The organism is Pseudonocardia oceanicola (assembly GCF_047200735.1).
Lineage (GTDB): Bacteria > Actinomycetota > Actinomycetes > Mycobacteriales > Pseudonocardiaceae > Pseudonocardia.
Genome location: NZ_JBJZON010000026.1, coordinates 1 through 95,720 on the forward strand (window position 1 = coordinate 1; position 95,720 = coordinate 95,720).

Below are 95,720 nucleotides of genomic sequence, written 5' to 3' on the forward strand. Positions count from 1 at the left end.
CGCGCGTTTCGCGGACTCTCTCACGCGTTATGGAACCATGATGCGGGGCATGAGTCGCGGAGTGCCGCCAGCTCCTCGGCATGCAGCCGCTCCGCCTCGTTCCCTCGGCGAGGCTGCAGCCCGGGAGCGGAGACGGGCGGTACCCGTCTGTCGAACGATCGTTAAGCGGGACCGTAGCCCTGGTCACAGCGACGGTCAGCTGCCCGGACCCGCGGTCTCGTCGGCAAACCGGACGTCCCCGCACGAACCGGTCGCACACGGCCCGAGACCCGCCGATCGGCGCAGCGGCCGGGACGGCTGCTCCGCTGGCACCCACTCCACGCCCGTCTGACACGGCGCGGCGGTCTGCTGTCAGCCGGATGGCAGCGCCGCCGCCGACAGTGGTCGCCATGAACGAACCGGCCATCCGCGTCGAGGGTCTCGTGAAGACCTTCGGCGCCACCACCGCCCTCGCCGGCGTCGACCTGGAGGTCCGGCGCGGCAGCGTGCTGGGCCTGCTCGGGCCGAACGGCTCCGGCAAGACCACCACCGTCCGCGTCCTGTCCACCCTGCTGCGTCCGGACGGCGGCCGGGCCACCGTGCTGGGTCGCGACGTCGTGGCCGAGGCCCCGGCCGTCCGGCTGCGGATCGGCCTGACCGGCCAGTACGCCGCGGTCGACGACGCCCTGTCCGGCGTCGAGAACCTGCGGCTGATCGGGCGCCTGCTGGACCTGTCGCGGCGCGACGCCCGCCGCCGCACGGACGAGCTGATCGAGCGGTTCGGGCTGGCCGAGGCCGCCGGCCGCCGGGTCAAGACCTACTCCGGCGGCATGCGCCGGCGGCTCGACCTCGCGGCCAGCCTCGTCGGCCGGCCCGACGTGCTGTTCCTCGACGAGCCGACCACGGGCCTGGACCCGCGGCACCGCAACGAGGTGTGGGAGCACGTCCGCGCCCTGGCCGGCGAGGGGACGACCGTCCTGCTCACCACCCAGTACCTGGAGGAGGCCGACCAGCTCGCCGAGGACCTCGTGGTCCTCGACCGCGGGCAGGTCATCGCGAGCGGCACCCCGGCGTCGCTCAAGGCCGAGGTCGGCGGGCAGCTGCTGCACGTGCGGCCGCTGCACCGCGCCGACGTCGGAGCCGTCGCCACGCTGCTCGGCGAGCTGATCGCGGAGACGCCCGCGATCGACCCGACCGGCGAGCTGACCCTGTCCGGCGATCCCGCCCTGCTGCACCGGCTCGGCGCCCGGCTCGAGCAGACCGGCGTCCCCGTCGCGGAGCTGGGGCTGCGGCTGCCCAGCCTCGACGACGTCTTCCTGACCCTCACCGGCCGCCCCGCCGAGGCCGGCCCCGCGACCGAGGGGGCCGCATGACCACGACCACCACCGCTCCCGTCCCCACGACCGTCCCGGAACCGGCGCCACGCACCGGGGCCCGGCACGGGCCGTCGACGCTGCGACACGGCGCCACGCTGGCCTGGCGCGGGCTGGTCAAGACGGTGCACTCGCCCGAGGCGCTGATCGACGTCACCCTGCAGCCGGTCATCTTCCTGCTGCTGTTCGTCTACGTCTTCGGCGGTGCGATCGCCGGCGACACCTCGGCCTACCTGCAGTTCGCGCTGCCCGGGGTGCTGGTGCAGACGGTCGTCTTCGCCTCGGCCGGCACCGGTACGGGCCTGGCCGACGACCTGCACACCGGGATCTTCGACCGGTTCCGGAGCCTGCCGATCTCCCGGGCCGCCCCGCTGCTCGGCGCGATCGGCGCGGACCTGGCGCGCTACGCGACCTCGGGCGTGATCATGTTGGTGTTCGGCGCGATCCTCGGCTTCCGCACCTCGGCGGGCCCGCTGGCGATCGTGGCGGCGCTGCTGCTGGTCATGGCCTTCGCCTTCGCCCTGTGCTGGGTGTTCACCGCGCTGGCGATGCTGGTCAAGGACCCGCGGTCGGTGCAGGGGCTCGGCGCGCTGATCTCGCTGCCGCTGACCTTCGGCAGCAACGTGTTCGTGCCGGCGTCGACCATGCCCGGCTGGCTGCAGGGCTGGGTCGGCGTGAACCCGGTGTCGAAGACCGCGGACGCCGTGCGTGGCCTGCTGCTGGGCGGACCGGTCGCGGGCCCGGCGGGCACGGCGCTGCTCTGGGCGGCGGGCATCACGCTGGTGTTCGCGCCGATCGCGGTGACGCTCTACCGCAAGCGGACCTGATCCCGGAGGACGTCGAGCCCGTCCTGCGGCGGGAGGTCCACGACCTCCCGCCGCAGCGCCCCCGGGCCGAGCGCGTCCAGCAGCGCGACGACGGCGGGATCACCCAGGTCGAGGACGCCACGGCGGGCCTCGGCGACGCCCAGTGCGCGGGCGGCCCCCTCTCGGTCGCGGCGGGCCATGGCCAGCTGCGCGACGGTCTCGGCGACCATCCCGACCACGGGTCCGTCCCGGCTCTCGTCGCCGGCCTCGACCGCGTCGGCGAGGTGCTCCGCCGTGCGCGCGAGGTCGCCCGCGGCCAGCTCGACCAGGGCGCGCTGCACGCTCAGGTGCGCGCGCCGCTGCGGGACGGCGATCCCGCCGCCCGTCGTCGGGTCGATGTCCGCGAGCCGGGCGCGCGCCGCGACCAGGTCGCCCTCCAGGCGGTCCAGCTCCGCGAGCGAGACGCGCACCATCTCCGGCGACGCGTACTCGGCGCCGTCGAGCATCTCGAGCGCCTCGGTGTAGAGCTTGCGGGCCAGCGCATGATCACCCACCCGGGCCGCGAGGCCGCCGCGGCGGACGAGGTACTGGGGCAGGTCGTCGTCGTTGGCCAGCTCGGTGGCCAGCGCGATGGCCTCCTCGAAGGCGGACGCGGCGGCCTCGGCGTTGCCCGCCCACGCCTCCAGCTCGCCGAGCGTGGTGAGCGTCATGCCGAGCCCGAAGCGGTCGCCGACCTGCGTGAACAGGGTGTGCGCCGCGCGCACCAGCTCGCGCTCGAGGTCGATCAGGCCGGCGTTCTCGGACAGCGTCGCGCGGATCTCCAGCGCGAACGCCCGCACCCACGGGTCCGGGTGCGTGGTGCTGATCGACGTCAGCGGTGCCTGGTCCTGGATCGCGAACGCCTCGCCCAGCGGCACCAGCAGGTCGAGCGCGGGGTGGCGGGGCTGCGGGACCGACTCGGCCTGCACGGTCGCCCGCGCGACGTGCCGCTGCGCCTCCGCCATCTCCCCGCGGCCGAGCGCCTCGATGGCCCGGAACGCCGTGAACCGGGCGAGCACGTCGAGCGGCGCGTCGCCCGTGGGCATCTCGCCGACGGCGCGCACCCAGCCCATCGACTCCCCGGTGGCGCCGCGGATCAGCCAGCCCCAGAACATGCCGGCGACCAGCCGGTACGCGGTCGGGACGTCCTGCTCGGCCACCGCCCGTCGCAGCGCCCCGGTGATGTTGCCGGCCTCGGCGCGCAGGACCCCGAGCCACCGAAGCTGGTCGCGGCCGCGCAGCTCGGGCTCGGCCCGCTCCACCAGGGCGACGGTCCAGGCCGCGTGCCGCGCGGCCGTCGCCGGTTCCTCGCCGGAGGCGGCCAGCCGCTCCCGGGCGTACTCGCGGATGGTCTCCAGCATCCGGTAGCGGGTCGGCGCCCCGGCCTGCGGGACCGCGACGACCAGCGACTTGTCGACGAGCGCGGCGAGCGTGGTGAAGGGGTCGTCCAGCCCGTCGCCGCAGACCTGGTCCGCGGCGTCGGCCGTGGCGCCGCCGGCGAACACGGCGAGCCGGCGGGCGAGGGTGCGTTCGGCCTCGTCGAGCAGGTCCCAGCTCCAGTCGACGACCGCCCGCAGGGTCTGGTGGCGGGGCAGCACGGTCCGGGCGCCGGTGGTGAGCAGCCGGAACCGGTCGTCGAGCCGGGTGAGGATCTCCTCGGGGCTGAGCGCCCGCAGCCGGGCCGCGGCGAGCTCGATCGGGAGCGGCTGGCCGTCCAGCCTGCGGCAGATCTCCGTGATCGCGGGGGCGTGCGCCTCGGCGTCGAACCCGGGGGCGACGGCCTCGGCGCGGTCGGCGAACAGCCGGACGGCTGCGCGGTCGTCGAGCGCCTCGACGGGGTGCAGCCGTTCCCCGGGCACCGCCAGCGGCTCGCGGCTGGTGGCGAGGATCCGCACCGCCGGGCAGCGGCCGAGCAGCGTGCCGGCCAGGACGGCGCAGGCACCGATCAGGTGCTCGCAGTTGTCCAGGATCACGACGAGCTCGCGGCGGCCGACCGCGGCCACCAGCCGCTCGACGGAGTCGGGGTGCTCCTCCTGACGGATCAGCAGCTCCGGGCTGCCGACCGCCGCGAGCACGGTCTCCGCGAGCTGGTCGGGACCCGTGAGCGGGGCGAGCTCGGCGACCGGGCCCTCGGGGCAGGCCTCCCGCGCGAGCCGGGTCTTGCCCGCGCCGCCGGGCCCCACCAGCGTGACGAGGCGCCCGGTCCCGAGGAGCTCGCGCAGCCGTCCGACGTCCGCCTCCCGGCCGACGAAGCTGGTCAGCGGCGGGGGCGGGGCGAGCCGCGACGGGCGCGGGACGGGTGCGGACGGCGCGGGCACCCCGCGCAGCACGTCGAGCCGGGCGCCCGCCAGCTCCGGCCCGGGATCCACGCCGAGCTCCTCGACCAACCGGTCGCGGGTGCGGTCGAGCACGGCGAGCGCGTCGGCCTGGCGGCCGGTGGCGTGCAGCGCCCGGGACAGCGCGGCGGCGGCGCTCTCCCGCAGCGGCTGGTCGGCGAGCAGCGCGGTCAGCGGCTCCACGCTGCCGGCGGCGCGCCCGAGCAACAGGTCCAGCCCGGCCGCGCGTTCGACGGCGGCGGCCCGCGCGCCGTCGAGCCGGTCGGCGGCGGGGCCGGCGAAGGGCAGCCGGCGGACGTCGGCCAGGGCCGGGCCGCGCCAGAGCGCGAGCGCCTGCCCGACCAGCTCGCGGGTGGTCTCCGGGTCGGCCTCCTGCTCGGCCTCGGCGATCCGCTGGGCGGCCCGGATGCAGTCGACGTCCCCGGCCGGCAGGTCGAGCCGGTACCCGCCGGGCACCGTCACGACCAGCTCGGGGCCGAGGGCGCGGCGCAGCCGGGAGACCAGCGCCTGCAGGGCGTTCGCCGAGGCCGGCTCGCTGCCCCACAGGTCGTCGACCAGCGTCTCGGCGGTGACGGTGCGGCCGGGGGCGAGCGCGAGCCGGGCGAGCAGCCCGCGCAGGCGGAGCCCGGCGGGTGCGACGTCCGTGCCGGACGCGGTCCACGCCGCCACCGGGCCCAGCACGCCGATCCGCATCGGCCCAGTCTGCCGGGAGCGCGGACCTGGCGCTAGCGATATATCGGAAGCTGTCGGTCAGCGACGGAGCTCGTCGAGCAGGAAGGCCTCGGCCCGCGCCCCGGTGGCGAACATCGACAGGGACAGCGACTCGTCGATCCCGTGCCAGCGCGACGCCGGGTCGCCCACACCGGTGACCAGCACGGCCGCGCCCGGGAAGGTGCGCGCGAACTCGGCGATGAAGGGGATCGAGCCGCCGATCCCCATCTCGACGGTCGCGGCGCCGTAGGCCTCGGAGAAGGCGCGCTTGGCCGCGTCGTACGCCCCGCCGTTCGCGTCGAGCGAGAAGGGCTCGGCCACGCCGGACCCGGGCTCGACCGTGACCTGCGCGCCCCATGGCACGTGCGCCCGCAGGTGCTCGGCGAGCTTCTCCCGCGCGGCCAGGGCGTCCTCACCGGGGGCGAGCCGCATGCTGACCATCGCGCGGGCGCGCGGGAGCAGCACGTTCGAGGCCTGCGCGACGGAGGGCGCGTCGATCCCGAGGATCGCGATCGCCGGCTTGTGGTAGATCCGCTCGGCCAGCGTGCCGGTGCCGAGCAGCTCGGCGCCCTCCACCAGACCCGCCTCGACACGCCACTCCGCCTCGGGAATATCGAGGGCGGCGGCGTCCGTGCCCGTGTTCGAGTGCAGGCCGGGGACGGCGACCTCGCCCTTCTCGTCGTGCAGGCTCGCGAGGGCGTGGGTCAGCGCGGTGAGGGCGTCGCCGACCGGCCCGCCGAAGACCCCGGAGTGCAGCGGCCGCTCCAGCAGCGACACGTCGACCACGACGTCGACCAGGCCCCGCAGGCTCGTGGTCAGCGCCGGGACGTCGACGGCCGGGTTGGCGGCGTCGGCGATCACGATGACGTCCGCGGCGAGCAGCTCGTGGTGCTCGCGCAGCAGCGCCGGCAGGGTGGGGGAGCCGGACTCCTCCTCGCCCTCGATGAACAGGGTGACGCCGACGGGCGGTTTCCCCTCGTACGCGCGCAGCACGGCGAGGTGGGTCATCACGCCGGCCTTGTCGTCGGCGGCGCCGCGGCCGTACAGCCGGCCGTCCCGCTCGGTGGGCTCGAAGGGCGGGCTGGTCCAGTGCTCGTCGCCGCCCGTCGGCTGGACGTCGTGGTGGGCGTAGAGCAGCACGGTCGGCTGCCCCGCGGGCGCCGGCCACTGCGCGACGACGGCGGGCGCGCCCCCGTCGGCGCGCAGGATCTGCAGGTTCGCGGGGTTCAGGGCGCCCGCGAGCTCCGCGACGGCCGCGGCGCTCGCCTCGGTGTCGGCGGCGTGCGCGGGATCGGCCCAGATGCTGGGAATGCGCACCAGCCGCTCGAGGTCGGCGCGGGCACCCGGGATGACGGCCTCGACGGCGGCGGCGATCGAGTCACGGGAGGAAGCCACGGGCCGACCCTACGCCCGCCTGCCTCGCCGCGTGATGGATCCATACTGCGCTCGGGTGGGCCGGTGGGTTGCGTTGTGGATCCATACCGCGCTGGGGTGGGCCGCGGGGCTGCGTTGTGGATCCATACCGCGCTCGGGTGGGCCGGTGGGCGCCGTGTCGATCCGTGCTGCGATCCCCGGTGCGGGCCTTAGGCTGCGGGACATGTCCCGGTTCCTCGCGACGATGCTGGAGTCCGCCGCCGACACCTCCCGCGGCATGACGACCGGTGAGCCCGCCGCCCCCGTCCGTCGATCGTGGAGTGAGGTGCACGAGGCCGCGCGCGGGATCATCGACGCCCTGCGGAGGCCCGAGAGGGACACCCCCGGCCTGACGCGGGGCGGCGCCGTCGGCGTGCTGGCCGGCGAGCCGGCCGCGATCGCCCCGCTCGCGCAGGCCGTGTGGCTCACGGGCGGCAGCGTCACGATGCTGCACCAGCCGACCGCACGCACCGACCTGGCGCACTGGGCCGAGGACACCGTCGCCGTGCTGCGGATGATCGACGCGAGCATGGTCGTGCTCGGCGCGCCCTTCGACGGCCTCGCCCCGGTCCTCGCCGAGCGCGGGATCCCCTTCCGGCTGCTCGAGTCGCTGAGGGGTGACCCCGCCGCCGTCACGCCCGACGCCGAGGTCGCCGGCGAGGACGACACCGCGCTGCTGCAGCTGACCAGCGGATCCACCGCGGAGCCGAAGGCCGTGCGGATCACCCACCGCAACCTGCACGCGAACATCAACGCCATGCGCGAGGCCGCGCGGCTCGACGTCGAGCGCGACGTGATGGTCTCCTGGCTGCCGCTCTTCCACGACATGGGCATGGTCGGGTTCCTGACCATCCCGATGGTCACCGCGCTCGAGCTCGTCACCGTCACACCGGTCGACTTCCTGTCCCGGCCGCTGCTGTGGGCCGAGCTGATCTCGAAGTACCGCGGCACCGTCACCGCCGCGCCGAACTTCGCCTACGCCGTCCTCGCCCGGCAGCTCGCCCGAGCCGACCAGGAGCTCGACCTGTCGTCGTTGCGCATCGCGCTCAACGGCGCCGAGCCCGTCGATCCGGCGGCCGTCGGGGCGTTCGTCGACGCGGGGGCGCGATTCGGGCTGCGCCCGGAATCGGTGCTGTGTGCCTACGGGATGGCCGAGACCGCGCTCGGGGTGGCGTTCGCGCCCGTCGAGACCGGGTTGGCCGTCGACGAGATCGACGCCGACGCGCTCGAGTCCGGGCGCCGGGCCGAGCCGGCCGGCGAGGCTCCGACCCGGACCTTCCCGCTGCTCGGACCGCCCCTGCCGGGGATCGAGGCGCGCGTGGTGGGGGAGCGCGGCGAGGTGCTCGGCACGCGCGGGGTCGGGGTGATCCAGCTGCGCGGCGAGTCGGTGACCCCGGGCTACCTGACAATGAACGGGCCCGTCGCCACCCAGGACGCGCAGGGCTGGTTCGACACCGGCGACGAGGGCTATCTCGTCGAGGACGGCCAGGTCGTCGTCTGCGGGCGGCGCAAGGACGTGATCATCATGGCCGGGCGCAACATCTACCCGACCGACATCGAGCGCGCCGCCGCGGAGGCCGACGGGGTGCGCGCGGGCAACGCCGTGGCCGTGCGGCTCTTCGCCGGGGAGGGGCAGCGGCGCGAGTCGTTCGCCGTGGCCGTCGAGGCCCGCAAGGCCGACGACGAGTCCGAAGCCGCGGTGATCCGCAAGGACGTCACCGCGCGGGTGGTGTCCGCCGTCGGCGTGCGACCGGCGCGGGTGGAGGTGCTGCCCCCCGGCACCCTGCCCAAGACGCCCTCGGGCAAGCTGCGCCGCGCGGCGACCGCCGACCTGCTCCAGACCCGCACCTGACCCGGTAGCGCCGCGCGTTCCCCGGCTCCGAATGCACGAACGGCACTTTTGTGCGGTAGGTCCGCACAAGAGTGCCGTTCGTGCAGGGCGGGGTCAGCCGGAGAGGGCGTGGAAGCGGTTCTGGGCCGGTTCGAGTCCCTGCTCGAGCAGGGCCTCGGCCGCGTCGGCGGCGAGGTCGACCGCGAAGTCCAGCTCCTTGCGCTCGGTGGCGGAGAACCGCTTGAGCACATAGTCCGCCGGGTCCTGACGGCCCGGTGGCCGCCCGATGCCGAACCGGACCCGCAGGTAGTCCTTCGTGCCCAGCGAGCGGCTGATCGAGCGCAGCCCGTTGTGCCCGCCCTCGCCGCCGCCCCGCTTCAGCCGGATCACCCCGAACCCGAGGTCCAGGTCGTCGTGCACCACGACGAGCTCCTCCGGCGGCACGGAGAAGTACCGGACCAGCCCGGTGACGGGCCCGCCGGACTCGTTCATGTACGTCCGCGGCTTGGCCAGCACGACCTTGCGGCCCGCGAGCCGGCCCTCGGCGACCTCGGCGTTCGACCGCTTGTGCAGCGAGAACCGGGCGCCGGCCCGCTCGGCCAGCAGCTCGACGACGCCGAAGCCGACGTTGTGCCGGGTGTCGGCGTAGCCGGGCCCGGGGTTCCCGAGCCCGACCACCAGAGCCGTGCCGGTGGACGGTGCCGGCGCCATCGCCTCAGCTCTCGGCGGAGCCGGACTCGCCGTCGCCGGACTCGGCCTCGACCGGGGCCTCGGGCTCGGCGGCCGGGGTCTCCGGGGCGACCTCGACGACACCGGCGCCCTCGAGGTCCTCGGTGGCCTCGAGGTCCTCGGCGGTCGGCGCGGCGACCACGTTGACGACCAGGGCCTCCGCGTCGGTGCGCAGCTCCGAACCCCGCGGCAGGGTGAGCGAGCCGGCGGTGAAGTGGGTGCCGACCTCGACGCCCTCGACCGAGATCTCGACGTTCTCGGGGATGTTCAGGGCGTCGGCCTCGACCTCGACGGTGTTCAGGTCCTGGGTGACCAGGGTCCCCGGCGCGGCCTCGCCGGTCACGATGACCGGGATCTCGACGACGACCTTCTCGCCCCGCTTCACGACCAGCAGGTCGACGTGCTCGATGTACGGGCGGATCGGGTGGAAGGTGACGGTCTTGGTCAGCGCCAGCTGGCTGGTGCCGGAGATGTCCAGCTCGAGCACGGCGTTACGACCCTGCTCGCGGACGACGGCGGCGAACTCGAGCGACGGCAGCGTCAGGTGCTGCGGGTCGGTGCCGTGCCCGTACAGGACGGCGGGGATCTTGCCCGCCTTGCGGGTGCGCCGCGCGGCGCCCTTGCCGAACTCGGTCCGGGTCTCGGCGGCGATCTTGGACTGGGCCACGGTGGGTCTCTCCTCGTACAGCTGATTTCGCGTGAGCGCGCGGCGAGGAGGCGGCGGGAATGCCAACCCACGTCGATGACGGCGGGCTCGTCGAACACCCGCCCTCGCCGCGGAACCGTCGATCAGGATACGCCCGGCCCGTGAGCGGCCCGTCGGAGGGTCCGTCGGCCCGATCCTGCGCGCGCCGTCGGCCGCGTCGGCGAGCCGCGGGAGGGCGGTCGAGCCGGGTCCGAGCTGGGGAAACGATACGGATGTCCGGCTGGTCCCGGTAACGCCGAAGGGGCGGGAGGCGCGAGCCCCCCGCCCCTGCGTACGTGTGGATCAGGCGTTGCGCACCTGTGGATCAGGCGTTGCCGTCGAACAGGCTGGTGACCGAACCGTCGTCGAACACCTGGTGGATCGCCTCGGCGAGCAGCGGGGCGATCGACAGGACGGTCATGCTCGGGAACCGCTTCTCGTCCGGGATCGGCAGCGTGTCGGTGAAGATCACCTCGCGGGCACCGCAGCTCGACAGCCGCTCCACGGCCGGGCCGGAGAGCACACCGTGGGTGGCGGCGATGACGACGTCCTTCGCCCCTTCCTTGAGCAGCACCTCGACCGTCTTCGCGACGGTGCCACCCGTGTCGATCATGTCGTCGATGACCACGCAGGTGCGGCCCTCGATCTCACCGACGACGCGGTTCGCCTTGGCCTCGTTGGGCTTGCGCGGGTCGCGGGTCTTGTGGATGAAGGCCAGGGGTGTGCCCCCCAGTGTCTCCGCCCAGCGCTCCGCCAGCCGCACGCGCCCCGAGTCGGGGGAGACGACGGCGAGGTCCTCGTCCGCATAGTGCTGCTTGATGTGCTCGGCGAGCACCGGCAGCGCGAACAGGTGGTCCACCGGGCCGTCGAAGAAGCCCTGGATCTGCGCGGTGTGCAGGTCGACCGTCATGATGCGGTCCGCACCCGCGGTCTTGAACATGTCCGCCACCAGCCGCGCCGAGATGGGCTCGCGGCCGCGGTGCTTCTTGTCCTGGCGTGCGTACCCCCAGAACGGCATGACCACGGTGATCCGCTTGGCCGAGGCGCGTTTGAGCGCGTCGACCATGATCAGCTGCTCCATGATGGCGTCGTTGATGGGGGCGCTGTGCGCCTGCAGCACGAACGCGTCGCTGCCGCGCACCGACTCCTCGAACCGGACGAAGATCTCGCCGTTCGCGAAGGAGTACGCCGACTGCGGCGTGACGGTGACGTCGAGCTCCTTGGCGACCTGCTCGGCCAGCTCCGGGTGCGCCCTCCCGGAGAAGAACATGAGGTTCTTCTTGGGCTGACCCGACATCGCACTCACTGCGCTGTGCCTCCTCGGCCGCTCTCGGCCGCATCCCGGGCGGCCGTGTCGCTGGCCCGCTCGGCGGCCTCGGCCGCCGGCGTGCCGGGTCGCTTCCGTACGACCCATCCGTCGATGGTGCGCTGTGGTCCGGACGACACCGCCAGCGCCCCCGGTGGAACGTCCTCGCGCACGACCGTGCCGGCGCCGGTGTACGCGCCGTCGCCGATCGTCACCGGGGCGATGAACATCGTGTCCGACCCCGTCCGGACGTGTGATCCGATCGTGGTGCGGTGCTTGCTCACGCCGTCGTAGTTGACGAAGACCGAGGAGGCGCCGATGTTGCTCTGCTCGCCGATCGTGGCGTCGCCCACGTAGGTGAGGTGCGGCACCTTGGAGCCGCGGCCGATCTCGGCGTTCTTCACCTCGACGAAGGTGCCGATCTTGCCCTCGGCCCCCAGGCGGGTGCCCGGGCGCAGGTAGGCGAAGGGACCCACCGAGGCGCCGGCGCCGATCCACGACGACGAACCGTGCGTGCGGACCACCGAGGCGCCCTCGCCGACCTCGACGTCCGTGAGGGTGGTGTCCGGGCCGACCACCGCGGCGTCGCCCACGGTGGTGTGCCCGCGCAGCTGCGTACCCGGCTCGACGACGACGTCCCGCCCCAGCCGGACCTGGACGTCCGCCCAGGTGGTCGAGGGGTCGACGACGGTGACGCCGGCGAGCATCCACCGCTCCAGGAGGCGCCGGTTGAGCTCGGCGCGGACCGCGGCGAGCTGCACGCGGTCGTTGACGCCGGCGACCAGCCAGGGATCGTCCACCCGTACCGACTCGACGCGCAGCCCCTCGGCGACCGCGAGTGCGACCAGGTCGGTGAGGTAGAGCTCGCCCTGGGCGTTCGCGGTGTCGAGCCGGCCGAGCCCGGCGGTGAGGAAGGCGGCATCGAAGGCGTAGACGCCGGAGTTGACCTCCGAGAGCGCCCGTTGCTCCTCCGTCGCGTCCTTCTGCTCGACGATCCGCAGCACCGATCCCGTCGGGTCGCGGACGATCCGGCCGTACCCGGTGGGCTCGTCGAGCTCGGTGGTCAGCAGCGTGACCGCGGCGCCCGCGCTCTCGTGGGTGCGCAGGACCTGGGTGAACGTGGTGGCGTCGAGCAGCGGCACGTCGCCGTAGGTGACGAGCACCGTGCCGGTGAGCCCGGCGGGCAGGGCGGCGAGACCGCAGCGGACGGCGTCGCCCGTGCCGTTCTGCTGCTCCTGGACGGCGGGCAGGACCCGGCGCGCCACCTCGTCGCCGATCCGGTCGAGTGCGGCGCTCACCTGCTCGCGGGCGTGTCCGACGACCACGGCGAGGTGCTCGGGCTCCAGCTCCGCCACGGCGTGCACGGCGTGCCCGAGCAGGCTCCGGCCGCCGATCTCGTGCAGCACCTTGGAGGTCGCGGACCGCATCCGGGTCCCTTCACCCGCGGCCAGCACCACGGCGGCGGCGGGGCGGGCGGAAGGGCGGTCGGGCATGGGCGCTCCTCGAGATGGTCGGTCCCCGATGCGGGGCGAATCCTACGCGGGCCTGTCGGGCCGGTCGTTCGCCTCGTTACCTCCCCCCGTCCCGGTCGTTGTGCTGCTGGTCGGGTCGAACGGGATGAAAGGCGCCGAGCGGACACATGGGAAGGCACAGCAGGGCTCGTTCGCCGCGGGTACGCGGCGCCGTCGCGGCCGGACTGGTCGGGGTGGGGACGCTCGCCGCCGGTCAGGGGCAGGCCCTCGCGGGACCGGGTCCCGCTGCCGTGGAGGGGACGCCGTGCACGGCCGAGGCGCGCGCGTGCGTGGACCTGGCCGGGAAGAAGGCCTGGTTGATCGAGGACGGGCGGGTGGTGCGCGGAGCCGTGGCGATGAGCCCGGGCGGCCCCGGCCACGAGACGCCGCGGGGCGACTTCGAGGTCGAGTGGAAGAACGACACGCACCGCAGCAAGGAGTTCAACGACGCCCCGATGCCGTTCGCGGTGTTCTTCGCCGAGGGCGGGATCGCCTTCCACGAGGGCAACCTGCAGACGCCCTCGGCGGGCTGCGTGCGCCTGGCCCACGAGGACGCCCGCGCGTTCTACGACTTCCTGCGGGTCGGCGACGCCGTCCAGGTGCGCTGAGCCCCCGTTCGTCGTGGCGGGGCGACCGGTCGTCGCGCCCGACCTCCAGATCGGTGTCGTCGGCGCCGACACCGGGTCCCCCTGTGGGAGGAATGCCGCTGTCGACGGGAGGTTCGGATGCCCACTCGCACCGCACGGACGGCCTGGAACGGGACCCTGGAACAGGGGTCCGGCCAGGTCGAGCTGACCAGCAGCAAGGTCGGCACCTACGACGTCAGCTTCCCCAAGCGTGCGGCCGACGAGGCCGGCGGCACCACCAGCCCGGAGGAGCTCATCGCGGCGGCACACTCGGCCTGCTACGCGATGCAGCTCTCCGCGCTGATCGGGCAGGAGGGGGCGACGCCGGAGTCGCTGGACGTGAAGGCGGACGTCTCGCTCGGGCCCGACCAGGGCGGGGGGTTCCGGATCACGGGCATCGCCCTGACCGTGCGGGGCGAGGTTCCCGGCATGGACGCCGCCGCGTTCGAGAAGGCGGCCCAGGCCGCCAAGGACGGCTGCCCGGTCAGCAAGGCGCTCACGGGCACCACGATCACACTCGACGCCGCGCTGGACTGAGCGCGCCCGCCGAGGGGGACGGACGAGGCATGCGCACGACCACGAGCCCGAAGTGCACGGGGAACGGACGGCCCGGGCCGCCGCCCTCGCCGAAGCCCACCGGCGGCCGCTGAGCGCCGTCCGGCGTTCCACGAGGCCGCGACCGACGCGAGGGGCGGCCCGCCGTGATCCGGCGGGCCGTCCCCCCGCGGCATGGGACCGACCCCGTCGACGGAGAGGCCGGTTCTGACGTTGTCCGGGGGCCGGTCCGTTCACCGGTTCCGCCGGCGTGCCTCGGGGGCTCCGGGCGCCCGCGGACCCAGCACGGGTTGGCCGCCGCGTGCCCCGCGCGCGGCCCGGAAGCCCGGATCCCAGGGCCAGTGCCCCCGCTCGTCGGCCCAGACCATCTGCAGGGCACGGATCTCGGGCCCGAGCAACGTGACGGCCACGTTCAGGTGCGCATCGGGATGGGGCAGCGCGACGAACTCGACGACCGGGCCCTCGTGCAGCGGGACGCGTTCCCCGGGTTCGGGCGGTGTCTCCGAGTGCAGCAGGTGCGCCGCGACCCCGTCCAGCAGCTCCGCGGCGTGCCGGGCCGGCAGCCCGGTCACGACCAGCTCCGGGCGTCCGCGCAGGTGCAGGCCGACGGTGTACGCCCACGGCGGGTGCACCCGGTCGCCCTCCACGGCCTGCACCGCCCAGCCGTACCGACCGATGGTGCAGAGCACCTGCTCCAGGGCCTGCTCCTGCGTCGCTCCCGCACACCTCACGCACATCCCGACCTCCCGATTCGAACGGATGGTCGAATGATGGCGCAGCCCACCGACAGAATTCGCCCGCGACGCGGGTCCGCTGCTCCGCCGCCAGGATTCGAACCTGGACCATCGGAACCAAAATCCGAGGTGCTGCCGTTACACCACGGCGGACAGGCCTCCATCCTGTCACGGCGGTGCGTCCGGTCGTGCCGGGTGGGCCGGTCGCGCGGTCGGCCGGCACCCGTCCGGTAACGGCGGCGGCGGACCGGGCGAACCCGGTCGTGTCGTGCAGGCCATCGCCCGGGGGGCAGGACGAACCGTGACCGATCTCCGTTGCCGGCTGTGCGGGTCGACGAGCCTGCGCAGCTTCGTCGACCTCGGGGCGACGCCCCCGTGCGAGCTCTTCCTGACCGCCGACGCGCTCGAGCTGCCCGAGCCGACGTACCCGCTGCACGTGCGGGTCTGCGAGGAGTGCCTGCTCGCCCAGCTCCCCCCGCTGATCACACCGGAGGAGACCTTCACCGAGTACGCCTACTACTCCTCCTACTCGACCTCGTGGGTCGAGCACGCCCGGCGGTACGTCGACGCGTCGGCCGAGCGGCTCGGGCTCGGCGCGGACTCGTTCGTGGTGGAGGTGGCCAGCAACGACGGCTACCTGCTGCACCACGTCGTCGAGCGGGGCGTCCGCTGCCTGGGGATCGAGCCCTCGCGCAACGTGGGTGAGGCTGCGCGCGAGCGGGGCGTGCCGACGTTGACCGCGTTCCTGACCCCGGAGACCGGGGCCCGGGTACGTGCGGAGCACGGGCCTGCCGATCTCGTCGCGCTCAACAACGTCTACGCGCACATCCCGGACGTCGTCGGGTTCACCGAGGGCCTGCGCGCCCTCGTCGCGGACGACGGGTGGGTGTCCGTCGAGGTCCAGCACCTGCTCACGCTCGTCGAGCGGACCCAGTTCGACACCGTCTACCACGAGCACTTCCAGTACTACACGCTGTTCACGGCCCAGCGCGCGCTCGCCACGGCCGGACTGGCGGTCGTCGACGTCGAACTCCTGGACACCCACGGCGGGTCCATCCGGGTCTGGGCCCGCCCCGCCGCGGTCTTCGGCGAGCCGTCGGAACGGGTCCGGGAGGTGCTGGCCGCGGAGGAGAAGGCGGGACTGCACACGGCCGACGGGCACGACGGGTTCGCCGAGGCGGTCTCGCGGGTCCGCGACGACCTGGTCGCGTTCCTGATCGAGGCCCGACGCGCCGGGCGGACGGTCGTGGGCTACGGGGCCCCCGGCAAGGGCAACACCCTGCTCAACTACTGCGGGATCCGGCCGGACCTGCTCGCCTACACCGTCGACCGCAACCCGTACAAGCACGGGAGGTTCACCCCGGGTACCCGGATCCCGATCCTGCCGCCCGAGCGCATCGAGGCCGACCGCCCGGACTACGTGCTGGTCCTGCCCTGGAACCTGCGCGACGAGCTCGTCGAACAACTCGCCTTCGCGCGGGAGTGGGGCGGCCGGCTGGTCTTCCCGATCCCGTCGCTCGAGGTCGTGTGAGCGTCCGGCAGTGATCGTTCGGCCCTGTCGGTGCGGGCCCCGACGGGGGATGCTGGTGTGCGCCACCGACCGCCCCGCGGCGCCGATCCGGTGCCGTCCCGTCCGCGAGGAGCGCTGAGCCCGACGATGCTGAGCCTGCTGCCCGAGCGACTGGACCGGATGGTCCTGCTCGGAGCCCACTGCGACGACATCGCGATCGGGGCCGGTGGGGCATTGCTCGAGCTCTGCCGTGCCCACCCGGGTGTCTCCGTCACCGCCATGGTCCTGACGGGTGGCGGGTCGCTGCGCGAGGAGGAGGAACGGGAGGCGCTCGCGGCGTTCTGTCCCGGCGCCAAGCTCGAGATCATCGTGCACGACCTGCCCGACGGCCGCGTCCCGGTGCGCTGGGAGCGGGCGAAGCAGGCGGTCGAGGAGGTCCGGAGGATGGGGGAGCCGGACCTGATCCTGGGCCCCGCGCCGCACGACGCGCACCAGGACCACCGGACCCTCGCCACGATCATCCCGACGGTGTTCCGCGACCATCTCGCCCTCGGCTACGAGATCCTGAAGTGGGAGAGCGACCTCGCGCAGCCGTCGGTCTACCTGCCGCTCGCCGAGCCCGTCCTCCGCGAGAAGATCACCAAGCTGTTGGAGCACTACGGCAGCCAGCGGGACCGGACCTGGTTCGACGCCGAGACCTTCGCCGGCCTCGCCCGGGTCCGGGGCGTGCAGTGCCATGCGCGGTACGCCGAGGCCTTCCACGCCCAGAAGCTGGTGCTGGGCGTCGCGCCGCTGACGGGGATCGATCCGGTCGACTAATGCTCCGCGCTCCGGGGGCGAGTCATCCCGTGCACCGTGGGACGGCGACGAGGAGACACCAGTGCGCGTACTGCTGACCGGCCACCAGGGCTACCTGGGCACCGTGGCGGCCCCGATCCTGGCGGCCGCCGGACACGACGTCCGGGGCCTGGACAGTGGGCTGTTCGCCGACTGCGTGCTCGGCTCGCTCGACACCCCGGACGTGCCGGGCCTCGCCGTCGATCTCCGCGAGGTGACGGCGGACCAGCTGACCGGCTTCGACGCCGTGGTGCACCTGGCGGCGCTCTCGAACGACCCGCTCGGCTCGCTGGCCCCGAAGATCACCTACGACATCAACCACCACGCGTCCAGCCGGCTCGCCCGGCTCGCGAAGGACGCCGGGGTCCGGCGCTTCGTCTACGCCTCCACCTGCTCGGTCTACGGCGCCCAGTCGGCCGACGACCTGGTCGACGAGGACGCGCCGCTCAAGCCGGTCACGCCCTACGCCGAGTCGAAGGTGCGGGTGGAGGACGACCTCGCCGATCTCGCGGACGCCGACTTCGTCCCCGTCTCGATGCGCAACGCCACCGCCTTCGGCTTCTCGCCGCGGTTGCGGGCCGACATCGTGCTCAACAACCTCACCGGGCACGCCGTCCTCTCGGGCGTGGTCAAGGTGCTCTCGGACGGCACCCCGTGGCGTCCGCTCGCCCATGCCGAGGACATCGCCGGCGCCGTCGTCGCGGCCCTGGCCGCGCCCGCCGACGTCGTCCGGGGGCGCGCGTACAACGTGGGGACCGAGCAGAACAACCGGACGGTCGCCGAGATCGCCCAGGCCGTCGTGGAGGCGGTCCCGGGTGCGGAGCTGGCGATCACCGGCGAGGCCGGCAACGATCCGCGCTCCTACCGCGTCGACTTCGCGCGGGCGCGCAAGGAGCTGGGCTTCGAGGCGGGATGGACGATCCCCGCCGGCGCCCGGCAGCTGGTGTCCGAGTACCGGGCGCGGGGGTTGACGCAGGAGGCGTTCGACCACCGCTTCACCCGGCTCGCGGTCTTGCGGTCCCGCCAGGCCGCGGGGACGCTCGACGCGGGCATGTACGTGGTCGGCTCGCCCTGAGCTGCTACAACGGCAGGAGTCGTCGTCGGATCCGGGAGAGCGCGCATGTGCCGCAACATCCGCACCTTGCACAACTTCGAGCCGCCCGCCACCACCGCGGAGGTGGAGGCGGCGGCGCTGCAGTACGTCCGCAAGATCAGCGGCGCGGCGAGGCCCTCGCAGGCCAACCGGGAGGCGTTCGACCGGGCGGTGGCGGAGATCGCGCACGTCACCCGGCACCTGCTCGACGAGCTCGTCACCACCGCGCCGCCGAAGGACCGGGCGGTGGAGGCGGCCAAGGCGCGGGCCCGCGCCCAGGAGCGCTACGCCCGTTGACCTGCGCGGACGCCGGTCAGCCCCGGAACGCCTCCGCCCAGCCGACCCGGGCGCCGGTGCGCAGGACCGAGTTGCGGTAGATCCGGGCCGCGACGGCCACCACCCCGACGATCGCGGCGACGGTGAGCCCGATCGCGACCAGCACCTCCCACCCGCTCGCGACGCCGAGTGCCTGCCGGGCGGGCATCAGCGTCGGCGCGAAGAAGGGGACGAACGACAGCACCGTCGCCAGGGTGTTCCGCGGGTCCCCCGGCAGCACCGAGACCGCGAAGACGAACGGCATCAGCAGCGGGAACATGATCGGCGCGACGAGCGACTGCAGCTCCTCCTGGCGCGACACCATAGATCCCGCCGCCGCGTAGACCGAGGCGTAGAGGAAGAAGCCCAGCAAGTACCACACCACCGCCGCGACGAGCGCCGGCGCCGCCGCCGTCGGGGCGCTGAGCAGCCCGGTCACGCTGCCCACCACGACCCCGATCGCACCCAGGATCAGCAGCTGCAGCAGCCCGACCGCGCCCAGCCCCAGCACCTTCCCGGCGAGCAGGTGGACCGGCTTGATCGTGGACAGCAGCAGCTCCACGACCCGGCTCGACTTCTCCTCCACCACGCCCTGGGCGACGGCCGACCCGTACCCGATCAGCGACATGAACAGCAGCACCGACGTGACGATCGCGAGCGCCAGCCGCTGCCCGCGCTCGGGGTCCGCGGGTTCGAGCGTCGTCACCGCGACCCGGCCCTGCGCCGCGACCGCGGCCGGGTCCTGACCCGCGGCCCGCAGCGCCTCGTCCAGGGTCGCCTGCCGGACCACCGTCGACACCAGGTTCTGCAGCTCGGTCCCGACGGTGTCGCGGCCGGTCAACGTCCACCCGGGGGCCCGGTCGAGCACGGCGTCGAGGTCTCCGGTCCGGACCTGGGCCTCGCCCTCCGCACCGCTCACCTCGGTGATCGTGAGGCTCCGGCCCGCGACCGTCGCGGCCTGGCGGAGGGACGGGACGAGGGGCTGCGCGGCCGGGGTCACGCCCAGGGAGTCCGACGACGTCTGGCTGCCCACGAACTGGAAGATCAGCGCGTAGATCCCGAAGATCACCAGCGAGATCACGATCCCGACGGCGAAGCTCCTGGACCGCACCTGCGTGCTGAACTCCCGGCGGGCCACCAGCCCCACGGCCTGCTGCGGGGACAGCCCGCCCCGTTCCGGCGACCGGCTCACGCCGCACCTCCCGACACCACGTCGCGGTAGAGCTCGGTCAGCGGCGGGCGGTAGGGCGCGAACTCGTGCACCGGTCCCGCCGCGAGGGCCGCGGCGAGCAGCTCCTGGTCCGAGACGCCGTCGAGCTGCACCCGGGTCCGCCGGCCCTCCCGCGCGACGACGGCGACCCCCGGGAGCCCGGACGCCCAGTCCCCCTCCGGCCCGACGACGTCGATCCGCTCCACCCCGCCCGACCGCAGCTCGGGCACGGTGCCGACCGCCACCATCCGGCCGGCCGCGATGATCCCGACCCGGTCGCAGAGCCGCTCCACGAGATCGAGCTGGTGGGAGGAGAACACGACCGGGACCCCCTCGTCGGCCTTGTCCCGCAGCACCTGGCTCATCACCTCGACCGCCGTGGGATCGAGCCCGGAGAAGGGCTCGTCGAGGACCAGGACCTCAGGGTCGTGCACCAGCGCCGCGCAGAGCTGCACGCGCTGCTGGTTGCCCAGCGAGAGCTTCTGGACCTCGTCGCCCACCCGCTCGGCGACGCCGAGCCGCTCGGTCCACCGCTGTACCGCCGAGGCCGCGTCCGCGGCGGGGACGGCGTGCAGCCGGGCCAGGTAGGCGAGCTGCTCGCCGACCCGCATCTTCGGGTAGAGCCCGCGCTCCTCGGGCATGTACCCGACCCGGCGGCGGGCCTCCGCGTCGATCGGGGCCCCCTTCCAGCGCACCTCACCGGCGTCGGCGGTGAGCACGCCGAGCACGATGCGCATGGTCGTCGTCTTGCCCGCGCCGTTGCTCCCGACGAACCCGAAGACCTCGCCGGGCCGCACGTCGAAGGTGACGTCCGCCAGAGCCGTCCGCCGGCCGAACCGCTTCTCGAGTCCCCCGATCTCCAACACGCGGCCGGACCCTAGCGGACCGCGCGATCACCGCGGCGCGCGCGAGCGGCGGTATCCGGCGGCCGCCCGCCGTGGCCCGGTCCTGTCGGACCCGGCGGTTACGGTGGCGCGGTGTCCCGCAGTTACCTCCGATTCCCCCATCTCGCCGGCGACGAGGTCGTGTTCGTCGCCGAGGACGACGTCTGGACCGCCCCGCTCGGCGGGGGCCGTGCCACCCGCCTGACCGCCGACGACGTCCCGGCCGCACGGCCGCGGTTCTCGCCGGACGGCACGCTGGTCGCCTGGACGTCCCGGAAGGACGGGGCTCCGGAGGTCCGGGTCGCCGACGCCGACGGTGGCGCCGCCCGCAGGATCACGTTCTGGGGCGACCTGCGGACCCGGCTGGCGGGCTGGTCGGGCGGCGGGGAGGTCCTCGCGGTCTCGGCGGTCGGCGAGCACACGGGGGCGAACACGTGGGCGTACGCGGTCCCCGCCGAGGGCGGGCGGCCGCGGCGACTGGACTACGGGCCGGTGTCGGCGGTCGCGCAGGGTGACCCGGGGGTGCTCGTCGGCCGGACGATGGCCCGCGACATGGCGTGGTGGAAGCGCTACCGCGGCGGCACCGCGGGGACGATCTGGTGGGACCCGGAGGGCGACGGCGGGTTCCGCCGCATCCTGGCGGAGCTCTCGGGCCAGCTCGACGCGCCGATGCTGGTCGGCGACCGCATCGCGTTCCTCTCCGACCACGAGGGGTGGGGCAACCTCTACTCGGTCGACCGCGGGACGCTCGCCGACCTGCGCCGGCACACCGACCACGGCGCCGAGGGGGCTCCCGCGTTCTACGCCCGGCACGCGAGCACGGACGGCAGCCGGGTGATCTACGAGTCCGCGGGCGAGCTGTACCTGCTCGAGTCCCTCGAGCCCGCCGACGCCGCCGGGCCGCGGCGCCTGCCCATCCGCCTCGGCGGGCCCCGGACCGACCGCGAGCCGCACCGCGTCACCACCGCCCGCTGGGTGAGCGGGGCGTACCCGGACCGCACGGGGCGGGCCAGCGTCGTCGGGGTCCGGGGCACGGTGCACCGCCTCACCCACCGGGACGGGCCGGCACGCACGCTGCTCGCCGAGCCGGGGGTCCGGGCGCGGCTGGCCCGGCCCCTCGGCGACGACCGCGCGATCTGGATCGACGACGCCACCGGCGAGGACGCCGTCGCGATCTCCCCCCTGGACCCGCACGCGGCCGGCGCTCCCGAGCCGGTCCGGTACGGGTCCGGCGAGCTCGGCCGGGTGCTGGAGCTGGCGCCCTCCCCGGACGGCGCGCTGGCGGCGCTGGCCACGCACGACGGGCGGCTCCTCCTGCTCGACACCGCCACCGGCGCGCTGCGCGAACCCGCCCGCGGTGCGGCGGGCGAGATCGCGGGGCTCGCCTTCTCGCCGGACAGCCGGTGGCTGGCCTACGAGGACCCGGTGGAGCCCGAGCTCAGCCGGATCATGTTGGTGCAGCTCGCGCACGACGGTCAGCCGGACACGCTCGTCGCGGTCACCGAGCCGCGGTTCGTCGACACCGACCCCGTCTTCACCGGCGACGGCAAGTACCTGGCCTTCCTGTCCCGGCGCAGCTTCGACCCGATCTACGACGAGCACTCCTTCGACCTCACCTTCCCGGCGTCGTGGCGCCCGTTCCTGGTGCCGCTGGCGGCCCGCACGCCCTCGCCCTTCGGCGCGGGCCCGGACGGACGCCCGGTGTCGGCGGTGGACGAGGAGCCGGACGATCTCCCCGCGCCCGGGAGCACCGAGGAGGCGGAGGCCGGGAAGGTCGCGGAGAAGGCGGCCGAGCTGGTGGCCGGCGTGCCGGACGAGGCGAACGGCACCAAGGACGGCCCGCCGCAGACGGTGGTCGACGTCGAGGGGCTGACGGCCCGCGTCGTGCCGATCCCGGTCCCGGAGGGCCGCTACCGCGCGCTCGGCGCCGCCACGGACTGCCTGCTCTGGCTGTGGGTCCCGGTCACCGGCGTGCTCGGCGAGGGCCGGCACGGCGGCGACGACCCGCGCCCGGTCCTCGAGCGCTACGACCTGAAGCGGCGCAAGGCCGACACCATCGCCGACCCGGCGGACGGCTATGCGGTCAGCGGCGACGGCAACCGGCTCGTCGTCCGGGACGGCCGCACGCTGCGGGTGCTGCGTCCGGACAGATCCGGGTCGTCGGCGCCGTCGGAGGGGGACGCGGACGAGTTCGAGATCGACGTCCACCGCATCTCGGTGACGGTCGACCCGGCGGCCGAGTGGCGCCAGATGTTCGACGAGGCGGGCCGGCTGATGCGGGACCACTTCTGGGTCGAGGACATGGCGGGGGTCGACTGGGCGGCCGAGCTGGCGCGGTACCGGCCGCTGGTCGAGGCCGTCGGCAGCGCGGACGACCTGGTCGACCTGCTCTACGAGGTGCAGGGCGAGCTGGGCTCGTCGCACGCCTACGTCGTGGGCCGCGGCGCGGGCGGGGACTGGACGGGTCGCCCCGGCCTGCTCGGTGCCGACCTCGAGCCGGACGGGACGGGCGGCTGGCGGATCGCCCGGGTGCTCCCGCCGGAGACCTCGGCGCCGAGCGCGCGCAGCCCGTTGTCGGACCCCGGCGTCGACGTCCGGCCCGGCGACGTGCTGCTCGAGGTCGGCGGCCGGCCCGTCGACCCCGAGCTCGGACCGGCCCCGCTGCTCGTCGGCACGGCCGGCACCCTCACCGAGCTCACGATCAGGACCACCTCCGGCGAGCTGCGCCGGGTGGTCGTCACCCCGCTGAGCAGCGAGCTCGACCTGCGCTACCACGACTGGGTCGCCGGCCGCCGGGCGTTCGTGGCCGACCGGTCCGAGGGCCGTCTCGGCTACCTGCACGTGCCGGACATGGTCGCGTCGGGCTGGGCGCAGCTGCACCGCGACTTCGCCCGCGAGGCCCGGCGGGACGGGCTGGTGCTCGACGTCCGCGGCAACTCGGGCGGGCACACCTCGCAGTTGGTGATCGAGAAGCTGGCACGCAAGGTGATCGGGTGGGACGTCGTGCGGCACCGCGCGCCCGCCACCTATCCCGAGGGTGCCCCGCGCGGGCCGATCGTGGCGGTCGTCGACGAGCACGCCGGCTCGGACGGCGACATCGTGACGGCCGCGTTCAAGCGGATGGGCCTGGGCCCGGTCGTCGGCGTCCGGACCTGGGGCGGCGTGATCGGCATCGACAGCCGGTACGCGCTGGTCGACGGCACCCGGGTGACCCAGCCGCGCTACTCGTTCTGGTTCGACGACCTGCACTGGTCGGTGGAGAACCACGGCGTGGACCCGGACGTGGAGGTCGTGGTGGCGCCCCAGGACTGGGTGGCGGGTCGGGACCCGCAGCTGGAGACGGCGGTGCGGATCGCCCTGGAGGCCCTGGAAGCCGACCCGCCGGTCACCCCGCCGGACCCGCTCACCCGCCCCAGCCGCGCCAGGCCCGCTCTACCACCCCGCCCCTGACCTCCGGCGCACGGTGGGTCAGGCGATCGCGGGTTCCGGGCTGGCCCGGTCCGGGGTGGGCCGAGTCGGGGTGAGCACGAACAGCACCAGACGCACCGCGATCCCGCTCACCATCGCCGCCCGGACCTCCACCGGACGCCGGTACTTCAGACGGTAGAAGTCGGGCAGGGAGAGCAGCCCCATCGCGTTCATCCGCTCGTCGAGGTCGGTCTCCGTAGACGTGCGAGACGGCCTTCGTGATCTGGTCGACACACTTCTCGATGGTGCCGGGAATGGTGAACACGTCTCCGAGGTCGGCGATCGTGATCGACTCCCGCAGGTCCACGCCCAGCTCGAACGAGTACGGGCCAGCGCGGAGATCTTGCGGATCCCCTGCGGCCCGAAACGGGTGCCGGATCGGTAGGTCGTGCCGCCGTCGAGCGGGACGCCCAGAACGGCGACGTCGTACCCCCGCAGCGGCGCGACGTCCTCCCGGTAGGGGGCCTCCAGGAAGGTGTTGATGCCCGCGAAGTGCGGAAGCTCTCCGCGGGAGAAGGTGGGATGGTGCGGTCCACGACGGAGCCCGCGCCCGGCAGGCCGAGCTCCAGCCCGCGGGCGATCTCCTGCTCGCGCCTCACCGTCGGTGAGTCGCCGATCAGTGCACGCCGCGGCTGTTGCCTGCGTGTCACCTGCCCGTGAAACCCGCGGGTCGCGCTGCGACGATTCTCGGGGCCCGACCCGGCGGCGCTCGGGCTCGGGCGGGCCCTGCTCCCGACTCGCGGGACGGGAACCGGGCGGGCGTATCGTCGGACCCGCCATCCCCCGTACGGGCACCCGACCCGGGCAGGGGTCTGTCCGCATGCGCTCTCGCGAGGAGTCCCGTGGTCGCACCACTGTCCGGTCTGCTCACCGCCGCCGTTGCCGACTCCGGGCTGCGTGCCGCGCTCGACGCCGCCTGCGCGCTCGACCCGCGCACGGCCGACACCCCCGCCGTCCGCGTGGAGGGGCCGGCCGCGCTGCGGCCGTTCCTGGCCACCGGGCTGGCCGAGGAGGGCACGGTCCTGGCCGTCACCGCCACCGACCGCGAGGCCGAGGAGCTGGCCGCGGCCGCCGCGGAGCTGATCGACCCGTCCTCGGTGGCGGTGCTGCCGAGCTGGGAGACCCTGCCGCACGAGCGGCTCTCGCCCCGTCCCGACACCGTCGGCCGCCGGCTCACGCTGTTCCGCGCGCTGGGCTCCGAGGCCCCGCCCCGGCTCGTCGCCACGGCAGCGCGCAGCCTGATCCAGCCGATCGCGCCCGGGCTGGGCACGCTCGACCCGATCACGCTGCGGGTCGGCACCGAGTACGAGTTCGAGCAGGTGCTGGAGCGGCTGGTCGAACTGGCCTACACCCGGGTCGAGATGGTCACCGCCCGCGGCGAGTTCGCCGTGCGCGGCGGCATCCTCGACCTCTTCGTGCCGACCGCCGACCACCCCGTCCGCATCGAGTTCTGGGGCGACGAGGTCTCGGAGCTGCGCGCCTTCTCGGTCGCCGACCAGCGGTCGATGGAGGAGCCGCAGGTCACCGAGGTCGTCGCCCCGGCCTGCCGCGAGCTGCTGCTCACCGGGCCGGTCCGGGAGCGGGCCGCCGCCCTGGCCCGTGAGCACGAGAACTTCGGGCGGGTGGGCGACAACCCGCTGCGCGAGCTGCTCGAGCACCTCGCCCAGGGCATCCCGTCCGAGGGCATGGAGTCGCTGATCCCGGCCCTGGTCGGCGGAGGGGGAGCTCGCGGGACCGACCAGCTGAGCGGGGAGCTGCAGCTGCTCACCGACCTGCTGCCGGCCGGCTCGCGGGTACTGATCGCCGACCCGGAGCGCGTCCGCACCCGCAGCCGCGACCTCGTCCGGACCGGGCAGGAGTTCCTGGAGGCCAGCTGGCTCGCGGCCGGCACCGGCGGCACGGCCCCGATCGACGTCGGCGCCTCCGCCTACCGGGACCTCACCGAGGTCCTCGAGCACGCCACTGCCACCGGCCGGCCCGTCGTGACCCTGTCCCCGCTGCTCTCCGGGGCCGACGACGCCGTGGTCGCGGGCATGCACGAGATCGAGTCCTACCGGGGCGACACCGACCGGGCCCTGGTCGACCTGCGCGGGCACACGGCGGCCGGCGGCGCGGCCGTGCTCGTCGTGGCCGGGCAGGGCACCGCGCAGCGCTCCCTGGAGCAGCTCGGCGAGGCCGAGGTGCCCGCGACGCTGCTCGAGGAGCTGACCGACGCCCCGGAGAAGGGCCTGGTCACGGTCACCTGCGGGCGGATCGCCGACGGGTTCACCGCGCCGGAGATCGGCCTGGTGCTGCTCTCCGAGGCGGACCTGACCGGCACCCGCGCCGGGCTGGACACGACGACGCGGAAGATGCCCGCCCGTCGTCGCAACGCCGTGGACCTCGCCGCGCTGCAGCCGGGCGACTTCGTGGTGCACAACCAGCACGGCATCGGCAGGTTCGTCGAGATGCGCGAGCGCACCGTGCAGGGCGCCACCCGCGAGTACCTGGTCCTGGAGTACGCCTCCAGCAAGCGCGGCCAGCCCGCGGACCGGCTCTTCGTGCCCACGGACGCGCTCGACGAGATCAGCCGGTACGTCGGCGGCGAGCAGCCCTCGCTGAACAAGCTCGGCGGCGCGGACTGGGCCAAGACCAAGGGCCGCGCGCGCAAGGCGGTCCGGGACATCGCGGCCGGCCTGGTCCAGCTCTACGCGGCGCGGCAGTCGTCGCCCGGGCACGCGTTCGGGGCGGACACGCCGTGGCAGCGCGAGCTGGAGGACGCCTTCCCGTACACCGAGACACCCGATCAGCTCGCCGCGATCGACGAGGTCAAGCGGGACATGGAGCGCCCGGTGCCGATGGACCGGGTGATCTCCGGGGACGTCGGGTTCGGCAAGACCGAGATCGCCGTCCGGGCGGCTTTCAAGGCGGTGCAGGACGGCAAGCAGGTCGCCGTGCTGGTGCCCACCACGCTGCTGGCCACCCAGCACCTGCAGACCTTCGCCGACCGGATGCGCGCCTTCCCCGTCACCGTGAAGGGGCTGTCCCGGTTCACCGACCCGGGCGAGGCCAAGGAGACGATCGAGGGGCTGGCCGCCGGGACCGTCGACGTCGTCGTCGGGACGCACCGGCTGTTGCAGACCGGGATCCGGTGGAAGGACCTCGGGCTCGTGATCGTCGACGAGGAGCAGCGCTTCGGCGTGGAGCACAAGGAGCACATCACCGCCCTGCGCACCCACGTCGACGTGCTCACCCTGTCCGCCACCCCGATCCCGCGGACGCTGGAGATGAGCCTCGCCGGGATTCGCGAGATGTCCACGATCACCACCCCGCCGGAGGACCGGCACCCCACGCTCACCTACGTCGGCGCCTACGACGACAAGCAGGCCGCCGCCGCGATCCGGCGCGAGCTGCTGCGCGACGGCCAGGTGTTCTACGTGCACAACCGGGTGTCGAGCATCGACAAGGCCGCGCGGCGGGTGCAGGAGCTGGTGCCCGAGGCGCGGGTCGGCGTCGCGCACGGGCAGATGAACGAGGACGTGCTGGAGCGCACGGTCAGCGCATTCTGGCACCGCGAGTTCGACGTTCTGGTGTGCACGACGATCGTCGAGAACGGCCTGGACATCTCCAACGCCAACACCTTGATCGTCGAGCGGTCGGACACGCTGGGCCTCTCCCAGCTGCACCAGCTGCGCGGGCGCGTCGGCCGCGGTCGCGAGCGCGGGTACGCGTACTTCCTGTTCCCGCCGGAGCACCCGCTCACCGAGACCGCGCACGACCGGCTCGCGACGATCGCGCAGCACTCGGAGCTGGGCTCGGGCGCGGCGGTCGCGATGAAGGACCTGGAGATCCGCGGCGCGGGCAACATCCTCGGCGCGGAGCAGTCCGGCCACATCGCGGGCGTCGGCTTCGACCTCTACATCCGCCTGGTCGGCGAGGCCGTCGCGGCCTTCCGCCAGCAGGCGGGCGGCGACGGCGGCGGCGAGGAGCCGGAGCCGCTGGCCGAGGTGCGGGTGGACCTGCCGGTCGACGCGCACGTGCCGCACGACTACGTCGACGGCGAGCGGCTGCGGCTGGAGGCCTACCGCAAGATCGCCGAGGCGGCGGACGAGGCGGCCCTGGAGGCGATCGTCGACGAGCTGCGGGACCGGTACGGCGAACCGCCCACCCCGGTGCTGAACCTGCTCGCGGTCGCGCGGTTCCGCCAGCTCTGCCGCACGCTCGGCATCGGCGAGGTCGCCGTGGCGGGCACGCAGATCCGGATCGGTCCGGTCGAGCTGCCCGAGTCGAGGCAGATGCGGTTCAAGCGGCTGCACCCCAAGGGGCTGTACAAGGCGGCGGCGCGGCTCGTCACCGTGCCGAAGCCGGCCGCGGGCAACCGGATCGGCGGGGCGCCGCTGCGCGACACCGAGCTGCTCGACTGGCTGACGGCGCTGGTCAAGGAGCTCGCGGCGCCGGTGGCGGTGGGCGCCTCAGCAGGAGCTGGACAGTCGTCCAGTCCCTGAACAGCAGGATGTAACGGCGTGGTCGCGCCCTGCGACCAGCCTCCCGACGACGGCGCGTCCCCCGGCCGCGGCCATCCGCTCCGTGGCCGTGGCTGCCCGAGCAGGTGGCGCGGGACGTCGCCGCACTGGACGTTCTCCAGGGCCGTCCGACCCGGGCGTGCAGCAGGCGGCGGCCCGGCTGCGGCGGATGATCGCCGAGGACGGCGACGCCGGCGACGCGCTGGCGGCCGAGCTGGCCGCACTGATCGACATCGCCGAGCAGCGCGGCGTGGTGGTGCGGTACTCCGAGCGGGGTCCGCGGAGGGTGCCCCCGCCGGAACCGGCGGGCGCGCTCCTCACCGTGGCGGGCGCCGCGCTCCACGCGGCGCGCTCGTCCGCCCGGGTGACGCTGGCCGGTGTCGGCGGGGCGGTGGTGGTCGGGGTGGTGACGGACGGCGCCGTGCAGGTTCCGGAGGTCGCGGACGTGGGTACCAGCGCCGTCCGGGCAGGGGGTGCGACATGGGTGGAGGCGAAATGGGACCCTCGGTCGTGATCGTCGACGATCTCCGGGGGCGCCGGCCTTCGGCGACCTGACCCGGCTCGTCGACGGCGGACGCCGCGTCGTCGTCTGCTCCCAGCACACGGACGGTGAGACCGCCCTGCGGTGCCTGGAGCTGGGCGCGGCCACCTACCAACTCGACGCAGCTGGTGGCCCAGCGCTTCCACCTGTCGGTGAAGACCGTGGACACCTACATCGGCCGGGTCCGGATCGAGTACGCCGACGCCGGCCGCCCGGCCACCACCAAGGCCGCGCTGGTCGCCCGCGCCCTGCAGGACGGGTTGATCGACCTGACGGAGCCCTGAGGAGCCGGTCCCCCGAGCCGGTGGGTGGGCCCCGCCGGGCTCGTGGCCGTCGCACCGTCCGGGCCGGCCCCACCACCGCGCAGGACCGACGCGGGGCCCGGCACCTGTGGGGCGGTGGACGACAGGCACCGGGCTCCCCGACGGTAGGCCAGGTGCCGACGGACCCGGGTCGGGTGATCGCCCGACATCCGGCCGGAGCCACGCCCCGGCGGTAACACCGTGCGGGCGCCGGTCGAGTGCGCACCGCCGAGCCGCACACCCGACCCGGAGGACCCGTGACCGTCACCCCGCCGCCGTCCCACACGCCGTACCCGGGGCACCCGCACCCGCCGCGGTACGGCGGGCCGTATGCCGCGCTTCAGTACCCCCAGCAGCACTCCCAGCCATACCCCTCGCAGTGCGCGCCCGGCCAGCCGCCGCACTACGCCGTGCCCTCCGGTGCGTACCCGCCCCCGCCCGCCCTTCCGCGGCCCGACTACGCCTCCTGGGGTGCACGCGTGGGCTCGGCGCTCGTCGACGGGCTGATCCCCGGTGTCGTCGCCCTGCTCGGCCTGGTCGGTCCGGCGTTCTCCGGCGACCCCTGGGTGGTTGCCGGCATCAGCGTGGCCTTCTCCCTGGCCGCCTTCGTCGTCGCGCTGTGGAACAGCTGCTACCGGCAGGGGCGGACCGGGCAGAGCCTGGGCAAGCAGCTGATCGGCACCCGGCTCATCCGGGCCCGCGACGGCGGCACGCTCGGCTTCTGGGCGACCCTCGCCCGCCAGCTCGCGCACGTCCTCGACTCGGCGCCGCTGTACCTCGGCTACCTGTGGCTGCTGTGGGACGAGCGGCGGCAGACCTTCGCCGACAAGGTGTGCGAGACGGTGGTCGTCCGGGCGGGGTGAACGGGGAGGGGTGATCTGCCGCACGTCCGGAGCGTGAGAAGGTGGCGGTCGTGCGGAGCATCGGACGCCCGGGCCGGATCGGCCGAGTGATCGTCGGCGTGTGTGCGGTCGCGGCCGTGGCCGCGGGGTGCGGCAGCGGTCCGAGCCAGGTCGGGTCGGCGCTGATCGTCGAGGACCGGTCGGTGGCGCTCGCCGAGGTCCAGAACCGGATCGACACGGCGTTGGCGCACAAGGCCGAGCTGTCCGCGCAGAGCGCCGGCGAGATCGCCGACGAGGACGTCGCACGGTACGTCGTCAGTACGCAGGTCACCCACGAGCTCGTCACCGCCGCGGCCGTGCGCGAGGGGATCACGGTCGGGGAAGACCGGGTCGACGCCGCGCTCGCCGACCCCTCGGCGCTGCAGCTCGACCGCGCCCTGTTCGAGGGCGCCGCCCTGCGCGAGCGGGCCCGGGACCGGCTCCTCGCGATCGCGCTGGCCGAGAAGTACGTCGACGGGCTGGCCGTGACCGCCGACCTCGTCGCCGCGACCTCGCAGGTCGACGCCGAGGAGAAGGCCCGGGCTCTCGCCGCCGGCGGCGAGCGGGCCCGCGAGGTGCTGGCGGACCCGCGCACCGCGCAGGCCGGGCAGACCTACCGCGCGGCCACGGACCCCGACACCGCCACCACCGTGCTGTTCGGCACCCCCGCCGGGCAGACCGTGGCCTTCCAGCCCGCACCGGGCCAGGGCGTCTGGCTCGTGCTGCACGTCACCGATCGGGTCACGGACGCGCCCGCCGAGGGCCCGCCCGCCGCGGCGACCATCGACCAGGACACGCTGGCGGCGATCGGGGAACGGCTGACCCAGCCCGACGCCGGGAACGTGCAGGTCAACCCCCGGTACGGGGTGTGGGACCCGGTGCGGATGCGGGTGGTCGCCGAGGGGCAGCAGGCGGGCACGGTCTACGGCCCGGGCGGGGCCTGAGTCCGGGCGTCGGCGGCGGGGGAGACTGGGTGCGTGGCTCCCACGGTGATCGTCCTGTCCCGGCGGCTCGGCGCCGTCCTGCCGGCCGAAGCCCTGCCCGCGCTGCGCGCCGCCACGGGCGTGTACGCGGACCCCTCCGTACCCGGGGAGATCGCGTCGGCGGCCGGGGCGGAGCCGGTGCCGGGCGCCGGGCCGGCCGGGCTTCCCGCCGACGCCGTGCTGCTGACCTGCCAGCCGACCGACGGTGCCGTCGCGACACCCGAGCCCGAGGGTGCCGCGCTGCTCGACGCGGTGGCCGTCATGGACCGGTTGCGCTCGCCGGGGGGTTGCCCGTGGGACGCCGAGCAGACCCACGAGACGCTGCTGCAGTACCTCGTCGAGGAGTGCTACGAGCTCTACCAGGCGATCGAGGACGGGGACCGCGCCGATATGCGCGAGGAGCTCGGCGACGTCCTCCTCCAGGTGCTGTTCCACGCGCGGGTGGCCCAGGAGGCGGCCGAGGGCGCCTTCGACATCGACGCGGTCGCCGACGGGCTGGTGGCCAAGCTGGTCGGGCGGCATCCGCACGTGTTCGCCGGGTCCGAGCGGGTCGAGACCGTGACCGCGCAGGAGGGGCGGTGGGAGGAGCTCAAGCGCGCCGAGAAGCAGCGCAGCTCCGCCGTCGACGGGGTCCCGCTGGGGCAGCCCGCCGTCGCGCTCGCCGCGAAGCTGGTCTCCCGCACCGCCCGCGCGGGACTGCCCGCGGACCTGCTGCCGCTCGGGAGTGGAGTGGGGGAGGAGCTCTTCCGCCGGGTCGCCGAGGCCAAGCTTTCCGGCGCCGACCCCGAGGCCGAGCTGCGCACGGCCGCCCGCGCCTTCGCCGACCGCGTCCGGGCCGCGGAGCGCTCCGCCGCGGCGGAGGGCGCCGACCCCCACGCTCTCGACCCCGACACCTGGCGCCGCGCCTGGCCCGCGTAGTCCGCCCCGCGAGTCGCGCTGTGGGCTCCCGCGAGTCGCGCTGTGGGCTCCCGCGAGTCGCGCTGTGGGCTTCCGCGAGTCGCGCTGTGGGCTTCCGCGAGTCGCGCTCTGAGCTTCGGCGTCGGGCTGTGTCAGGGTGACCGAGCGGCAGATCCCGTGTGGTCGGGCTCAGACCGCTCTCAGTTCCCGTCCGTAGCGTCGGAGTCGTGCGACCGTTCGTGATCCTCCTCGGGGTGCTCGGTGTCGTGGGGCTGCTTGTGCTCGGCGTCGCGACGTTCGGGCAGTCCGACCGCGGGCACGACCGGCCCGGCGTCGTCGCGCGCGGTACTCCTGTGACGCCCGCGCCGGCCGTGCCCTCGGACGCGGACCCTGTGGCGTGGGCGGGCGAGCGTGCGCGAGCCACGGGTATCCCGGCCCGGGCGCTGCAGGCGTACGCGGCGGCCGAACAGATCCAGCGGGAGCGGACGCCCGACTGTCGGCTGAGGTGGAACACGCTCGCCGGGATCGGGCGGGTCGAGTCGAACCACGGCCGGATCCACGGCTCGCGGCTCGTCGACGGCGTCGCCACGCCCCCGATCGTCGGGATCCGGTTGGACGGATCGAACGGCACCCGCGCGGTCCCGGACACGGACGGCGGGCGGCTGGACGGCGACCGGGTGCAGGACCGTGCCGTGGGACCGATGCAGTTCCTGCCGGAGACCTGGGCCCGCTACGGGGAGGGCGATCCGCAGGACGTCGACGCCGCCGCCCGTGCCGCCGCCGCATACCTCTGTTCCGCGGACCGGGACACCGCGGCCGGCGACGGCTGGTGGGAGGGCGTGCTCGCCTACAACCGGTCCGTCGACTACGCGCAGGACGTGTGGGCAGCCGCGGACCGCTACGCCACGTCGGCCTGATTCTCACGACGCCCTGCAGCTCACAGCGCGACTCGCGGCAGCTCACAGCGCGACTCGCGGCAGCTCACGCGCGACTCGCGGAAGCCCAGGCCGCGACTCGCGGGAGCTCACGGCGCGACTCGCGGGAGCTCACGGCGCGACTCGCGGGAGCTCACAGCGCGACTCGCGGGAGCTCACGGCGCGACTCGCGGGGGCTCAGGACGCGACTCGCGGGGGGACTAGGCGAACAGGCCCTGGCCCCAGTACTGGCCGTCGCGCAGGCCGGGGGGGACGGCGAAGACCGCGGAGCCGTCGTGCTCCAGGTACTCCATCATCCGGTCCTTGTTCGCCAGTGCCCGCTGGATCGGCACGAACTGGGTGTGCGGATCGCGGACGAAGGCGAGGAAGAACAGGCCGGCGTCGAGGTGGCCGGAGCCGTCCGTGCCGTCGACGAAGTTGTAGCCGCGGCGCAGCATCTTGGCGCCGTTCTGCGTCTCGGCCGAGGCCAGCCGGATGTGCGCGTCCATCGGGATCGCCGGCTTCCCGTCCGCGCCCCGGGCCGAGTAGTCGGCGAGGTCGAACTCCCGCCGGCCGCTGAGCGGGTTGCCCTCGCCCTTGCTGCGCCCGACGATCTGTTCCTGCTCGTCGAGCGACGTGCGGTCCCAGATCTCGATGTGCATCCGGATGCGCCGGGCGACCAGGTACGACCCGCCCGTCATCCACTCCGGCCCGTCGCCCGGCTGTACCCAGACGTGGGCGTCGAGCTCCGCCGGCTCCTCGGCCTTGAGGTTGTGGGTGCCGTCCTTGAAGCCGAACAGGTTGCGCGGGGTGTCCTGCGCCGTCGAGGTCGACGACGTGCGACCGAAGCCGAGCTGCGACCACTTCACCGACGTCGTGCCGAAGCCGATCCGGACGAGGTTGCGGATCGCGTGCACGGCGACCTGCGGGTCGTCGGCGCAGGCCTGCAGGCAGATGTCGCCGCCGGACCGGGCCGGGTTCAGGTTGTCCCCGGTGAACGAGGGCAGCGGGGCCAACGCGGCCGGCATCCGGTCCTGCATCCCCAGTTTCTCGAAGAACGACGCGCCGAACCCGATCGTCAGGGTCAGTGACGCGGCCGGTAGCCCCAGGGCCTCGCCGGTGTCGGTCGGCGGGGCGTACTTGTTCAGCCCGACCGCACCGTTGTCGGTGACCTCCTGCCCCGCCGCCATCCGCTCGGCCGCGGCGGTCCACTTCTGCAGCAGGCGCTGCACCTCGGCGCGGTCGGTGCTGGTCAGGTCCAGCGCGACGAAGTGCAGCCGGTCCTGCGCGGGCGTGACGATCCCGGCCTGGTGCGTGTCCCGGAAGGGAACGACGCCCGGCCGGTCCGGCCCGCCGCCGGAGGACCCGGCGGCGTAGCCGACGGCCGCGCCCGCGCCGGCCAGCGCGACGCCGGCCCCCGCGTAGCCGAACAGCCGGCGCCGGGACAGCCCCCCGCCGCCGCTCCCGCCGGCGGGCGGGTCGGTGTGCGGCGGCTCGACGGGCGGGCTCTCCGGGGCCGAGGACGGGGACCGGCTGGCACTCACGACGTGACGACCCCCGCGACCTGGGAGACCGGCTCACCGAGGGCGTCGATCGCGTCGGCCATCTTCTTCGTGTCCTCCGGCGTCAGCTGCGTGTACAGCACGAACCCGCCGTCCGCGGTGCGGTACTGCTCGAGCAGCGCCTCGACGTCGGCGAAGCGCTGGTCCAGCGTCGGCCCCAGGTTCGGGTCCTTCTCGTCGATCACCGGGCGCAGCGCGGCGACGGAGGCCTGGCTGCCCTCGACGTTGGCCTTGAAGTCCCAGAGGTCCGTGTGCGAGTACCGGTCCTCCTCACCGGTGATCTTGCCCGTGGCGACCTCGTCGAGCAGTTCCTTGGCGCCGTTGGCGAGCTGGACGGGGGTGAGCTCGAGAGCCGCGACCCGGTTCTGCAGGTCGAGGATGTCCGCGTCGAGCTGGTCCGCGATCTGCCCGGAGTCGGGCTGCAGCCCGTCGACCCACAGGTCCTTCTCGAGGCGGTGGTAGCCGGTGAACGCGACGCCGGGCTCGCGCTCGTCGTCCTCGCGGCCGTCCATCTTCGGGTCGAGGTCGCCGAAGGACTCCGCGACCGGCTCGATCCGCTCCCAGTAGGTCCGCGAGACGGGGTAGAGCGCCTTGGCCTCGTCGACCTGCCCCGCCTTGACGGCGTCGGTGAACTCCTTGTTCTTGGCGACCAGCGCCTCGATCTGGGAGGTGACGTAGCGGGTGTAGCCGCTGGTGGCCTCGGCCAGCTCGGCGTTCGTGTCCGTGGAGCGCTGCGCGGCGCCGGTGACCGTGAACGGGGCACGGATGCCGTCGCCGACCATGCCGGGCTTGCAGGCGGTGGTGTAGCTGCCGCCGTCGGGCACCTCGACGATCAGGTCCCGGGACAGGCCGGGCCCGATGTTCTCGACCTCGCCCATGATCCGGTCGCCGGTGCCGTAGAGGTAGAACTCGGTGACCGTCGTCCCCGTGTTCTTGACGGTGAAGGAGATGTTGCCGGCGGGCGCCTCGGTGGCCGAGACGTCGCAGGTGGTGTCGCCGGCCGTGACGGCGATCGGCCCGTTCCCGCCCTGGGCGGCGGGGGGCTGGGCCGTGCTGGTGCAGCCGGCGAGCAGCAGGGCGGTGCCGGCCGCGAGCACGGCGGCGCCTGCTCTGCGGTGATCCGGGGTCCTGCGGGGCATGGGCGTTCTCCTCGGTGATGTCACGCGGCGGCGGTGGTGGTGGACCGCGTGCGCTGGGGCAACAGGAACAGCGTCAGGACGACGGCGACGTAGAGACTCCAGACGACGGCCTCGAGCACCGTGGTCCGCGGGGAGAAGTTGAGGACGCCCTTGAGCAGCGTCCCGTACCACGAGTCCGGCGGGATCGCGGCGCTCACGTCGAAGGCGAGGGTGGTGAGGCCGGGCAGGATGCCGGCCTCCTGGAGGTCGTGCACGCCGTAGGCGAGGATGCCGGCGGCGACGAAGACCAGGAAGAACCCGGTGACCGTGAAGAACTTCGCCAGGTCGATGCGCATCGCGCCGCGGTAGATCGCGTACGCGATCAGGACCGCGATCGCGATGCCGACGAGGAAGCCGATCAGCGGCTGCGCCGTCTCGCCGGCGGCCTGTGCCGCGGCGAAGAAGAACACGGCCGTCTCCAGTCCCTCGCGGCCGACGGCGAGCGTGGCCATGACGACGACGGCGGCCGGGCCCATGTCGATCGCCGCCTCGAGCTTGCCCTCGAGGTCGGCCTTCATCGCCCGCGCGTTCGAGCGCATCCAGAAGATCATCCACGTGACGAAGGCGACCGCGACGATGGAGAGCGTCCCGCCGAGCGCCTCGGAGGCCTCGAAGGTCAGGGCCTGCTCGGCCAGGGTGAGCCCGAGGGTGACCCCGACGCTGACCAGGATCGCGAACGCGACCCCGGCCCAGACCTTCGGCAGCTCCCGCCGACGGTCGGTGCGGACGAGGAAGGCCACGAGGATGCTGACGACGAGCGAGGCCTCGAGGCCCTCGCGCAGGCCGATCAGCGCGTTGCCCAGCACCGTTCCGCTCTCCTCTGCTTCGCCGTGCCTCCCCTGAGGTGAGCCTCAGCGGAGCGAGGTGAGGCTAGCTTCTCGAACGGGGGACGCGAAAGGGGCGAACGACCCGCTGAGCAGGAGATACGTCCGTTTTGCGCGAGATGTTCGCTCGCGACGCCCCACCGTGACGGACGCAACGCCGCAGCCCCTCGCGGAGCGCGACGGACGCCGCGCACGGCCCGTCCGCGAGCGGATTCCCCGGCGCGGCGGGACTACCCGGAGATGCGGGCGATGCGCGCGCGCACCTCGCCCAGCGCCTCCTGGTACTCCGGGCGCGGGTCCATCACGGTGGCCATCTGCAGCTGGCCCTTCGCCTCGCCCAGCCGGCCCTGCCGCTGCAGCGCCTTGCCGAGGGCGAACCGCGCGTAGTGGTCGGCCGGGTCGAGCTCGAGCACCCGGCAGAACGCCTCCTCGGCCTTCTCGAGCTGGGCCGAGTCGAGGTAGGCGCGGCCGGCGAGCAGATGGACCGACGCGTCGTTGGGCTGGCTCTCCAGTGCCGGGAGCAGGGCCTGCAGCGCGTCGAGCGGGCGCCGGTCGGCCAGCAGCAGCTCCGCCCGGCGGAATCCCTCGAAGACGCGGTTGCGGGCGCGCGAACCGGGTCCCGGTGCAGGCTGACTCGTCATGGTCATTCCCACGGTAGGCCGCGCGCGGGAGATCCGCGAGGTCTTGACATGCCGCGACCGAACGGCACCGGGGCGTGACGTCGACGGTGCGGGAGCGGTGCTGCGGCGGTTCGCCGTCCTCGGCACCCGGCCCGGTGGTTACCCTGACCCGCGAGTTCCGGCGAGCCGGACAGAACGAGCCGGAGAGAACAGGAGCTATTGGGTGGCTGTCATCGAGCAGGTCGGCGCGCGGGAGATCCTCGACTCGCGGGGCAACCCCACGGTCGAGGTCGAGGTCGCGCTGGACGACGGGACGCTGGAGCGCGCCGCGGTCCCCTCCGGGGCCTCGACGGGCGAGCACGAGGCCGTCGAGCTCCGCGACGGGGACCCGAAGCGGTACGGCGGGAAGGGTGTCGAGAAGGCCGTCTCGGCGGTCCTCGACGAGATCGGCCCGGAGCTGACCGGGATGGACGCGGTGGACCAGCGCCTGGTCGACCAGCGCCTCGTCGACCTCGACGGCACCCCGGACAAGTCGCGCCTGGGCGCGAACGCGCTGCTCGGCGTCTCGCTGGCGGTGGCCAAGGCCGCCGCCGAGTCGTCCGGGCTCGAGCTCTACCGGTACGTCGGCGGACCGAACGCGCACGTGCTGCCCGTGCCGATGATGAACATCCTCAACGGCGGTGCGCACGCGGACACCTCGGTCGACGTGCAGGAGTTCATGGTCGCGCCGATCGGCGCGGAGTCCTTCCGCGAGTCGCTGCGCTGGGGCGCGGAGGTCTACCACGCGCTCAAGTCGGTGCTCAAGGAGAAGGGCCTGTCGACGGGGCTCGGCGACGAGGGCGGCTTCGCGCCGGACGTCGCCGGCGGCACCCGGGGTGCGCTGGAGCTGATCTCGACCGCCATCGGCAAGGCGGGCTTCACCCTGGGCACGGACGTCGTGCTGGCCCTCGACGTGGCCGCGACCGAGTTCTTCGCCGACGGCGTCTACCGCTACGAGGGCAAGGAGCTCTCCGCGTCGGACCTGGCCACGGTGTGGGCCGAGCTCGTCGACGCCTTCCCGCTGGTCTCGATCGAGGACCCGCTGGCCGAGGACGACTGGGACGGCTGGGTCTCGTTGACCGAGTCGCTCGGCGACAGGGTCCAGCTCGTGGGCGACGACCTGTTCGTCACCAACCCGGAGCGGCTCGAGGACGGCATCGACCGCGGCGCGGCGAACGCCCTGCTGGTCAAGGTCAACCAGATCGGCACGCTGTCCGAGACCCTCGACGCGGTCACGCTCGCGCACAACAACGGCTACCGCTGCATGATGAGCCACCGCTCGGGCGAGACCGAGGACGTGACCATCGCCGATCTCGCGGTCGCCACCGGCTGTGGCCAGATCAAGACGGGCGCGCCCGCCCGGTCCGAGCGGGTCGCCAAGTACAACCAGCTGCTCCGCATCGAGGAGAGCCTGGGCGACGCCGCGCGCTTCGCCGGCGAGCTGGCCTTCCCGCGGTTCACGCCGGGGGCCTGAGGCGTATGGCGGGTGAGGCGCGGGTCCGCGAGCGGGCCGCCGCCCGGGCGGACCGCGGCGGCGCCCGGCAGGCACGCCCCGCGCCCGGGGGCCGGCGGGTGCGCGAACCGCGGCTCACCCGCACCCGGACCCGGGCCGGGACGGTGGTCGCCCGCACGAGCGGGCTGCTCGGGCTGTCCTCGACCCGGCGGGCGGCGATCCTCGCGATCGTCGTGTGCGCGCTGGCGCTGACCGTGGCCGTGCCGCTGCGCAACTACGTGGCGCAGCGGCAGGAGCTGGCGGCGGTCCAGGAACAGCAGCGGGCGCTCGCGGCCGACGTCGCCCAGCTGGAGGAGCGGAAGGCGCGGCTGTCGAACCCGGACGAGGTCGCGGCCGAGGCACGGTCGCGGCTCGGGTACGTCCGGCCCGGCGAGGTGCCCTACGTGGTGCAGCTGCCGAACACGCCCTCGCCGGCCGACGTCGAGGCCGCGCGCCAGGCCGCCCCGTGGTACCGGACCCTGTGGAGCGACGTGACGGAGGGCGCCCCCTGATGACCGAGACCCTCTCCGAGGTCGACCTCGAGACCGTCGCGGCGCAGCTCGGGCGTGCCCCGCGGGGCATGCGGCTGGTCGCGGCGCGCTGCCCGTCGGGCCACCCGAACGTGGTGCAGACCGCGCCGCGCCTGCCCGACGGCACCCCGTTCCCCACGCTCTACTACCTCACCTGCCCGCGGCTTGCCTCCCGCATCGGGACGCTCGAGGCCTCCGGGTTGATGAAGGAGATGACCGCGCGGCTCGAGGAGGACCCCGAGCTGGCGGCGCGCTACCGCCGGGCCCACGAGGCCTACCTCGCCGAGCGGGATGCGATCGAGCCGCTGGGCACGGACGTCAGCGCGGGCGGGATGCCCGCCCGCGTGAAGTGCCTGCACGTCCACGTGGCGCACAGCCTCGCCAAGGGCCCGGGCGTCAACCCGTTCGGCGACGAGGTGCTGGAGCTCCTCGGCGACTGGTGGACCGGCACCGACTGCGCCCGACGACGGACGCATGACCGATCCCTGAAGCGCTGACGAGCGCGTCGCTCGCACCACGGATCCGTCCCTGCGTCGGCGAGCCCTCCGGAAACGCAGTACGGATCCACGCCAGGTCAGGGTCGGGGGGCGGGGTCGGGGGTCAGGGTCGGGGGTCAGGGTCGGGGGGTGACGCGCTCCAGCAGGGGCTGCGCCGGGATGCCGTCGGGCAGCGTGCCGGCGGTGCGCCAGGGGCCGTCGGGCTGCAGGCGGCCGGCCAGGAAGGCGTCGGAGACCTCGGCCGGGGCGGTGCGCAGCAGCAGCGAGCCCTGCAGGCAGAGCGCCAGCAGCTCGGCGAGGCGGCGGGCGCGGCGCGGCTCGGGGTCCCGCAGCTCCGTCCGCAGCTGGGCGGCGGCCCGGTCGAGCCGCGCGTCCGTGCCCTGGGCGAGGGCGATCTCGTCGAGCACCGCCTCGACGGACTCCGGCGAGCGGGACAGCGCGCGGAGCAGGTCGAGCGCGGTGACGTTGCCCGAGCCCTCCCAGAGGGAGTTGAGCGGGCTCTCCCGGTAGAGCCGCGGCATCGGCGACTCCTCGACGTACCCGTTGCCGCCGAGACACTCCAGGGCCTCTGCGACGACCGCCGGAGTGCGCTTGCAGACCAGGTACTTCGCGGCCGGCAGCGCCAGCCGCAGGAACGCCGTCTCGCCCCGCTCGACGGCCCCGGCGAGCCGGACGGCCAGAGTGGTCGCCGCCTCGGACTCCACGGCCAGCTCGCCGACCACCGCCTGCATCAGGGGCTGGTCCGCGAGCCGGGCGCCGAACGCCGACCGGTGGGCCACGTGGTGCGCGGCCTCGGACAGCGCGGCGCGGACCGTCCCGGCCGCCCCGAGCACGCAGTCCAGGCGGGTCATCGAGACCATCTCGATGATCGTCGCGACGCCGCGGCCCTCGTCGCCCACCCGCCAGCCGACGGCGTCGACGTACTCCAGCTCCGCGGAGGCGTTCGAGCGGTTGCCGAGCTTGTCCTTCAGGCGCTGGATGCGCAGCCCGTTGCGGGTGCCGTCCGGCAGCACGCGGGGGAGGACGAAGCAGGTCAGCCCGCCCGGCGCCCGGGCGAGGGTCAGGAACAGGTCGTTCATCGGGGCCGAGGTGAACCACTTGTGCCCGACGAGGGAGTAGGTGCCGTGCGCGTCGGGGGTCGCGCGGGTGGTGCCGCTGCGGACGTCCGAGCCGCCCTGCTTCTCGGTCATCGACATACCGGCGAGCAACCCCGGCTTGGCCTGCGGGGTCTCCAGTCCGGGCGCGTACACCCGCGAACCCAGCTTCTCCTCGAACCGCAGCTCCCCGTGCCGTAGCGCCGGGACGGCGGCGTACGTCATCGAGATGGGGCAGCAGTGCCCCTGCTCCACCGTGCTGACCAGGTAGAACCCGGCCGCCCGGGCGAGGTGCGCACCGTCGAGCCACGGGGCGGCGTGCAGCCCGTGTTCGACCGACAGCCGCATCAGCGCGTGCCAGGACGGATGGAACTCCACCTCGTCGATCCGGTGGCCGTAGCGGTCGTGCGTGCGCAGCACCGGCTCGTGCTCGTTGGCCAGCCGCGCGTGCTCGCGGTACTCGGCCGAGCCGACCGCCTGGGCGAGCGCCTTCAGGTCCGGCGCCGCCCCCTCCCGGCGCAGCGCCTCGGCCAGGCCGGGGTCGCACCCGAGCGGGTCGAACCCGTCGAGCGGCGGAACCTGGTTCACGACGGTGTGCGTGCCCAGCTGGGTGCCCGGTGCCACGGTCATTACCGGAGGGTAACCCCGCGGCCGGTCGTGGCGGGAGCTCGTGGCCCCCGGACGGCCGCGCCTGCCGATACGGTGAGCGGGAACGACCCCGACAGACTGGAGCACGTATGTCCCGGGTGGCCGCCATCGACTGCGGGACCAACTCGATCCGCCTGCTGATCGCCGACGTCGCCGAGTCCTTCGACGGCACGAAGGACCTGCGCGACCTGCACCGGGAGATGCGGATCGTGCGGCTCGGCAAGGGCGTGGACGCGACCCGCCGGCTCGACCCCGAGGCCCTCGAGCGCACCCGTGTCGCGCTCGTCGACTACGCCGCCGCGATCCGCCGCAAGGGTGTCGAGCGCGTGCGCATGGTCGCCACCTCCGCCACCCGGGACGCCACCAACCCGGAGGACTTCTTCGGCATGGTCCGCGAGGTCCTCGGGACCGACGCCGAGGTGATCAGCGGGGACGAGGAGGCGCGGCTGTCCTTCCAGGGCGCGGTCGGCGACCTCGACCCGGACGACGGTCCGTTCGTCGTCGCCGACGTCGGTGGCGGCTCGACCGAGCTGGTGGTCGGCACCGCGGCCGACGGCGTCACGGCCGCCCGGTCCGTCGACGTCGGCAGCGTGCGGCTCACCGAGCGCTGCCTGCCCGGCGACCCGCCCGCGGAGGCGGAGGTCGCCGACGCCCGCAAGGTCGCCCGGGAGATTCTCGACGAGGCGTTCGACGCGGTGCCGGTCGAGGGCGTGAAGACCTGGGTGGGCGTGGCCGGCACGATCACCACGCTGTCCGGCATCGCGCAGGATCTGCCGGAGTACGACCCCGAGGCCGTGCACCTGTCCACGATGACCCGTGACGACGTCCACCGCGTCGCGCAGATGCTGATCACCTCGCCGCGCGAGGAGCGCGCGAAGCTGGGCGCGCTGCACCCGGGCCGGATCGACGTCATCGGCGCGGGTGCCCTCGTCGTCGAGGCGCTGGCGGACGAGCTGCACGCCCGCGCCGGCATCGAGAAGCTCATCGTCTCCGAGCACGACATCCTCGACGGGATCGCTCGATCGATCGCGTGAGCGACCCCGCCGGCGACCCGTCCGCGCCGACCGGGGCGCGGGCGCGCAGCGCCCCGACCCTCGCCGAGCTCGACGCCCGGGTCACGGAGTGCCGGGCGTGTCCCCGGCTGGTCGAGTGGCGGGAGAAGGTGGCGCGGGAGAAGCGCGCGGCGTTCCGCGACTGGGAGTACTGGGGCCGGCCCGTGCCCGGCCTCGGTCCGGCCGACGCCCGGCTGCTGATCGTCGGGCTGGCCCCCGCCGCGCACGGCGGCAACCGGACCGGGCGGATCTTCACCGGCGACCGTTCCGGCGACGTCCTGTACGCGGCGATGCACGCCGTCGGGCTGGCCAACCAGCCGACCGCTGTGCACCGCGACGACGGGCTGCGGCTGCTCGGCACCCGGATCACCGCCCCGGTGAAGTGCGCGCCGCCGGCGAACAAGCCGACCCCGGTCGAACGCGACACCTGCCGGCCCTGGCTCGACGCCGAGATCGAGCTGCTGCGCCCGACCCTGCGCGCGGTCGTCGTCCTCGGGGGGTTCGGCTGGCAGGCGCTCCTGCCGGTGCTCGCCGACCACGGCTGGACCGTGCCGCGGCCCCGGCCGCGGTTCGGCCACGGCGCGCACGTCGAGCTGGCCTCCGTGCGCCCGGCGGCGTCACTGCACCTGTTCGGCAGCTACCACGTGAGCCAGCAGAACACCTTCACCGGCCGGCTCACCCCGGCGATGCTGGAGGAGGTCCTCGCCACCGCGGGGCGTGCCGCCGGGCTGTAAGGGATCGGGCCATGGGTGGTCCGGGCTGTCGGTGATCTCACACCGGCTCGGACGCAGATCACGCCCGGGACGGCGGTCGGGCTTACGTCTCCGGGGTACGAATGTGGGTATGGCGCACGCGCAACGAATCGTCGTGGTCGGTGGCGGCTACGTCGGCATGTACACCGCTCTGCGGCTGCAGAAGAAGCTGCGCCGCGGGAAGGCCGACATCACGGTCGTCGACCCCCAGTCCCACATGACCTACCAGCCGTTCCTCCCGGAGGCGTCGGCCGGCTCGATCGAGCCGCGGCACGTCGTGGTCCCGCTGCACAAGGTGCTGCGCGGCTGCCGCGTGCTGACCGGCCGGGTCACCGCGATCTCCGACGCGCAGAAGCAGGTCACGGTCCAGACCGCGGCCGGCCACACGACCCAGCTCGGCTACGACGTCCTCGTCGTCGCCCCCGGGTCGGTCGCCCGCACCCTGCCCGTCCCCGGCCTGCCGGAGCAGGGCATCGCCTTCAAGACCGTCGGTGAGGCGATCTACCTGCGCAACCACGTGCTGTCCCGGCTCGACGCGGCCTCGACCACCGCGGATCCCGAGCTGCGCAGCCGGCTGCTGACCTTCGTGGTGGTCGGTGGCGGGTACGCCGGTGTCGAGGCACTCGCCGAGCTCGCCGACATGGCCCGCTACGCGACCCGCTACTACGAGGGCATCGAGCCGGGCGACCTGCGCTGGGTCCTCGTCGAGGCGATGGACCGGATCATGCCCGAGGTCGGCCCGAAGATGGGCGCGTACACGGTGCGTCGCCTGCTCGACGCCGGCATCGAGGTGCTGCTCGAGACCCGCGTCGAGTCGATGGTCGGCGGGCACGTCGTGCTGTCCGACGGGCAGGAGTTCGACGCCGACACCATCGTCTGGACCGCCGGCGTCAAGCCGAACCCGATGCTGGAGCAGACCGACCTGCCCCGCGGCCCCCGCGGGCACGTCGAGTGCGCGGCCGACCTCACGGTCGACGGTCTGAAGGGCGTGTTCAGCGCGGGCGACTGCGCGTCCGTCCCGGACCTGACCAAGGACGACCCGAACGCGCGCACCAGCCCGTCGGCGCAGCACGCCGTCCGGCAGGCGAAGGTCCTGGCGGACAACATCGTCGCGTACCTGCGCGGGTACGAGACGAAGCAGTACAAGCACAGCTACGCCGGCTCGGTCGCGAGCCTCGGCCTGTACAAGGGCGTCGCCCAGGTCTACGGGATCAAGCTCAAGGGCTTCCCGGCGTGGTTCATGCACCGCACCTACCACGTGAGCCGCATGCCCACGTGGAACCGCCGCTTCCGGATCGTCATGGACTGGACCACCGCGCTGCTCATGGGCCGCGAGGTCGTGGCGCTGGGCCAGATCCACGAGCCGAAGGCGGAGTTCAGCCGGATCGCCGGCGGCACGGTCACCCCGCTGCCCCCGACGGTCGCGCAGGAGGCCGACGCCAAGGCCAGCTGACGCGGCTCCGGTCGACAGGCGCTCGACGGCGCCCGCCCTTCACCGGGGGCGGGCGCCGCCGGCGTTCTCGCCCCGCGCCGTCGTTAGGCTTCGACCGGGCCCCCGTAGCCCAACGGCAGAGGCAGGCCCCTTAAAAGGGTCACAGTGTGGGTTCGAGTCCCACCGGGGGCACCCAACGCACAAGGCTCGAACCTTGGCCCACAGAATCAATGGCCGAGGTTCGGGCCTTGTCGGCGTCTGCGGCCCAGGTGAGGGCGTTGGCGTTGACCTCGGGGTCTAGCAGCACCTCGAAGGGGCGGTTGTTCTCGACGCGCAGCTCGTCGTCCTCCTCGATGTAGACCTTGGTGAAGAGCGCCTGGTTGCACAGGCGGCGGTTGGCGTCGTCGCAGCGGGCGTAGATGTCGGCGCAGTTCTCCAGCAGGTTCAGGGCGTCGTCCAGGTGCGCGCGGGCGTCGGTGTATTCGCCGTGGTGGGCGTCGAGTCGGCGGTTCACCTGTTCGAGCTCGCCGAGGATGCGGTCCTGCTCTCGTTTGAGGACGGCGAGGGGGATCGCGTCGGCGTAGTGGGCTTGCATGAGCCGGTCCTGCTCGTGCTCCAGCCGGTCGCGGTTGGCGGTGAGCTGGGCGAGCTCGTCGGCCTCGGCGGACATGAGCCGGTCGAACTCGTGGTGCAGCATCCCGGCCAGCGCCTCACGGCGGGCCGGCGCGATCTGCACGCGCTGGTAGTAGTCCTCGATCAGGTGCTCGACGTCCTCGATGAGGACGGCTTGACGGGTGCAGTCGGTGCGCTTGGAGTGCCGGCCGGAGCACACGAAGTAGGGGTAGACGTTGCCGTGCCGGTTCTTCGCGTTGGACACGATCAGCCGCGACTCGCAGGCGCCGCAGTAGACGGTGCCTTTCAGGTAGTGGTCGTGCACCTGCGTGGCTTCGGCCGCCGTCTTGTGCGACGTGAGGACGGACTGCACCTGATACCAGACCTCGGCTGGGACGAGCGGGTCGTGCGCGCCTTTGTAGGCGACGCCGCGGTAGATCACGTCGCCCTTGTAGTACGGGTTCGTCAGGAGCCGGTGCACCGAGGACACCGCGAGCGGCTTGGAGGGATGCTTCGGCGTCGGCAGGCTCATCAGGCCGCGCGAGGTCAGCTCGTCGTGGAGCTGGCTGACCGTCCAGCTCCCGGAGGCGTAGGCCTTGTAGGCCCACTCGATCAGCGGCGCCCGGTCGGGGTCGAGCTGCACGGTGCGTACCTCGCGGCCGAGCTCGTCGCGGACGCGGACGTTGAGATAGCCGATGGGCGCCTTGGTCGGGGTGCCGCCGTTGGCGACCTTCTGCGTCATACCCTTGATTACCTCGGTGGCGAGGTTGCGGGAGTAGAACTCCGCGATGGTGGACATGATGCCGTGCAGCAGCATCCCACTCGGGGTCTCGTCAATGTTCTCCGTGGCCGAGACGAGCATGACCCCGGCCTCTTGGAGTGCGAGGTGAATGGTCACGTCGTCGGCGCGGTTGCGGGCGAGCCGGTCGACCTTGTGGACGATGCAGTAGGCGACGCGGTTCTGCTTGACGTACTGGATCATCCGCATCAGCTCGGGCCGGTCGGCCTTACGGGCGGACTCGCCCGCGTCGATGAACTCCGCCACGATCACCGCGCCGAGTGCTTCGGCCTTGCGGCGGTTGGCCTCCCGCTGGGCGGGGATCGAGAACCCCTCGTCGGTGCCGCCCTTCTCCGCCTGCTCCTTGGTGGAGACACGCAGGTAGGACACCGCGAGGGCGGTGCCCTGGGGTGGGTCGATGAGACTGCGCACCGGATCGGCGGTGCGCGTGAACGCGGAAGTCACTTGGGGGCCTTCTCTCACACGGAATCGGCCCTCGCGCTCGGGCTGTACGCCCGAGGGGTGCTGACTGTGAGAGAAGCCCGGAGGCTTTGGACTAGGCCGGATCGGCCACGTTCGCTTGCCCGCCAGAGCGACGGGGTTAGGACTGCAACACCCCGCATCGCGAGGTTTGCTGGTCCTGATTCTACCCTGCGCCCTCCGACACGGCCAGGATCGGGACAGCGGCCGGGTCCGGTCGGTAGGTCTCGGGGGCCTCAGCCGCTCGGCGGTCTGCGCGGGCGCGGCCGGTCTCCTGCAAGGTGAGCCGGATCAGCGCCTCCGCGAGCTTGTGCAGGTCCGGTGGGTCTCGGTGCACCGCGCGCACCGAGAACGACCGCTCCTCGTAGGGCCGGCGGGCCGTCTTCTTGACGTAGGCGCCCATCAGTCCCGCAGCTCCCCGGTGCTCGGGTCGAGGCTGGCGTAGAACTCGTTCTCCCACGCCCGCCGCAACGCCGACATGGCCGTGGTCTTGCCGGCGCCGGCCGGCCCCACGAGCACGTCGACCACACGACCGGAGACGGCGACCGAGGCGAGCGCGCCGGCCTGGTCGTCGCCGAGGACCCGGCCCTCGCGGTCGGGCTTGGCCGTGATCCTCTCGACGGCCACCAACGGCACGGTCGGGCCGGTGGTGGTGCGGGCGCGCTCGAGGAGGCGGTCTTCGGCCGCCAGCAAGACCTCGGAGGAGAACACCGTCGAATGCTTCGGTCGGAACACGCTGGTCCCGTCCCACCGCTGGAACGCGGCCGGGGAGGACGCGAGCTCGGGCGGCGTGAGGCGCAGCGACCCGGCCTCGGCGGCATCCACGACGAGCCCGACGACCGCCTCGCGGTCGTGGATGGTGGCGAACCTGTAGCCCATCGTCTGCCGAGCCGCCTCGGCGGTCAGGTTCCAGCGCCGCCAGGTGGACCGCTTCTCCCCGACCGCCTCCACGACGCTCTGCCCGAGACTGGAGATGACGTCCAGCGGCACGTCGTCGGCGCGCAGCAGCAGCGGTGCGTCGTTCGCGGTGACGGTGCGCGCCCACGCGGTCGCATCGGCCCCGAGCAGCCCGCCCGCGCGCCGCCGCCAGTCGGCGGTGAGGTCGGCAAGCGAGCGGACCTCCTTCTCCGGCCGCGTGGTCAAAGTGGCTTGGGCGCGGAGCTTGATGATCGTCGCCGTCGAGGGCTGCCGGCCATGCCGAGCCGCGTACTCGGCGATGAGCCGGTTCTTCTCCGCGTCGATGTGCCGCGAGCGGGAGGAGAACTCGGCCACCAGCTCCTCCGGCACCGAGGCGATCGCCCACGCCGGGTTCCGGTCCCGGCCCATATCGCGGGACTCCCACTCGACCCCGAACGCGCGGGTCAGGTGGTCGGCGAACACGGCCTCGTGCAACTCGGACAGCGCGACCGTCGCGGCGTGCATCGGCCGACCGTCGAGGGATCGCCACTTGCCGTCGAGGACGGTCTGCGTCTTGTTCGACACGACGACGTGCGTGTGCAGGTGAGGGTCGCCCGCGCGGGAGTCGTAGTGGTCGAACGCGGTGGCGATGAGCCCGCGAACGCCGACCTGCGCAACCGCGCCGTTGCGTCCGGTTACGCCGGTGCGGGTGGCTGCAACCTCCCGTTCCATGAACGCAACCACCTCCGCAACCGCCGCATGGTGCGCGTCCGCGATGAGAGCCTGCGTCCCGGCATCCGCGACCGCCCAGAGCACCGACGCGGACTTCGGGATCGAGAAGGTGAAGTCGTAGCCCGCAACCGCCCGGCGCGTGCCGCGCTCGGTCTCCTCGGCCTCGATCCCGGCGACCGCCTCGGCCTTCGCCGCCGGCCCCATGTCGGGGTCGAGGTCGGCGACGCGGGCGGCGACCCTCTCCGCGACGCTGCGGTACTCCGGGTAAGCGCGCCCCAGCGGGGCGCCGGTGATCGGGTCGCGGCCCATGCCGACGAGGAGCTGGAGCTGGGCTTCGGAGACCTGATCGCCCGCCGCGATCCGCCCGCTGCCGAGCGCGGCGACGCCGGAGCCGAGCCAGCGACCGGGCGGGCTTCCCTCCTCCGCGTAGTAGCGCGTCAACGGCGTCGAAAGCGACCGGTCACCGTCGCTGGCCGCGACCGTGCGCAGCAGGTACTTGTACCCATCGCCCGCGCTCATCACGCGCATCGAAACCGTCACCCGACCCACCGCCTCCGCTCACCGGGCAGGTGAGCGGAGGCGGTCTGTCGCATCGGATGCGACACAACGAATCTCGCGGCGCCCTCGATCTGCAAGACGCGTGGCATCTCGAAGACGAGGCCGGGACGGAGGCGCCGGTGCGCCGTCATCGGAGCTCGGTCGACGCGGACGCGGGAGGCGCGGCGAGTACCTGCCAGGTGACCAGCCCGGCATCGAGTTCACGAATGAGATTCGACCGGGGATCACCGATCTGCCGGAGTCCTCATGCGCCAGCCGAACGACGAGCACAGCGGTCGCCGTCTACGGATCGGGTCGCTGTTCTCCGGCTACGGCGGGCTCGACCTCGCTGTGGAGGACGTGTTCGACGGCGAGACCGTGTGGTTCTCCGAGTTCAGCCCGGCACCGGCACGCGTGTTCGCCCATCACTGGCCGGGCGTGCCGAACCTGGGCGACATCACCACGATCGACTGGCACAAGGTCGAGCCCGTCGATGTGATCTGCGGCGGGTTCCCCTGCCAGGACGTGTCCACGGTCGGCAAGCGCGCCGGCCTCGGCCCCGGCACTCGCTCGGGCCTGTGGGCGCGTATGGCGGAGGCGATCGAGGTGCTGCAACCGGAGTGGGTCGTCGCCGAGAACGTGCGCGGGCTACTTTCGGCTGCCGCGACCCGCCCGACCCCGGAAGGAGACGAGACCGATGGACGCAACCCCGCCCCCGCAACCCCCGACCTCGCAACCGCAATCGAGGGCGCTGCCGTTCGCGGTGTGGAATCCGACCCGTGGCATTTGGGAGACGAGTCAGCTCGACCTTTACGGGCTCTTGGCGCCGTACTCGGCGATCTGGCCGACCTCGGGTATGACGCGCGCTGGCTCGGCCTACCCGCTTCCGACATCGGAGCACCTCACACCCGCTTTCGCATCTTCATCCTCGCCCGCGGCGCTGTTCCGCACGCCGCTGGCCTCCGACGCGGCCCGCGGCGGGGAGAGCCTGGACCGAGTGCGCGCCCGGCGCGGCACGATCGCCCTGTCCCATCAGGTCGTCGACCTGGCGCTGAACGGGCCGGCCGGCTCGCGGCGGCATCGGGAGGAGGAGCTGCTGTGGCCGCTGATCGGGCAGCTCTTCGACGCTGGGGACGCTACGCACTGGCAATCCGACGATGGGAACACCTCACCGGACGAGAAGCCCCCTCACCAACCCTCCTGAACGACGACGGGCAGTACCGCCCGGCGCCTCGCTTCGTGGAATGGCTCATGGGCCTACCGGACGGATGGGTCACCGATACCGACCTCGGGCTCACCCCGCCAGAACAGCTCACCGCCCTCGGCAACGGCGTCGTACCGGCCCAAGCCGCCCATGCGCTAAGGACCCTCCGCCGCGCGAGCGATGGCGAAGCCTCCGGTGCTGCACTCGGTCCGTCGGGGCCGCAGGTCGTTTAGGGCCAGGTTGACGGCGGGAATCCTGTCCAACGGAGTTCGGTGGGGAGATGACTCATTTCGTTGAACATGGTGATGCCAGGAGGCAAACCGGGCCGACACTCGATCACGGTCAGAGCTGCATTTGCGCTGTTGAGCGAGAGCCATCGTGCCGGCGGTGCGTCGAGGGCGTCACGGACGAGCCAGGCGATCGGGTAGGAGTGCGTGATGAGCACTTCGTGGATGTCATCGCCCTGCTCGGGTGGCGCAGCGAATCGGGCGGTGAGGCTGTGCGCGATCCGATTGCCGGCAGCGGCTTCGGCGGGGTCGTATCCGTCGAAGAACGGCACCCAGGCGTGAGGTGTTTCCTCGCGCGTCGGCACGTAGGGAACATGGTCTATGAGTTCCGCGGATTCGACTGCCGGCGTCCCAGGTCGGAGTTGTGCTGCCAGTTCCTGAGCGCTCCCCACGGCGCGGGGCAGCGGCGAGTGCCATACCGCGTCGATAGGCAGGTGTGCGAGGCGCTGGCCGAGAAGCCTGGCCTGCTTACGGCCGGTGTCGGTGAGTTCGCCGAACGCGTCGGCGTCGCCGTGTCGTGCGATGTAGAGATGTCTTGTTGCCATGAGTTCCCGGGACCCTCGGCGCGACGCGCCAGCGCCCGCTCCTTCCTGTTGGGTGCGCGGTCGGTTTCAGTCCTGTGCTGCGGTGACGGTTCCCTCCGTGCCGTTGACGGTGATCCGCGTGCCGTCCTGGATGCGCGTGGTGGCGTGCGGGATGCCGAGGACGGCGGGGATTCCGTATTCGCGGGCGACGATCGCGGCGTGGGAGAGCGCGCCGCCTGTCTCGGTGACGACAGCGGCGGCGATGCGGAACAGCGGTGTCCATGCCGGGTCGGTGTATGGGCAGACCGCGATGTCTCCTGGTTGGACGCGAGGGAAGTCGGCGGGACCGTGCAGGATGCGGGCTATCCCGGTGACGGTGCCATGGGCTCCCGGTGTGCCGATCAGCGATGGGTCCCCGGCTGGAGCCGTCGCTGGCAGCGGAGGAAGGGTCGCGGTGATCGGGCGGGCTTGGAGAATCCAGACCTTCCCGTCTGCGATCGCCCATTCGATGTCTTGCGGCCGGCCGAACACGGCGGCGATCCGGTGTCCGAGTCCTGCGAGGGTCGCGGCAGTGGCATCGTCAAGCGCCGGGAGCGTCTGCTGCTCCTCCGGCACGTTGCGGGCGACCACACCGAGCCCGTCACGGTCCAGGCGGGTTGTCTTGGCGGCGATGGTGTGCCGGATGCCTCCGTTTGACGCGACCTCATACGTGTCCGGGGTGACAGTTCCTCCGACCACACTGAGCCCGAGACCCCAGGACGCCTCGATCCGGGTGTCATCGTGCGGCTGCGCCGGGGTGAACATCACCCCTGACGCATCGGCGTCGATGAGACGCTGGACGAGCACGGCCATGTCCGGCTCACCGTCCGCGGCGTTGCCGTTCAGATGGTTCCAATAGTCGGCGGCGCGCGCCGACAACGAGGACACCCAGCAGACCCGGACCGCCTCGGCGACGGCTGGCGCTCCGCTCACAGCCAGCACGCTCTCGTACTGACCGGCCGCGGACCCTCCTGCCGCGTCCTCGCTCGCTGCCGACGAGCGGACGGCCACCGCCGGGTCCCCCATCCGCGCGAGGTGCCAGGCGAGCGCATCACGCAGTCCTTGCGACACCGACAGCCCGGGGTCCGCTCGCGCGGTGCGGCGCGCAGCAAAGGGAACCACGAAGCCGTCCGGCACCGGCAGGCCCTCCTGCAACAGCACGGCAAGGGTCGCCGCCTTCCCGCCGCCTGTGTCCGCGTTCGCATCCCGCAGAGTTGTGATCATCTCTCCATCCATCAACATTCTGTTGACAACGTTACGTTGATTGTCGAGTATTGGAGCATGGAACGCAAGCAAGACCTCCACCGCTCAGAGGGGACGGATCACGCCCAGGCTCGCCGGGAGCACGAAGCGCAGGACCGGCTACTCGCGCTCGGTGCCGAGAGGCTGGCCGATCGCCCGTGGCGACCCGCGCCGATCCCGCCCACAGCTGTTGAGTTGACGCAGTTCGCGCTCTGGCGTCACGCAGACCTCGCCCCCGACGATCTGCTCAGCGCGCTCGCGCTGCTACCTGCAGCACGAGCAGAGGTCGAGAGCGTGGAAACCGCCCTCCTGTTCACGGCGCGTACGGCGGGACTGACATGGGCCCAGATTGCCGAGGCGATGGGATTCCGGTCGCCTCAGGCCTGCCAACAGCATTTCACCCGACTCACCACCAGGCAGGGCGATTCGCAATGACCTACCTCTCATCGCCGTCGCTGCTGGTGCTGCACGCGGTGCGCCTCCTCGGCTTCACCGACCCCGCCGCGATCGCCGACCGTGCCGGGGTCAGCCACGACGACGCCATCACTGTCCTGCGCCACGCTGAACAGCGCGGATGGGTTCAATACATCGCGTTCGCAGGTCTAGAAGGATGGTCCCTGACCGAAGAAGGCAGAGTCGAGAACGAGCGCCAGCTCGCCGACGAGCGCGCCAGCGCCGACCCTGACAACGTCGTAGAAGCCGTCTACCGCGAATTCCTCCCGCTCAATGCGCGCCTCGTGCGCGCGTGCACCGACTGGCAGGTCAAGCCCACCAGCGAAGACCGACTCGCTCCCAACGACCACACCGATCTCGCCTGGGATGTCCGAATCCTTGACGAACTCGGCGCCCTCAGCATCGCTCTCGCCCGACTTATCGCCCGTCTGTCTAGCGTGCTTGCGAGATTCGACGGGAGCGATACGCGCTTCAGCGCGGCGCTCAAACGCGCCGAGGCTGGCAAAAGCGAATGGGTCGACAGAACCGACATCGACTCCTGCCACCGCGTCTGGTTCCAACTCCACGAAGACCTCGTAGCCACCCTCGGTATTGACCGCAGGACCGAGTACTGAGCCGAGCATTGGTGACCGACCCGATGCCCGCACTCGTACGCAAATCGGTCAGGACACAAGCCAGCTCCGTGGACGTGTGAGACGGGTGTGCGATGTCGGTGTCCGTTGCGCGTGCCGAACAGCAATCGACGGACGCCGACCGGTCGTTCGTTCCGATCTTCGCGCGAACGACGACGATCCATCGACCCGTAGAACCAGTCGCGTATGACTGTGTGGCGCTGATCTTCGTCAGGTCCGGGTCGGCGTTCCTGCTCAGCGAGTTCGGTGAATGTCCGGTGGCGGTCGGCGATGTGGCTGCTCTGGGCGTGAGCACTCTTTGTGCTAGCGAACCTGAGGGCTGGATCACGACTACCACGATCTACCTCGACCGTGACTACCTAGTCGATCAGGTGTTCTGGCAGCACGCGGCGTTGCTCACGGACCGGCTTGACGCGCAGGACTTCATGGACAAGGTGTACGCCGAGCCCGCGCAGGTACTCCGTCTCGGAGAGGATCGGGTCGGGATGCTAATGCCGTGGCTAGACGAGTTAGTCGCGCTCAGCGTCGCTGGACCCGACCCCGAGCACTTCTACCGGATGCAGGCCCTGTTGTTCGCCGTTCTGGATGTCCTGGTCCCCTTCGTAAACATCACGTCGGCGCCTGCCTCGGCCAGCCAACGAGCCTGGACTGTTCCCGCCCCGCCCCGTCACCGGAGGTTTCGGCCTTTGCGCGTCGAGGCGGCCGTGGCCCGCGATCTGCTGCACGGTTCCCCTGCCGAGCCGTGGACACTCGGGGTGTTGGCGGAACGAGTGCATCTGTCTCCCAAGCAACTGATGAGGGTGTTCGTTGAGGCATACGGCAAGACGCCGCTGGCGTACCTGACGATGCTCCGGGTCGAGCACATGGCGAGGCTTCTCCGCGAGGGTGAGCTGAGCATTTCCGCAGCGGGAAGGGCGGCTGGCTGGTCCAGCCGCAGCCGCGCGGCCGAAGCATTCCGTCAATGCGTCGGCGTGACCCCACAGCGGTATCGCGCCCGCGTACTGGCTGCGACAAGCGGATGACCGGGATCGGGACATCCCTGTAGCCCATCGGGACACCATCCCGTCCTCCTCGTTCACAGCGGTTCGCGGGCTGGTAGTCCGGTAGGGACTCGTCGGGTTCGGCCGAGTCGGTCGAGGTCAGCGACGACGACCGCGGATGCCTCACATTCGCGGAGGTTGGCCACCACGCGCTCCAACAGGCCGATGTCGGCGACGTCCGGCCCGAACTCCGGGCCGAGCACCATCGCCCGGACGACCGTGGCGGGCGCGTCGGTCACCGCCCGATCGCCGCGAGCAGGCAGGCAATGGCAAGGAAGATCTGAAAGGTCACGGTCAGCCCCAAGTCCTCGTTCGTGCGGGAGATGACCTGCTCCCAGATCACGGAGTCCGCGGCCTGCTCGGGCGCCGCCACCTGGGCGTCGGCCGCGTTGGACAAGACCGTCTCCTCCGGCGGACAGATCATCCTCAGCGGCCACACACCGCACGGATCGTGACGGATCCGGCGCGGCTCCGGTATTCGGTGTTGCCGAGTAGCGGTACTCGGTGTAGCTTCATACCGGTAATCAGCGTCACCGAGTAGAGGAGGTGGGCGATGGCCAACCAGCTGACGGAGATGCTGAAGGGGACGCTCGAGGGCGTCGTCCTCACCGTCCTGTCCGTGCGCCCCGCCTACGGGTACGAGATCACCGCGCAGCTGCGCGAACAGGGATTCACCGATGTCGTCGAGGGGACCGTGTACGCGCTGCTGATACGGATCGAGCAGCGCGGGTTCGTCGACGTCGAGAAGGTCCCGTCGGAGAAGGGACCGCCGCGCAAGGTCTACACCCTCAACGCGGACGGACATACCCAGCTCGCGGAGTTCTGGAGGACCTGGAGCCACCTCTCAGACCTCATCACCCGGCTCCGGACCGAACACACCGAGAGGACGACCTGACATGGCCGCCAAGTGGATCGAGGCCCTCACCGGGCCGCTGGCGCAGAAGAAGCAGTACCGCCAGGACAAGGCCCGGATCGACGCCCTGCCCGCCCCCTACGGCGAGGCCGCGAAGGCGATGCACCGCTACCTGAACTACGCAGGCGGCATCGTGGACGGGGACACGATCATCCGGATGCACACCGACCTGGCCGACCTGTGGGAGCGCGCCGCCACCGACGGCACACCGGTCCGGGCCATCGTCGGAGCGGACCCGGTGGAGTTCGCCGAAGAGTTCGCCCGCGCCTACGAGTCCGAGCACTGGATCGACACGGAGCGCGCGCGGTTCGTCGAGTCGATCGCCGCGGCGGAGCGGGAGCAGGCATGAACGCGATCGAGATCAGGGGGCTGGAGAAGTCCTTCGGCGAGGTCGAGGTGCTGCGCGGGGTCGACCTGGACGTCGCCCCCGGCACCATCCATGCCCTGCTCGGGTCCAACGGCGCGGGCAAGACCACCCTGGTCAAGATCCTCTCGACGCTGCTGCGCCCCGACACCGGCACCGCCACCGTCCAGGGCCACGACGTGACCCGGGATCCGGCGGCCGTGCGCGAGGCGATCAGCCTGACCGGGCAGTTCGCGGCGGTGGACGAGGTGCTCACCGGGCGGGAGAACCTGGTGCTCATCGCGAAGCTGCGGCATCTGAAGCGCCCCGGCGCGATCGCGGACGAGCTGCTGGCCCGGTTCTCCCTCACCGACGCGGGCGGTCGCCGGGCTGGGACCTACTCCGGTGGGATGCGTCGGCGGCTCGACATCGCGATGAGCCTCATCGGCGACCCGCCGGTGATCTTCCTCGACGAGCCCACCACGGGTCTCGACCCGCAGGCACGGATCGAGGTGTGGCAGACGATCGAGCAGCTCGCGCAGGGCGGCACCACGGTCCTGCTCACCACCCAGTACCTCGACGAGGCCGAACGCCTCGCCGACCGGATCGCGATCCTGCACCGGGGCGTGATCGCCCAGAACGGGACCCTCGCCGACCTCACGGCACTTCTGCCCCCGGCCGAGGTCACCTACGTCGAGAAACAGCCCACCCTCGAGGACGTGTTCCTCGCCATGACCGCGGGAGACGCCCGATGACCAGCCTCCTCGTCACCGACACCGGCACGTTGACCGGGCGCTCGCTGCGGCACATCCTGCGCAGCCCGGACACGATCGTCACCACCGCGGTCACCCCGATCGCCCTGATGCTGCTGTTCGTCTACGTCCTCGGCGGCGCGATCGACACCGGCGGAGGCGGGGCCTACGTGGACTACCTGCTGCCCGGGATCCTGCTGATCACGATCGCCTCCGGCATCGCCTACACCGCCTACCGACTCTTCCTCGACCTGCAGAGCGGGATCACGGAGCGGTTCCAGTCGATGCCGATCGCGCGGTCGAGCGTGCTCTGGGCGCACGTGCTCACCTCACTCGTCGCCAATCTCGTGTCGGTCGCGATCGTGGTGCTGGTCGCCCTGGCCATGGGGTTCCGGACGGGGGCGTCGGTCGGGGCGTGGCTCGCGGTCGTCGGGATCCTGGCGCTGTTCACCCTGGCCCTGACCTGGCTCGCGGTGATCGCCGGGCTGTCGGCGAAGACGGTCGACGGGGCCAGCGCCTTCAGCTACCCGCTGATCTTCCTGCCCTTCATCAGCTCCGCGTTCGTCCCCACCGCCACCATGCCCGGCCCCGTCGCCTGGTTCGCCGAACACCAGCCCGTCACCTCCGTGGTGAACACGATCCGCGCATTCTTCGCCGAGGAGCCGGTCGGCGACGAGATCTGGGTCGCCCTGGCCTGGCTGGTTGGGCTGCTCGTCCTGGCCTACGTCCTGGCGGTGTCGAGCTACCACCGCCGGACTCGGGGCTAGCGATCCGGCGCGGTGTGCCGAGAAGCCTGGCCGGCGTCGTCGTCATCGTGCGTTCCAGGAGGTCACCCGTGACACCGGCCGACCACACCCAGGGCCTGACCAAACGCTACCGGCGCAGGCCACCGGCACTCGACACGGTTGAACCTGACCGTCGAGTCCGGTCAGGTCTTCGGGTTCCACGGCCCGAACGGGGCGGGCAAGTCCACCACGATCCAGCTGCGCCTCGGCATGGCCAGGCCCAGGCCGGATCGGCGACGGTGCGCGGGGTCCCGAGCCGGGATGTCGCGCAGGCGCACTGGAACCTCGCCTATGTGCCCGCTGAGTCGCCCGGTGGCCGCGGCTGACCGGCCGCGAGACTCGACCCTACTGGGCGCCGTGTGGGCTTGAGGTGGATCTCCCGTACCGGGCCGAGCTCGTCGAGCGGTTCGCTCTGGACCTCGACAAGCCCTCACGGACGTACTCGTCGGGCGACCGGCAGAAGGTCGCGCTGGTCGCGGCGTTCGCGACCCGCGCCCCGCTCCTGGTCCGCCCAGGCCCGCTTGACCAGGCCAGGATGCCTGGCGGCGCGCTGGTCGCGGATCGTCGTGGCCGTGTGGTGCACCCCGCGGCGCACGCCCTGGATCCCTGCGACACGCATCAGCCGGCCCATTTGGTCACGGCCGATCCGCAGCCCTTCCCGCCGCGCCGCACGCCACATCTCCCGCACCCCGTACACGCACCTGTCGCACCGATAAATGTCGACGACCCGGTTCACCAGATCTGCTTCATCCAGCTGACGATCGGTCACCGGGCGGGCCGGCCCGCCAGCGGTAATACGTTTGCGGGGCGACCTGTACGCCGTGTTCGGACAACACGGCACAGATCGGATCGACCCCGAAACGGCTTCGATGTTCGTGAACGAACAGAAGTCTTACTTGAGTCGACGGTCCAGCTCCGCCTGCGCGAAAACGCCGAGGACGCAGTCTTGAGGATCTCATTCGCCCGCCGCAACTCGGCATTCTCGGCACGCAGCCGCCGTAGCTTCGGCCGCCGCGTCTTCGTCATTTGCGGCCGAGCCGGCCCCGGAACCGGAATCACGCTCCTCGGCTTCGAACCAGTTCCGGATCGTCGCCGGGTTGACGTCGAGCAGCTCGCCGACGTGCCGGCGGGCGGCCAGCTTCGACTCGCCGTGATCACGCAGACGGTCCAGGTAGAGGCGGACCGCGCGGGCACGGGTCTCCTCATCGAACTTCCGAGGTGCTCCCACAGCTCCAGTCTCTAGATCAGGAGCCTCTCCACCACCCAGGACGGTTCATCCCGACTGCTGGTGCTTGGTAGACCGGGGTTACCCGCGGGTTACCCGCGGCGCCGGCTCATGCGGCGTTTGTCCAGGTTCTCCCGTCCGGGTGCTGCTGTGGAGCGGTCCCCGGGGCACACGGACGGAAGGGGAAGCTTGTCGGCGACCTCAAGAGCATCGGGCAGGGGGCTTCTCTGCAGTGTCAGCCGCTCAGGCCAGGTGCTCGTAGCGGATGGCCACCTCGTCTGGGATGCGCCCGCGCGCAGCGATCTGCAGGCCCTGGCCGCGGGCCCACTCCCGAATCGCGCGGTTGCGCTCCTGGTTGGCGCTGCGTGCGGCGCGACGCGGCGACTTTCGTGCGGTCTTCTGTGGCCGCCCGGCAGTCACATAGGGAGCCAGCGTGGCCCGCAGGGCCTTGGACTTCGCGCCGGCCAGGTCGATCTCGTAGTGGCGGCCGTCGAGGCTGAAGCAGACCGTCTCGTCGGCCGGGCCGCCGTCGATGTCATCGATGAGAGTCGTCTGGAGCTGCCGTGCCATCTCTCCTCTTCCCGCCGGGGACCTCGGCTCCGGGTTGTACGACAGCTCGAGCCGGCGTCAACGGAGGCGCGCCGGAGCGGTGAGGTTCGCCACCACGCGGTAAGTGGGCCTCGACCTCGGCCTGCGTTCCCGTCGCCATGTCGTGCACAGGGAAAGGCGGACCTTCGAGCTGGCTAGACTCGCGGGGTATGAGCGCGGAGCAGGAACGCGAGGAGCTGGCTCGCCTGGTGCAGCAGCTGCCCGACGAGGAAGTTCCTGCGGCGCTCGAGCAGCTGCGCAGTCGGGTTGGTGCGGTGCGGGCATGGCCGCCCGCGTGGTTCGGGATCGAGCCCGGCGACGGCACCCGTGTCGGCGCCAACAGCGAGGACATCCTCGCTGAGGGGTTCGGCAAGTAGGTGCTGGTCTGCGACACCGGCCCCCTGGCCGCCGCTGGACTGTCCCGGGATCCTGACCATCATGCCTGCGTGGAGTTGTTCACCGCCATGCATCTGGCGGGCCGGCCGATGGTGCTGCCAGCTCCCGTGGTCGCCGAGGTCGGATATCTGCTGCACCGAAGGGGAAGCGCGCGGGCCGAGTCAGCCTTCCTGCGCTCTCTTGCCGCCGGAGACTTCCGAACCGTCGAGCTGACCGGCGAGGACTACGCGCGCATGGCAGATCTCGTCGACACCTACGCGGATCTCCCACTAGGTACCAGCGATGCGGCGGTGATCGCGCTCGCCGACCGGCTCCGCGTTGCTGAGGTTGCCACCCTGGACCACCGGCATTTCGGGTCGTTCGGCCCGGCATGTCGGGGCCCTCACGATTCTTCCCTGAGCTGGGCTCTTTTCTGCGCACGCCCACCGTCCCGACAGCCCAGGAACCCGACCCGAGCAGTGGAAACCGGCTCTTCCGGATTCGGAGCGCAGGTGAGGGCGTGATCGTCCCGGCGGCAGAGGTCGTGTCGCTGCGATCGTCCGTATCGTCGGGCTCGCGGTGTGCAGATCACCGTCGCGCCCCCTCGAGCAGGGCGAAGACCTCGACGAGGGCGTGCAGGGCCTGTGCTGGGAGGGCCTCGATCGCGGCTTGAGCCTCGGGGCGGACCTCGCTCGTGTAGATCACGGAAAGACGGTCAGTCCGAGATCCCGAGCTCGGCCTTGAGCCGGCTCCACGAGACCGTTCCCTCCGACTCGCGGCAGGCCGCCAGGACCGGGTCGTGACGATGCCGCGTCAGCTGCTGCCATGCTTCAATCGTCTCACTATTAGGGTGGAGGGTGACGGCCGCTCGCTCGGGTCAGCGATCGTATTCCGCGGCAGCTCGGGACGAGAGCAGGGCCGCCAGCGGCTTGGCCTCGTCACGGCCGAGCGCGTGGAGTACCGCCTGCGCAAAACCGCGCGGCCCCCGGGGACGTGACATCACCCCTGAGATCGACTTCCGGCTCGACGACCTCGACGGCTCCCGTACCCGCGTGCACCTGGACTTCCGCGCCACCGTCCCCCTCCCGCTCGGAGCCCGACAGCTCGCGGAGCTGGTCCTCGCGCGCCGCGTCCGTCGACTCCACGTCAAGGACCTCCGGCAGCTCAAGAAGGGCCTCCGGCAGCTCAAGGCCCACGTCGAGAAGACCCCCGCGCTGTGAACCGCGGCCCTCACTGCGGAACGCAGCCATATCCTCGACATGCTCGACGGCTACGCCGATCCCGACGGCACTCTCGCCCTGCGGACCATCGTCGACGCCGCCCAAGACCGCTACGCGACCCACGCCCTGTTCCCCCGCGGCCGCGTCCGCAACTACTGCACCTACACGAAGGTCGACCTCGAAGCCCGTTGCGAGATCGAACGCGTACCCGGCAGCAGCCCCCAACGTCCGACGAACCAACTCCGAACCGGCATGGGGCACCGACCGGAACCTGCCTGATCACGCTCCGCCGCCGATGAGTTCGTGACTTGCGACAAGTCGTACCGGCATGAGCGATACGGACGCCGCCCCGGGCAAGGTCGTGGTGAACAGGGCGATGTCGCTGGACGGCTTCATCGCCGGCCCCGACAACGCGATGGACTGGGTCATCGAGCACGGGGTCGAGTACTCGTTTCCCGAGGTCGTGCAGGCCACCGGTGCCATGCTCGCCGGCCGGGTCACCTATGAGGTCGGCAAGCGGATGTCCGGCGGGGACACCGACTACGACGGGGGGCCGCTGTTCGTCCTGACGCACCGGCCGCCGGACGAGCCGGAGCACGGGGTCACCTTCCTCACCTGCGACCTCGCGGAGGCCGTCGCCACGGCGCGCGGCGCCGCGGGCGGGAAGAACCTGGAGATCCTCGGTGCCGACCTGGCCGGTCAGTGCCTGCAGCGAGGGTTCGTCGACGAGGTCCTGGTGTATGTCCTGCCGGTGCTGCTCGGCGACGGCGTGCGCTTCTCGACCTCGGGCCTCGGCCGGATCAACCTGGAACCGCTCAGCAACACGCAGTCAGGACCTGTGACAATGCTCCGCTTCCGAGTGCGGAAGTAGGCGCTTCCACCGGGTGCACGCCGACCTCAGGCACCGGACCCGACCCAGGCCCGGGAGCTCGTCGTCGGCACGTGGTGCACGGTCGTTCAGAGCTCTCCCGTCCGCCCTCCCACGGCAGACCCTCTCAGCGCCGGAAGTCCACCTCCGCCAGGCGGGTCTGCACGGTCCGGCCGCTCTCCCAGGGGTTCGCGCCCGGCAGCACCGTCGGCTCCGGGATGTCGGCCCGGTGCTGCCGCTTGTGCGACGCCGAGACGCCGAGCCTGCGGTCCCGGTCGTGGATCTGCGCCTCGTCGGCCTGCCCGTCCCCGGTGAAGGCCATCATCAGCTGCGGGATCCCGTACGGGAAGTCGTCCCGGTCGTACTGCCAGGTGTGGAAGGTCTTGCCGTACGTCGTCACGAGATCCTCGAAATAGGCGTGCTCCGCCAGATCGGGGATACCCGGGGCGACCAGGACGCCGGACTTCACCTCGTAGTGGTGGCTGTGCCAGAGCCGCTTCTCGTCGTCGGGGAGGCCGCGGAAACGCTCCTCGCTGATGATGTACTCGATGCCGATCAGCCGTGCGTCGGGTTCGTTGCGGTCGAAGATCACGCACTGGTGCAGGTCGTGCTGCAGGTGGATGCAGAAGTGCGACGCCTCGACCTGCCGTCCCATGTCGTCGGCGTACATGTGGAAGCCGTTGAGGTAGGTGCTCATGGCGGCCAGCGGGTACTTCGGCTGCATCGCGCCGGCGGCCACGTCGAGGACGCGGTGCGTGAGGGGGTGTCCCTTGCCGATCCTGACGGTCGTCGCCGCCTTGCGGCCGATCGTCAGGCCCACCGCGGCCGCCACCCCTGCGGCGACCCCGGCGCCGACGGACCCGCCCCGGCCTCCGCCGGACCGGGACGAGCGGGACTTGTCGCGTCGAGACAGCATGCGCACCGAGGTACCCGGATACCGGCGTCCGAACCTCGTCTCCGGTGCGCCCGTGGCGGGTAGCAGCGTCCTGCCCGGCCAGCCCTGTCGGCCGGCCGTCCGTCTGCTCAGGCGGGGAGCCGGGCCCAGGGCGCGGTGGGCACGGAGAGCAGTTCGGCCCCGCCCGGCGCCATGGTCAGGGCGACGAGGGCGGGAGCGATCCGCTCGACCGGCAGCACGAAGTCGACACATCCGGTGCCGATCGCCTGGGAGGGCATGCCGGGGGCTCGGGCGGTCGCGGGATCCTGGACGAGGACCCGGCCGCCGTACCGCTTGACCATCCGCACCCCGGCGGCACCGTCGTCGAGCATGCCGGTGAGCACGATCCCGATGAGCCCGCCGCGGAAGGCCCGGGCGGCGCTCGTCATCAGGGCGTCCCCGCCGCGGGGCGTCGGGTCCTCGACCAGGCCCAGCCGGCCGGCCTCGTCGAACACACCGTGGTAGCCGCCGGGTACGACCGTGATCCCGGCCTCGGGCGGAGCCGGCGGACCCGGCACGGCGGTGCGGACCGGCAGGGCCGACTCCCGGCGCAGCAGCGTGGCCAGCCGGTCTTCGTCGGGGGAGCGGCGGCCGTGCTGCACCACGACCACCGGAGCCGGGAAGTCGCCGGGGAGTCCCCTCAGCAGCACCGTCAGTGCACCCAGGCCGCCGAGTGACGCGGCTGCCGTCACGGCGTCGAACCGTCGCGAGGTCCTCCGTCCGGTGGCCGACACAGCGGCAACGGTACGCGGAACGTGCGGCGGCCGACATACAGCGGCCGGAGGCGGGTACCCGGCGCGCCCCGGGAGGTGCGCCATGTCCGACGAACTGGGCGGCAACACACTGTTGGCCAGGCTGCCCGCCACCGAGCTGGAGGTCCTGCGTCCCCGACTGGAGGTGGTCGACGTGCGGGTGCGCGACGTGGTCCACCGGCCCCGCCGCCCGATCGAGCACGTCTACTTCCCCTTCTCCGCGGTCTTCTCGATGGTCGCGTCGACCCCGGAGGATCAGGTGGGCGTCGAGGTCGGCACGATCGGGCACGAGGGCCTCGTCGGGCTGCCGCTGTTCCTGGGTTCGCCGGTGAGCCCGCACGCCGCCTTCTGCCAGATCGCCGGACGGGCCGCCCGGCTCCCCGCCGCGGACCTGCACGACTTCCTCCGCCAGGACGGTCGCCTGCACCGCCTGCTGCACCGCTTCACCCAGACGACCATGGTCCAGCTCGCGCAGAGCGTCGCGTGCAACCGCGCCCACACCACGGAACAACGCGCGTCGCGCTGGCTGCTCACCACCGGCGACCGGGTGCGCAGCGACCGGTTCGTGCTCACCCAGGACTTCCTCGGCCAGATGCTGGGGGTCCGTCGCTCCACCGTCTCCGAGGTCGCCGGCAGGCTCGCGGCCGACGGTCTGATCGAGTACAGCCGGGGGAACGTGCACCTCCGCGACCGGCCACGCCTCGCGGAGATCGCCTGCCCCTGCTACGGCATCGTCAAGGCCGAGTTCGACGCCCTCGCCACCGAGATCTGAGGATCCTTGCCGGGCCGTCCCGTCCGGGCCGATGGCCTGCCCCGCCAACGGCGAGATCAGCCCTCGTGGAGCCGGACGGTCGGAATCAGCCGGCACGGTCCACACCGGAGGACCACCGGTCGGCCTCGCGCGGCGGGTCGGCGGCGAGCCCGTCCTCAGGTCGTCACGGCCGGACGGCGGGGTCGCACCGGACGGCCGTCCCGTTCCCGCGGTCCAGGAGGGGCTTCGCCCGCCCGACCGCGACGACGACGGGGCCACCGATCGGCGGGACGTCCGGCGGGTCGTCGGGCGCGAGGCACACGAGGGAGCCCGCGGCGGTGTCGACGTCGAGCCGGGTGGTGGGGCCGAGGCGGACGGCGCGGCGCAGGATGCCGGCGACGCGGACGACGTCGTCGGCGTCGGGGGCACCCCCCACCCGGCAGTGTTCGGGCCTGGCGGCGAGGGTCTGCGGCCGGCCGGTGAGGGACGGTGGGAGCAGGTTGGTGAAGCCGAGCAGGCGGGCGGTGTCCTCGTCCTGCGGTTCGTCGAGGACTCGGTCGGTGGGACCGTGCCGGCGCACGTGCCCGGCGACGAGCAGGGCGGTCTCCTCGGCCAGGGCGCGGGCCTCGTCGCGGTCGTGGGTGACGAGGACCGTCGCGGCGCCGTGGTGGTCGAGGGCGGCCCGCAGGTCGGCGAGCAGGTCGGCCCTGGTGGCGGCGTCGAGGCCGGTGAAGGGCTCGTCGAGCAGCAGGACGCGCGGGCCGACGGCGAGCGCGCGGGCGATGCTGACCCGCTGGGCCTCCCCGCCGGACAGGGTGCGGACGTCGCGGGTCGCGAGCTGATCGATGCCCAGGGCCTCGAGCCAGGGCCCGGTGCGGGTGCGGGCTCCACGCCGGTCGACGCCGCGGAAGCGCAGTCCGCTCGCGACGTTGGTGGCTACCGTCCCGCGGCGCAGGATCGGGCGTTGCAGCACGGCCGCGACGGCGCGGCGCATCGACGCGGGGGTGGCCGGTCGGCCGTCGAGCAGGATCTCGCCGGTCGTGCGGTGGTCGCCCAGCAGGCCGAGCGCGCGCAGCAGCGTGGACTTGCCGGCACCGTTGGGCCCGAGCACGGCGAGGGTGCGGCCGGCGGGCACGTGCAGGGCGGTGACGTGCACGAGTTCCCGTCCGGCCGCGTGCACGCGCAGGTCGCGGCAGCTGATCCCGCTGGTCACCGCGTTCGGGCCCGGCGCTGCTGGACGAGGGTCAGCACGAGGTTCACCACGAAGGCGATCGCGAGCAGGATCAGTCCGAAGGCGATGGCGAGGGCGAACTGGCCGCGGCTGGTGGCCAGCACGGCGGCCGTGGTGAGCACGCGGGTCTCGCCCGCGAGGTTGCCCCCGACCATCAGCGCGGCCCCGACCTCGCTGACCACGGCGCCGAACGCCGCCATGGTCGCGGCGAGCAGTGGCAGCCGCGCCTCGGACAGCAGGGCCAGCAGCGCCTGCGGCCGGCTCGCGCCGAGGCCCAGCATCTGGACCCGGAAGTCGGGGTCGACCTGCTGCACCGCGACCGCCACCAGGGCGACGACGACGGGCGTCGCGATCCCCGCCTGGGCGACGACCATCGCCGTGGGTGTGTAGAGCAGCCCCAGCCCGCCCAGGGGACCGCTGCGCCAGAGCAGGACCGTGACGAACAGGCCCACGACCACCGGCGGCAGGCCCATCCCGGTGTTCGCGCCGGCCAGCAGGACGCGACGGCCCGGGAACCGGCCGAGGGCGACGGTCACCCCGATCGGCAGCCCGACCAGCAGGGCCAGGGCGGTGGCGGTCAGCGACACGCGCAGGGTCAGCGCGGTGATCGCCCAGGTGTCCGCGTCGCCGGTGACCAGCAGCCGCACCGCCTCGCCGAGTCCGTCGAGCAGGACGTCCATGCCTCAGCCGCCCGGCGTCGCCTCGGCCTTGCCGGCGTCCGGGGTGAACAACGGTTGGCCGAACTCGGCCCGGCCGAACCGGCCGATCGCCTCCTGCGCGGCCGGCGAGACGATCCAGTCGGCGAAGGCCGTCGCGCCGTCGGGCCGTACCCGGTCGCCGGCCCGCCGGGTCATCTCGATGACGTGGTAGACGTTGAGCAGCCCGGGGTCGCCCTCGCCGAGCACCTCCAGCGACAGCGTGTCGCGCTGGGCGAGGTAGGTGGCCCGGTCGGACAGGGTGTAGGCAGCCTTCTCCCCGGCGACGCGCAGCGTGGCGCCCATGCCCTGACCGGTGGCCTGGTACCAGGAGCCGCCGGGCGTGATGCCGGCGTCGGCCCAGAGGGCCTTCTCCCGGGCGTGGGTCCCGGAGTCGTCGCCCCGGGAGACGAACACGGCCCGGGTGCCGGCGATCCGGCGCATCGCCTCGGCGCTGTCGGTGCCGCGGATGCCGGCGGGGTCGGCGGACGGGCCGACGAGCACGAAGTCGTTGTGCATCACCAGCCGGCGCGGGCCCGCCGCCCCCTCGGCGACGAACTCCTCCTCCGCGGCCGGGGAGTGGACCAGCAGCACGTCGGCCTCGCCACGGCGGCCCAGCTCCAGGGCCTGCCCGCTGCCCACGGCCAGGGTCTTGACCTGCCAGCCGGTGGCCCGGGTGAACTCGGGCAGCAGCTCGTCGAGCAGGCCGGAGTCCTGGGTGCTGGTGGTGGTGGCGAGGATCAGCGATCTCTCCGCCGACGGCCCGGCCGGCGGGGCCGAACCGCACCCGGCGAGCAGCACGGCCCCCACGAGAGCGACGACGAGGACGACGGCACGGCGCATCGTCGACTCCTTCTGCCGGTTGACTCCTTCTGCCCTGTGTCAGATCCGAACATAGGGTGCTGGAGCGTGACCCGGTACCGCGAGATCTGCGCCGACATCGCGCGGCGTGTCAGTGTCGGCGAGCTGCCGCCCGGGGCCGAGCTGCCGGCGGTGCGGGATCTCGCCGGGACCTGGGGAACCACGGCCTCGACGGCCAGCCACGCCCAGCGCTGCCTGGCCGAGGCCGGGGTGATCGTGCTGGCCGCCCGCCGCCGGGCCCGGGTGGCCGCCGACGGTGAGCTGGCCGCCCGCCGGTTCCTGCACGGCGAGCGGGTGTTCACCCTCGCCGGGAGTGACGATCCCGCCCTCGACGTCGTCGCCCGCCAGCTTGGCGACCGGCTGGTCCGGGTCGCCGGGGACGGCAGCTTCGCCGGGCTGCGGGCGGTGCGGCAGGGGCGCGCCGACGGCGCGGCGATCCACCTGCTGCACCACACGGGCAGCTACAACGCGCCCTTCGCCCGCGGCCTGCTCCGGGGCCTGGACCCGCACCTGATCCACCTGTGGCGCCGCGAGCAGGGGCTGATCGTGCCGCCGGGCAACCCGGCCGGGATCGGGGGAGTCGCCGATCTCGTGGCCCGTCGCGTGGTCACCCGGCGCCCCGGCACCGGCACCCGGGTGCTGCTCGACCGCCTGCTGCTCGCGGCCGACCACGACCCGGACGAGCTGCGCGGCCCGGAGGTCGGCTCCCACCTCGACGTCGCGCTGGCCGTCGCCACCGGCTCCGTCGACGTCGGGCTCGGGGTCCGCTCCGCTGCCGCCGACCTGGACCTGGACTTCATCCCGCTCGCCTGGGAGGAGTACGAGATCGTGCTCGGCGGCGCAGCGCTGGATGCGGCCGCCCCGCTCGTGGGGGCGCTGCGGACACCGGCGCTGCGCTCGGCGGTCACCGATCTCGGCGGCTACGACACCACCGCGTCCGGCGAGGTCACCGCCCTGTCTGAAGCGGCTGGTGAGGCGTGCCCCGTCTGGGGCTAGTGGCGTGTCGCCGCTGACATTCGGCTGGGATGCGGTAGATCGGTTGCGGCAGCCTTCCTCCCTCTGCCGTGAGGACGTGTCGTGTCGAAGTCGACGTTGCCGTCGGTGGTGCGTCGACGTTGCCGTCGGTGGTGCTGAGCGCCGGTGAGCGTGAGTGGCTGACCAGGGGTCGCTGCGGTTGCTGGAGAGACACCTCGCGTTGGTCGAGGACATCCCGGACGTGGACCACTCGACCGTCGGAAGGGTGTGACAAAGACGGCGCTTCGTCCTCATCTGAAGAAGTGCTGGACCGTCCCACTGAAGGCAAACGGCGAGTTCGTCGCGCGGATGGAAGACGTCCTCGCGGTCTACGCCCGCCTCTACGACTGGCATTGCACCGCCAGCGACGCCCGCACCACACTCCGACACCTCTATCCCGAACTTCAGAGGCGACGGACTACTCCTAGGGGGCGGTGTCGGGAGCGGTGATCTTGCGCCGGTGGGCCGGCTCCCGCTGCACGTGATCGGCGTTCGGGACCCGTCGCGGCCGCTGGCGGCCGGGAAGGGTCCGACGTGGTGATCTGCACTGGGAGGAGGGGTGCGGACGCACGCGCGCAGCTCGTACCGGAGCACGCGACGGAGCCGTAGGCCCCGGTCAGCCCTCCAACGCCTCCCGCACCGCGAGGAGCTTGGCGGCGGCCTCGCGGACCTCGGTGTCGGGATCGGAGTCGGCGACGATGCCGCAGCCCGCGTAGAGGCGGGCCACGGGGCCGTCGAGCTGGGCGCAGCGCAGCGCGACGCCGAGCTCGCCGCCGTCGTCCGCGCCGACCCAGCCGACGGGGCCGGCGTAACGGCCGCGGTCCATGCCCTCCAGTGCGGCGATGAGCGCGACGGCCTCCTCGCGCGGGGTGCCGCCGACGGCCGCGGTCGGGTGGACGGCGCCGGCGATGCGCAAGAGGGAGGCGTCGCCGCGGACCCGCCCGCGGACGTCGCTGGCCAGGTGCGAGACGTTGTGGAGGGTGAGCACCGCGGGTTCCGGCGGCACCTCCAGCGAGCGGCAGAAGGGGCGCAGCCGCTCGGCGAGCGAGTCGACGGCGTACGCGTGCTCCACCCGGTTCTTCTCCGAGGTCAGCGAGCCCTCGCCCGCCCACACGGTGCCGGCCAGCACCCGGGACTCGACGACCGGGCCGCGCTTGCGCAGCAGGAGCTCCGGGGTGGCTCCCACCAGCCCGTCGACGGCGAACGCCCAGCAGGTCGGGTAGCGCTCGGCGAGCCCGCGCAGCAGGTGCCGGGGGTCGTGCGGCTCCTCGTCGACGGCGAGCAGGTCGTGCGCGAGGGCGGCCTTGCCCAGCTCGCCCGCGCGCATCCGCCGGACGGCCTCGGCGACGGCGGCGCGGTAGCCCGCGACGGGCAGGTCGCCGTCGGCGTAGCGCAGCCGCCCGCTGGGCCGCACCGGCTCGGCCGCGGTGATCGCCTGCGGGTCGCCGAACTCGGTCACCCACGCGCGCCCACCGCGCATGCCCACGACGACCCGCGGCACCACGAGCGTGGAACCGGGTGAGCGGTCGGCGAAGGTCAGCGAGGCGAAGGCGACGGCACCGGTCCCGGGCAGGCCCACCTCGTCGGCCACGTCGATCTCGCCGAGCAGCCCGCGCCACCACGCGTCGGCCTCGGCGAAGCGCCCCGCGCCGCTGCCGGTGAAGCGCGCGACCTCGCCCCAGCCGACCAGTCCCTCGCCCTCGCGCACCCAGGACAGGACCCCCCGGGCCTCGGGCAGCAACGACAGCAGACCGCCGGCGGGCGGGTCCACCTCACGGGTCCGGACCTCCAGACCGGTGGGCAGCGCAGCGGTCGTCACGCCGTCGAGCGTAGGCATCGCGGCCGGTGGGCGCCCGTCCCCGCCGGGGAGGCCGTGACCACACTCCTAGACTCGCCCTATGGCCGGAGGCGTGGCGGGCGAGGTGTTCGTCGAGTTCGGGCGCACCGCCCGGGCGGTGGGCCGCACCGTGTGGCGGCGGCTGCCGGGCGTCCTCGTCGGGTTCGCCGTGCTGGCCACGTTCCTCTCCGTCGTCGGGTTCGTCGGCGCCGTGGTCGACGACGTCGCCATCAGCCGCAACCGGGCCACGGCCACCGCGGAGGTGCTGGAGGGGTCGACCTTCGCCCGCACCCTCGTCCGGTTCCCGGTGCCCGACGGCCAGCTGCTCGTCCCCGAGCGCGGCGTCTACCACCCGCGCGGCCTGGAGCCCGGCACGACCGTGCGGGTCGAGTACGACCGCACCGAACCCGACCTGGTCCGCGTGGCCGGGCGCACCGCGCTGTCCGGTCTGCCGCTGACGATCGGGTTCGTCGCCCTCGCGTGGGCGCTGTTCGGCGGGGCGGCGGCGCTCGTCCGGCGGGGGCGTCAGGCGGCCCACCACGAGTAGACCTGGTCGACGACGGGGGGGACCGCCACCAGCAGCCCGCCGCTCGGCATCGGGTCCGGCCGCCCCGCCCGGTCCACGACCACGGCCCCGGCCTCCAGTGCCAGGCAGAGCGCGCCGGCGACGTCCCACTCGTGGTAGTCGTCGATCACGGCGGCCACCGCCCGGCCCAGCGCGACCTGCGTGATCGCCAGCGCGGTCGAGCCCAGCACCCGTACCCCCGTGTGGTGCGCGACCGCCCGTTCGGTGAAGCCCGGTGAGGGCGACTCGGCGCACACCAGCGCGCCGACGGCGGTGGCACGGGTCGCCGCCCGCACCGGCGTGCCGTTGGCCCGCACGCCGCGGCCGCGCGCCGCCGCGTACATCTGGGCGCGGCTCGGGTCGGCCACGACCCCGACGACCGGCCCGTCGCCGTCGACCAGCCCGAGGCTGTAGGCGCACCAGGGGAAACCGGCGACGTAGTTGGCCGTCCCGTCCACCGGGTCGACGATCCATCGGTAGACCGAGCGGGCCGCGGTCGCGTCGGCGCCGTACTCCTCGCCGATCACGGGGATGCCGGGGAACTCGGCGGCCAGGACGCGGCGGGTGTGCCGCTCGAGGGTGCGGTCGGTGTCGGTGACCCAGTCGAAGGGGTCCGCCTTGGCCTCGGACCCCGGCGCGCGGCCGGCGGTCGCGGCGATCACCTCCGCGGCGTCGTTGGCGAGCCGGCCCGCGACCTCGAGGGCGCGGGAGAGCAGCCCGGGATCCACCGGGGGCGGGGTGGGGGTGAGGACGGTCATGTCGCCGAGGGTGCGCGACCGGGGTATCCCCACGGCGTCCCGCCGGTGACGGCCCGGGGTGGGCCCGCGTGAACTCTCGAGCTGTTGTCCGGACGTTCCCCCGCAGGCCACGTGGCCGACGGCCCACGGCGCGGCACGCACGCGACGGTTCCGCCGTGCGTGTCGCGATCGTGTCCGAGTGTTTCCTCCCCGTGGTCAACGGCGTCACGAACTCGGTGCTGCGGGTGCTCGAGCACCTGCGCGGCGCCGGGCACGACGTCCTCGTGGTCGCACCGGGCACCGACGAGCCGGACTCCCACGACGGCGTCCCCGTGGTGCGGGTGCCGGCCCTGGAGCTGCCCGTCGTGTCCTCGATGCCCGTCGGGGTGCCGAGCCGGCGGATCGTCAAGGCCCTGCGCGCCTTCCGGCCCGACGTCGTGCACCTGGCCGCGCCGTTCGTCGTCGGCGCCCGCGGGTTGTGGGCCGCTCGCCGGCTCGGGATCCCGACGGTCGCGGTCTACCAGACCGACGTCGCCGGCTTCGCCTCGTCCTACGGGCTCGGGCTGACCGCCCGCGCCGCCTGGCGGTGGACCTGCCGGCTGCACGCGCAGGCCGACCGGACGCTGGCGCCGTCGAGCTGGGCGACCGAGGCCCTGCGCGAGCGCGGGGTGCCGCGGGTGCACCAGTGGGCCCGAGGCGTGGACACCCGGCGGTTCGCCCCGGCCCGGCGCTCGGCGGAGCTGCGGCGGTGGCTGGCGCCGGACGGCGAGCTGCTGGTCGGCTACGTCGGCCGGCTCGCCCCGGAGAAGCAGGTGGAGCGGCTGGCGGCGCTCGGCGGGATGCCGGGGACGCGGCTCGTCGTGATCGGGGCCGGACCGAGCGAGGAGCGGTTGCGGGCGGCGCTGCCGGGTGCGGCGTTCCTCGGCTTCCGGGGCGGCGACGAGCTGGCCTCCCTCTACGCCTCGCTCGACGTCTTCGTCCACACCGGCCCCGCCGAGACCTTCTGCCAGGCCGTCCAGGAGGCGCTGGCCTCCGGGCTCCCGGTCGTCGCGCCCGACGCCGGCGGCCCACGCGACCTGGTGCTGCCCGGCCGGACCGGCTACCTCGTCCCGCCCCTGCCCGACGACGACGCGGGCCGCCCCGCCGCCGACGCCGCCCTCCGCGCCGCGGTGGACCGGCTCAGCGACCCGGGCCTGCGAGCCGGGTTCGGCGCGGCGGCCCGCCGGTCGGTGCTGCGCCGGACCTGGTCGACGGTGTGCGACGAGCTGGTGGGCCACTACCGCGAGGTCGCGGCCACGGACCTGCAGCGGGAGGTCGCCTGAGGTGCGCATCGTCCAGCTCGCCAACTTCTACGGGCCTCGCTCGGGCGGCCTGCGCACCGCGCTCGACGCCCTCGGCACCGGCTACGCCGCCCGCGGTCACGAGGTCGTGCTGGTCGTGCCCGGCCCGCGTGCCGAGGACCGGCGCCTGCCCGGCGGCACCCGCCGGATCACGGTCCCGGCGCCGCGGATCCCCGCCACCGGCGGCTACCGGGCCGTCGACCCGTGGCGGGTGCAGCGGCTGCTCGAGCGGCTGCGGCCCGACGCCCTCGAGGTCTCCGACCGGCTCACCCTGCGCGGGCTCGGGGCCTGGGCCGCCCGCCGCGGGATCCCGAGCGTGGTGATCTCGCACGAACGGCTCGACCGGCTGCTGCACCAGTTCCTGCTGCCCGAGGGCGCCGCGCGGCGGGTCGCCGACGTGGCCAACGCCCGGATGGCCGCGGCCTACGACACGGTCGTCTGCACCACCGGGTTCGCGCGCGCGGAGTTCGATCGGATCGGCGCCCGCAACGTCCGGCAGGTCCCGCTCGGCGTGGACCTCGCGACCTTCTCCCCGCTGCGGCACGACCCGGCGCTGCGGGCCCGGCTGGGCGCCGGCGCCGACGTCCTGCTCGTCCACTGCGGACGGCTCTCGCCGGAGAAGCACCCGGAACGCAGCGTGGACACGGTGTCCGCGCTGTGCGCCGCCGGGCAGCGGGTCCGGTTGGTCGTCGCGGGGGACGGGCCGCGCCGCTCCGCGCTGGAGCGGCGGGCGGCCGGGCTGCCGGTCTCCTTCCTCGGGTTCGTGCCGGACCGGGCGCGGCTGGCGACCCTGCTGGCGTCGGCCGACGTCTCGCTGGCCCCCGGTCCGCACGAGACCTTCGGCCTCTCCGCGTTGGAGTCGCTGGCCAGCGGCACCCCGGTGGTGGTGTCGCGGTCCTCCGCGCTGCCCGAGATCGTCGGCAACCCCGGGGCGGAGGACTCCCCGGAGGACTTCGCCCGCGGCGTCACGACCCTGTTGGCCGCCGACGAACCCACCCGCCGCGCCGCCGCCCGCGCGCGGGCCGAGGAGTACAGCTGGCCGGCCTCGGTGGACGGTCTGCTGTCGCTGCTCACGGTGTGAGGGCGCGCCGGCGACCGCCGGGGACGTTCGACCGACGGAGCGGTCGCCGAGATGCGGAGATCGGCCGCTCCGTAGTGTCACGGATGTGCGGCTCCACCCGTCCGGGTGAGGCTGGCGGCATGAGCGAGGGAATGCCGGGCCGGACCGTGGTGGTCGAGCCCATCGGCGAGTACGCGACGATCGACACCGCCTTGGCCCGCGACGCCGTCGCCGGCCTCCTCGACGCCGACCCGGAGGTCCGGCGGCGGGTGGCGGAGCTGGTGCAGCTCGAGCCCGAGCGGGCCGCCCCGCCCGTGCTGTACGCGCTGTCCGAGGTGCTGCTCGACCGGGGCCGCCCCGCCGATGCCGCCTTCTGGTTCACCGCGGGCCAGGTCCGCGCCCGCTTCGACGCCCGCCGCTGCACGGACCCCACCGCCGCGGCGGCCGTCGACGCGTTGAACGAGCGGTTCGGCGGGCCCGTCCACCGCGTCGCCTGCACCGACCCGGAGCGGCTGCGGCGGACGGTGATCCGTGCCGTGGCGTGGGACCGGCGCACTCCGCACGACTACGACCACCGCTGGATCGCGCTGCACGGGATGCGGGCCCACCTCGGTGCGGACGGCCCGCTCTCGGTGCCCGCGAAGGACTGGGACGCCCTCGCCGCCCGCACCCGCGCCGAGTACCTCACCGCCCTCCGCACCGCCCTTCGCACCGCCGTCCACCGGCGCTGACGCGAGTCCCGCCTCGGCCCCCGACCGCTCCCGACCCGCAGCCCCGACTCTCCCGACTCGCGGGCGGCACGGAAAGCCCCGCACCGCGGGTGGGGAGTTCCTGCGCCGCGAGTCGGGAGGTCTGGTGGCGCGGGTCGGGAGTTCCTGCGCCGCTGGTCGGGAGGTCCGGTGGCGAGAGTCGGGAGGTCCGGCACCGCGAGTCGGGAGGTCCGGCACCGTGGGTCCGGAGTTCCGCTCCCTGAGTGGCGAGTTCCGACGCCGCGGGTCGGGGTGTGGGTGCACCGGTGTCGGGCTCCGGCCGCCCTGCGGCCCGTCGGCGGGGCGGCGGGGTGGGGCCGTAGGGTTCCGGACCGTGGGCAGGGCCGAGCTCGACAAGGACCCGCACGACGTCGCGGCGATGTTCGACGGCGTCGCGCGGCGTTACGACCTCACCAACACCGTCCTCACCGTCGGGCAGGACCGGCGCTGGCGGCGGCTGACCCGGGAGGCGCTGGAGCTGCGGCCGGGGCAGCGGGTGCTCGACCTCGCGGCCGGCACCGCCGTCTCCACGGCGGAGCTGGCGCGGTCCGGCGCCTGGGTGGTCGCGGCCGACTTCTCCCTCGGGATGCTCCGGGCCGGTGCGCAGCGCGTGGTGCCCAAGGTCGCCGCCGACGCCCTGCACCTGCCCTTCGCCGACGGCGCGTTCGACGCCGTCACGATCAGCTTCGGCCTGCGCAACGTCGCCGACACCGCCCGCGCCCTCGCCGAGCTGGCGCGGGTCACCCGGCCGGGCGGGCGGCTCGTGGTGTGCGAGTTCGGCACCCCGACCTGGGCGCCGTACCGGATCGCCTACCGGGAGGTCGTCCTGCGCCGGGTGCTTCCCGCGATCGCGCGGCGGGTCGCGTCGAACCCGGAGGCCTACACCTACCTGAGCGACTCGATCCTCGACTGGCACGAACAGCCCCGGCTGGCCGAGATCATCGCGGGAGCAGGCTGGTCACGGGTGGCGTGGCGCGATCTCGCCGGCGGCGCCGTCGCGCTCCACCGCGCCGCCAAGCCCGTCTGAGAACGACGGCGGACGGCCTGGGCCCGACGCGGGAGCCGCGCGCCGCTCGGGGGCCCGACTCACCGAAGCTCCGGTCCCGACTCACCGAAGCTCCGGTCCCGACTCGCGGTGCCGGAGCTCGGGACTCGCGGTGCCGGAGCTTGCGACCCGCGCTGCCGGAACTCCCGACTCGCGGGGGGCGTCCTTCCGCCCCCCGACCTACCGCCCACCCCTGCGCCGCGACCGTCCACCCGATCCCTCGCCGGTGGAGGGCCTGATCGGCGGGGGTGCCTGGACATCCCGCCGAACTTCGTGAAACAGTTCACAAGTACCTCGTGAACCAGTTCACAAGGAGCGAAATGCAGGCGCCCGAGCCCACCACCACCGGCGCCGCGGTCCCGCAGGCCGCGGGCGTGCGGGGTGCTGCGGGGCGGACGGCGGACCCGGCCGCCACGACCCACGCGGCCCACCCGGCCCGCGCGGCCGACCGGCCCGACCGGGCCGGCGCGGTTCACGGTGACCACGGCTCCCAGGGTGACCACGGCTCCCGGGCCGCGCCGTCGGCCGACGCGGACGTGCTCGTCGTCGGTGCCGGGCCCGCGGGCTCGACGGCCGCCGCTCACCTCGCGCGCGCGGGACTCGACGTGCTGGTGCTGGAGAAGGCGACCTTTCCGCGCCCCAAGGTGTGCGGGGACGGCTTCACCCCCCGCGGCATGAAGCAGATCATCGACCTGGGCATCGACTGCTCGGAGCGCAACGGCTGGCTCCACAACCGCGGGCTGCGGGTGGTCGCGGGCGGGGTGAGCCTCGACCTGCCCTGGCCCACGCTCTCGAGCTTCCCCGACTTCGGCGCCGTCCGCCCCCGCCAGGACTTCGACGAGCTGCTGGTCCGGCACGCGGAGCAGCAGGGTGCCCGGCTGCGCGAGGCCACCACGGTCACCGCCGCGGTCACCGACGAGCGCAGCGGCCGGGTCCTCGGCGTCGAGGGGCACGAGGGGCCGGACAGGCGACCGGTGTCCTACCGGGCGCCGCTGACCCTGGCCTGCGACGGCGTGTCGGCGCGGGTGGCGCTCTCGCTGGGCATCGCCAAGGACGACCGCAAGCCCCTCGGAGTGGCGGTCCGGCGCTACTACGAGAGCCCGCGCACCCACGACGACCACCTCGAGACCCACCTCGAGATCTGGGACCGCTCCGACCCGGAGCACCCGCGGCTGCTGCCCGGCTACGGCTGGATCTTCGGGATGGGCGACGGCACGTCCAACGTGGGTCTGGGCGTCCTCGCCACCGACCGCACGGGCGGCTCGTGGGACTACCGGGCGCTGCTGCGGTCCTGGCTGGAAGGTCTGCCGGAGGACTGGGGCTACCGGGAGGCGAACGCCGTCGGCGGCATCGGCGGCGCGGCGCTGCCGATGGGCTTCAACCGGACCCCGCACTACCGCCCCGGCCTGCTCCTCGTCGGCGACGCCGGGGGCATGGTCAATCCGCTCAACGGCGAGGGCATCGCCTACGCGATGGAGTCGGCCACGGTGGCCGCCCGCTGCACGGTGCAGGCCCTCGCCCGCTCCGGCGACTCCCGCGAGGCGGCGCTGGCCGCGTACCCGGGGGAGATCAGCCGGGCGCTGGGTCGCTACTACCGGCTGGGCGCCGTGGCCGCCCGGTTGATCGGCAATCCGACGGTCATGCGGGTCGCCACCCGGCACGGCCTGCCGCGGCGGTCGGTCATGCAGGCCTTGCTGAAGCTGCTCGCGAACCTCTACGACGACCCGACGACCTCGACCGACCGGAAGGAGGGGGAGTGGAGCGACCGCGTCCTCGGTGCGTTGACCAGGCTCACCCCGGCCCTCTGAGCCCCCGGGGACCGGCGACCGGCCCGCCCCGGTAAGGCGGGCCTGACCGGTCCGGCGTGACCCCGCACACGTAGGGTCACGCCGCGGACCGGCCGGGTCACCGCCCCAGCGTCCCAGACACGGCTCAGTCCAGTCGGCAGTGCAGACAACGAAGGTGCACGATGCTCGATCCCTATCTCGCGTTGTTCCTGATGTTCGTCCTCGCGGGTGCGTTCGCGCTGTTCTCGGTGACGGCCGCGCCCTTCATCGGTCCGCGCCGGTACAACCGCGCCAAGCTGGACTCCTACGAGTGCGGGATCGAACCCTCGCCGAAGCCCGTGGTCGGCGCCGGCCGGATGCCGGTCGCCTACTACCTCACGGCGATGCTGTTCATCCTCTTCGACATCGAGATGGTCTTCCTCTACCCGTTCGCGGTGAACGCGGACGCGCTCGGCCTGTTCGGCCTGGTGGAGATCGTCCTGTTCATCGTCGCCGTGGGCTTCGCGTACGCGTACGTGTGGCGCCGCGGCGGCCTCGACTGGAACTAGGGGAACCGGTATGGGACTCGAGGAGCACCTGCCCAGCGGCGTCCTGCTGACCAGCGTGGAGAAGCTGGTCAACTGGACCCGCAAGTCGTCGCTCTGGCCGGCCACGTTCGGCCTGGCCTGCTGTGCGATCGAGATGATGACGACGGGCGCCCCGCGCTACGACCTGGCCCGCTTCGGCATGGAGGTCTTCCGGGCCTCGCCGCGCCAGGCCGACCTGATGATCGTGGCCGGCCGGGTGAGCAACAAGATGGCCCCGGTCCTGCGGCAGATCTACGACCAGATGCCCGAACCGCGCTGGGTGCTGGCCATGGGGGTCTGCGCCAGCTCCGGCGGCATGTTCAACAACTACGCGATCGTGCAGGGCGTCGACCACGTCGTGCCGGTCGACATGTACCTCCCCGGCTGCCCCCCGCGGCCGGAGATGCTCATGGACGCGATCCTCAAGATCCACGCCAAGATCATGGACGAGCCGCTGGGCAGCAAGCGGGCCGCGGAGCTGGCCGCGAGCGGGCACACGACCGAGCTCGTCCCCTCGTCCGTCAAGTACGCGAAGAAGAAGTAGCGATGACCGAACCCACGGGAACGTCCAAGGACGACCAGGAACCCACCGGCGGGAAGCAGTCGTCGGCCGAGGCGAGCGGCGCGGCCACCGAGGAGCAGCGCGCCCGGGGCGGTGAACCGCCGCGCGAGGGCGAGGTCGAGCAGGCCACCGACGGGGCCGACACCTCCCCGGAGGGTGGCACCCGGCTGGCCCCGACCCGTGAGCGGCGCGGCATGTTCGGTGTCCGCGGCACCGGCGACACGTCCGGCTTCGGCGGGCTCACGCTGCCCGGTTACGCCCCGGCGCCGGCCGAGCGGCCGTACGGCGGCTGGTTCGACGAGGTGGCGGACTCCCTCGCCGAGGCCCTGGACCGCAACGGGATCGCCCGCTCCGCGATCCAGCAGATCACGATCGACCGCGGCGAGATCACGTTCTACGTCGAGCGGGAGCGGATCGCCGAGCTCTGCCGCACGCTGCGCGACGACCCGGCACTACGCTTCGAGCTGCTGTCGAACGTGTCCGGGGTGGACTACACCGCCCCCGACGGGGCCGGGACGCCGCCGGTGCGGCAGCCGCTGCACGTCGTCTACCAGCTGCTGTCCATGACCTACCGGCGTCGGATCCGGCTCGAGGTCGCGCTGGACCTCGCGGACCCGCACGTGCCGAGCGTGGTCGAGATCTACCCGACGGCGGACTGGCACGAGCGCGAGACCTGGGACATGTTCGGCGTGGTCTTCGACGGCCACCCCGCGCTGACCCGGATCCTCATGCCGGACGACTGGCAGGGGCACCCGCAGCGCAAGGACTACCCGCTGGGCGGGATCCCCGTGGAGTACAAGGGCGCCGAGATACCGCCGCCCGACGAGCGGAGGGCCTACTCGTGAGCACCCCTGGGAACGTCGGCGCCGACCCGTACTCGGCCGCGGAGCGCCGGACCACCGAGGGCACCGTCTACACGGTCACCGGCGGGGACTGGGACTCGCTGCTGGACAGCGTGTCCGCCGAGGAGCACGACGACCGCATCGTGATCAACATGGGTCCGCAGCACCCGTCGACGCACGGCGTGCTGCGGCTCGTGCTGGAGCTCGAGGGCGAGACCGTCACGCAGGCCCGGTCGGTGATCGGCTACCTGCACACCGGTATCGAGAAGAACTGCGAGTACCGGACCTGGACCCAGGGCGTCACGTTCGTGACGCGGATGGACTACCTGGCCCCGCTGTTCAACGAGGCGGCGTACTGCCTGGGCGTGGAGAAGCTGCTCGACGTCGAGGCCCCGCGCCGGGCGCAGCTGATCCGTGTGCTGCTGATGGAGATCAACCGGATCGGCTCGCACCTGGTCTGCCTGGCCACCGGCGGCATGGAGCTCGGCGCGCTCACCGGCATGACCGCCGGCTTCCGCGAGCGCGAGGAGGTCCTGCACCTGCTCGAGTACCTGACCGGCCTGCGGATGAACCACGCGTTCATCCGGCCCGGCGGGCTCGCCCAGGACCTTCCCGAGGACTGGAAGGAGAAGGTCACCGATTTCGTCAAGGTGATGAAATCGCGCCTCCCCGACTACGACAAGCTGCTCACCGGCCAGCCGATCTGGAGGCAGCGCCTCGAGGGCGTCGGCTACCTGCCGGTCGACGGCTGCCTGGCGCTCGGCGCCACCGGCCCGATCCTGCGCAGCGCGGGCCTGCCCTGGGACCAGCGCAAGGTGGAGCCGTACTCCTGCTACGAGGAGTTCGACTTCGAGGTCCCGACGGCGACCGAGGCGGACTGCTACGCGCGCTACCGGCTGCGGGTGGCCGAGATCCACGAGTCGATCAGGATCATCGAGCAGGCCGTGGCGAAGATCGAGCCCGGCCCGGTGATGGTGGCGGACCGCAAGATCGCGTGGCCCGCCCAGCTGTCCATCGGCAGCGACGGCATGGGCAACTCGCTCGAGCACGTCCGCAAGATCATGGGCCAGTCCATGGAGTCCCTGATCCACCACTTCAAGCTGGTCACCGAGGGCTTCGGTGTCCCGCCCGGCCAGGTGTACTCGTGCGTCGAGTCGCCGCGCGGCGAGCTGGGCTACCACCTCGTGTCCGACGGCGGCACGCGCCCGGTGCGCGTGCACGTCCGGGACCCCAGCTTCGTGAACCTGCAGAGCATGCCGGCGATGAGCGAGGGCGGCATGGTCGCCGACGTCATCGCCGCCGTCGCGAGCATCGACCCCGTCATGGGAGGTGTGGACCGCTGATGACCCCGTCCACGGAGCGCAGCGGAGTGGCGCGATGACCCCGTCCACGGAGCGCAGCGGAGTGGCGCGATGACCCCGTCCACGGAGCGCAGCGGAGTGGCGCGATGACCCCGTCCACGGAGCGCAGCGGAGTGGCGCGATGACACTGCCCGAGGGGACACCCGAGAAGCTGCCCGGGCCCGCGGCCCCGGCCGAGCGGACGTGGGTGGGGAGACCCGACCAGCACCCCGTCTCGCCGACCTTCGACGAGCTGACCCGGCAGCGGGCGAAGGAGGTCATCGCCCGCTACCCGGTGGCCCGGTCCGCCCTGCTGCCGCTGCTGCACCTGGTGCAGTCGGTGGAGGGGTACGTCAGCCAGGACGGCATCCGGTTCTGCGCGGAGCAGCTGGAGCTGACGACCGCCGAGGTCAGTGCGGTGGCGACCTTCTACACGATGTACAAGCGCACCCCGTGCGGCGAGCACCTGGTGAGCGTGTGCACGAACACGCTGTGCGCGGCGCTGGGCGGCGACGCCATCTACCGGAGCCTGTCCGAGGCGCTCGGCGACCCGGGCCGCCCGCTCGGCCACGAGGAGACCGCCGGCGAACCCGGCACCCCCGGCTCGGTCACCCTCGAGCACGCGGAGTGCCTGGCGGCCTGCGACCTCGGACCGGTTCTGCAGGTCAACTACGAGTACTACGACAACCAGACCCCGGAGTCGGCCGTCGCGCTCGTCGAGGCGCTGCGCCGCGGCGAGAAGCCGCCGCCGACCCGCGGTGCGCCGTTGACGGACCTGCGCACCGTCGAGCTGGAGCTGGCCGGTTTCACGGACGACGAGACGGTCGCCGCGGCGGCCGTCGCCGGCCCGTCGGCCGCGGTCGAGACCCTGCGCGGCACCGCGCTGGCCGCCGAGCGCGGCTGGGCCGCGCCCGCGCTGCCCGACGATCCCCCGGCCCTGCCGCCTCTCCCGGAGAAGTGACCATGAGCGAGCGTGCGAGCGAACCGACGGTGGCGCCAGGCACCGAGACCACACCGGACACCCTCACGCCGGTCCTCACCCGCCGGTGGTCCGAGGAGCGGTCCTGGACGCTGGAGACGTACGAGCGGACCGGTGGCTACCGGGCGTTGCGCACCGCGCTGGCGGCGCACCCGGACCAGCTGATCACGCTGGTGAAGGACTCCGGGCTGCGTGGCCGCGGCGGCGCCGGCTTCCCGACGGGCATGAAGTGGTCCTTCATCCCGCAGGGCGCCGAGGGCCCGGGCGCCAAGCCGAAGTACCTGGTGGTCAACGCCGACGAGGGCGAGCCGGGGACCTGCAAGGACATCCCGACGATGATGGCGGACCCGCACTCGCTCATCGAGGGCTGCGTCATCACCAGCTATGCGATCCGCGCGAACTTCTGCGCGATCTACGTGCGCGGGGAGGCTCTGCACCCGATCCGCCGGGTGCGCGCGGCGGTCGCCGAGGCCTACGCCGCGGGCTACCTGGGCAAGGACATCCTCGGGACCGGGTTCGACCTGGACATCGTGGTGCACGCCGGCGCGGGCGCGTACATCTGCGGCGAGGAGACGGCGCTGCTCGACTCGCTCGAGGGGCGGCGCGGCCAGCCCCGGCTCAAGCCGCCGTTCCCCGCGACGGCCGGGCTGTACGCGTCGCCCACGGTCGTCAACAACGTGGAGACCATCGCGTCGGTGCCGTTCATCGTGGCCGGCGGCTCGGAGTGGTTCCGCACCATGGGCTCGGAGAAGTCCCCGGGACCGAAGATCTACTCGGTGTCGGGGCACGTCGAGCGGCCCGGGCAGTACGAGGCCCCGATGGGGATCACGCTGCGTACGCTGCTGGAGCTGGCCGGCGGGATGAAGGACGGGATCCCGCTGAAGTTCTGGACGCCCGGCGGCTCGTCGACCCCGATGTTCACCGCCGAGCACCTCGACGTCCCCCTGGACTTCGAGGGCGCGGCCGGCGCGGGCTCCATGCTGGGCACCACCGCGGTGCAGGTCTTCAACGAGACCGTCTCCGTGCCGTGGGCGGTCATGAAGTGGACCGAGTTCTACAAGCACGAGAGCTGCGGCAAGTGCACGCCGTGCCGGGAGGGCACCTACTGGCTGGTGCAGATCCTGGAGCGGATGGTGCACGGCGAGGGCACCGCCGAGGACGTCGAGACCATGCTCGACGTCTGCGACAACATCCTCGGCCGCTCCTTCTGCGCGCTGGGCGACGGCGCCACGAGCCCGATCACCAGCGGCATCAAGTACTTCCGCCAGGAGTTCCTGGACCTGATCGCCGAGCAGCCCGCGGTCGCGCGGCCCGCCCAGCTGGCGGACGTGGAACGGGCGGACGACACCGAGCTGAGCGGAGCCCCCGCATGACACTCGCTCCCGAGAACGGCACCGCCGAGACGCAGCCCGTGCCCGAGGGGCACGTGCGGCTGACGATCGACGGCATCGAGGTCGACGCGCCCAAGGGCGAGATCCTCATCCGCACCTGCGAGCGGCTGGGGATCATCGTCCCGCGCTTCTGCGACCACCCGCTGCTCGACCCGGCCGGCGCCTGCCGGCAGTGCCTGGTCGAGGTGGAGATGGGCGGCCGGCCGATGCCGAAGCCGCAGGCCAGCTGCACCATGACCGTGGCCGACGGGATGGTGGTGAAGACCCAGCACACCTCGCCGGTGGCCGACAAGGCCCAGCAGGGCGTGATGGAGCTGCTGCTCATCAACCACCCGCTGGACTGCCCGATCTGCGACAAGGGCGGCGAGTGCCCGCTGCAGAACCAGGCGATGTCCTCCGGGCGCACGGACTCCCGGTTCGTCGAGACCAAGCGGACCTTCCCGAAGCCGCTGCCGATCAGCACGCAGGTGCTGCTCGACCGCGAGCGCTGCGTGCTCTGCCAGCGCTGCACCCGCTTCTCCGAGCAGATCGCCGGCGACCCGTTCATCGACCTGCTCGAGCGCGGCGCGAACCAGCAGATCGGCACCGCCGAGGACAAGCCCTTCCAGAGCTACTTCTCCGGGAACACGATCCAGATCTGCCCGGTCGGCGCCCTGACGAGCGCGGCGTACCGGTTCCGCTCGCGGCCGTTCGACCTGCGCTCCACCCCGGGCGTCTGCGAGCACTGCAGCTCCGGCTGCGCGCAGCGCAACGACTCCCGGCGCGGCACGGTCCTGCGGCGGCTCGCGGGCAACGACCCCGAGGTCAACGAGGAGTGGAACTGCGACAAGGGCCGGTTCGCCTTCCGGTACCTGCAGTCGAAGGAGCGGATCACCCGCCCGCTGGTCCGGGACGAGTCGGGGCAGCTGGTGGAGGCCTCCTGGACCGAGGCGCTGCGGATCGCCGCGGAGGGCCTGCTGGCCGCGCGGGCGCAGCGGGGCATCGGCGTGCTGGCCGGCGGCCGGCTGACGGTCGAGGACGCCTACGCCTACGCCAAGTTCGCCCGGGTCGCCGCCGGCACCCACGACGTCGACTTCCGGGCCCGTCCGCACAGCGCCGAGGAGCTGGCCTTCCTCACCACCACGCTGGGCACGACCCCGGAGACCGGCGTCAGCTTCGCCGCGGTGGAGGCCGCGCCGTCCGTGCTCGCGGTCGGGCTGGACCTCGAGGAGGAGGCCGGCATCGTCTTCCTCCGCATCCGCAAGGCCGTCCGCAAGCGCGGCCAGAAGGTCTTCCAGCTCGGCCAGTGGACCACCGCGGGCGCCCGCAAGACCGGGGCCACGCTGGTCCCGTCCGTCCCCGGTGCCGAGGCCGCGGTGCTGCGCGACCTGACGACCGCCACGGACGACGCGGGCAAGCGGCTGGTCGACGCCCTGTCCGCGCCGGGCGCGGTGATCCTCGTCGGCGACCGTGCCGCCGAGGTGCCCGGGCTGCACTCGGCCGTCGCCGCGCTCGCGACCCGGACCGGGGCGGCGGTCGCCTGGATCCCGCGTCGGGCCGGCGACCGCGGAGCCCTGGAGGCCGGGGCCGTCCCGACCCTGCTGCCCGGCGGCCGCCCGGTCACCGACGCGACGGCCCGGGCCGAGGTCGAGCGTTCCTGGGGGCTGCCGGAGGGCGCGCTGCCCGCCACGCCGGGCCGCAGCACGGACGAGATCGTGGCCGCGGCGGCGGCCGGCACGCTGTCCGCACTGGTGGTCGGCGGGGTGGACCCGCTCGACCTGGCCGATCCGGCCGCTGCGCTCGCCGCGCTCGAGAAGGTCGGTTTCCTGGTCAGCCTGGAGCTGCACGCCTCGGCGGTCACCGAACGCGCCGACGTGGTGCTCCCGGTCGCGCCGGACGCCCAGCGCGAGGGCAGCTACCTCAACTGGGAGGGGCGCCGCCGCCGCTTCGGCGTCACGCTCGACGCCAGCGGCGTGCTGCCGGACTGCCGGGTGCTCGACACCCTGGCCGTGGAGATGGACGCGGACCTGTTCACCCAGACGCCGGCGGCCGCGGCGGGCGACCTCGAGCGGCTGGGCAGGTACTCCGGCGCCGCCGACGCCCCGACGGCGGATCCTGCGCCCACCCCGCGCCCGGCGAAGGTCGGGCAGGCCGTCCTGGCCACGTGGCGGCAGCTGATCGACCAGGGCTCGCTGCTGGTCGACGAGCCCGCGCTCGCGGGCACGGCGCGCCCGCCGCGGGTGCGGGCCAACGCCGCCACCGCCGAGCGGCTCGGGCTCGTCGAGGGCGAGGCGGCGAGCGTCGCCACCGACCGCGGGGCGATCACGCTGCCGCTGGAGCTGGCGGACCTGCCCGACGGCGTGGTCTGGCTCCCGGCCGACTCACCCGGCTCGGCGGTGCGCAGCACCCTCGGGGTGGGGCACGGGGCCCTGGTCCGGGTGGCCGCGGGAGGTGCGCGATGAACCAGGTCGACCCCGTCGAGGGGATGACGCGGACCCAGCAGCTGCTGGCGGACGACCCGTTCTGGCTCGTGGTCCTCAAGGTCGTCGTGCTGTTCGCGGTCGGCGTGGTGCTGACCCTGTTCATGATCAACTGGGAGCGCAAGGTCGTGGCCCGGATGCAGCAGCGTCCCGGCCCGAACCGGGTGGGCCCGAACGGGTGGCTGCAGTCGCTGGCCGACGGGCTCAAGCTGGCCTTCAAAGAGGACATCATGCCGGTCCTCGCCGACAAGAAGGTCTACTTCATCGCCCCGGTGATCTCCACGATCCCGGCGTTCCTGGCCCTGTCGGTGATCCCGTTCGGCGGCGAGGTCTCGATCTTCGGCGAGCGCACGGTGCTGCAGCTGGTCGACCTGCCGGTCGGTGTGCTGGTGGTGCTGGCCTGCTCGGCGGTCGGCGTCTACGGCATCGTGCTCGGCGGCTGGGCCTCCGGCTCGCCGTACTCGCTGCTCGGGGCGCTGCGCTCGGCGGCGCAGGTCATCTCCTACGAGATCGCGCTCGGGCTCTCGGTGGTCGCGGTCGTGCTCTACGCGCGCTCGCTGTCCACCGCGGACATCGTCGCGGCGCAGGGCGCGGGCTGGTACTTCTACCTGCTCATCCCCAGCTTCGCCGTCTTCGTCGTCGCGATGGTCGGCGAGACGAACCGGGCGCCGTTCGACCTGCCCGAGGCGGAGTCGGAGCTGGTCGGCGGCTTCCACACCGAGTACACGAGCCTGAAGTTCGCGCTGTTCTTCCTGGCGGAGTACGTCAACATGGTCACCGTCTCGGCCATGGCGACCACGCTGTTCCTGGGCGGCGGGCGCTGGCCGTGGCCGCTGTCGTCGTTCAACGACAACGGCTGGTTGATGTTCGTGGCGTTCCTGGTCAAGACGCTGATCTTCCTGTTCGTCTTCATCTGGCTGCGCGGCACGCTGCCCCGCTTCCGCTACGACCAGTTCATGCGGCTGGGCTGGAAGGTGCTCGTCCCGGTCAGCCTGCTCTGGATCCTGGTGATCTTCGCGATCCGCGCCTACCGCAACAGCACGGGCGGCGAGTCCACGGCGGCGCTGCTGATCACCATCGGCATCGTGGTGCTCGCGATCCTCGCGATCGCCTTCGTGCTGCCCGACCGCCGGACGCCGGACGACGGGGTCGAGGCGGCGTCGGACTACCCGGTCCCGCCGCTGGACCTGAAGGTCCCGGCCGCACCGAAACGGCGCCGCGCGGTGGAGCCGCCGTCGCGCGAACCCGCCGGCGCGCTGAGCGGCACGGACCCGTCGACGCAGGGGGAGGACTGAGATGTTCGACTTCTTCAAGGGCTTCGGTGTCACCTTCTCGACGATGTTCAAGAAGGTGGTCACCGAGGAGTACCCGGAGGACTTCCCGCCGGCCGCGCCGCGCTACCACGGCCGGCACCAGCTCAACCGGCACCCGGACGGGCTGGAGAAGTGCGTGGGCTGCGAGCTGTGCGCCTGGGCCTGCCCGGCCGACGCGATCTACGTCGAGGGCGGCGACAACACCGAGGAGGAGCGGTACTCCCCGGGGGAGCGCTACGGCGCGATCTACCAGATCAACTACCTGCGCTGCATCGGCTGCGGGCTCTGCATCGAGGCGTGCCCCACGCGGTCGCTCACGATGACCAACTTCTACGAGCTCGCCGACGACAACCGGCAGGATCTGATCTACACGAAGGAGCAGCTGCTCGCCCCGCTGCTGCCGGGGATGGAGCAGCCGCCGCACCCGATGCGCCTCGGCGCGGACGAGCAGGACTACTACGTGCAGGGCCCGGTGCTGGCCCGGCGGTCCGCCGCCGGTGAGGACGTGCCGGGCGAGCCGGTGGGGGAGCAGGTGCCGTGAACGTGCTCACGAGCGGACCGACGACCCTGCTCGCCCAGGCGGCCTCGACCGCCGGCGACACCGGGGTGGGCGAGGCGATCGTCTTCTGGGTCCTCGGGCCCCTCGCCCTGGCGGCGGCGATCGCGATGGTCCTCGCCCGCAACGCCGTGCACTCGGCGCTGTTCCTGGTGATCACGATGCTCTCGCTCGCGGTCTTCTACCTGATGCAGCAGGCGCCGTTCCTCGGGTTCGTGCAGATCATCGTCTACACGGGCGCCGTGATGATGCTGTTCCTGTTCGTGCTCATGCTGGTGGGCCGGGACAGCTCGGACTCGGTGGTCGAGGTGCTGCGCGGGCAGCGGGTGGCCGCGATCCTGCTCGGCCTGGCCTTCGCGCTGCTGCTGCTGGCCGGCGTCGGGCGGACGATGTTCGACGTGCCGTCGGCGGGTCTGGGCGTCGCGGCGTCGAACGGCAACCTGCCCGGCATCGGGCGGCTCATCTTCACCGACTACCTGCTGCCCTTCGAGCTCACCTCGGCGCTGCTGATCACGGCGGCGCTCGGCGCGATGGTGCTGGCCTTCGCGCAGAAGAAGCCGAAGGCCAAGCAGGGCCAGCGGGAGACCGTCATCGCCCGGCTGCGCGGCGAGCACGCCCGGATCTCCCCGCTGCCGGGCCCGGGCGTCTACGCCACGGCCAACTCGGTCGCGGTCCCGGCGCTGCTGCCCGACGGCTCGATCGCCCGGGAGTCGCTCTCGGAGATCATCGAGGGCTACGAGGTCGACGAGCACCCGAGGCCGCCGGCCGACGCGCACGCCCTCACCGACGGGCGCCGCGGGGCCCTGGAGTCCGCGGACGCCCCGACCGGCGCCGCGGGCGGCGAGGAGGACCGCGCATGAGCCCGACCAACTACCTGCTGCTCTCCGGCCTGTTGTTCACCGTCGGGGCGATCGGGGTGCTGGTGCGCCGCAACGCGATCGTCGTGTTCATGTGCATCGAGCTGATGCTCAACGCGGTGAACCTCTCGCTGGTGACCTTCGCCCGCATGAACGGCACGCTCGACGGCCAGGTCATGGCGTTCTTCGTCATGGTCGTCGCGGCGGCCGAGGTGGTGGTCGGGCTGGCCATCATCATGTCGATCTTCCGGACCCGTCGTTCGTCCTCCGTGGACGACGCGAACCTGCTGAAGTACTAGAGGGGCCCCGACGATGCATGCTCCCCGACCCGAAGCCGCATTGTGGAACCATGATGCGCGCCAGACGCCAGAAATATCGCATTATGGTTCCGTAATGCAGTCGGGAGGGCGTCGTGGTTGACGTCGCCTGGTTGCTCTTCGCCCTCCCCGCCCTCAGCGCGCTGGTGCTGTTCCTCGCCGGGAGGCGCGCGAACGCGTGGGGTCACTGGCTCGGCGTGGCCGCCGTGCTCGCCTCGTTCGTGCTGGGCGTGGTGCTGTTCCTCCAGACCCTGGGCCTCGAGGCCGAGCAGCGCACGCAGGAGGTGACGCTCTACTCGTGGATCACCTCCGGCACGCTGGGCGTGGACTTCGGGCTCCGGATCGACCCGCTGTCGCTGACCTTCGTGCTGCTGATCACCGGCGTCGGGTCGCTGATCCACATCTACTCGGTCGGCTACATGGCGCCGCACGCCGTCGCGCACGGCGCCGACGAGGACGCCCACGCCGAGCCCTCCTCGGACCCGAGCCGCCGGCGCTTCTTCGCCCAGCTCAACCTGTTCGTCGCGGCGATGCTGATCCTGGTGCTGGCCGACAACTTCGTGGTGCTCTACCTCGGCTGGGAGGGCGTCGGCCTGGCGTCCTACCTGCTGATCGGCTTCTACCAGGACCGTCCGGCGGCGGCGACGGCCGCGAAGAAGGCCTTCCTGATGAACCGGGTCGGCGACGTCGGGCTGGCCGTCGCGATCTTCCTGCTCTGGCTGGAACTCGGCACGCTGCAGTACACCGAGGTGTTCGCCCGGATCGGCGAGCTCGGCGGCGGCACCATCCTCGCGATCACGCTCCTGCTGCTGCTCGGCGCGTGCGGCAAGTCCGGCCAGTTCCCGCTGCAGGCCTGGCTCCCGGACGCGATGGAGGGCCCGACGCCGGTCTCCGCGCTCATCCACGCGGCCACCATGGTCACCGCGGGCGTCTACCTCATCGCCCGCACGAACCCGATCTACGACCTCAGCGCGACGGGACGCGTGGTCGTCGCCCTGATCGGCGTGGTCACGCTGCTGATCGGCGCGATCATCGGCTGCGCCTACGACGACATCAAGAAGGTGCTCGCCTACTCCACGGTGAGCCAGATCGGGTACATGATCCTGGCCGTCGGGCTCGGCCCGGCCGGCTACGCGCTCGGCATCTTCCACCTGCTCACGCACGGTTTCTTCAAGGCCGGGCTCTTCCTCGGCGCCGGGTCGGTCATGCACGCCATGAACGACGACGTGAACATGCGCAACTTCGGCGGCCTCGGCCGGCGGATGCCGATCACCTTCGTGACCTTCGGCCTCGGCTACCTCGCACTGATCGGCTTCCCGTTCCTGTCCGGCTACTTCTCCAAGGACGCGATCATCGAGGCCGCGTTCGGCCAGGAGGGCTGGCAGGGCTGGGTGTACGGGGGCGCGGCGACCCTGGCCGCCGGGCTCACCGCGTTCTACATGACCCGCCTGATGATCATGACGTTCTTCGGCGAGGAGCGCTGGCGGAACCTGAAGGCACCCGACGGCGGGGACTACCACCCGCACGAGTCGTCGCCGGTGATGACCGGGCCGATGATCGTGCTGGCGATCGGCTCGGTGTTCGCCGGCTTCGTGCTCAGCGCGGTCGGGCTGAACCAGTGGCTCGCGCCGTCCCTGGGCGAGCTGCAGGAGTCGCCGGACGGGGTGCTGCCGCACGCACTCGTCCCCTGGCTGGTTCTCGCCTTCTCCGCGCTCGGCGTGCTGGTGGCCTACCTGGTCGTCGGGCGCCGGCCGACGCCGGTCGAGCGGCCCGAGCCGGTGTCCCTGCCGGTCCGCGCGGCCCGCCGCGACCTGTACGCCAACGCCGTCAACGAGACCGTCATCGAGCGGCCCGGCATCTGGCTCACCCGGGCGCTGGTGTTCCTCGACAACCGCGGCGTCGACGGGCTGGTGAACGGCCTGGCCGCCGGCCTGGGAGGCGGCTCGGCGCGGTTGAGACGGCTGCAGACCGGGTTCGTGCGCTCCTACGCGCTCTCGATGCTGGGCGGCGGCGTGCTCGTCGTCGCGGCCCTGCTGGCGGTGAGGTTCGCATGACGAACACGGCTCCGGACACCGGCGGCAACGTGCTGCTGCTGGTGCTGCTCCTGCTGCCGCTCCTCGGCGCGCTGCTGATGTACCCGTTGCGCCGCAACGTCCCGGCCGCCAAGGCCGTCGCGATGGCGACGGCCCTGCTGGAGTTCGTCCTCGTCGTCGTGACGTGGCTGGGGTACTCCACCGACGCCGCGCGCTCGGGCGAGCGGTTCCAGTACGTCTTCTCGGTGCCCTGGATCCCGGCCTTCGGCACGCACCTGGCCTTCGGGATCGACGGCATCGCGCTCGTGATGATCGCGTTGACGGCGTTCCTCGTGCCCGGGCTGATGCTCTTCGCCTGGGCCGAGAAGCTGCCGGAGGGCCGCACGGCCTCGGGCTACTTCGCCCTGCTGCTGGCCACCGAGGCCACGCTGATGGGTGTCTTCACCGCGACGGACGTCTTCCTGTTCTACGTCTTCTTCGAGGCGATGCTGATCCCGATGTACTTCCTCATCGGGCGCTTCGGGGGTGCGAACCGGCAGTACGCCTCGGTGAAGTTCTTCCTGTACTCGCTGCTCGGCGGGCTGATCATGCTGGCCTCGCTGATCGGGCTGTACGTGACGAGCGCCGACCAGCTCGGCGCGGGCACCTTCACCTGGAGCGAGCTGCAGGCGATCGCGCAGGACACCCCGACGTCGACCCAGATCTGGCTGTTCCTGGGCTTCTTCGTGGCCTTCGCGATCAAGGCGCCGCTGGTGCCCTTCCACACCTGGCTGCCCGACGCCGGTGCCGAGGCCCCGATCGTGGCCGCGGTCCTGCTGGTCGGCGTGCTGGACAAGGTGGGCACCTTCGGCTTCCTGCGTTACTGCCTGCCGCTGTTCCCGCAGGCCAGCCAGGTCCTCGCGCCGCTGGTGCTGGTGCTCGCGGTGATCGGCATCATCTACGGCGCACTGCTCGCCGTGGGGCAGAAGGACATGAGCCGGTTCGTGGCCTACACGTCGATCGCGCACTTCGGCTTCATCGCGCTCGGCACGTTCGCCTTCTCCAGCCAGGCCTTCGCCGGCGCGACCCTCTACATGGTCAACCACGGCCTCTCGACCGGCATGCTGTTCGTGATGGTCGGCCTGCTGGTGGCCCGCGGCGGGTCCCGGCTGATGAGCGACTACGGCGGCGTCTCGAAGCTCGCGCCGCTGCTGGCCGGCTGCCTGCTGCTCGCCGGGATGTCCTCGCTGGCCCTGCCCGGCACCAACTCGTTCGTCAGCGAGTTCCTGGTGCTGGTCGGGTCGTTCCCGCGCGAGCCGGTCGCGACGATCATCGCGACCGTCGGCATCATCTTCGCCGCGCTCTACATCCTGTGGTTCTACCAGCAGACGATGCAGGGCCCGGTCCGCGGCAACGCGGTGATCCGGGCGCTGGAGGCCGGCGGCGCCGGTGGGCCGGGCGCGATGATCGACCCGTCGGTCGCCGCGAAGCGCGGCCCCGGCTTCCCCGATCTCACGAAGCGAGAGATCGGCGTGCTGGCCCCGCTGATCGTCGTGATCGTGGCGCTCGGGTTCTTCCCGGGCCCCGTGCTCGACGTCATCAATCCGTCCGTGCAGTCGACGATCACCGAGGTCGGGCTGCCCGACCCGGTGCCGGCCGGCGGCGTCGTGGGAGGTGTCCGGTGATCACGCTCGCTCAGGTGGCCCCGCTGACCGCGCCACCGGTCGGCTACGCGGCGATCACGCCGCTGCTCGTCGTGCTTGGCGGGGCGTGCGTCTCGGTGCTGCTCGAGGCGTTCCTGCCGCGCCACCAGCGCTGGCCCGCCCAGGTCACGCTGTCGGTGCTGGTCGTCGCGGTCGCGGGGATCGCGCTGGGCGTCTACGCCGGGGTCGCGCCCGAGGGCGGCGTGGTCACCCTGGCCACGGCCCTGGCCGTCGACGTCCCCACGCTCTTCCTGTGGGGCACCCTGCTGGTGCTCGGGTTCGGCTCGCTCCTGCTCATCGCGGACCGGTCGGTGGAGCCCGGCGGCGCGTTCGTCGCGTCGGCGGTGGAGCGGGCGTCGGTCGCCGCGGCGCCGGGTGCCACGACCGGGTCCACCGGCGTCGACCCGGAGCACGTCGACCGCTCCTACGGGGCGCCGGGCGAGGCGCCCACGATGCAGACCGAGGTCTTCCCGTTCGTGCTGTTCGCGCTCGGCGGGATGATGGCCTTCGTCGCGGCGAACGACCTGCTCACGATGTTCGTGGCACTCGAGGTGCTCTCGCTGCCGCTGTACCTGGTGTGCGGGCTGGCGCGGCGCCGGCGGCTGCTGTCGCAGGAAGCCGCGGTCAAGTACTTCCTGCTCGGGGCGTTCGCGTCGGCGTTCTTCCTCTACGGGCTCGCGCTGCTCTACGGCTACGCGGGCTCGGTGCGGCTCACCGACATCGCGACCGCCGCCGTGGGGACCCCGAAATCCGACGCGCTGCTCTTCGGCGGCCTCGCGCTGCTCCTCGTCGGGCTGCTGTTCAAGGGCTCGGTCGGCCCGTTCCACACCTGGACGCCCGACGTCTACCAGGGCGCGCCGACCCCGATCACCGCGTTCATGGCGGCCTGCACCAAGGTCGCGGCGTTCGGGGCGATCCTGCGCGTGCTGCACGTGGCGTTCGGCTCCACCCACTGGGAGTGGCGCGGGGTGATGTGGGCGGTCGCGATCGCCTCGATGGCCATCGGCGCGGTCCTCGGGCTCACCCAGACCGACCTCAAGCGCATGATCGCCTACTCCTCCGTGGCGCACGCCGGGTTCCTGCTGATCGGGGCCATGGCGATCACGCCCGAGGGGGTGTCGTCGACGCTGTTCTACCTGCTCGCCTACGGCTTCACGACGCTCGGGGTGTTCGGCGTGATCTCGCTGGTGCGCAACGCCGACGGCGAGGCCACCCACCTGTCGCAGTGGGCGGGACTGGCGAAGCGCTCGCCGATCCTCGCGGGCGTGATGACCTTCCTGCTGCTCGGCCTCGCCGGGATCCCGCTCACCAGCGGGTTCACCGCCAAGTTCGCGGTGTTCTCGGCGGCGCTCGGGGACGGGATGGCGCCCCTGGTCGTCATCGCGCTGGTCGCCTCGGCGGTGGCGGCGTTCTTCTACCTGCGAGTGATCGTGCTGATGTACTTCAGCGAGACGCCCGAGGACGGGCCCACGGTCACCGTGCCGGGCGCGTTCACCACCGTCGCGGTCACGCTGGGCGTGGTGGTCACGCTGCTGCTCGGTGTCGTCCCGACGCTCGTGCTCGGCTGGGCCGGCGCGGGCGGGCTCACAGGCTGACCGCAGGAGGGCCTCGTAGGCTGGTGCGCGTGGAGACGCAGAGCGTGGCGGGTGTGGAGCTCGCCGACCCGGACCTGGCCGCCGCGACGGCGCGCGGGCTCGAGCGGGTGGAGGAGCTGCTGCACCGCGAGGTGCACAGCGACTACCACTTCGTCAGCGAGACGTCCCTGCACCTGATCGACGCGGGGGGCAAGCGGTTCCGGCCGCTGTTCACGCTGCTCGGCGCGCAGGTCGGGCCCGCTCCCGACGGCGACGAGGTGGTGCGGGCGGCCGCCGTCGTCGAGCTGGTGCACCTGGCCACGCTCTACCACGACGACGTCATGGACTCGGCCACCATGCGCCGGGGCGCCGAGAGCGCCAACCACCGCTGGGACAACACGGTCGCCATCCTGACCGGCGACTTCCTGTTCGCGCACGCGTCGCGGCTCGTGGCCGACCTCGGGCCCGACGCGGTGCGGATCATCGCCGAGACCTTCGCCGAGCTGGTCACCGGCCAGATGCGCGAGACCCGCGGGCCCGGGCCGTCGGACGACCCGGTGCGGCACTACCTGCAGGTGATCGCCGAGAAGACCGGCTCGCTGATCGCCACGGCCGGCCGGTACGGCGGGATGTTCTCCGGCTGCACCGCCGAGCAGGTCGAGTCGCTGCACCGCTTCGGCGCCACGATCGGCACGGCGTTCCAGATCTCGGACGACATCATCGACATCGCCTCGCCCTCGCTCGACTCCGGCAAGACCCCGGGCACGGACCTGCGCGAGGGCGTGCACACGCTGCCGATGCTCTACGCGCTGCAGGACCCGGCCTGCCCCGAGCGGCTGCGGTCGCTGCTGTCGGCGCCGATCCAGGCCGACGAGGAGGTGGTGGAGGCCCTGGAGCTGCTGCGCTCCGGGCCGGGCATCCCGCGGGCCAAGGACACCCTCGCCGGCTACGCCGAGGAGGCGCGCGCCGAGCTGAACAAGCTCCCCGCCTGCCCCGCCACCGAGGCCCTCACCACCCTCACGGGCTACACGATCGACCGCATCGCCTGACCGGCCCCCGCGAGTCGGGGTCTGGGCTCCCGCGAGTCGGGGTCCGGGCTCCTGCGAGTCGGGGTCTGGGCTCCTGCGAGTCGGGGTCAGCGCGCCTCGGGTTCCGGTACGGGCTGCAGCTCCCGGCCCGGGCGGACGCGGGTGGCGCGGACCAGGTCGACGGTGAGGACCGCCAGGGCGATCCACACCAGGACGAACCCGAGCCAGCGCGAGAGGGGCATGTCCTCGCCGTTGACCAGGACGCCCCAGAGGAACTGCATCGTCGGCGTGAGGTACATGAGGGTGCCGAGGGTGGTCAGCGGGATCAGGCGGGCGGCGGCGCCGTAGAGCAGCAGCGGCAGGGCCGTGACCGGGCCGGCGAGCACCATCATCGCCGCGTGGAAGCCGCCGAGCGAGGTGAAGGTGCCCTGGCCGGTGACCTGCAGGTGGACCACGAACGCGAGCGCGATCGGGCCGACCACCAGACCTTCGCCCGTCAGGCTCGCCGTCGAGGGCAGGGCGACCTTCTTCTTCAGCAGCCCGTACACCCCGAAGGACACCGCCAGGATCAGTCCGAGCCAGGGCGGGCTCCCGCTGCCCACGCTGATCACCACGACCGCGAGCGCGGCGATGCCCAGCGCCACCACCTGCGCCCGGTTCGGCCTCTCGCGCAGCACCAGCACGGCGAGCAGCACGCTGATCAGCGGGCTCATGTAGTAGCCGAGGGCGATGTCGACGACCCGCTCGATCGCCACCCCGTAGATGAACACGCCCCAGTTGACGGTGATGACCATGGCGGCCGCGGCGACCGTGAGCCAGCCGAGCCCGGACAGGGCCCGCAGCGCGCCCCAGCCCCCCAGCAGGGTGAGCACGGACGCCATCAGCACCATCGTCCAGACGATCCGGTGCGCCAGGACCTCGACGGGCCCTGCGGGATCGAGCAGCGGCCAGAACGCCGGGAAGAGCCCCCAGACGACGTGTGCGGCGACGCCGAGACCGACGCCCCGGCGATCGAGTTCCGGTGCGGCTGGTCCGACGGTCACCGCTCCATCAGAACATCCGAGCGTCGAATGTTCGAGCGTGAAACAGCTCGCTCCGGGGCGGCACCCGGCATGATCTCGTGACGTCGGTGAGATCGCCCCGTGATCCTGATCGGTGACCGTCGTCCTCTCCGGTCGACGGAAGGGGAGCGGTGGGGCGGACCGCGGGAGTCGGCCGGCCACGGGGTGCGCTCGAGGCGATGCCGGAGGTCCCGGTGCGGCTGGTCGGGCACGCCGCGGGCCTGCCGGGGCCCGCCGAGCGGGCGCTGCGGTTGTCCCGGCAGCGGGCCGCCGCCGTCGCGTTGGTCGCCGGCGGGATCGAGCCGCAGCGGATCAGCGTCGACGGCAGGGGCGAGGCGGACCCGCTCGGCACGCCGGAGGCCAGCCGGCGGGTCGAGGTGCTGGTGGGGTAGTGGGATCGGCGGCCGCGCCGCCAGGCCCCACGAGCCGCCCGCGATCCCGCCGCACCGCGGGTCCCCGGAGGACCGCGAGCGCCGGCCGCCCCCGCACACACCACCGCCCGGCGAGGCGGAGCCTGCCGGGCGGAGGGGTGCGGGCGGACGATCAGCCGGCGATGGTCCAGGTGTCGCGGCCGGTGAGCAGGGT

General features: G+C 73.0%; 94 protein-coding genes, 2 tRNA genes, 1 pseudogene and 1 other annotated feature. Of the genes and pseudogenes, 62 read left to right on the top strand and 35 right to left on the bottom strand.

The features are described from left to right. Window positions 1-389 precede the first annotated feature (389 nt). Window positions 390-1,352 carry an ATP-binding cassette domain-containing protein gene (locus tag ACL02T_RS27980; protein ID WP_412833780.1) on the top strand — a complete coding sequence of 321 codons (963 nt, stop codon included), beginning with the start codon at window positions 390-392 and terminating at the stop codon, window positions 1,350-1,352. Further along, window positions 1,349-2,179 (top strand): ABC transporter permease, encoded by an 831-nt coding sequence (locus tag ACL02T_RS27985; RefSeq protein ID WP_412833781.1) that lies wholly within the window; start codon window positions 1,349-1,351, stop codon window positions 2,177-2,179. The genes ACL02T_RS27980 and ACL02T_RS27985 overlap by 4 nt, the downstream gene beginning before the upstream one ends. On the opposite strand, the gene ACL02T_RS27990 is transcribed toward ACL02T_RS27985, so the two are convergent. Further along, window positions 2,161-5,226, bottom strand: a complete 3,066-nt coding sequence (locus ACL02T_RS27990; RefSeq protein WP_412833782.1) for an ATP-binding protein — start codon at window positions 5,224-5,226, stop codon at window positions 2,161-2,163. The genes ACL02T_RS27985 and ACL02T_RS27990 overlap by 19 nt on opposite strands. Window positions 5,227-5,283: 57 nt before the next feature. Further along, window positions 5,284-6,639: a dipeptidase gene (locus ACL02T_RS27995; protein ID WP_412833783.1), complete on the bottom strand. Its 1,356-nt coding sequence runs from the start codon at window positions 6,637-6,639 to the stop codon at window positions 5,284-5,286. 202 nt (window positions 6,640-6,841) lie between these two features. Between ACL02T_RS27995 and ACL02T_RS28000 the strand changes: the two genes are divergently transcribed. Then, window positions 6,842-8,509 carry a fatty acyl-AMP ligase gene (locus ACL02T_RS28000; protein WP_412833784.1) on the top strand — a complete coding sequence of 556 codons (1,668 nt, stop codon included), beginning with the start codon at window positions 6,842-6,844 and terminating at the stop codon, window positions 8,507-8,509. A gap of 93 nt (window positions 8,510-8,602) precedes the next feature. Here ACL02T_RS28000 and pth read toward each other — a convergent pair whose 3' ends face one another. The 4 genes from pth to glmU all read right to left on the bottom strand — a co-directional run bounded on the left by pth (window position 8,603) and on the right by glmU (window position 12,701). Further along, complete coding sequence (gene pth / locus ACL02T_RS28005; protein WP_412833785.1) at window positions 8,603-9,199, bottom strand: aminoacyl-tRNA hydrolase; 597 nt, start codon at window positions 9,197-9,199, stop codon at window positions 8,603-8,605. A gap of 4 nt (window positions 9,200-9,203) precedes the next feature. Continuing rightward, the gene (locus ACL02T_RS28010; RefSeq protein ID WP_412833786.1) at window positions 9,204-9,884 is read right to left on the bottom strand and encodes a 50S ribosomal protein L25/general stress protein Ctc; all 681 of its coding nucleotides are present in this window, start codon (window positions 9,882-9,884) and stop codon (window positions 9,204-9,206) included. 343 nt (window positions 9,885-10,227) lie between these two features. Further along, a complete protein-coding gene (locus ACL02T_RS28015) occupies window positions 10,228-11,208 on the bottom strand; it encodes a ribose-phosphate diphosphokinase (protein WP_503129107.1) in 981 nt (326 codons plus the stop codon). Further along, the gene (gene glmU / locus ACL02T_RS28020; protein WP_412833787.1) at window positions 11,205-12,701 is read right to left on the bottom strand and encodes a bifunctional UDP-N-acetylglucosamine diphosphorylase/glucosamine-1-phosphate N-acetyltransferase GlmU; all 1,497 of its coding nucleotides are present in this window, start codon (window positions 12,699-12,701) and stop codon (window positions 11,205-11,207) included. The genes ACL02T_RS28015 and glmU overlap by 4 nt, the downstream gene beginning before the upstream one ends. A gap of 146 nt (window positions 12,702-12,847) precedes the next feature. Here glmU and ACL02T_RS28025 point away from each other — a divergent pair, with 146 nt between their 5' ends. Together ACL02T_RS28025 and ACL02T_RS28030 are read left to right on the top strand one after the other, a co-directional pair. Continuing rightward, the gene (locus tag ACL02T_RS28025) at window positions 12,848-13,327 is read left to right on the top strand and encodes a L,D-transpeptidase (RefSeq protein WP_412833788.1); all 480 of its coding nucleotides are present in this window, start codon (window positions 12,848-12,850) and stop codon (window positions 13,325-13,327) included. 117 nt (window positions 13,328-13,444) lie between these two features. After that, complete coding sequence (locus ACL02T_RS28030; protein ID WP_358210166.1) at window positions 13,445-13,882, top strand: OsmC family peroxiredoxin; 438 nt, start codon at window positions 13,445-13,447, stop codon at window positions 13,880-13,882. A 251-nt stretch (window positions 13,883-14,133) separates the two neighbouring features. Here ACL02T_RS28030 and ACL02T_RS28035 read toward each other — a convergent pair whose 3' ends face one another. Both ACL02T_RS28035 and ACL02T_RS28040 read right to left on the bottom strand, forming a co-directional pair. Next, window positions 14,134-14,637: a DUF4262 domain-containing protein gene (locus ACL02T_RS28035; RefSeq protein ID WP_412833789.1), complete on the bottom strand. Its 504-nt coding sequence runs from the start codon at window positions 14,635-14,637 to the stop codon at window positions 14,134-14,136. A 79-nt stretch (window positions 14,638-14,716) separates the two neighbouring features. Further along, window positions 14,717-14,787, bottom strand: a tRNA-Gln gene (locus ACL02T_RS28040). Window positions 14,788-14,935: 148 nt separating this feature from the next. Between ACL02T_RS28040 and ACL02T_RS28045 the strand changes: the two genes are divergently transcribed. From ACL02T_RS28045 to ACL02T_RS28060, 4 genes are all read left to right on the top strand, one after another. Next, complete coding sequence (locus ACL02T_RS28045) at window positions 14,936-16,165, top strand: methyltransferase domain-containing protein (protein WP_412833790.1); 1,230 nt, start codon at window positions 14,936-14,938, stop codon at window positions 16,163-16,165. Window positions 16,166-16,291: 126 nt separating this feature from the next. Further along, a complete protein-coding gene (locus ACL02T_RS28050; protein ID WP_412833791.1) occupies window positions 16,292-16,963 on the top strand; it encodes a PIG-L deacetylase family protein in 672 nt (223 codons plus the stop codon). 61 nt (window positions 16,964-17,024) lie between these two features. Next, complete coding sequence (locus ACL02T_RS28055; RefSeq protein WP_412833792.1) at window positions 17,025-18,056, top strand: NAD-dependent epimerase/dehydratase family protein; 1,032 nt, start codon at window positions 17,025-17,027, stop codon at window positions 18,054-18,056. 45 nt (window positions 18,057-18,101) lie between these two features. Continuing rightward, window positions 18,102-18,371 (top strand): DUF2277 domain-containing protein, encoded by a 270-nt coding sequence (locus ACL02T_RS28060; protein WP_412833793.1) that lies wholly within the window; start codon window positions 18,102-18,104, stop codon window positions 18,369-18,371. Between the two features lie 16 nt (window positions 18,372-18,387). Here the strand turns inward: ACL02T_RS28060 and ACL02T_RS28065 are convergent, their stop codons facing one another. Both ACL02T_RS28065 and ACL02T_RS28070 read right to left on the bottom strand, forming a co-directional pair. Next, on the bottom strand, window positions 18,388-19,581 hold the full coding sequence (locus tag ACL02T_RS28065; protein ID WP_412833794.1) for an ABC transporter permease: 1,194 nt from the start codon (window positions 19,579-19,581) through the stop codon (window positions 18,388-18,390). Further along, window positions 19,578-20,465, bottom strand: a complete 888-nt coding sequence (locus ACL02T_RS28070; RefSeq protein WP_412833795.1) for an ABC transporter ATP-binding protein — start codon at window positions 20,463-20,465, stop codon at window positions 19,578-19,580. The genes ACL02T_RS28065 and ACL02T_RS28070 overlap by 4 nt, the downstream gene beginning before the upstream one ends. A 111-nt stretch (window positions 20,466-20,576) precedes the next feature. Here ACL02T_RS28070 and ACL02T_RS28075 point away from each other — a divergent pair, with 111 nt between their 5' ends. Then, window positions 20,577-23,933 carry a S41 family peptidase gene (locus ACL02T_RS28075; RefSeq protein ID WP_412833796.1) on the top strand — a complete coding sequence of 1,119 codons (3,357 nt, stop codon included), beginning with the start codon at window positions 20,577-20,579 and terminating at the stop codon, window positions 23,931-23,933. Window positions 23,934-23,951: 18 nt separating this feature from the next. Here the strand turns inward: ACL02T_RS28075 and ACL02T_RS28080 are convergent, their stop codons facing one another. Both ACL02T_RS28080 and ACL02T_RS28085 read right to left on the bottom strand, forming a co-directional pair. After that, window positions 23,952-24,125, bottom strand: a complete 174-nt coding sequence (locus ACL02T_RS28080) for a hypothetical protein (protein WP_412833872.1) — start codon at window positions 24,123-24,125, stop codon at window positions 23,952-23,954. Between the two features lie 192 nt (window positions 24,126-24,317). Further along, window positions 24,318-24,773 (bottom strand): annotated as a pseudogene (locus ACL02T_RS28085) (hypothetical protein); the annotation flags it as partial. 20 nt (window positions 24,774-24,793) lie between these two features. On the opposite strand from ACL02T_RS28085, the gene mfd reads away from it, so the two are divergent. The 7 genes from mfd to ACL02T_RS28120 all read left to right on the top strand — a co-directional run bounded on the left by mfd (window position 24,794) and on the right by ACL02T_RS28120 (window position 32,974). Next, complete coding sequence (mfd, locus tag ACL02T_RS28090) at window positions 24,794-28,435, top strand: transcription-repair coupling factor (RefSeq protein ID WP_412833797.1); 3,642 nt, start codon at window positions 24,794-24,796, stop codon at window positions 28,433-28,435. Between the two features lie 157 nt (window positions 28,436-28,592). Next, window positions 28,593-28,967, top strand: coding sequence for a hypothetical protein (locus ACL02T_RS28095; protein ID WP_412833798.1), 375 nt, complete (start codon window positions 28,593-28,595; stop codon window positions 28,965-28,967). 155 nt (window positions 28,968-29,122) lie between these two features. Then, entirely contained in the window at window positions 29,123-29,278 is a 156-nt protein-coding gene (locus tag ACL02T_RS28100; RefSeq protein WP_412833799.1) for a helix-turn-helix domain-containing protein, read from the top strand. Window positions 29,279-29,553: 275 nt separating this feature from the next. Then, on the top strand, window positions 29,554-30,159 hold the full coding sequence (locus tag ACL02T_RS28105) for an RDD family protein (protein WP_412833800.1): 606 nt from the start codon (window positions 29,554-29,556) through the stop codon (window positions 30,157-30,159). Window positions 30,160-30,209: 50 nt separating this feature from the next. Continuing rightward, a complete protein-coding gene (locus ACL02T_RS28110; protein ID WP_412833801.1) occupies window positions 30,210-31,121 on the top strand; it encodes a SurA N-terminal domain-containing protein in 912 nt (303 codons plus the stop codon). 33 nt (window positions 31,122-31,154) lie between these two features. Further along, on the top strand, window positions 31,155-32,078 hold the full coding sequence (locus tag ACL02T_RS28115) for a nucleoside triphosphate pyrophosphohydrolase (protein ID WP_412833802.1): 924 nt from the start codon (window positions 31,155-31,157) through the stop codon (window positions 32,076-32,078). Between the two features lie 206 nt (window positions 32,079-32,284). Continuing rightward, window positions 32,285-32,974, top strand: a complete 690-nt coding sequence (locus ACL02T_RS28120) for a lysozyme family protein (RefSeq protein ID WP_412833803.1) — start codon at window positions 32,285-32,287, stop codon at window positions 32,972-32,974. 218 nt (window positions 32,975-33,192) lie between these two features. On the opposite strand, the gene efeB is transcribed toward ACL02T_RS28120, so the two are convergent. The 4 genes from efeB to ACL02T_RS28140 all read right to left on the bottom strand — a co-directional run bounded on the left by efeB (window position 33,193) and on the right by ACL02T_RS28140 (window position 37,176). After that, entirely contained in the window at window positions 33,193-34,419 is a 1,227-nt protein-coding gene (gene efeB / locus ACL02T_RS28125) for an iron uptake transporter deferrochelatase/peroxidase subunit (RefSeq protein WP_412833869.1), read from the bottom strand. A 92-nt stretch (window positions 34,420-34,511) separates the two neighbouring features. Next, window positions 34,512-35,672 carry an iron uptake system protein EfeO gene (gene efeO, locus ACL02T_RS28130; protein WP_412833804.1) on the bottom strand — a complete coding sequence of 387 codons (1,161 nt, stop codon included), beginning with the start codon at window positions 35,670-35,672 and terminating at the stop codon, window positions 34,512-34,514. Window positions 35,673-35,692: 20 nt separating this feature from the next. Next, window positions 35,693-36,517 carry an iron uptake transporter permease EfeU gene (gene efeU / locus ACL02T_RS28135; protein WP_412833805.1) on the bottom strand — a complete coding sequence of 275 codons (825 nt, stop codon included), beginning with the start codon at window positions 36,515-36,517 and terminating at the stop codon, window positions 35,693-35,695. Between the two features lie 248 nt (window positions 36,518-36,765). Continuing rightward, a complete protein-coding gene (locus ACL02T_RS28140; RefSeq protein WP_412833806.1) occupies window positions 36,766-37,176 on the bottom strand; it encodes a tetratricopeptide repeat protein in 411 nt (136 codons plus the stop codon). A gap of 202 nt (window positions 37,177-37,378) precedes the next feature. Between ACL02T_RS28140 and eno the strand changes: the two genes are divergently transcribed. Genes eno through ACL02T_RS28155 form a run of 3 tightly spaced genes read left to right on the top strand, consistent with a single transcriptional unit; the run spans window position 37,379 to window position 39,713 of the window. Further along, entirely contained in the window at window positions 37,379-38,668 is a 1,290-nt protein-coding gene (gene eno / locus ACL02T_RS28145; RefSeq protein ID WP_412833807.1) for a phosphopyruvate hydratase, read from the top strand. Between the two features lie 5 nt (window positions 38,669-38,673). After that, entirely contained in the window at window positions 38,674-39,198 is a 525-nt protein-coding gene (locus ACL02T_RS28150) for an FtsB family cell division protein (RefSeq protein WP_412833808.1), read from the top strand. After that, a complete protein-coding gene (locus ACL02T_RS28155) occupies window positions 39,198-39,713 on the top strand; it encodes a DUF501 domain-containing protein (protein ID WP_412833809.1) in 516 nt (171 codons plus the stop codon). Before ACL02T_RS28150 ends, ACL02T_RS28155 begins: the two co-directional genes overlap by 1 nt. A 116-nt stretch (window positions 39,714-39,829) precedes the next feature. Here ACL02T_RS28155 and ACL02T_RS28160 read toward each other — a convergent pair whose 3' ends face one another. Beyond that, on the bottom strand, window positions 39,830-41,437 hold the full coding sequence (locus tag ACL02T_RS28160; protein WP_412833810.1) for an acyl-CoA dehydrogenase family protein: 1,608 nt from the start codon (window positions 41,435-41,437) through the stop codon (window positions 39,830-39,832). Between the two features lie 107 nt (window positions 41,438-41,544). Between ACL02T_RS28160 and ACL02T_RS28165 the strand changes: the two genes are divergently transcribed. From ACL02T_RS28165 to ACL02T_RS28180, 4 genes are all read left to right on the top strand, one after another. After that, on the top strand, window positions 41,545-42,489 hold the full coding sequence (locus ACL02T_RS28165; RefSeq protein ID WP_412833811.1) for a Ppx/GppA phosphatase family protein: 945 nt from the start codon (window positions 41,545-41,547) through the stop codon (window positions 42,487-42,489). Further along, window positions 42,486-43,241, top strand: coding sequence for a uracil-DNA glycosylase (locus ACL02T_RS28170; protein ID WP_412833812.1), 756 nt, complete (start codon window positions 42,486-42,488; stop codon window positions 43,239-43,241). The genes ACL02T_RS28165 and ACL02T_RS28170 overlap by 4 nt, the downstream gene beginning before the upstream one ends. A gap of 109 nt (window positions 43,242-43,350) precedes the next feature. After that, complete coding sequence (locus ACL02T_RS28175; protein WP_412833813.1) at window positions 43,351-44,712, top strand: NAD(P)/FAD-dependent oxidoreductase; 1,362 nt, start codon at window positions 43,351-43,353, stop codon at window positions 44,710-44,712. 98 nt (window positions 44,713-44,810) lie between these two features. After that, window positions 44,811-44,883: transfer RNA gene (locus ACL02T_RS28180), tRNA-Leu, on the top strand. Here ACL02T_RS28180 and ACL02T_RS28185 read toward each other — a convergent pair. The 3 genes from ACL02T_RS28185 to mobF form a co-directional block, all read right to left on the bottom strand. Next, window positions 44,852-46,546, bottom strand: coding sequence for a recombinase family protein (locus tag ACL02T_RS28185; RefSeq protein WP_412833814.1), 1,695 nt, complete (start codon window positions 46,544-46,546; stop codon window positions 44,852-44,854). The two genes, ACL02T_RS28180 and ACL02T_RS28185, sit on opposite strands and share 32 nt — an antisense overlap. A 181-nt stretch (window positions 46,547-46,727) precedes the next feature. After that, window positions 46,728-46,964 carry a hypothetical protein gene (locus tag ACL02T_RS28190; RefSeq protein WP_412833815.1) on the bottom strand — a complete coding sequence of 79 codons (237 nt, stop codon included), beginning with the start codon at window positions 46,962-46,964 and terminating at the stop codon, window positions 46,728-46,730. After that, on the bottom strand, window positions 46,964-48,709 hold the full coding sequence (gene mobF / locus ACL02T_RS28195; protein WP_412833816.1) for a MobF family relaxase: 1,746 nt from the start codon (window positions 48,707-48,709) through the stop codon (window positions 46,964-46,966). The genes ACL02T_RS28190 and mobF overlap by 1 nt, the downstream gene beginning before the upstream one ends. A gap of 285 nt (window positions 48,710-48,994) precedes the next feature. Between mobF and ACL02T_RS28200 the strand changes: the two genes are divergently transcribed. Next, window positions 48,995-50,164: a DNA cytosine methyltransferase gene (locus ACL02T_RS28200; protein WP_412833817.1), complete on the top strand. Its 1,170-nt coding sequence runs from the start codon at window positions 48,995-48,997 to the stop codon at window positions 50,162-50,164. On the opposite strand, the gene ACL02T_RS28205 is transcribed toward ACL02T_RS28200, so the two are convergent. Then, window positions 50,161-50,763 (bottom strand): histidine phosphatase family protein, encoded by a 603-nt coding sequence (locus tag ACL02T_RS28205; protein ID WP_412833818.1) that lies wholly within the window; start codon window positions 50,761-50,763, stop codon window positions 50,161-50,163. The genes ACL02T_RS28200 and ACL02T_RS28205 overlap by 4 nt on opposite strands. 66 nt (window positions 50,764-50,829) lie before the next feature. After that, on the bottom strand, window positions 50,830-52,005 hold the full coding sequence (locus ACL02T_RS28210) for a PEP/pyruvate-binding domain-containing protein (protein WP_412833819.1): 1,176 nt from the start codon (window positions 52,003-52,005) through the stop codon (window positions 50,830-50,832). A 57-nt stretch (window positions 52,006-52,062) separates the two neighbouring features. Here ACL02T_RS28210 and ACL02T_RS28215 point away from each other — a divergent pair, with 57 nt between their 5' ends. From ACL02T_RS28215 to ACL02T_RS28225, 3 genes are all read left to right on the top strand, one after another. Continuing rightward, a complete protein-coding gene (locus ACL02T_RS28215; RefSeq protein WP_412833820.1) occupies window positions 52,063-52,458 on the top strand; it encodes an SANT/Myb-like DNA-binding domain-containing protein in 396 nt (131 codons plus the stop codon). Further along, on the top strand, window positions 52,455-53,090 hold the full coding sequence (locus ACL02T_RS28220) for a transcriptional regulator (RefSeq protein WP_412833821.1): 636 nt from the start codon (window positions 52,455-52,457) through the stop codon (window positions 53,088-53,090). The genes ACL02T_RS28215 and ACL02T_RS28220 overlap by 4 nt, the downstream gene beginning before the upstream one ends. A gap of 92 nt (window positions 53,091-53,182) precedes the next feature. Further along, window positions 53,183-54,130, top strand: coding sequence for a helix-turn-helix transcriptional regulator (locus ACL02T_RS28225; protein ID WP_412833822.1), 948 nt, complete (start codon window positions 53,183-53,185; stop codon window positions 54,128-54,130). 53 nt (window positions 54,131-54,183) lie between these two features. On the opposite strand, the gene ACL02T_RS28230 is transcribed toward ACL02T_RS28225, so the two are convergent. Together ACL02T_RS28230 and ACL02T_RS28235 are read right to left on the bottom strand one after the other, a co-directional pair. Next, complete coding sequence (locus tag ACL02T_RS28230; RefSeq protein WP_412833823.1) at window positions 54,184-54,387, bottom strand: recombinase family protein; 204 nt, start codon at window positions 54,385-54,387, stop codon at window positions 54,184-54,186. Continuing rightward, a complete protein-coding gene (locus tag ACL02T_RS28235) occupies window positions 54,384-54,545 on the bottom strand; it encodes a hypothetical protein (RefSeq protein WP_412833824.1) in 162 nt (53 codons plus the stop codon). Before ACL02T_RS28235 ends, ACL02T_RS28230 begins: the two co-directional genes overlap by 4 nt. A gap of 156 nt (window positions 54,546-54,701) precedes the next feature. Between ACL02T_RS28235 and ACL02T_RS28240 the strand changes: the two genes are divergently transcribed. The 5 genes from ACL02T_RS28240 (at window position 54,702) to ACL02T_RS28260 (ending at window position 57,310) form a co-directional block, all read left to right on the top strand. Beyond that, window positions 54,702-55,043 carry a PadR family transcriptional regulator gene (locus ACL02T_RS28240; protein WP_412833825.1) on the top strand — a complete coding sequence of 114 codons (342 nt, stop codon included), beginning with the start codon at window positions 54,702-54,704 and terminating at the stop codon, window positions 55,041-55,043. 1 nt (window position 55,044) lies between these two features. Further along, window positions 55,045-55,410, top strand: a complete 366-nt coding sequence (locus ACL02T_RS28245; protein WP_412833826.1) for a DUF1048 domain-containing protein — start codon at window positions 55,045-55,047, stop codon at window positions 55,408-55,410. Beyond that, complete coding sequence (locus ACL02T_RS28250) at window positions 55,407-56,159, top strand: ABC transporter ATP-binding protein (protein ID WP_412833827.1); 753 nt, start codon at window positions 55,407-55,409, stop codon at window positions 56,157-56,159. Before ACL02T_RS28245 ends, ACL02T_RS28250 begins: the two co-directional genes overlap by 4 nt. Then, entirely contained in the window at window positions 56,156-56,923 is a 768-nt protein-coding gene (locus tag ACL02T_RS28255; RefSeq protein WP_412833828.1) for an ABC transporter permease, read from the top strand. The genes ACL02T_RS28250 and ACL02T_RS28255 overlap by 4 nt, the downstream gene beginning before the upstream one ends. Window positions 56,924-57,061: 138 nt before the next feature. Further along, window positions 57,062-57,310, top strand: a complete 249-nt coding sequence (locus tag ACL02T_RS28260) for an ATP-binding cassette domain-containing protein (RefSeq protein WP_412833829.1) — start codon at window positions 57,062-57,064, stop codon at window positions 57,308-57,310. Window positions 57,311-57,371: 61 nt separating this feature from the next. On the opposite strand, the gene ACL02T_RS28265 is transcribed toward ACL02T_RS28260, so the two are convergent. From ACL02T_RS28265 to ACL02T_RS28275, 3 genes are all read right to left on the bottom strand, one after another. Beyond that, window positions 57,372-57,782 carry an IS3 family transposase gene (locus ACL02T_RS28265; RefSeq protein WP_412833830.1) on the bottom strand — a complete coding sequence of 137 codons (411 nt, stop codon included), beginning with the start codon at window positions 57,780-57,782 and terminating at the stop codon, window positions 57,372-57,374. Next, window positions 57,745-57,875: a sequence feature (AL1L pseudoknot), on the bottom strand. (Overlaps the previous gene by 38 nt.) Window positions 57,876-57,896: 21 nt before the next feature. Beyond that, window positions 57,897-58,169 (bottom strand): hypothetical protein, encoded by a 273-nt coding sequence (locus ACL02T_RS28270; RefSeq protein WP_412833831.1) that lies wholly within the window; start codon window positions 58,167-58,169, stop codon window positions 57,897-57,899. 240 nt (window positions 58,170-58,409) lie between these two features. Continuing rightward, a complete protein-coding gene (locus tag ACL02T_RS28275; RefSeq protein WP_412833832.1) occupies window positions 58,410-58,736 on the bottom strand; it encodes a histone-like nucleoid-structuring protein Lsr2 in 327 nt (108 codons plus the stop codon). 188 nt (window positions 58,737-58,924) lie between these two features. On the opposite strand from ACL02T_RS28275, the gene ACL02T_RS28280 reads away from it, so the two are divergent. From ACL02T_RS28280 to ACL02T_RS28300, 5 genes are all read left to right on the top strand, one after another. Beyond that, complete coding sequence (locus tag ACL02T_RS28280) at window positions 58,925-59,131, top strand: hypothetical protein (protein ID WP_412833833.1); 207 nt, start codon at window positions 58,925-58,927, stop codon at window positions 59,129-59,131. Continuing rightward, complete coding sequence (locus tag ACL02T_RS28285; protein ID WP_412833834.1) at window positions 59,132-59,653, top strand: type II toxin-antitoxin system VapC family toxin; 522 nt, start codon at window positions 59,132-59,134, stop codon at window positions 59,651-59,653. A gap of 528 nt (window positions 59,654-60,181) precedes the next feature. Continuing rightward, a complete protein-coding gene (locus tag ACL02T_RS28290; RefSeq protein WP_412833835.1) occupies window positions 60,182-60,349 on the top strand; it encodes a hypothetical protein in 168 nt (55 codons plus the stop codon). 30 nt (window positions 60,350-60,379) lie between these two features. Beyond that, a complete protein-coding gene (locus ACL02T_RS28295; protein WP_412833870.1) occupies window positions 60,380-60,628 on the top strand; it encodes a DUF6958 family protein in 249 nt (82 codons plus the stop codon). Between the two features lie 49 nt (window positions 60,629-60,677). Next, complete coding sequence (locus ACL02T_RS28300) at window positions 60,678-61,220, top strand: dihydrofolate reductase family protein (RefSeq protein ID WP_412833836.1); 543 nt, start codon at window positions 60,678-60,680, stop codon at window positions 61,218-61,220. Window positions 61,221-61,344: 124 nt separating this feature from the next. Here ACL02T_RS28300 and ACL02T_RS28305 read toward each other — a convergent pair whose 3' ends face one another. Next, window positions 61,345-62,133: an OBAP family protein gene (locus ACL02T_RS28305; protein ID WP_412833837.1), complete on the bottom strand. Its 789-nt coding sequence runs from the start codon at window positions 62,131-62,133 to the stop codon at window positions 61,345-61,347. A 107-nt stretch (window positions 62,134-62,240) separates the two neighbouring features. Then, window positions 62,241-62,843 (bottom strand): chemotaxis protein CheB, encoded by a 603-nt coding sequence (locus tag ACL02T_RS28310; protein ID WP_412833838.1) that lies wholly within the window; start codon window positions 62,841-62,843, stop codon window positions 62,241-62,243. Window positions 62,844-62,967: 124 nt separating this feature from the next. On the opposite strand from ACL02T_RS28310, the gene ACL02T_RS28315 reads away from it, so the two are divergent. Further along, complete coding sequence (locus ACL02T_RS28315) at window positions 62,968-63,675, top strand: Crp/Fnr family transcriptional regulator (protein WP_412833839.1); 708 nt, start codon at window positions 62,968-62,970, stop codon at window positions 63,673-63,675. A gap of 163 nt (window positions 63,676-63,838) precedes the next feature. Here the strand turns inward: ACL02T_RS28315 and ACL02T_RS28320 are convergent, their stop codons facing one another. The 3 genes from ACL02T_RS28320 to ACL02T_RS28330 are packed head-to-tail and all read right to left on the bottom strand — an operon-like array spanning window position 63,839 to window position 66,423. Further along, window positions 63,839-64,867, bottom strand: a complete 1,029-nt coding sequence (locus tag ACL02T_RS28320; RefSeq protein WP_412833840.1) for an ABC transporter ATP-binding protein — start codon at window positions 64,865-64,867, stop codon at window positions 63,839-63,841. Next, on the bottom strand, window positions 64,864-65,565 hold the full coding sequence (locus ACL02T_RS28325; protein WP_412833841.1) for an ABC transporter permease: 702 nt from the start codon (window positions 65,563-65,565) through the stop codon (window positions 64,864-64,866). Before ACL02T_RS28325 ends, ACL02T_RS28320 begins: the two co-directional genes overlap by 4 nt. A 3-nt stretch (window positions 65,566-65,568) precedes the next feature. Further along, the gene (locus tag ACL02T_RS28330) at window positions 65,569-66,423 is read right to left on the bottom strand and encodes an ABC transporter substrate-binding protein (protein ID WP_412833842.1); all 855 of its coding nucleotides are present in this window, start codon (window positions 66,421-66,423) and stop codon (window positions 65,569-65,571) included. A gap of 66 nt (window positions 66,424-66,489) precedes the next feature. On the opposite strand from ACL02T_RS28330, the gene ACL02T_RS28335 reads away from it, so the two are divergent. Then, window positions 66,490-67,437: a GntR family transcriptional regulator gene (locus ACL02T_RS28335; protein WP_412833843.1), complete on the top strand. Its 948-nt coding sequence runs from the start codon at window positions 66,490-66,492 to the stop codon at window positions 67,435-67,437. A 634-nt stretch (window positions 67,438-68,071) separates the two neighbouring features. On the opposite strand, the gene ACL02T_RS28340 is transcribed toward ACL02T_RS28335, so the two are convergent. Beyond that, window positions 68,072-69,274, bottom strand: coding sequence for an isochorismate synthase (locus tag ACL02T_RS28340; RefSeq protein ID WP_412833844.1), 1,203 nt, complete (start codon window positions 69,272-69,274; stop codon window positions 68,072-68,074). Window positions 69,275-69,353: 79 nt separating this feature from the next. On the opposite strand from ACL02T_RS28340, the gene ACL02T_RS28345 reads away from it, so the two are divergent. After that, entirely contained in the window at window positions 69,354-69,839 is a 486-nt protein-coding gene (locus tag ACL02T_RS28345) for a DUF3592 domain-containing protein (RefSeq protein ID WP_412833845.1), read from the top strand. Here ACL02T_RS28345 and ACL02T_RS28350 read toward each other — a convergent pair. Beyond that, window positions 69,818-70,615, bottom strand: coding sequence for an inositol monophosphatase family protein (locus ACL02T_RS28350; RefSeq protein ID WP_412833846.1), 798 nt, complete (start codon window positions 70,613-70,615; stop codon window positions 69,818-69,820). The two genes, ACL02T_RS28345 and ACL02T_RS28350, sit on opposite strands and share 22 nt — an antisense overlap. A 155-nt stretch (window positions 70,616-70,770) precedes the next feature. On the opposite strand from ACL02T_RS28350, the gene ACL02T_RS28355 reads away from it, so the two are divergent. The 20 genes from ACL02T_RS28355 to ACL02T_RS28450 all read left to right on the top strand — a co-directional run bounded on the left by ACL02T_RS28355 (window position 70,771) and on the right by ACL02T_RS28450 (window position 94,095). After that, window positions 70,771-71,916 (top strand): glycosyltransferase family 4 protein, encoded by a 1,146-nt coding sequence (locus ACL02T_RS28355; RefSeq protein ID WP_412833847.1) that lies wholly within the window; start codon window positions 70,771-70,773, stop codon window positions 71,914-71,916. 1 nt (window position 71,917) lies between these two features. Next, complete coding sequence (locus ACL02T_RS28360) at window positions 71,918-73,015, top strand: glycosyltransferase (protein WP_412833848.1); 1,098 nt, start codon at window positions 71,918-71,920, stop codon at window positions 73,013-73,015. Window positions 73,016-73,134: 119 nt separating this feature from the next. Further along, on the top strand, window positions 73,135-73,725 hold the full coding sequence (locus tag ACL02T_RS28365; protein WP_412833849.1) for a hypothetical protein: 591 nt from the start codon (window positions 73,135-73,137) through the stop codon (window positions 73,723-73,725). A 352-nt stretch (window positions 73,726-74,077) separates the two neighbouring features. Beyond that, window positions 74,078-74,770 (top strand): demethylmenaquinone methyltransferase, encoded by a 693-nt coding sequence (locus tag ACL02T_RS28370; RefSeq protein ID WP_412833850.1) that lies wholly within the window; start codon window positions 74,078-74,080, stop codon window positions 74,768-74,770. 338 nt (window positions 74,771-75,108) lie between these two features. Next, window positions 75,109-76,596, top strand: a complete 1,488-nt coding sequence (locus ACL02T_RS28375) for a geranylgeranyl reductase family protein (RefSeq protein WP_412833851.1) — start codon at window positions 75,109-75,111, stop codon at window positions 76,594-76,596. A 161-nt stretch (window positions 76,597-76,757) separates the two neighbouring features. Then, window positions 76,758-77,123, top strand: a complete 366-nt coding sequence (locus tag ACL02T_RS28380; RefSeq protein WP_412833852.1) for an NADH-quinone oxidoreductase subunit A — start codon at window positions 76,758-76,760, stop codon at window positions 77,121-77,123. 10 nt (window positions 77,124-77,133) lie between these two features. Then, a complete protein-coding gene (locus tag ACL02T_RS28385; RefSeq protein WP_412833853.1) occupies window positions 77,134-77,685 on the top strand; it encodes a NuoB/complex I 20 kDa subunit family protein in 552 nt (183 codons plus the stop codon). A 2-nt stretch (window positions 77,686-77,687) separates the two neighbouring features. After that, entirely contained in the window at window positions 77,688-78,548 is an 861-nt protein-coding gene (locus ACL02T_RS28390) for an NADH-quinone oxidoreductase subunit C (protein WP_412833854.1), read from the top strand. Continuing rightward, window positions 78,545-79,888, top strand: coding sequence for an NADH-quinone oxidoreductase subunit D (locus tag ACL02T_RS28395; RefSeq protein ID WP_412833855.1), 1,344 nt, complete (start codon window positions 78,545-78,547; stop codon window positions 79,886-79,888). The genes ACL02T_RS28390 and ACL02T_RS28395 overlap by 4 nt, the downstream gene beginning before the upstream one ends. 139 nt (window positions 79,889-80,027) lie before the next feature. After that, window positions 80,028-80,846 carry an NADH-quinone oxidoreductase subunit NuoE gene (nuoE, locus tag ACL02T_RS28400; protein WP_412833856.1) on the top strand — a complete coding sequence of 273 codons (819 nt, stop codon included), beginning with the start codon at window positions 80,028-80,030 and terminating at the stop codon, window positions 80,844-80,846. 2 nt (window positions 80,847-80,848) lie between these two features. Continuing rightward, window positions 80,849-82,237: an NADH-quinone oxidoreductase subunit NuoF gene (nuoF, locus tag ACL02T_RS28405; RefSeq protein WP_412833857.1), complete on the top strand. Its 1,389-nt coding sequence runs from the start codon at window positions 80,849-80,851 to the stop codon at window positions 82,235-82,237. Beyond that, complete coding sequence (locus ACL02T_RS28410; protein ID WP_412833858.1) at window positions 82,234-84,696, top strand: NADH-quinone oxidoreductase subunit G; 2,463 nt, start codon at window positions 82,234-82,236, stop codon at window positions 84,694-84,696. Before nuoF ends, ACL02T_RS28410 begins: the two co-directional genes overlap by 4 nt. A gap of 23 nt (window positions 84,697-84,719) precedes the next feature. Then, window positions 84,720-86,009, top strand: a complete 1,290-nt coding sequence (nuoH, locus tag ACL02T_RS28415) for an NADH-quinone oxidoreductase subunit NuoH (protein WP_412833871.1) — start codon at window positions 84,720-84,722, stop codon at window positions 86,007-86,009. A gap of 1 nt (window position 86,010) precedes the next feature. Continuing rightward, entirely contained in the window at window positions 86,011-86,568 is a 558-nt protein-coding gene (gene nuoI, locus ACL02T_RS28420) for an NADH-quinone oxidoreductase subunit NuoI (RefSeq protein WP_412833859.1), read from the top strand. Next, entirely contained in the window at window positions 86,565-87,443 is an 879-nt protein-coding gene (locus ACL02T_RS28425; protein ID WP_412833860.1) for an NADH-quinone oxidoreductase subunit J, read from the top strand. Before nuoI ends, ACL02T_RS28425 begins: the two co-directional genes overlap by 4 nt. Beyond that, a complete protein-coding gene (gene nuoK, locus ACL02T_RS28430; protein ID WP_412833861.1) occupies window positions 87,440-87,739 on the top strand; it encodes an NADH-quinone oxidoreductase subunit NuoK in 300 nt (99 codons plus the stop codon). Before ACL02T_RS28425 ends, nuoK begins: the two co-directional genes overlap by 4 nt. Before the next feature lie 113 nt (window positions 87,740-87,852). Continuing rightward, window positions 87,853-89,811: an NADH-quinone oxidoreductase subunit L gene (gene nuoL / locus ACL02T_RS28435; protein ID WP_412833862.1), complete on the top strand. Its 1,959-nt coding sequence runs from the start codon at window positions 87,853-87,855 to the stop codon at window positions 89,809-89,811. Further along, window positions 89,808-91,454: an NADH-quinone oxidoreductase subunit M gene (locus ACL02T_RS28440; protein ID WP_412833863.1), complete on the top strand. Its 1,647-nt coding sequence runs from the start codon at window positions 89,808-89,810 to the stop codon at window positions 91,452-91,454. Before nuoL ends, ACL02T_RS28440 begins: the two co-directional genes overlap by 4 nt. Continuing rightward, entirely contained in the window at window positions 91,451-93,067 is a 1,617-nt protein-coding gene (gene nuoN, locus ACL02T_RS28445; protein ID WP_412833864.1) for an NADH-quinone oxidoreductase subunit NuoN, read from the top strand. Before ACL02T_RS28440 ends, nuoN begins: the two co-directional genes overlap by 4 nt. A 29-nt stretch (window positions 93,068-93,096) precedes the next feature. Further along, window positions 93,097-94,095, top strand: coding sequence for a polyprenyl synthetase family protein (locus ACL02T_RS28450; protein ID WP_412833865.1), 999 nt, complete (start codon window positions 93,097-93,099; stop codon window positions 94,093-94,095). An 86-nt stretch (window positions 94,096-94,181) separates the two neighbouring features. On the opposite strand, the gene rarD is transcribed toward ACL02T_RS28450, so the two are convergent. Next, a complete protein-coding gene (gene rarD, locus ACL02T_RS28455; RefSeq protein ID WP_412833866.1) occupies window positions 94,182-95,117 on the bottom strand; it encodes an EamA family transporter RarD in 936 nt (311 codons plus the stop codon). A 197-nt stretch (window positions 95,118-95,314) separates the two neighbouring features. Between rarD and ACL02T_RS28460 the strand changes: the two genes are divergently transcribed. Continuing rightward, window positions 95,315-95,527 (top strand): OmpA family protein, encoded by a 213-nt coding sequence (locus tag ACL02T_RS28460; RefSeq protein WP_412833867.1) that lies wholly within the window; start codon window positions 95,315-95,317, stop codon window positions 95,525-95,527. Window positions 95,528-95,720: the final 193 nt, after the last annotated feature.

Excerpts from the sequence above, each read along its gene's own strand:
- ACL02T_RS28275 (WP_412833832.1), bottom strand. The coding sequence starts at position 58,736 with ATGGCACGGCAGCTCCAGACGACTCTCATCGATGACATCGACGGCGGC.
- ACL02T_RS28280 (WP_412833833.1), top strand. The coding sequence starts at position 58,925 with ATGAGCGCGGAGCAGGAACGCGAGGAGCTGGCTCGCCTGGTGCAGCAG.
- nuoE (WP_412833856.1), top strand. The coding sequence starts at position 80,028 with ATGACACTGCCCGAGGGGACACCCGAGAAGCTGCCCGGGCCCGCGGCC.
- ACL02T_RS28155 (WP_412833809.1), top strand. The coding sequence starts at position 39,198 with ATGACCGAGACCCTCTCCGAGGTCGACCTCGAGACCGTCGCGGCGCAG.
- ACL02T_RS28350 (WP_412833846.1), bottom strand. The coding sequence starts at position 70,615 with ATGACCGTCCTCACCCCCACCCCGCCCCCGGTGGATCCCGGGCTGCTC.
- ACL02T_RS28160 (WP_412833810.1), bottom strand. The coding sequence starts at position 41,437 with ATGACCGTGGCACCGGGCACCCAGCTGGGCACGCACACCGTCGTGAAC.
- ACL02T_RS28240 (WP_412833825.1), top strand. The coding sequence starts at position 54,702 with ATGGCCAACCAGCTGACGGAGATGCTGAAGGGGACGCTCGAGGGCGTC.
- ACL02T_RS28385 (WP_412833853.1), top strand. The coding sequence starts at position 77,134 with ATGGGACTCGAGGAGCACCTGCCCAGCGGCGTCCTGCTGACCAGCGTG.
- ACL02T_RS28325 (WP_412833841.1), bottom strand. The coding sequence starts at position 65,565 with ATGGACGTCCTGCTCGACGGACTCGGCGAGGCGGTGCGGCTGCTGGTC.
- ACL02T_RS28035 (WP_412833789.1), bottom strand. The coding sequence starts at position 14,637 with ATGTGCGTGAGGTGTGCGGGAGCGACGCAGGAGCAGGCCCTGGAGCAG.
- ACL02T_RS28330 (WP_412833842.1), bottom strand. The coding sequence starts at position 66,423 with ATGCGCCGTGCCGTCGTCCTCGTCGTCGCTCTCGTGGGGGCCGTGCTG.
- ACL02T_RS28080 (WP_412833872.1), bottom strand. The coding sequence starts at position 24,125 with ATGAACGCGATGGGGCTGCTCTCCCTGCCCGACTTCTACCGTCTGAAG.
- ACL02T_RS28205 (WP_412833818.1), bottom strand. The coding sequence starts at position 50,763 with ATGGCAACAAGACATCTCTACATCGCACGACACGGCGACGCCGACGCG.
- nuoI (WP_412833859.1), top strand. The coding sequence starts at position 86,011 with ATGTTCGACTTCTTCAAGGGCTTCGGTGTCACCTTCTCGACGATGTTC.
- ACL02T_RS28215 (WP_412833820.1), top strand. The coding sequence starts at position 52,063 with ATGGAACGCAAGCAAGACCTCCACCGCTCAGAGGGGACGGATCACGCC.
- ACL02T_RS28220 (WP_412833821.1), top strand. The coding sequence starts at position 52,455 with ATGACCTACCTCTCATCGCCGTCGCTGCTGGTGCTGCACGCGGTGCGC.
- ACL02T_RS28440 (WP_412833863.1), top strand. The coding sequence starts at position 89,808 with ATGACGAACACGGCTCCGGACACCGGCGGCAACGTGCTGCTGCTGGTG.
- nuoH (WP_412833871.1), top strand. The coding sequence starts at position 84,720 with ATGACGCGGACCCAGCAGCTGCTGGCGGACGACCCGTTCTGGCTCGTG.
- ACL02T_RS28390 (WP_412833854.1), top strand. The coding sequence starts at position 77,688 with ATGACCGAACCCACGGGAACGTCCAAGGACGACCAGGAACCCACCGGC.
- ACL02T_RS28345 (WP_412833845.1), top strand. The coding sequence starts at position 69,354 with ATGGCCGGAGGCGTGGCGGGCGAGGTGTTCGTCGAGTTCGGGCGCACC.
- ACL02T_RS28200 (WP_412833817.1), top strand. The coding sequence starts at position 48,995 with ATGCGCCAGCCGAACGACGAGCACAGCGGTCGCCGTCTACGGATCGGG.
- ACL02T_RS28150 (WP_412833808.1), top strand. The coding sequence starts at position 38,674 with ATGGCGGGTGAGGCGCGGGTCCGCGAGCGGGCCGCCGCCCGGGCGGAC.
- ACL02T_RS28225 (WP_412833822.1), top strand. The coding sequence starts at position 53,183 with ATGTCGGTGTCCGTTGCGCGTGCCGAACAGCAATCGACGGACGCCGAC.
- ACL02T_RS28375 (WP_412833851.1), top strand. The coding sequence starts at position 75,109 with ATGCAGGCGCCCGAGCCCACCACCACCGGCGCCGCGGTCCCGCAGGCC.
- ACL02T_RS28025 (WP_412833788.1), top strand. The coding sequence starts at position 12,848 with ATGGGAAGGCACAGCAGGGCTCGTTCGCCGCGGGTACGCGGCGCCGTC.
- ACL02T_RS28190 (WP_412833815.1), bottom strand. The coding sequence starts at position 46,964 with ATGGGCGCCTACGTCAAGAAGACGGCCCGCCGGCCCTACGAGGAGCGG.
- ACL02T_RS28410 (WP_412833858.1), top strand. The coding sequence starts at position 82,234 with ATGACACTCGCTCCCGAGAACGGCACCGCCGAGACGCAGCCCGTGCCC.
- ACL02T_RS28165 (WP_412833811.1), top strand. The coding sequence starts at position 41,545 with ATGTCCCGGGTGGCCGCCATCGACTGCGGGACCAACTCGATCCGCCTG.
- ACL02T_RS27980 (WP_412833780.1), top strand. The coding sequence starts at position 390 with ATGAACGAACCGGCCATCCGCGTCGAGGGTCTCGTGAAGACCTTCGGC.
- ACL02T_RS28210 (WP_412833819.1), bottom strand. The coding sequence starts at position 52,005 with ATGATCACAACTCTGCGGGATGCGAACGCGGACACAGGCGGCGGGAAG.
- ACL02T_RS28305 (WP_412833837.1), bottom strand. The coding sequence starts at position 62,133 with ATGCTGTCTCGACGCGACAAGTCCCGCTCGTCCCGGTCCGGCGGAGGC.
- pth (WP_412833785.1), bottom strand. The coding sequence starts at position 9,199 with ATGGCGCCGGCACCGTCCACCGGCACGGCTCTGGTGGTCGGGCTCGGG.
- ACL02T_RS28380 (WP_412833852.1), top strand. The coding sequence starts at position 76,758 with ATGCTCGATCCCTATCTCGCGTTGTTCCTGATGTTCGTCCTCGCGGGT.
- ACL02T_RS28050 (WP_412833791.1), top strand. The coding sequence starts at position 16,292 with ATGCTGAGCCTGCTGCCCGAGCGACTGGACCGGATGGTCCTGCTCGGA.
- ACL02T_RS28250 (WP_412833827.1), top strand. The coding sequence starts at position 55,407 with ATGAACGCGATCGAGATCAGGGGGCTGGAGAAGTCCTTCGGCGAGGTC.
- ACL02T_RS28460 (WP_412833867.1), top strand. The coding sequence starts at position 95,315 with ATGCCGGAGGTCCCGGTGCGGCTGGTCGGGCACGCCGCGGGCCTGCCG.
- ACL02T_RS28030 (WP_358210166.1), top strand. The coding sequence starts at position 13,445 with ATGCCCACTCGCACCGCACGGACGGCCTGGAACGGGACCCTGGAACAG.
- efeO (WP_412833804.1), bottom strand. The coding sequence starts at position 35,672 with ATGCCCCGCAGGACCCCGGATCACCGCAGAGCAGGCGCCGCCGTGCTC.
- ACL02T_RS28175 (WP_412833813.1), top strand. The coding sequence starts at position 43,351 with ATGGCGCACGCGCAACGAATCGTCGTGGTCGGTGGCGGCTACGTCGGC.
- nuoK (WP_412833861.1), top strand. The coding sequence starts at position 87,440 with ATGAGCCCGACCAACTACCTGCTGCTCTCCGGCCTGTTGTTCACCGTC.
- ACL02T_RS28140 (WP_412833806.1), bottom strand. The coding sequence starts at position 37,176 with ATGACGAGTCAGCCTGCACCGGGACCCGGTTCGCGCGCCCGCAACCGC.
- ACL02T_RS27985 (WP_412833781.1), top strand. The coding sequence starts at position 1,349 with ATGACCACGACCACCACCGCTCCCGTCCCCACGACCGTCCCGGAACCG.
- glmU (WP_412833787.1), bottom strand. The coding sequence starts at position 12,701 with ATGCCCGACCGCCCTTCCGCCCGCCCCGCCGCCGCCGTGGTGCTGGCC.
- nuoF (WP_412833857.1), top strand. The coding sequence starts at position 80,849 with ATGAGCGAGCGTGCGAGCGAACCGACGGTGGCGCCAGGCACCGAGACC.
- mobF (WP_412833816.1), bottom strand. The coding sequence starts at position 48,709 with ATGAGCGCGGGCGATGGGTACAAGTACCTGCTGCGCACGGTCGCGGCC.
- ACL02T_RS28060 (WP_412833793.1), top strand. The coding sequence starts at position 18,102 with ATGTGCCGCAACATCCGCACCTTGCACAACTTCGAGCCGCCCGCCACC.
- ACL02T_RS28000 (WP_412833784.1), top strand. The coding sequence starts at position 6,842 with ATGTCCCGGTTCCTCGCGACGATGCTGGAGTCCGCCGCCGACACCTCC.
- ACL02T_RS28315 (WP_412833839.1), top strand. The coding sequence starts at position 62,968 with ATGTCCGACGAACTGGGCGGCAACACACTGTTGGCCAGGCTGCCCGCC.
- ACL02T_RS28365 (WP_412833849.1), top strand. The coding sequence starts at position 73,135 with ATGAGCGAGGGAATGCCGGGCCGGACCGTGGTGGTCGAGCCCATCGGC.
- ACL02T_RS28245 (WP_412833826.1), top strand. The coding sequence starts at position 55,045 with ATGGCCGCCAAGTGGATCGAGGCCCTCACCGGGCCGCTGGCGCAGAAG.
- ACL02T_RS27990 (WP_412833782.1), bottom strand. The coding sequence starts at position 5,226 with ATGCGGATCGGCGTGCTGGGCCCGGTGGCGGCGTGGACCGCGTCCGGC.
- ACL02T_RS28255 (WP_412833828.1), top strand. The coding sequence starts at position 56,156 with ATGACCAGCCTCCTCGTCACCGACACCGGCACGTTGACCGGGCGCTCG.
- ACL02T_RS28300 (WP_412833836.1), top strand. The coding sequence starts at position 60,678 with ATGAGCGATACGGACGCCGCCCCGGGCAAGGTCGTGGTGAACAGGGCG.